This window comes from Pseudomonas sp. B21-031 (genome assembly GCF_024748985.1).
Taxonomy (GTDB): Bacteria; Pseudomonadota; Gammaproteobacteria; order Pseudomonadales; family Pseudomonadaceae; genus Aquipseudomonas; species Aquipseudomonas kermanshahensis.
In genome coordinates, this window is the sequence record NZ_CP087181.1 from 1260055 (window position 1) to 1373321 (window position 113267).

A 113267-nucleotide genomic window follows, 5' to 3' on the forward strand; every position below is an offset into this window, starting at 1 on the left:
GCCCGGTTGACCACGGCCTGGGTGAAGGCGAACAGCGCTTCACGGGTGCCGTTGACCGGCAGGATGTGGCGGTCGGCGTCCAGCCAGCCGGTCGGCACACCGAAGCGGCGCTCGCACCACTGGCCGATGGCCTGGCGCAGCCCTGGCAGGCCGAGGGTGCTGGGGTACACCGCCAGCTTGTCGAGGTTGTCGGCCATGGCTTTGGCGACGAACGCCGGCGATGTGTGCTTCGGCTCACCGATCGACAGCGCGATGGCGCGCTTGTCGGCCGCAGGTTTCACACTGCCCAGCAGGGCGCGCAGTTTCTCGAACGGGTAGGGCTGAAGCTGGGTCAGGGCATGGTTCATCGGCGCAAGGTCTCGTCAATCGTCTAATCGTTAAAAGGTCACGCGGGTCGGGCTGGCGTCGCTTGCCTGGCCAGCTTGCAGCTGCTGGACGATAGCCTCCTGCAGGCGGCTGCACAGCTGCGGGTCGGACAGCGGCTGGTTGTCGGCATCGGTGATGAAGAACACGTCTTCCACGCGCTCGCCGAGGGTGGCGATCTTGGCGTTCTGCAACGACAGGTCGAACTCCAGGAAGATGCGGCCGATCCGGGCCAGCAGGCCCGGCCGGTCGGGCGCGGTGATCTCAAGGATGGTCACCGGCCGCTGGGCATCGTTGAGGATGGTCACCTGCGGCGGGAAATTGAAGTGCTTGAGCTGGCGTGGCACCCGGCGCTGAATGATCGTCGGGTAGTCCTCGGGGTTGCGCAGCGCTTCGGTGAGGCCATCGCGAATCTGCTTGACCCGCTGCGGGTTGTCGCCGATCGAGCCGCCATCGTTGTCGAGCACGATATAGGTGTCGAGGGTGAACTGGCTGCTCGAGGTGATGATGCGCGCGTCATGGATGTTCAGGTTCAACTGCGACATGGCTGCCACGGTCACGGCGAAGAAGTCATGCTGGTCCGGGGCGTAGATGAAGATCTGCGTACCACCCTCGAACTCGCGCTGGGTGGTTTCCTTGATCAGCACCAGCGGCCCGCCGTCGGCCGGCTGCTGGAGGATGGCGTCGGTGTGCCAGGCCACATCGGCCGCGTTGTGCTTGAGGAAGTAGTCGTCGCCCAACTGCGACCAGAGTTGCTCGACGTCGTCCGGGTCGACGCCTTCGCGCACGAGGATGTCCAGCGCGGCGCTTTGGGTCTGGCGGATCTGCTCTTCGCGGTCCAGTGGGTTTTCCAGGCCACGGCGCAGGGCGCGCTTGGTCTCGGTGTACAGCTGGCGCAGCAGGCTGGCGCGCCAGGAGTTCCACAGGCTGGGGTTGGTGGCGTTGATGTCGGCCACGGTCAGCACATAGAGGTAATCCAGGCGGGTCTCGTCCCCCACATGCAAGGCAAAGTCGTTGATCACCTGTGGGTCGGACAGGTCTTTGCGCTGTGCGGTGGTGGACATCACCAGGTGGTTCAGCACAAGCCAGACGATCAGGCGGCTGTCCCAGGCCGGCAGTTGGTGGCGCTCGCAGAACGTCTGTGCGTCCACCGCGCCCAGCTCCGAGTGGTCACCCTGGCGGCCCTTGCCGATGTCATGGTAAAGCCCGGCCAGGTAGATCAGCTCGGGTTTGGGCAGGCGGCCCATGAGCTTGCTGGCCAGCGGGAATTTCTCGGAAACCGGCGTGTACTGCAGTTTGCGCAGGTGCTTGATCAGGTTGAGCGTGTGCGCATCGACCGTATAGATGTGGAACAGGTCATGCTGCATCTGCCCGACGATCAGGCCGAATTCCGGCAGGTAGCGGCCGAGGATGCCGTAGCGGTTCATCCGGCGCAGGTTGCGGTGGATGCCGATCTCGCACTTGAACAGCTCGATGAACAGGCTGGTGTTGCGGATATCGTGACGGAAGGTTTCGTCGATCAGGTGCCGGTGCTCGCGCAGCAGGCGCACGGTATCGGCGCGTACCCCTTTGATCTCCGGGTGCTGAGCCATCAGCACGAAGATTTCCAGCATGGCGAACGGCGTGCGTTTGAATACGTTCGGCTTGGCGGCTTCTATATAGCCGTCATGCAGGCGGAAGCGCGCATTCAAGGGTTGGGTGGTGCCACTGTCATCGTCGGCGAGAATGACTTCCTCGAAGTGCTGGATGATCAGGTCGCACAGCTGGCTGATGCTCATCACCACCCGGTAGTACTGCTGCATGAACTGCTCGATCGCGCGCTTGGGGTTTTCATCGCTGTAGCCCAGCAGGGCGGCGATGCTGCGCTGGTGATCGAACAGCAAGCGGTCTTCGGAACGCCCGGCCAGCATGTGCAGGGCGTAGCGCACCTTCCACAGGAAGTCCTGGGAGGAGGCCAGCAGCTCGTTCTCGCTTTCCAGCAAAAAGCCTTCACCGGCCAGGGCGTGCAGGTTCAGCGTGCCATATTGACGGCGTGCCACCCACAGCACGGTCTGGATGTCGCGCAGGCCACCGGGTGAGCCTTTGACGTTGGGCTCAAGGTTGTACTCGGTGTCGTTGTACTTGTGGTGTCGGGCCTTGAGCTCGGCGCGCTTGGCCAGGAAGAACTCCTTGCTCGGCCACATGTGCTCGGTGCTGGTGACGTCCAGCATGCGCTGGCGCAAGGCTTCGGGGCCGGCGACGGTGCGGCTTTCCATCATGTTGGTGATGACCGTCAGGTCGGCCCGCGCCTGCTCGGCACATTCGTCGACGGTGCGCACGCTCTGGCCCACTTCCAGGCCGATGTCCCAGAGCAGGGTGAGGAAGCGCTCGATGGCCTCGCGGTACTGCTCGTGTTCGGCAGCACCCAGCAAAATCAGCAGGTCGATGTCCGAGTGCGGGTGCAGTTCACCGCGCCCGTAACCGCCCACCGCGACCAGGGCGATGCCACTCTGGTCGCCCCAGTCGAACTGGTTCCAGGCCTGCTGCAGGATGTTGTCGACGAGCCAGGCGCGGTCCTCGATCAAACGGCGGATTTCGCGGCCTTCGCGAAAACGCCGGTCGAGCACCTCGCCCGCCTGGCGGATGGCTTTCTTGAAGGCGGCGATAGGGCTCGCCTTGAGGGCCAGTTCCGCCTGGAACTGGCCGCGGTCGAACAGCTCGGGATCCACCTGGGGCATTGCGTCGCGTTCCTGTCGTGGGGTGCCTGGCGCGGACTCAGGCCGAGGTGCGCGCGATGGTGTCGTCCTTGCGCAGGGTGAAGATCTCGTAACCGGTCGCCGTCACCACCAGGGTGTGCTCCCACTGGGCCGAGAGTTTGCGGTCCTTGGTAATGGCGGTCCAGCCATCGCCCAGCACCTTGGTGTCGGCCTTGCCCTGGTTGATCATCGGCTCGATGGTGAAGGTCATGCCTTCTTTGAGCTCCATGCCAGTGCCGGCGCGGCCGTAGTGGAGGATCTGCGGTTCTTCGTGGAACACTTTGCCGATGCCGTGGCCGCAGAATTCGCGCACCACCGAGAAGCCGTTCTTTTCAGCGTGCTTCTGGATCACTTCGCCGATGTCGCCCAGGCGGCAGCCCGGCTTGACCAGCTCGATGGCCTTGTACATGCATTCCTGGGTGACCTTGGACAGGCGCTCGGCCCAGACCGGCACGTTGCCGACGTGGAACATGCGGCTGGTGTCGCCGTGGTAGCCGTCCTTGATCACGGTGACGTCGATGTTGAGCGTGTCACCGTCCTTGAGCGGCTTGTCGTTAGGGATGCCGTGGCAGACCACATGGTTGATCGAGGTGCAGATCGACTTGGGGTAACCCTTGTAGTTGAGCGGCGCCGGGATGGCCTGCTGGACGTTGACGATGTAGTCGTGGCACAAGCGGTCCAGTTCTTCGGTGGTGACACCGGGCTTGACGTGCTCTTCGATCATTTCCAGCACCTCGGCGGCCAGGCGGCCGGCGATGCGCATCTTCTCGATGTCTTCTGCGGTCTTGATGGTGACGGTCATTACAGGCTCTCTACGGCGCCGTGCACGGCGCGAACAAACGGGAAAGGCCGGATTCTAGCAGAGCAGGGCGGCAATCGGTCGGGATAAAGCCGGCCATCCTGCTGTCTATAGAGGGCATTTTGGCCTGAAAGCCTGGGTGCTGCAAAAACCGCTGACGGACGCGACAGTATTCGGGTTCCGTTCGCTCGCGGTCTGTGGTATAAAATGCGCCGCTTTCGGGGTCGACCCCGTAAGCCCTAAACCCACACACGTGTCGACACGATGACCTGGGTGCCCCGGATTCTAGAATCTGTGGGTTGGTCATTGGGATGCGTGGAGGCCCAACCCGACTTATCAAGGAACTATCATGTCCCAAGTCAACATGCGCGATATGCTGAAGGCCGGTGTGCACTTCGGCCACCAGACCCGTTACTGGAACCCGAAAATGGGCAAGTACATTTTCGGCGCGCGTAACAAGATCCACATCATCAACCTGGAAAAAACCCTGCCAATGTTCAACGAAGCTCTGGCTTTCGTAGAGCGTCTGGCCCAGGGCAAGAACAAGATCATGTTCGTCGGCACCAAGCGTTCCGCCGGCAAGATCGTCGCCGAGCAAGCTGCTCGTGCTGGTTCGCCATACGTTGACCACCGCTGGTTGGGCGGCATGCTGACCAACTACAAAACCATCCGTGCTTCGATCAAGCGTCTGCGCGACCTGGAAACTCAGGCCGAAGATGGCACCTTTGCCAAGCTGACCAAGAAAGAAGCCCTGATGCGTTCGCGCGATCTGGAAAAGCTGGACCGCAGCCTGGGTGGTATCAAGGACATGGGCGGCCTGCCTGATGCCCTGTTCGTGATCGACGTTGACCACGAGCGCATTGCTATCACCGAAGCCAACAAGCTGGGCATCCCGGTTATCGGCGTTGTCGATACCAACAGCAGCCCGGAAGGTGTTGACTACATCATCCCAGGTAACGATGACGCCATTCGCGCTATCGAGCTGTACATGACTTCGATGGCCGACGCCATCATCCGCGGCCGCAATAACGTTGCTGGCGGCACCGAAGTCTACGCTGAAGAAGCGGCTGCACCTGCTGCTGAGTAATTGACGCCTGGCGTCTACTTGGCACGCAAAAAGGGGGCTTTGCCCCCTTTTTGCCACCTTGAAATCCTGCTGTCAGCAACCGCCCCGCACTATGGGCCTGCTGAGATAAAAACAGCGGATTTGCAGAATTGAACGCCCGTGATGAGCGGGTGGAATGGTTGAAAAACTTTCCAAGAGGATTTTGAAATGGCAGCAATTACTGCAGCGCTGGTCAAAGAACTGCGCGAGCGTACCGGCGAAGGCATGATGGATTGCAAAAAGGCCCTGGAAAAGGCCGGCGGCGACATCGAAAAAGCCATTGACGACATGCGTGCCTCGGGCGCCATCAAGGCCGCCAAAAAGGCTGGCAACGTCGCTGCTGAAGGCGCTATCGCCGTCAAGACCGACGGCAAAGCCGCCGTTCTGCTGGAAGTCAACTCGCAGACCGACTTCCTGGCCCTGCAAGACGACTTCAAAAACTTCGTAGCCGAAAGCCTCGAAGAAGCCTTCGCTCAGAAGCTGACCGACGCTGCACCGCTGATCGCTTCGCGCGAAGCAGCCCGTGAAGCCCTGGTCGCCAAGTGCGGCGAAAACGTCAACATCCGCCGCCTGGCGCGCGTTGAGGGTGACGTTGTTGGTGCTTACCTGCACGGCAACAAGATCGGTGCCGTTGTTGTCCTGAAAGGCGGTGACGTCGAGCTGGCCAAGAACATCGCCATGCACGTAGCTGCTTCGAACCCGGAGTTCCTGGATGCATCGGAAATCTCCGCCGAGGCCATCGAGCGCGAGAAGAATGTCTTCCTGCAGCTGAACGCCGACAAGATCGCCGGCAAGCCGGAAAACATCGTTGAGAACATGATCAACGGCCGTATCACCAAGTTCAAGGCCGAAGCTTCGCTGAAAGAGCAAGCCTTCGTCATGAACCCGGAAGTCAAGGTTGGCGAGCTGGCCAAGAAGGCCGGTGCTGAAATCGTTTCCTTCACCTACTTCAAGGTCGGCGAAGGCATCGAGAAGCCAGTCGACAACTTCGCTGAAGAAGTTGCCGCTCAGGTAGCTGCTGCCAAGCAGTAAGACAGACACGTCTGTCGCCCCAAAGAGGCTGCCCGCTCACGCGCGCAGCCTCTTTGTCAAAGCGGGAGCGGTTTTCCAAACCGCTGTTCGCTGACGCAGTCGCTGCGTCACGTTAGAGTTACACGCAGGCTCAAGCAGCCCGCCAGAATTTTTTTACAAACGCCGCAGGAGAGATTCGCAATGGCTCAGCAGGGCAGTGGTCATCAGGCTCGCTATAAACGCATTCTACTCAAACTTAGCGGCGAGGCCCTGATGGGCTCGGAAGAGTTCGGGATCGACCCCAAGGTCCTGGATCGCATGGCGCTGGAAGTCGGCCAACTGGTCGGCATCGGTGTGCAAGTCGGTCTGGTGATCGGCGGTGGCAACCTGTTCCGTGGTGCGGCGCTCAGTGCAGCCGGCATGGACCGCGTCACCGGTGACCACATGGGCATGCTGGCGACCGTCATGAATGCCCTGGCCATGCGCGACGCGCTGGAGCGGGCAAACATTACCGCCATCGTCATGTCGGCGATTTCAATGGTAGGCGTGACCGATCACTATGATCGCCGCAAAGCCATGCGCCACCTGAACGCCAAAGAAGTCGTAATCTTCGCTGCCGGTACCGGCAACCCGTTCTTCACCACCGACTCCGCCGCTTGCCTGCGCGCCATCGAAATCGATGCCGACGTGGTATTGAAAGCAACCAAGGTCGATGGTGTATACACTGCAGATCCATTCAAGGACCCGCATGCCGAGAAGTTCGATCATCTGACCTACGATGAAGTGCTGGATCGCAAGCTGGGTGTGATGGATCTGACGGCAATCTGCCTTTGCCGCGACCACAAGATGCCGCTGCGCGTCTTCAATATGAACAAGCCGGGCGCCCTGCTGAACATCGTGCATGGCGGCGCGGAAGGAACCCTGATCGAGGAAGTTCAAAAATGATCAACGCTATCAAGAAAGATGCCCAGGACCGCATGGGCAAGTCCATCGAGGCGCTGGGTCGCCACCTGGCTGCCATCCGCACCGGCCGTGCCCACCCAAGCATCCTGGACAGCGTCAAGGTCACTGCCTGGGGTAGCGAAATGCCGCTGAACCAGGTGGCCGCGATTACCGTCGAGGACGCGCGCACCCTGAAGATCGTCGCGCACGACAAGAACCTCAGCGCTGCCATCGAAAAAGCCATCCTGACCTCCGACCTGGGCCTGAACCCGTCCAGCGCCGGTACCACCATCCGCGTTCCAATGCCGGCCCTGACCGAGGAAACCCGCAAGGGTTACACCAAGCAGGCCAGCGGCGTTGCCGAGGATGCCAAGGTTGCCGTGCGTAACGTGCGCCGTGACGCACTCGCCGACCTGAAGAAGCTGACCAAGGACAAGGAAATCAGCGAAGACGAAGAGCGTCGCGCCGCTGACGAGATCCAGAAGCTGACCGACAAGTTCGTCGCCGAAATCGACGCTGCGTTCAAGGCCAAGGAAAAGGACCTGTTGGCCGTCTAAGGCCGAGGTTTTTTAATGGAAAAGACCAAGCCAGCGGCGCCGTCCTCGGTGCCGCGACACGTCGCGATCATCATGGATGGCAACAACCGCTGGGCGAAGAAGCGCTTGCTGCCCGGCGTTGCCGGGCACAAGGCTGGCGTCGATGCCGTGCGTGCGGTCATCGAAGTCTGCGCCGAATCGGGGGTCGAGGTACTGACCCTGTTCGCCTTCTCCAGCGAAAACTGGCAGCGCCCCGCCGAAGAGGTCGGTGCGCTGATGGAGTTGTTCTTCTCGGCCCTGCGCCGTGAGGCCCGTCGCCTCAACGAGAACAACATCAGCTTGCGCATCATTGGTGATCGCTCGCGCTTTCATCCTGAGCTGCAGGCTGCCATGCGTGAGGCCGAGGCACTGACCGCCGGCAACAACCGCTTCATCCTGCAGATCGCGGCCAACTACGGTGGCCAGTGGGATATCGCCCAGGCTGCCCAGCGCCTGGCGCGGGAAGTACAGGCGGGCCATCTGCGTCCGGACGATATCACGCCGGGTCTGCTGCAGACGTGCCTGTCCACCGGTGAGTTGCCGTTGCCGGACCTGTGCATCCGCACTGGGGGCGAACGCCGCATCAGCAATTTCCTGCTGTGGCAGCTGGCCTATGCCGAGCTGTATTTCTCCGACCTGTACTGGCCGGACTTCAAACACGAGGCCATGCGCAATGCCCTGGCCGATTTCGCTTCGCGCCAGCGCCGCTTCGGTAAGACCAGCGAGCAGGTCGAGGCTGGAGCTCGTGCTTAATGCTTAAACAACGCATCATTACCGCGCTGATCCTGCTGCCGGTCGCGCTGGGTGGCTTCTTCCTGCTCAACGGTGGGGATTTCGCCCTGTTCATCGGCTTCGTGGTCACCCTCGGCGCCTGGGAGTGGGCGCGCCTGGCGGGGTTGATGACCCAGCCACTGCGCATTGCCTACGCCGCAGTCGTCGCCGGAGCGCTGATGCTGCTGCACCTGATGCCCGACCTGGCACCGTGGGTGCTGGGTGCGTCAGTGATCTGGTGGGGGCTGGCCACCTGGCTGGTGCTGACCTATCCGCGCAGCAGCGAGCTATGGGCCAGTGCGGCCTGCCGCTTGCTGATTGGCCTGCTGGTGTTGCTGCCGGCGTGGCAAGGCCTGGTGCTGCTCAAGCACTGGCCGCTCGGCAACTGGCTGATTCTGTCGGTCATGGTGCTGGTGTGGGCCGCCGACATCGGTGCGTACTTCTCTGGTCGTGCCTTCGGCAAGCGCAAGCTGGCGCCGCAGGTCAGCCCGGGCAAGAGCTGGGAAGGCGTCTATGGCGGCCTGGCTGTCAGCCTGGTCATTACGCTGGTGGTCGGTATCAGCCGCGATTGGGGTGTTGGCCAGATCCTGCTGGGCCTGTTGGGCGCGGCACTGGTTGTCATGGCCTCGGTGATCGGTGACCTGACCGAAAGCATGTTCAAGCGCCGCTCGGGCATCAAGGACAGCAGCAACCTGCTGCCCGGCCATGGTGGCGTGCTCGACCGCATCGACAGCCTGACGGCGGCCATCCCGCTCTTTGCCGTGCTGCTGTGGGCTGCCGAATGGGGTGTGATGTGAGTACGTTGCAGCGCATTACCGTGCTGGGTGCCACGGGCTCCATTGGCCTGAGCACGCTGGATGTGATTGCACGTCACCCTGAGCGTTATTCGGTATTCGCCCTGAGCGGTTACTCGCGCATCGACGAGCTGCTGGCGCTGTGCGTCCGGCATCGCCCGGAGTACGCGGTGGTGCCGAGTGCCGAAGGTGCTGCGCGCTTGCGCGACGGCCTGGCGGCCGTCGGTTGCGCCACCCAGGTGCTGGAAGGCGAGGCGGGGCTTTGCCAGGTTGCCGCAGCGCCCGAGGTGGATGCGGTGATGGCCGCCATCGTGGGTGCTGCAGGGCTGCGGCCGACCTTGGCTGCCGTCGAGGCGGGCAAGAAGGTCTTGCTGGCCAATAAAGAGGCGCTGGTGATGTCTGGCGCGCTGTTCATGGAGGCTGTGCGGCGCAGTGGTGCCGTGCTGCTGCCGATCGACAGCGAGCACAATGCAATCTTCCAGTGCCTGCCCGGCGACTATGCCCGCGGCCTTAGCCAGGTGGGGGTGCGCCGCATCCTGCTGACGGCATCGGGTGGCCCATTCCGCGAAACACCGTCCGCCGCATTGGCCGATGTCACCCCGGAGCAGGCGTGCGCGCACCCTAACTGGTCCATGGGGCGCAAGATCTCCGTGGATTCGGCCAGCATGATGAACAAAGGGCTCGAGTTGATCGAGGCCTGCTGGCTGTTCGATGCCTCGCCCGCCAAGGTCGAGGTGGTGGTGCACCCGCAGAGCGTGATCCACTCGCTGGTGGATTACGTGGACGGCTCGGTGCTCGCCCAGCTGGGCAACCCGGACATGCGCACGCCGATCGCCAATGCGCTGGCCTGGCCAGAGCGCATTGATTCTGGCGTTGCACCGCTGGACCTGTTCGCTATCGCGCGCCTGGATTTCCAGGCACCCGACGAACAGCGCTTCCCATGCCTGCGCCTGGCGCGGCAGGCTGCCGAGGCCGGCAACAGTGCACCTGCTGTGCTCAATGCGGCCAACGAAGTGGCTGTCGAGGCATTTCTCCAGCGGCGTATCCGCTTCCCGGAGATCGCGGGTATGATCGAACAAGTGCTCGATCAGGAGCCTGTAGTGCCACTGGCGTCGTTGGACGCGGTATTTGCCGCCGACCAGCGTGCCCGGGAGCTCTCCCGTGAGTGGTTGCGGCGTCACGGTCGATGATGCAGGCCTGCCAGGGCTTGTGCGAAAAGTCGTTCTGCTGAACGTCATCTGGAGAAAGATATGACTGCGCTCTACATGATTGTCGGCACCCTGGTGGCTTTGGGTGTTCTGGTCACGTTCCACGAATTTGGCCACTTCTGGGTGGCCCGACGCTGCGGCGTCAAGGTGCTGCGTTTTTCGGTAGGTTTCGGTACGCCGTTGTTGCGCTGGCATGACCGCCAGGGCACCGAATTCGTTGTGGCGGCGATTCCGCTGGGCGGCTACGTCAAGATGCTCGATGAGCGCGAAGGCGATGTACCGCCTGCGTTGGCCGACCAGTCGTTCAACCGTAAAAGCGTGCGTCAGCGTATCGCCATCGTCGCCGCCGGCCCGATTGCCAACTTCTTGCTGGCCATTGTGTTCTTTTGGCTCTTGGCCATGCTTGGCACTCAGCAGATTCGTCCGGTCATCGGTGCGGTCGAAGCGGGCAGCCTGGCAGCGTCGGCAGGCCTGACCGCAGGTCAGGAAATTGTATCCATCGATGGCAAGGCGACCAGCGGTTGGTCTGCGGTCAACCTGCAACTGGTTCGCCGTCTGGGCGAGAGCGGCACCCTGCAGGTAGGCGTGCGCGACGAAGGCGCCAGCGCCGAGCAGCACTTGCAGATCAAGCTGGACCACTGGCTGAAAGGCGCCGACGAGCCAGACCCTATTCAGTCCCTGGGCTTGCGCCCATGGCGCCCGGTGATCGTGCCGGTGCTGGCCGAGATCGATTCGAAAGGGCCGGCCGCTGCCGCCGGCTTGAAGACAGGTGACAAGCTGCTGGCCCTCGATGGCGTGGCAGTGAACGACTGGCAGCAGGTGGTCGACACCGTGCGCGCCCACCCGCAAGCCAAGGTCGTGGTACGTGTCGAGCGCGATGGCGCTGCGCTGGATGTACCGGTAACCCTGGCCCGCAAGGGTGAAGGCAAAGCCGCGGGCGGTTACCTGGGCGCGGGGGTAAAAGGTGGCGAATGGCCTGCCAACATGCTCCGCGAAGTCAGCTATGGCCCGTTGGATGCGGTAGGCGAGGGCTTGTCGCGCACCTGGAACATGAGCGTCCTGACGCTCGAGTCGCTGAAGAAAATGCTGTTCGGAGAGCTCTCGGTAAAAAACTTGAGCGGACCGATAACCATTGCTAAAGTGGCGGGCGCTTCAGCCCAGTCCGGCGTGGGGGATTTCCTGAATTTCCTGGCCTACCTGAGCATAAGCCTGGGGGTTCTTAACCTGCTGCCCATTCCAGTACTGGATGGGGGGCATTTGCTGTTTTACCTGGTCGAGTGGGCGCGCGGTCGTCCGCTGTCAGATCGGGTGCAAGGTTGGGGGGTCCAGATCGGTATCAGTTTGGTCGTAGGGGTGATGTTGCTCGCCCTGATCAACGATCTGGGTCGACTATAAAGCTTCGCATTGCGAACCTGCCGCCACTTCGCGGCGGGTTGTTTATTGCCAGTTGGAATAAAAGGACTTCATGAAACGTCTGCTGCTAACTGCGGTCCTCTCCGCACTGATGATCGCTGAAGTTCACGCCGAGTCCTTCACCATCTCCGATATTCGTGTCAACGGCCTGCAGCGGGTTTCCGCCGGCAGCGTCTTCGGTGCCTTGCCGCTCAACGTGGGCGATCAGGCCGATGATCGGCGCCTGGTGGATTCGACCCGTTCCCTGTTCAAGACTGGCTTCTTCCAAGACATCCAGCTGAGCCGCGATGGCAATGTCCTGATCATCAACGTGGTCGAGCGCCCGTCGGTTTCCAGCATCGAAATCGAAGGCAACAAGGCGATCAGCACCGAAGACCTGATGAAGGGTCTGAAGCAGTCTGGCCTGGCCGAAGGTGAAATCTTCCAGCGCGCCACCCTTGAAGGTGTGCGTAACGAGCTGCAGCGTCAGTACGTGGCCCAGGGCCGTTACTCGGCCGAGGTCGACGCCGAAGTCGTGCCGCAGCCGCGCAACCGTGTCGCGCTGAAAATCAAGATCAACGAAGGCACCGTCGCGGCCATTCAGCACATCAACGTGGTGGGCAACAACGTCTTCGACGACGAAGAGCTGTCGCAGCTGTTCGAGCTGAAAACCACCAACTGGCTGTCGTTCTTCAAGAACGACGACAAGTACGCCCGTGAAAAACTCTCCGGTGACCTGGAGCGTCTGCGTTCCTACTACCTGGACCGTGGCTACATCAACATGGATATCGCCTCTACCCAGGTATCCATCACGCCAGACAAGAAACACGTCTACATCACCGTCAACATCAACGAAGGCGAGAAGTACACCGTCCGTGACGTGAAGCTCTCCGGTGACCTCAAGGTGCCGGAAGACCAGGTCAAGTCGCTGCTGCTGGTACAGCCAGGCCAAGTATTCTCGCGCAAGGTGATGACCACCACGTCCGAGCTGATCACCCGTCGTCTGGGTAACGAAGGCTACACCTTCGCCAACGTCAACGGCGTGCCACAGCCGAACGACCAGGACCACACCGTCGATATCATGTTCGTGGTCGACCCGGGCAAGCGTGCCTACGTCAACCGCATCAACTACCGCGGCAACACCAAGACCGAAGACGAAGTGCTGCGTCGCGAAATGCGCCAGATGGAAGGCGGTTGGGCGTCGACCTACCTGATCGACCAGTCCAAGACCCGTCTGGAGCGCCTGGGCTTCTTCAAGGAAGTCAACGTCGAGACTCCGCCGGTGCCTGGCACCGATGACCAGGTCGACGTCAACTACAGCGTTGAGGAACAAGCGTCCGGCTCCATCACGGCGTCGGTCGGTTTCGCCCAGAGCGCCGGTCTGATCCTGGGTGGTTCGATCAGCCAGAGCAACTTCCTGGGTACCGGTAACAAGGTCTCCATTGGCCTGACCCGTTCCGAATACCAGACCCGCTACAACTTCGGCTTCGTGGACCCCTACTTCACGGCTGACGGTGTCAGCTTGGGTTACAACGCCTTCTACCGCAGCACCGACTACGACGACCTCGATGTCGACGTTGCCAGCTATGCGGTCGACAGCCTGGGCGCCGGTGTCAGCCTGGGTTACCCGATCAGCGAAACCTCGCGCCTGACCTATGGCCTGAGCGTTCAGCAGGACAAGATCAAAACCGGTAAATACACCGTTGACGAGATCTTCGACTTCCTCGATCAAGAGGGTGACAACTTCCTGAACTTCAAGGCGTCGATCGGCTGGTCCGAATCGACCCTGAACAAAGGCGTGCTGGCGACTCGTGGTCACTCGCAAAGCTTGACCCTGGAATCGACCATTCCGGGCAGCGACCTGTCGTTCTACAAGCTCGACTACCGCGGCCAGCTGTTCAAGCCAATCAACAACGACTACACCCTGCGCCTGCACACTGAACTGGGCTATGGTGATGGCTACGGCAGCACCTCGGGCCTGCCGTTCTACGAGAACTACTACGCGGGCGGCTTCAACTCTGTCCGTGGCTTCAAGGACAGCAGCCTGGGCCCACGCAGTACGCCTAGCCGTGGTGAAGGTAACGAAGGCGGCAAGCCGGGTACCATCCGCGACCCGGATCAGGATCCGCTGCCATTCGGTGGCAACGTGTTGGTCCAGGGTGGTGTCGAGTTGCTGTTCCCACTGCCGTTCGTCAAGGACCAGCGTTCGCTGCGCACGTCGGTATTCTGGGACGTGGGTAACGTGTTCGATACCAACTGCGGCAGCAAGCCAGATTGCGAGAAGGTCGGTTTCTCGGGCATGGCCAGTTCGGTGGGTCTGGGTGTGACCTGGATCACTGCACTGGGCCCGTTGAGCTTCAGCCTGGCGATGCCGGTCAAGAAGCCGGACGATGCCGATACTCAGGTGTTCCAATTCTCTCTGGGCCAGACCTTCTAAGGTCGGCCCTTGCATAACGACAACGGTTTATCCAGGAGTGCATCGTGCGTAAGTTGACTCAACTGGCCATTTTGGCCGCGGCGCTGGTCGCCACCCCGGCTTTCGCCGAAATGAAGGTTGCCGTCCTGAACTATCAGATGGCCCTGCTGGAATCGGATGCCGCCAAGAAGTATGCGGTTGATGCAGAGAAAAAATTTGGCCCACAGCTGACCAAGCTGAAAAGCCTGGAAAGCAGCGCCAAGGGCATCCAGGACCGCCTGATCAAAGGTGGCGACAAGATGCAGCAGCAGGAGCGTGAGCGCCTGGAGCTCGAGTTCAAGCAAAAGGCCCGTGACTTCCAGTTCCAGTCCAAGGAATTGAACGAAGCCAAGGCCGTTGCTGACCGTGACATGCTCAAGCAACTCAAGCCGAAGCTGGACGGCGCTGTCGAGGAAGTGATCAAGAAGGGCGGTTTCGACCTGGTTCTCGAGCGTGGCGCGGTCATCGATGTCAAACCTCAGTACGACATCACCCGCCAAGTCATCGAGCGCATGAACCAAGCCCGTTGATATGACCTTGAACATGACGCTTGGCCAGTTGGCCGAAGCCCTCGGCGCCACCCTCAAGGGGCCCGAGGCGCTGCAGATTACCGGGCTGGCCACCTTGCAGGAGGCCGGCCCCGGTCAATTGAGCTTCCTCGCCAACCCGCAGTACCGCAAATTCCTGGATAACAGCCAGGCGGCAGCGGTGCTGCTCAAGGCTGCGGATGCTGAAGGCTTTGCTGGCAATGCACTGATCGTCGCTGATCCGTACTTGGCCTATGCGCGCATTTCCCACCTGTTCGACCCCAAGCCCAAGGCTGTGGCGGGAATTCATCCCAGCGCCGTAGTGGCTGAAGATGCCCAGGTGGATGCCAGTGCGAGCATCGGCCCATTCGTGGTCATCGAAAGTGGTGCGCAGGTTGCTGCCAATGTCAGCATCGGTGCCCACTGCGTGGTCGGTGCCCGTTGCGTCATCGGTGAGGGCGGCTGGCTGGCGCCACGGGTCACCCTGTACCATGACGTGACCATCGGCAAGCGTGTGGTGATCCAATCTGGCGCAGTGATCGGTGGCGAGGGCTTCGGCTTCGCCAACGAGAAAGGCGTATGGCGAAAGATTGCCCAGATCGGCGGCGTGACCATCGGCGATGATGTAGAAATCGGCGTCAACACCGCAATCGACCGTGGCGCGCTGTCGGACACGCGCATTGCCGACGGGGTCAAGCTCGACAACCAGATCCAGATCGCCCATAACGTTCAGATCGGTGAGCACACGGCCATGGCCGCCTGTGTCGGGATTTCTGGCAGCACGCGCATTGGCAAGCACTGCACCATTGCTGGCGGTGTCGGCATGGTGGGTCATATTGATGTCTGTGATAACGTTTTCGTGTCCGGGATGACCATGGTGACCCGATCGATCACCGAACCGGGTGCCTATTCTTCTGGCACAGCCATGCAGCCATTGGCTGACTGGCGCAAGAGCGCCGCGCGTATCCGCCACCTGGACGACATGGCCAAGCGTCTCCAGCAGGTGGAAAAGCGCATCGATACCGTGACCTCAGGTGGCCAGCCGGCATCAGAAGGCTGATACCATTCCCTGAGCAAGAGTGAACAGACGCTAGCTGGCTCCTCTTTGGACTGCAAAAGGAGCGCGTGGTCAGCACCTGCGCTCCCTATTCTTATTACAGGCTTCCCCCCGAAATGATGGACATCAACGAGATTCGCGAATACCTGCCTCACCGTTACCCGTTCCTGCTGGTGGATCGCGTGACGGATCTGGACTTCGAGGCCCAGAGCATTCGTGCCTACAAGAATGTCAGCATCAACGAGCCGTTCTTCAATGGCCACTTCCCGGCCCACCCGATCATGCCGGGCGTTCTGATCATCGAGGCCATGGCCCAGGCGGCCGGCATCCTCGGTTTCAAGATGCTCGATGCCAAGCCGGCAGATGGCACCCTGTACTACTTTGTCGGGTCCGACAAACTGCGTTTCCGTCAGCCGGTATTGCCGGGTGACCAGCTTGTGCTGGAAGCCAAGTTCCTCAGCCGCAAGAGCATGATCTGGAAATTCGAGTGCCGCGCGCTGGTCGACGGCAAGCCTGTCTGCTCGGCAGAAATCACCTGCGCGGAACGCTCCCTATGAATTTGATTGATCCTCGGGCCATCATCGACCCGTCGGCCAAGCTGGCCGATGGTGTCGAGGTGGGCCCCTGGTCGATCGTTGGCCCTGATGTCGAAGTCGGGGAGGGCACCGTCATTGGCCCGCATGTGGTGCTCAAGGGGCCGACCCGTATCGGCAAGCACAACCGCATCTACCAGTTTTCCTCGATCGGCGAAGACACCCCTGACCTCAAGTACAAGGGTGAGCCGACGCGCCTGGTGATCGGTGATCACAATGTGATCCGCGAAGGTGTGACCATTCACCGCGGTACCGTTCAGGACCGTGCAGAAACCACCGTCGGCGATCACAACCTGATCATGGCCTACGCCCACATCGGTCACGACAGTGTCATCGGCAATCATTGCATTCTGGTGAACAACACCGCGTTGGCGGGGCATGTTCATGTGGGGGACTGGGCGATTCTGTCCGGGTACACCCTGGTGCATCAGTACTGCCATATCGGTGCACATGCGTTTTCCGGCATGGGCACGGCGATCGGCAAAGACGTACCGGCCTTCGTCACGGTGTTCGGCAGCCCGGCCGAAGCACGCAGCATGAACTTTGAAGGCATGCGTCGTCGGGGTTTCAGCGACGAGGTCATTCATATCCTGCGTCGTTGCTACAAGATCGTCTACCGTCAGGGCCTGACCGTCGAAGACGCGATCAAGGCGCTGGACGAACTGGCAGCCCAGCACCCTGAGGTCGACCTGTTCCGTCAGTCGATCCTGAATTCTGCCCGCGGCATCACCCGCTGACATGGCCCAGCTTTGCGTAGCCCTGGTCGCGGGTGAGGCCAGCGGCGATATTCTCGGGTCTGGCTTGATGCGCGCCCTCAAGGCGCGCCATCCCGACGTTCGCTTCATCGGCGTTGGCGGCCCCTTGATGGAAGCTGAAGGCCTGCAATCCTACTTCCCCATGGAGCGTCTGGCGGTCATGGGCCTGGTCGAAGTACTGGGACGGCTGCGTGAGCTGCTCAAGCGCCGCAAGTTGCTGATCCAGACCCTCATCGCCGAAAAGCCCGATGTGTTCATCGGCATCGACGCCCCGGATTTCACCCTCAACATCGAACTGAAACTGCGTCAGGCCGGTATCAAGACCGTGCACTACGTCAGCCCATCCGTATGGGCGTGGCGGCAGAAGCGCGTGCTGAAGATCCGCGAAGGCTGCGACCTGATGCTGACGCTGTTGCCGTTCGAAGCCCGGTTCTACGAGGAGCAGGGGGTGCCGGTGCGTTTCGTCGGCCACCCACTGGCCGATACCATTCCGCTCGAGGCCGACCGACTGGCGGCGCGTGCTGCGCTTGGCCTGGGCCCAGGCCCGGTGGTGGCCTTGATGCCTGGCAGCCGCGGCGGCGAGGTCGGGCGCCTGGGGGCGCTGTTCCTCGATGCCGCCGAGCGCTTGCGCGAACGAGTACCGGGTGTGCGCTTCGTGCTGCCCTGCGCCAACGCCGCGCGACGTGCCCAGGTCGAGCAGATGCTCGAAGGGCGCGCGCTGCCGCTGACCTTGCTCGACGGCCAGTCACACCAGGCCCTGGCGGCCTGCGATGCGGTGCTTATCGCGTCGGGTACCGCCACCCTGGAGGCACTGCTGTACAAGCGGCCCATGGTGGTGGCTTATCGCCTGGCGCCGTTGACCTACTGGATTCTCAAGCGCCTGGTCAAAAGCCCTTACGTGTCGTTGCCCAACCTGCTGGCGCAGCGCGAGCTGGTGCCTGAACTGCTGCAGGATGACGCCACAAGCGAAGCCCTGGCGCAAACCTTGGCCCCCTTGGTGGCCGATGGCAGCCAGCAGACCGAACGTTTCGACGAGATTCACCGCACCCTGCGCCGGGATGCTTCCAACCAGGCCGCCGAGGCGGTACTGGCCTTGCTCAAGGACCGCTGAGATGCAAATAGGACTGGATTTCAACCTGGTCGAAGACCTGGTCGCCGGGGTCGATGAAGTCGGCCGTGGCCCGTTGTGTGGCGCGGTGGTGACGGCTGCAGTGATCCTCGACCCGGCACGGCCGATCCTCGGCCTCAACGATTCGAAGAAACTCACCGAAGCCAAGCGCGAGGCGTTGTTCGACGAAATCTGCGAGAAGGCGCTGAGCTTTTGCATTGCCCGCGCCGAGGTCGAAGAAATCGACCGCCTGAACATTCTTCAGGCCACCATGCTGGCCATGCAGCGTGCGGTCGAGGGGCTGCATGTCACGCCCAAGCTGGCACTGATCGACGGCAACCGCTGCCCCAAGCTGGCGGTACCTGCTGCGCCGGTCGTCAAAGGTGACAGCCAGGTACCGGCCATCGCGGCTGCGTCGATCCTGGCCAAGGTGACCCGTGATCGGGAGATGAGTGCGTTCGAGTTGATCTACCCCGGTTACGGCATCGGTGGGCACAAGGGTTATCCGACGCCGGTGCACCTTGAAGCCCTGGCACGGCTTGGGCCTACGCCCATTCATCGACGCTCCTTTGCGCCGGTGCGGGCGGCCTGGGAGGCCCGTGAGGGCGTTGTTGACTCCTTGATTTAGCCTAATTGGGGCCGCTGTGCGGCCCATTCGCGGGCAAGCCCGCTCCCACAGGGCGCGCACAGTATTCAAGCTGGGTGCAGAACCTGTGGGAGCGGGCTTGCCCGCGAATGGGCTGCACAGCAGCCCCAAAATCCCCCCGCTTTTACGCTACAATCCCGCCCTTGTCGTTCTGCTACAGGATCACCCATGTCGGTTCCCTTCGTTCACCTTCGCGTGCACTCCGAATTCTCGCTGGTCGACGGCCTGGTGCGGATCAAACCGCTGGCCAAGGCACTGGCGGGGATGAACATGCCGGCGGTGGCGATCACCGACCAGAGCAACATGTGCTCGCTGGTGAAGTTCTACAAGACCGCCATGGGCGCCGGGATCAAGCCGATCTGTGGTGCCGACCTGTGGCTGGCCGGGCCCGACCCGGAAGCCCCGTTGTCGCGTATCTGCTTCCTGGCGATGAACCCCCAGGGCTACCGCAACCTCACCGAGCTGATTTCGCGCGGTTGGGTCGAAGGCCAGCGCAATGGCCTGGTGATTTTGCAGCGCGAGTGGATCGCCCCCGCCAGCGAAGGCCTGATCGCCTTGTCTGCTGGCAAGGAAGGCGACATTGGCGCAGCGCTGCTCTCTGGTCGGGTTGAAGAGGCCGAAGCGCTGTTGCGCGACTGGCTGGGCATGTTCCCCGAGCGCTTCTACGTTGAAGTGCAGCGCACCAACCGTGCCCGCGACGAAGAATACGTGCACGCTGCTGTGGCCCTGGCCGACAAGGTCGGCGCGCCGCTGGTGGCGACCAACGATGTGCGCTTCATCAAGCAAGCCGACTACGATGCCCACGAAACCCGTGTCTGCATCGGCGAGGGCTGGACCCTGGACGACCCGCGTCGCCCGCGCAACTACAGCGACCAGCAGTACCTCAAGAGCGCGGACGAAATGGCCGAGCTGTTCAGCGACTTGCCCGACGCCATCGCCAACACTGTCGAGATCGCCAAGCGCTGCAACATCCAGGTTCAATTGGGCAAGCACTTCCTGCCCGATTTCCCGACGCCCAATGGCATGGGCATCGACGATTACCTGCGCCATGTCTCCCATGAAGGCCTGGAGGAGCGCCTGGCGGTGCTCTGGCCCAAAGAGACCACGCCAAACTATGAGGAAAAGCGCCAGGTCTACCTGGACCGCCTGAAGTTCGAGCTGGATATCATCATCCAGATGGGCTTCCCCGGCTACTTCCTGATCGTTATGGACTTCATCAAGTGGGCCAAGAACAACGGCGTGCCGGTCGGCCCAGGCCGAGGTTCGGGTGCCGGTTCGCTGGTCGCCTACGTGTTGAAGATCACCGACCTCGACCCGCTGGCCTATGACCTGCTGTTCGAGCGCTTCCTCAACCCTGAACGGGTATCCATGCCCGACTTCGACGTCGACTTCTGCATGGATGGCCGTGACCGGGTCATCGAGTACGTGGCCGATGCCTACGGGCGCAACGCGGTCAGCCAGATCATCACCTTCGGCACCATGGCCGCCAAGGCGGTGGTGCGCGACGTGGCGCGGGTGCAGGGCAAGTCCTACGGCCTGGCCGATCGCCTGTCGAAGATGATCCCCTTCGAAGTCGGCATGACCCTGGAAAAAGCCTACGAGCAGGAAGAAATCCTGCGCGACTTCCTCAAGGGCGACGAAGATGCCCGCGAGATCTGGGAGATGGCGCTCAAGCTCGAGGGTGTCACCCGGGGTACCGGCAAGCACGCCGGTGGTGTGGTGATCGCCCCGACCAAGCTCACCGACTTCTCGCCGATCGCCTGTGACGAAGAGGGCGGCGGCCTGGTAACCCAGTTCGACAAGGACGATGTCGAGGCCGCCGGGCTGGTCAAGTTCGACTTCCTCGGCCTGCGTACGCTCACCATCATCAAGTGGGCAATGGAGACGATCAACCGCGAGCAGGCCAAGCAGAACCTGCCGGACCTGAACATCGACTTCATTCCGCTGGATGACCGCAAGACCTACGAGTTGCTGCAAAAAGCCGAGACCACGGCGGTGTTCCAGCTCGAATCGCGCGGCATGAAGGAGCTTATCAAGAAGCTCAAGCCAGACTGCCTGGAAGACCTCATCGCACTGGTGGCGCTGTTCCGCCCAGGCCCGCTGCAGTCGGGCATGGTGGACGACTTCATCAACCGCAAGCACGGCCGCGCCGAGCTGGCCTACCCGCACCCGGACTACCAGTATGACGGCCTGCAGCCGGTACTGGCGCCGACCTACGGCATCATCCTGTACCAAGAGCAGGTGATGCAGATTGCCCAGGTCATGGCCGGCTATACCCTCGGCGGTGCCGACATGCTGCGGCGGGCCATGGGTAAGAAAAAGCCCGAAGAGATGGCCAAGCAGCGCGGCGGCTTCATCGAAGGTTGCGCAAACAACGGCATTGACGGCGATCTGGCAGGTAACATCTTTGACCTGGTGGAGAAATTCGCCGGTTACGGCTTCAACAAATCCCACTCTGCCGCCTATGGCCTGGTGTCCTACCAGACCGCCTGGCTGAAAACCCACTACCCGGCGCCGTTCATGGCCGCGGTACTGTCGGCGGACATGCACAACACCGACAAGGTGGTGGTGCTGATCGAGGAAGTGCGCAGCATGAAGCTGCGCCTCGATGCGCCCGATGTGAACACCTCCGACTTCAAGTTCACCGTTAATGACGACGGCCGTATCGTCTATGGCCTGGGCGCGATCAAGGGCGTGGGCGAAGGCCCGGTGGAAGCGATCGTCGAAGTGCGTGCGCAGGGCGGGCCGTTCAAGGACCTGTTCGATTTCTGCGAGCGCGTCGACCTCAAGCGCGTCAACAAACGCACCCTCGATGCGTTGATCCGCAGTGGTGCACTGGACCGTTTGGGCCCGTACTTCCATGACGAGATCAAGGCCTACCAGGCCAACATCGACCGTAACCGTGCAACCTTGCTGGCGGCACTGGAAGAGGCGATCAAGTCGGCCGAGCAGACCGCACGTACTGCCGACAGCGGCCACGTCGACCTGTTTGGCGGCTTGTTCGTCGAGGCAGACTCGGACGTCTATGCCAACCACCGCAAGGTCCGCGAGCTGACCCTCAAAGAGCGCCTCAAAGGCGAGAAGGACACGCTGGGTCTGTACCTGACCGGTCACCCGATCGACGAGTACGAAAGCGAGATTCGCCGTTTTGCCCGACAGCGCATCATCGACCTGAAGCCGTCCCGTGAGTCCCAGACGATCGCCGGCATGATCATTGCGTTGCGAGTCATGAAGAACAAGAAGGGTGACAAGATGGGGTTCGTCACCCTTGATGACCGCTCGGGGCGCATCGAGGCGTCGCTGTTTGCCGACTCCTTCATGGCGGCCCAGTCACTGCTGCAGAACGACGCCATGGTCGTGGTCGAAGGGGAGGTCAGTAACGATGACTTCTCGGGCGGCCTGCGCCTGCGGGTGAAGCAGGTAATGACCATGGAAGACGCGCGTACGCGCCTGGCCGAAAGCCTGCGCCTGAAAGTCGCCCATGACGCGCTCAAGGGCGACCGCCTGAACTGGCTGGGTGAGCTGATCACCCGTCACCGCGGCGGCTGCCCGATTACCCTGGAATACACCGGCAGTGACGCCAAGGCCATGCTGCAGTTTGCCGATGAGTGGTCAATCGACCCGGCTGACGGCCTGATTCAGGCACTGCGTGACCAGTTCGGACGTGAGAACGTCTTCCTGCAATATCGTTGAATCGACGAATTTTAATCTCGACCTGAATGCGCCCGATCCCTTAAGGTAGGGCGCCAAACGGATCAACCGGCCGGCCGCCTGGCCGTAGACCCAAGACGGATGCCTATGAACCCGAATTTCCTCGATTTCGAACAGCCGATTGCCGACCTGCAAGCCAAGATCGAAGGCCTGCGCCTGGTGGGTAACGACAACTCGCTGAACATCAGCGATGAAATTGCCCGTCTGCAAGACAAGAGCAATACCCTGACCGAAAGCATCTTCGGCAACCTGACCAGCTGGCAGATCGCCCGCCTGGCGCGTCACCCGCGTCGTCCTTACACCTTGGACTACCTGCAGCACATCTTCACTGAATTCGAAGAGCTGCACGGTGACCGCCATTTCTCCGATGATGCCGCGATCGTGGGCGGTACCGCCCGCCTGGATGGCAAGGCAGTGATGGTCATCGGCCACCAGAAGGGCCGCGAAGTCCGTGAGAAGGTACGCCGCAACTTCGGCATGCCGCGCCCTGAGGGCTACCGTAAGGCGTGCCGCCTGATGGAAATGGCCGAGCGCTTCAAGATGCCGATCCTGACGTTCATCGATACCCCAGGTGCCTACCCAGGTATCGACGCCGAAGAGCGCAACCAGAGCGAGGCGATTGCCTGGAACCTGCGCGTCATGGCGCGCCTGAAGACGCCAATCATCGCCACCGTGATCGGTGAGGGTGGTTCTGGCGGTGCACTGGCCATTGGTGTGTGCGACCAGCTGAACATGCTGCAGTATTCCACCTATTCGGTGATTTCGCCGGAAGGCTGCGCCTCGATCCTGTGGAAGACCGCCGACAAGGCTGCCGATGCCGCCGAGGCCATGGGTATCACGGCCGAACGCCTGAAGAGCCTGAACATCGTCGACAAGGTCATCTCGGAGCCGCTGGGCGGCGCCCACCGCGACCCGGCCGCCATGTCCGAAAGCATCCGTGCCGACCTGGTGCAGCAGCTGGACATGCTGGGCAAGCTCGACAATGACGCGCTGCTGGCACGTCGTTACGAGCGCCTGATGAGCTACGGCCTCTGATGCACCCCGGGGCCGCTTTGCGGCCCATTCGCGGGCAAGCCCGCTCCTACAGATTGCCCGGTCCCCTGTAGGAGCGACCTTGCGTCGCGAAAGGGGTGCAAAGCGCCCCCGGCGATTCCGAACCGAGTGAGGCTTCGATGATCAACCTCACCCCCTGGCTCCAAGCCCCCGCCTGGCACATCGCCTTCTCTGGTGGCCTGGACTCCACCGTCCTGCTGCACCTGCTGGCCGATTACGCCCGCACCCACCCCGCGCCCCCGTTACGCGCCATCCATATCCATCACGGCCTGCAGCCCGCCGCTGACGCGTGGCCAGCTCACTGCGAGCACGTCTGCGCCAACCTCGGCGTCGAACTTCGTGTGATCCACGTCCAGGTTGCCCCCGGCGCCAGTCTCGAACAGGCGGCCCGCGATGCCCGTTATGCGGCATTCACGAAGGTAGTCGGCCCCGGTGAGGTGCTGTTCACCGGCCAGCACCGCGATGACCAGGCCGAAACCCTGCTTTTTCGATTGCTGCGTGGTGCCGGGCTACGTGGCCTGACCGCGATGCCGGCGCAGCGTCCGCTGGGGCAGGGCAGCCTGGCCAGGCCGTTGTTAGCGATTGCCCCCCAGCAGCTGCACGCGTATGCCCAGGCCCAAGGCCTGACCTGGATCGAAGACCCCTCAAACAGCGACACCGCCTTTGCCCGCAACTATTTGCGCGGCGAAGTGTTCCCGGTGCTGCAGCAGCGTTGGCCGCAAGCCAGTCAGAACCTTGCCCGTTGCGCAGAGCACCTGGGCGAAGCGCAGGGTTTGCTGGATGAGGTGGCTCAGGCCGATCTGGTCAAGGCCGAGGAGGGGGCTGCCGCTGCATGGGTGGGGCTGGATTCCCTGGCGCTTGCGGTGCTCGCGGCGTTGTCACCCGCTCGTCAGCGCAATGCCCTGCAATACTGGCTTAGCCATCGCACCCGGCTGCCGGATGCGCGCCATTGGGCTGGCTGGGCCGACCTGCGCGATGCCGCAGCCGACGCCCAGCCGACCTGGCGCTTGGCCGACGGCCGGTTGCTGCGCAGCAACGGCCGTATCTGGTGGCTGAGCGGTGACTGGCTGCTGGCGCCGCAAGGCGAATTCGCCTGGGCAGACTCGGCTTGCGAGCTGGCCTTGCCGGGCAATGGCAGCGTTCGGCTGACTGCGCCCAAACCTCTGGCGGGCCTGACTGTCCGCTATCGCCAGGGCGGTGAAGTGCTTGAACTTGCCGGGCGCGGCCGACGCGACCTCAAACGCCTGCTCAACGAGCTGCAGGTGCCGCCTTTCGTGCGTTCGCGCCTGCCATTGCTGTATCAGGGCGAGCGCTTGGTGGCTGTGGCCAACCTACCGGCACTGGGGCAGGCAGATTGCCAACTGCACTGGCAGTTACCGACGAACGCGCAAGGTTTGAGCTGAAGGGTACATTCCGGTAGACTACCCTCCCTTCTTGATACAACTTCTGTGGGTTCCTCGAAAACACAGCAGTTGCCGATTACCACGCAGTTTTTTGCTGGGCTGATTCTGGAAATGACGAGCGAGCTCCATGCTGGGGATACCCTGGTTTGTACAGACGCGGCAGTTTTTCGAGATGCACTGTGATTGACGCAGGTGATCGGGGGCTTCGGCCTTCCTTCGCTTTCTCCGGCGGCGCTGGCCGCCTTAACGCAGACTTCTAGGGTTTTTCATGACGCGCTACATATTCGTCACGGGCGGTGTTGTTTCTTCATTGGGGAAAGGCATTGCCTCGGCTTCCCTGGCGGCCATCCTGGAAGCGCGGGGACTCAAGGTCACCATGCTCAAGCTGGATCCGTACATCAACGTCGATCCTGGCACCATGAGTCCGTTCCAGCACGGTGAAGTCTTCGTCACCCAGGACGGCGCCGAGACTGACCTTGACCTGGGCCACTACGAGCGGTTCATCCGCACGACCATGACCCAGAACAACAACTTCACCACCGGCCGTATCTACGAGCACGTGCTGCGCAAGGAGCGCCGTGGTGACTACCTGGGCGCGACCATCCAGGTCATCCCGCACATCACCGACGAAATCAAGCGTCGCATCATCAAGGGCGCCGGCGATGCCGACGTGGCCCTGGTTGAAATCGGCGGTACCGTCGGCGACATCGAGTCGCAGCCGTTCCTCGAGGCCATCCGCCAGCTGCGCGTCGAAGTAGGCTCCAAGCGCGCCATGCTGATGCACCTGACCCTGGTCCCGTACATCGCTACCGCAGGCGAAACCAAGACCAAGCCGACCCAGCACTCGGTCAAGGAGCTGCGCTCCATCGGCCTGCAGCCTGACGTGCTGATCTGCCGCTCCGACCACCCGGTCGATGCCTCGTCGCGCCGCAAGATCGCCCTGTTCACCAACGTTGAAGAGCGTGCGGTCATTTCGCTCGAAGACGTCGACACCATCTACAAGATCCCGGGCGTGCTGCATGCCCAGGGCCTGGATGACTTCGTCACCGAGCGCTTCGGCCTGCAGTGCGACAGCGCTGACCTGTCCGAGTGGGACAAGGTCGTCGATGCCAAGCTCAACCCAGAGCACGAAGTGACCATCGCCATGGTCGGCAAGTACATGGAGCTGCTGGATGCGTACAAGTCGCTGATCGAAGCGATGAGCCACGCCGGCATCACCAACCGTACCAAGGTCAACCTGCGCTACATCGATTCTGAAGACATCGAGAACCAAGGCACCAGCCTGCTCGAAGGCGCCGACGCCATTCTGGTACCGGGCGGTTTCGGCCTGCGCGGTGTCGAAGGCAAGATCACTGCGGTGCAATACGCCCGTGAGAACAAAGTGCCTTACCTGGGTATCTGCCTGGGCATGCAAGTTGCCGTGATCGAGTTCGCCCGTAACGTGATGGGCTGGAAAGACGCCAACTCCACCGAGTTCGACCGCAACAGCGGCCACCCGGTTGTCGGCCTGATCACCGAGTGGGCTGATGCCACCGGCGCCGTCGAGACCCGTACCGAAGCTTCCGACTTGGGCGGCACCATGCGCTTGGGCGCGCAGGACTGCCAGATCGTCTCGGGCTCCAAGGTTCACGATTGCTACGGCAAGGACGTGATCACCGAGCGTCACCGCCACCGCTACGAAGTGAACAACAACCTGCTGCCACAACTGGTCGACGCTGGCCTGGTGGTTTCCGGTCGTTCCGAAGACGGCGCGCTGGTTGAAGTGGTCGAGTCCAAGGACCACCCATGGTTCGTCGCTTGCCAGTTCCACCCAGAGTTCACCTCGACCCCGCGTGACGGCCACCCGCTGTTCAGTGGTTTCGTCAAGGCAGCCCTGGCTCAGAAGAACAAGGCCTGATCAATGACCCAGAAGATCATTCGCGTCGGTAACATCGAGATCGCCAACGACAAGCCGTTCGTCCTGTTCGGCGGCATGAACGTCTTGGAATCCCGTGACCTGGCAATGAAGGTCTGCGAAGAGTACGTGCGGGTCACCGAGAAGCTCGGTATCCCGTATGTGTTCAAGGCCAGCTTCGACAAGGCTAACCGTTCGTCGGTGACGTCTTACCGTGGCCCGGGCATGGAAGAGGGGCTGAAGATCTTCGAGGAGATCAAGCGCACCTTCAACGTGCCGGTGATCACCGACGTGCACGAGCCTTACCAGGCCGAGCCGGTGGCCAAGGTCTGCGACATCATCCAGTTGCCGGCCTTCCTGTCGCGTCAGACCGACCTGGTGGTGGCCATGGCCAAGACCGGCGTGGTGATCAACATCAAGAAGGCCCAGTTCCTCGCGCCCCAGGAGATGCAACATATCCTGGCCAAGTGCGAAGAGGCGGGTAACGACCAGTTGATCCTCTGCGAGCGTGGTTCTAGCTTCGGCTACAACAACCTGGTGGTGGACATGCTTGGCTTCGGCATCATGAAGCAGTTCGAATACCCGGTCTTCTTCGACGTGACCCATGCCCTGCAGATGCCGGGCGGTCGCTCGGACTCTGCCGGTGGCCGTCGCGCCCAGGTCACCGACCTGGCCAAGGCTGGCATGAGCCAAGGCCTGGCCGGCCTGTTCCTCGAGGCTCACCCTGATCCGGACAATGCCAAGTGCGATGGCCCTTGCGCCTTGCGCCTGGACAAGCTGGAGCCGTTCCTGACCCAGCTCAAGCAACTGGACGAGCTGGTGAAAAGTTTTCCGACGGTAGAAACCGCGTAAAGCTCATTTCTCGGGTAAAGTACCGCCCGTTCTCTCCCTGACCAAACGGTCAGGGAGTGCTTTCATCAGGCCTGCCTGCTGCATATCCCGCCTGATGAAGTGCAAGGATTTCCTAAGCTGCGTTGTTTTCGTCAATTCTGGAGTGCTTACAACAATGGCAAAAATCGTCGACATCAAAGGTCGTGAAGTTCTCGATTCGCGTGGCAACCCCACCGTGGAAGCCGATGTACTGCTCGACAACGGCATCATCGGCAGTGCTTGCGCGCCGTCCGGTGCTTCCACCGGCTCGCGCGAAGCGCTGGAGCTGCGTGATGGCGACAAGAGCCGTTACCTGGGCAAGGGCGTGCTGAAAGCCGTCGCCAACATCAACGGCCCGATTCGCGACCTGCTGCTGGGCAAGGATCCTTCCGACCAGAAGGCTCTGGACCGCGCCATGATCGACCTGGACGGTACCGAGAACAAAGCCAAGCTGGGCGCCAACGCCATCCTGGCTGTTTCCCTGGCTGCCGCTAAGGCCGCTGCCCAGGACCAGGACCTGCCGCTGTACGCGCACATCGCCAACCTGAACGGCACCCCGGGCCAGTACTCGATGCCGGTTCCGATGATGAACATCATCAACGGCGGCGAGCATGCCGACAATAACGTCGACATCCAGGAGTTCATGGTGCAGCCGGTTGGCGCCAAGACCTTCTCCGATGGCCTGCGCATGGGCACCGAAATCTTCCATCACCTGAAGGCTGTACTGAAGGCTCGCGGCCTGAACACTGCCGTCGGTGACGAAGGTGGCTTTGCGCCGAACCTGGCGTCTAACGAAGACGCGCTGGCCGCCATCGCCGAAGCCGTTGAAAAGGCCGGTTACAAGCTGGGCACCGACGTGACCCTGGCCCTGGACTGCGCAGCTTCCGAGTTCTATGAAGACGGCAAGTACAACCTGTCTGGCGAAGGCAAGTCGTTCGATGCCGAAGGCTTTGCCGAGTACCTGAAAGGCCTGACCGAGCGCTTCCCGATCATCTCGATCGAAGACGGCCTGGACGAGTCCGACTGGGCTGGCTGGAAGATCCTCACCGACAAGATCGGCGAGAAGGTGCAACTGGTCGGTGACGACCTGTTCGTGACCAACACCAAGATCCTCAAGGAAGGCATCGAGAAGGGCATCGGTAACTCGATCCTGATCAAGTTCAACCAGATCGGTTCGCTGACCGAGACCCTGGAAGCCATCCAGATGGCCAAGGCTGCAGGCTACACCGCGGTGATTTCGCACCGTTCCGGTGAAACCGAAGACTCGACCATTGCCGACCTGGCTGTAGGTACCGCTGCTGGCCAGATCAAGACTGGCTCGCTGTGCCGTTCCGACCGCGTCTCCAAGTACAACCAACTGCTGCGCATCGAAGAGCAACTGGGTGCCAAGGCGGTTTACCGTGGTCGTGCCGAGTTTCGCGGTTAAGCAAGAGATGGTAAAAAGACAGCAGCCGGAGCTGTAGGAGCTTTCGTACTGAATTTTCCTACACTTGCAAAGGGTTTCTGTCGACGAAGCCTGGCCTCGGCCAGGCTTCGTGCTATTCGAGGCCCCGAAGTGAACAGTAAGCGGCGGTCTTTTTAACCTGGATACCTTGATGCGCAGTCCCTATTGGTTGTTCCTCGTTCTGCTTCTGCTGTTGGGTGGCCTGCAGTACCGCCTGTGGGTGGGCAATGGCAGCCTGGCGCAAGTGACCGAGCTCAAGCAGCAGATCGCCGAGCAGCACGCCGAAAACGAGCGCCTGCTTGAGCGTAACCGCGTGCTTGACGCAGAAGTCCTGGAGTTGAAGAAAGGTATGGAGACCGTGGAAGAACGGGCTCGTCATGAATTGGGGATGGTCAAAGAGGGTGAAACCCTCTTCCAGTTGCCGCAAAAATGACTGACACATTACCGGCCTTCTGGGCCGTGATTCCTGCTGCGGGCGTGGGTGCCCGCATGGCTGCCGACCGCCCCAAGCAGTACTTGCAACTGGGTGGGCAGACCCTTCTCGAGCATAGCCTCGACTGTTTTCTTGGCCATCCAACGCTCAAGGGCGTGGTGGTCAGCATTGCCGCAGACGACCCTTACTGGCCTGGCCTGCGCTGTGCCAGCGACCCGCGCATCCAGCGCGCGGCGGGCGGTCGCGAGCGTGCCGACTCGGTACTCAACGCGTTGCTGTTGCTGCATGCCCAAGGGGCTTCGGACAGCGACTGGGTACTGGTGCACGATGCTGCGCGGCCGAACCTGGCGCGCAGTGACCTGGACAAGCTGCTGTCGGAGCTGGCAGATGACCCGGTGGGTGGCCTGTTGGCGGTGCCGGCGCGCGATACGTTGAAGCGTGCCGACAGCCATGGCCGGGTGAGCGCTACCGTAGACCGCAGCACCATCTGGCAGGCGTATACGCCGCAGATGTTCCGCCTGGGGGCCTTGCACCGCGCGTTGGCCGAGTGCCTGGTATCGGATGTGGTGGTCACCGACGAGGCTTCGGCCATCGAGTGGTCCGGCCAGGCGCCGCGGCTGATTGAAGGGCGCAGCGATAACATCAAGGTGACCCGGCCGGAAGACCTTGAGTGGTTGCGCCAGCGCTGGGCGGGGCGTCGCTGACACAGTATTTCTGTGCTGGCCTCTTCGCGGGCAAGCCCGCTCCTACAGGGAATTGCGATCTCTTGTAGGAGCGGCCTTGTGCCGCGAAAGGGCCGCAAAGCGGCCCCAGTGCACTATCAAGCCACACGATACTCCGGCAACTCCGCCAACCCTTCCTTCAGATAATCCACCAGCCGCCTTACCTTCGGCGACAGATGCCGCTGCTGCGGGTACAACGCCCACACCGCCGTATTCGGCGGCTGATGCCCCTCCAGCAACGACACCAGTGCCCCCGTGTTCAGGTGCTCCAGCACGTAATAGTCCGGCAACTGGCACAAGCCCATCCCCAGCAACGCGGCGTCGAGCACAGCCTGCCCGCTGTTGCAGCGCCAGTTTCCCTGCACCCGCTGGCTGATCTCGCGGCCATCCTGCTGCAGCGCCCACAAGTCCGAACTGCCAATCAGGCAGTTGTGCCGCGCCAGTTCCGACAGGCTGTGCGGCCGGCCGTAACGCTCCAGATACGCCGGTGAGGCGCACAGGTACATGCGCCGCGGTGCCAGGCGGGCGGCAACCAGCCTGGAGTCGGCAAGCCGGCCGAGGCGAATGGCTAAGTCCATGCCTTCATGCAGCAGGTCCAGCGTGCGGTTGCTCAGTTCCACTTCCACCCTCAGCTGCGGGTACAGCGCCATGAAGCGCGTCACCAGCGGCACGATGAAGCGCTCGCCGTAGGCCACCGCACAGGTCATACGCAGCAGCCCCTTGGGCTCGCTGGCCAGGTCGCCCATCGCCCGCAGGGCTTCTTCACGGCCATCTTGCAGACGCTGGCAATGCTGCAGGAAGGTCTGCCCGGCCTCACTCAAGGTGACACGTCGGGTACTGCGGTACAGCAGGCGCGTCTGCAGGCGTTCTTCCAGGCGGGCGATCTGCCGGCTGATGTGCGAGGACGATACGCCCAGGCGCTCCGCCGCCGCGGTGAACTGGCCAGACTCGGCCACCGCCACGAATTCGTCGATGCCTTCCCACCGGCTACTCATTGATTATCCCTGTGCAGCAATAATGTTTTGTCTTTGCCTGGATTATTCATCAAAAAACCCTGAATTACACTGCGAGACTGAATTGACCCCTTGTCTGGAGACCGTTGATGATCAAGTCCCGTGCTGCCGTAGCCTTCGAAGCCAAGAAACCCCTGGAAATCGTCGAAGTGGACGTGGCCATGCCCAAGGCTGGCGAAGTGCTGCTGCGCGTGGTTGCCAGCGGTGTTTGCCATACCGACGCCTACACCCTGTCCGGCGCTGACCCGGAGGGTATCTTCCCGTCGATCCTTGGCCACGAAGGCGGCGCGATCGTCGAGGCAGTGGGCGAGGGCGTGACCTCGGTGGCCGTGGGTGACCATGTGATCCCGCTGTACACCCCTGAGTGCGGCCAGTGCAAATTCTGCCGTTCGGGCAAGACCAACCTGTGCCAGGCCATCCGCGCCACCCAGGGCAAGGGCCTGATGCCAGACGGCACCACGCGCTTCTCGTATAAAGGCCAGCAGCTGTTCCACTACATGGGCACCTCGACCTTCTCCGAGTACACCGTGCTGCCAGAAATCTCCGTCGCCAAGATTCAAAAGGAAGCCCCGCTGGAGAAGGTCTGCCTACTCGGCTGTGGCGTCACCACCGGTATCGGCGCGGTCATCAACACCGCCAAGGTCAAGCCGGGTGACACCGTGGCCATCTTCGGCCTCGGCGGCATCGGCCTGTCGGCGATCATTGGCGCCGTCAAGGCCAAGGCCTCGCGCATCATCGCCATCGACATCAACCCAGCCAAGTTCGAGATCGCTCGGCAGCTGGGTGCCACCGATTGCATCAACCCGAAAGAATACGACCGCCCGATCCAGGAAGTGATCGTCGACCTCACCGACGGCGGCGTGGACTTCTCCTTCGAGTGCATCGGCAACGTCCAGCTGATGCGTGCGGCCCTGGAATGCTGCCACAAGGGGTGGGGCGAGTCGGTCATCATCGGCGTTGCCGGTGCCGGCCAGGAAATCGCCACCCGTCCGTTCCAGCTGGTCACCGGTCGCGTCTGGCGCGGCTCGGCGTTCGGTGGCGTACGCGGCCGCAGCGAGCTGCCAAGCTATGTCGAAATGGCCGAGAAGGGCGAGATCCCGCTGGACACCTTCATCACCCACACCATGGGCCTGGAAGACATCAACAAGGCCTTCGACCTGATGCATGAAGGCAAGAGCATCCGCAGCGTGATCCACTTCTGAGGTCTGCCATGAGCCTGGACAACATCTCTTGCCAGAAAAGCTTCGGCGGCTGGCACAAGCGGTACCGGCACCCGTCCAAGGTGCTTGGTTGCGACATGGTGTTCGCGGTGTATCTGCCTCCTCAGGCCGAACAGGGGGCCAAGCTGCCGGTGCTGTACTGGCTGAGCGGCCTGACCTGCACCGACGAGAACTTCATGCAGAAGGCCGGCGCCCAGCGCCTGGCCGCCGAGCTTGGTTTGATCATCGTTGCGCCCGACACCAGCCCGCGTGGCGAGCAGGTGCCGGGCGACCCGGATGGCGCCTGGGACTTTGGCCTGGGGGCCGGCTTCTACCTCAATGCCACCCAGCAACCGTGGGCGCAGCACTACCGCATGCATGACTACGTGGTAGAGGAGTTGCCCGCGCTGATCGAGGCGCACTTCCCGGCCTCGGACCAACGCAGCATCAGTGGCCACTCGATGGGCGGGCATGGCGCATTGGTGTGCGCCTTGCGTAACCCGGGGCGCTACCGTTCGATCTCGGCGTTCTCGCCCATCAGTAACCCGATGGACTGCCCGTGGGGTGAAAAGGCCTTCAGCCGCTACCTGGGCGAGGACCGTGCGCGTTGGCGCGAGTGGGATGCCAGCGTGCTGCTGGCCGAGACGCCCGCGGGCAGTTGCCCGCCGTTGCTGGTGGACCAGGGCGACCGCGATGACTTCCTCGAGAAGCAGCTCAAGCCTGAGGCGCTGGAGCAGGCCGCGCGCAAAGGGGGGCATGCACTGACCTTGCGCCTGCAGCCTGGCTATGACCATAGCTACTACTTCATTGCCAGCTTCATCGAAGACCACCTGCGCCATCATGCGGTGGCGCTGGGCCGGGTGTAAGGCGCAGCCCCAATACCGCACAAAGCAGGTAGAATCACGCCCTGACTCAATCAGGGCGTTTTTCTATGCGTATTGGCCACGGCTACGATGTGCACCGTTTCTGCGACGGTGATTTCATTACCCTGGGCGGGGTCCGTATCCCCCACAAACACGGCCTCCTGGCCCACTCCGACGGTGACGTGCTGCTGCACGCCCTGAGCGATGCCTTGCTGGGCGCTGCGGCGCTGGGTGATATCGGCAAACACTTCCCCGACACCGACCCGCAGTTCAAGGGTGCCGACAGCCGTGCCTTGCTGCGTCATGTGGTCGCTATCGTCCAGGCCAAGGGCTGGAAGGTGGGCAATGTCGACGCCACCATCGTTGCCCAGGCGCCGAAAATGGCGCCGCACATCGAGACCATGCGCCAACTGATCGCCGAAGACCTGCAAGCTGAGCTCGACCAGGTCAACGTCAAAGCGACCACCACTGAAAAGCTGGGCTTCACCGGCCGTGAGGAGGGGATTGCCGTGCATGCGGTCGCCCTGTTGCTGCCAGCATGACCGAACTGGAACTGCTGGGCCCGCGTGCATCGGGTGAAGCGCTGGGCACTGCGGTGCTCAAGGCTGTGGCTGAAGACTTCCAGGTCGATGAGGTGTTGGATATCCCGCTGTCGGGCCAGGGTGAGCACCTGTGGCTGTGGGTCGAAAAGCGCGATCTCAACACCGAAGAAGCAGCGCGCCGACTGGCTCGTGCCGCAGGCGTGCCTGCCCGTTCGATCAGCTATGCCGGCCTCAAGGACCGCCAGGCCCTGACCCGTCAGTGGTTCAGCCTGCACCTGCCCGGCAAGGCCGACCCGGACCTGTCGCGTGCCGAGGATGCCAGCCTGCGCGTGCTCAAGCAGGTGCGTCACCAGCGCAAGCTGCAGCGTGGCGCGCATTCGGCCAACGGCTTCACCCTGCGCCTGACGGCCCTGGCGGCTGATCACGCTGCACTGGACACGCGCCTGGAGGCGCTCAAGCAGCACGGCGTGCCGAACTACTTCGGCAGCCAGCGGTTTGGCCATGGCGGCGGCAACGTCCATGACGCGCTCGACTGGGCGGCCCGCAAGGCGCTGCCAGAGCAACGCAATGTGCGTTCGCGTTTGCTTTCGGCAGGGCGCAGCTACCTGTTCAACCAGATTCTCGCCGCCCGTGTTGCCGACGGCAGCTGGGCCCGTGCGCAAGTCGGGGACCTGCTGGCCTTCACCGATAGCCGTAGTTTCTTTCCGGCGACCGAGCAGGAATGTTCCGATCCGCGCTTGGCCATTCTCGACCTGCATCCCACCGGTGCGCTGTGGGGCGAGGGCGAAACCCCCGCCGCAGGCGCCACTGCCGCGTTGGAAAGCGCAGTCGCCGCGCGGCAGCCGGCACTGTGCCATTGGCTAGCCCAGGCGGGCATGGATCACGAACGGCGCATTCTGCGGCTCCCTATTGGCGGCCTGACGTGGCATTATCCCGAGCCTGATATCCTGCAACTGGAATTCGTCCTTCCGGCCGGATGCTTCGCCACCGTGGTGGTGCGCGAAGTCGTGGATCTGGTGCCGGCAGGGCAGACGGACAGCCCATGCGTATTCTGATTTCGAACGACGACGGTGTTACCGCACCTGGCCTCGCCGCGCTGCACGCTGCGCTGGTGGATTATGCCGAGTGCGTGGTAATCGCCCCGGAGCAAGACAAGAGCGGCGCCAGCAGTTCGCTGACGCTGGACCGGCCGCTGCATCCGCAGACCCTGGCCAACGGTTTCATCAGCCTCAATGGCACGCCAACCGATTGCGTGCACCTGGGGCTCAATGGCCTGTTGCCGCAGACCCCGGACATGGTGGTGTCGGGGATCAACCTGGGCGCGAACCTGGGCGACGACGTGCTGTATTCGGGCACCGTCGCCGCTGCGTTGGAAGGCCGCTTCCTTGGCAACACGTCGCTGGCGTTTTCGTTGCTCTCGCGCCAGCCGGACAACCTGCCGACGGCGGCCTACATCGCCCGCCGGCTGGTGGAGGCGCAGTCGCGTCTCGCACTGCCGCCGCGCACCGTGCTCAACGTCAATATCCCCAACCTGCCGCTGGAGCACATCCGCGGCATCCAGCTCACCCGCCTCGGTCACCGGGCGCGGGCGGCGGCGCCGACCAAGGTGGTCAACCCGCGCGGCAAGGAAGGGTACTGGATTGCCGTGGCCGGCGATGCCGAAGACGGTGGCCCGGGCACGGACTTCCACGCGGTGATGCAAGGTTATGTATCGATCACACCGCTGCAGCTTGACCGCACCTTCAACGATGCTTTCGAACAGCTCGACGGTTGGCTGGAGGGCCTGCTCTGATGCGTGAGGACGATATGTTGCGCCGGGGTATCGGCATGACCTCCCAACGGACCCGGGAGCGGCTGATCCAGCGCCTGTGCGAAGAAGGCGTGGCGAACCCCAAGGTGCTCGACGCGATCCGCCGCACCCCGCGCCACCTGTTCGTCGACGAGGCCCTGGCGCATCGCGCCTACGAAGACACGGCGCTGCCTATCGGCCACAACCAGACCATCTCGCAGCCGTTCATGGTTGCGCACATGAGCGAGTTGCTGCTTGAGGCCGGGCCGCTCGACAAGGTGCTGGAGATCGGCACGGGCTCCGGCTACCAGACGGCGATACTTGCCCAACTGGTGGAGCGAGTGTTCTCGGTGGAACGCATCAAGGTGCTGCAGGATCGCGCCAAGGAGCGCCTGGTAGAGCTGAACCTGCGTAACGTGGTGTTCCGCTGGGGCGATGGTTGCGAGGGCTGGCAGGCGCTGGCACCCTACAACGGCATCATCGTCACCGCCGTGGCGCCCGAGGTGCCACAGGCACTGCTCGATCAACTGGCGCCGGGGGGGCGCATGGTGATTCCGGTGGGCTCGGCAGGCGAGACACAGCAGTTGATGCTGATCGTGCGTGAGGAACATGGGTTCTCCCGGCGTGTGCTTGGCGCCGTGCGCTTCGTGCCATTGCTCAATGGCCCGCTGGCCTGAACCACGGAATATTTACGCCAGCGACGAATTCTTGCGCCATTGCCCTGTCTATCTGGCGGGGTGATCTGCTATAGCACGAGTGGCCTTTGCAGCCGTCCACCCAATACAGGTGGGCTCGGTTATAATTGCAACAATATTGCATTTCTTATCGTTATTTCGGTATTCGGCACCATGAGGGGAGCGCGGGTGGGTCACACAGTCATTCGGCAGCGCAAGGATTGGGCGGGTTTCAAGCTTCTGGTGATTGCACTGGCCATGGGCACCTTGCTGGCGGGTTGTTCCAGCACCAGCTCGACAAGCGCACGGGTGGTCGACCGTAACAATGCAGCGCCCAAGCGGCCGACGGTGACCTCCGGTCAGTACATCGTCAAGCCGGGCGATACGTTGTTCTCCATCGCCTTCCGTTACGGCTGGGATTACAAGGAGCTGGCTGCCCGCAATGGCATCCCGGCGCCTTACACCATTCGCCCTGGCCAGCCGATTCGCTTCAGCAGCGGCGCCACGGGTAGCACCACGGTGGTGTCCAACCCTTCGTCCTCGAGCAAAACCACGGTCATTCGTCGCCCCGTTGGTAGCACCGGCACCGCCCCCAGCGGTAGCACCAAGCCGGCTACGACGGCACCGACAACCAGTGCGCCGGTGGTCGCCACCGTGCCGGCCGCAGAGCGCGCGGTAGGCGGTTGGACCTGGCCGGCCAATGGCGTACTAATTGGAAAATTTGCTTCAAACGGTAGTTTGAATAAAGGCATTGATATCGCCGGTGATTTGGGACAGCCTGTTTTTGCTGCGTCTGATGGTGCAGTGGTCTACGCCGGGAGTGGCTTGCGGGGCTACGGCGAGCTGATCATCATCAAGCACAGCGACACCTACGTCAGTGCCTACGGTCACAACCGCAGGCTGTTGGTTCGGGAGGGGCAGCAGGTCAAGGCTGGGCAGTCGATTGCTGAAATGGGGTCCACGGGCACTGATCGGGTGAAGCTGCATTTCGAGATTCGCCGCCAGGGCAAACCCGTCGATCCGCTCCAGTTCCTGCCACGTCGTTGATTGTTGTACCTGGCCTGTTCCTCTGATGTAGAGGGGACAGGCTCCAGCGCTGCCAGGGATACAGGTGCCGCTCGAGTCTGAGTTCGAACTCAGCAAAGGACTATAACAATGGCTCTCAATAAAGAAGCGCCGGAGTTTGACATCGACGATGACGTCCTCCTGATGGAGACGGGCATCGTTTTGGAAACGGATGTGGTGTCAGACGAACCTGCTGTATCTTCGGTTCGGACAAGGGCCAAGACCGGCTCTTCGCTCAAGCAGCACAAGTACATCGATTACACTCGGGCACTTGATGCTACTCAGTTGTACCTCAATGAGATTGGATTCTCGCCTCTGCTGTCGCCAGAAGAGGAAGTGCATTTTGCGCGCCTGTCGCAAAAAGGCGACCCCGCCGGCCGCAAGCGCATGATCGAAAGCAATCTGCGCCTGGTTGTGAAAATTGCCCGTCGTTACGTGAATCGTGGCCTGTCGTTGCTCGACCTGATCGAGGAGGGCAACCTGGGGTTGATTCGTGCGGTCGAGAAATTCGACCCGGAACGTGGTTTCCGTTTCTCGACCTATGCGACCTGGTGGATTCGCCAGACCATCGAACGGGCGATCATGAACCAGACCCGTACCATTCGCCTGCCGATCCATGTGGTCAAGGAGCTCAACGTCTACCTGCGCGCTGCGCGGGAGCTGACCCAGAAGCTCGATCACGAGCCCTCGCCAGAAGAAATCGCCACCCTGTTGGAGAAGCCTGTCGCTGAGGTCAAGCGGATGCTGGGGCTGAATGAGCGGGTGTCTTCGGTGGATGTTTCGCTCGGGCCAGACTCGGACAAGACCCTGCTCGATACCCTTACCGATGACCGCCCGACCGACCCGTGTGAGCTGCTGCAGGACGACGACCTGTCGCAGAGCATCGATCAGTGGCTGGGTGAGCTGACCGACAAGCAGCGTGAAGTGGTGGTGCGCCGCTTTGGCCTGCGCGGGCATGAGAGCAGCACCCTGGAAGATGTTGGTCTGGAGATAGGCCTGACGCGTGAGCGTGTACGGCAGATCCAGGTAGAGGGGCTTAAGCGCTTGCGCGAGATCCTCGAGAAGAATGGCCTGTCCAGCGAGTCGTTGTTCCAGTAACAAGCTGTTCGCCAGCATAAGACGCCCCGATAGCCTCGGGGCGTTTTTGTGTGCGCGGTGCAGCCAGAATAACGGGCCTCCCTGCAAACGCGCCTCCCTAGTAGGAGCAGCCTTGAGCTGCGAAGAGGCCAGTGGCAACAGTGTAAATTCGCGCTGGGATCATCGGCCTCTTCGCAGCACAAGGCTGCTCCTACAGGGGGAATGCACAGGTCAGAAGCCAAATTCGCCATCCAGCATTTGTGTACCGCGCCACCCCAGTAACATCGCGTGTAAGAGATCGCTTACTTGTTTTGTAAGCTATCTATGCAACCAACAGTAAATCATTGTCGTTTTCAGGTCCGGCATAATCCCAACTCACTGAAAATCATGGATTATTTGGATGTGAGGAAAAGTGTCCACGGTAATATCTTGAGAGGTGGCTCGGTTGTCTCGCCCGCTGAAGTCGCTAGTATTCGAACTGTGCACACGGACATGCACAGGCTTTCAGGGAGAAAGCCCAAGGACATCGCAAGAAGCGATTTCATCAGGATGATGTTTGGGACAATCAGGGACTACGGAAAAAAATGTGGGCGGGTCATACCGCCCCTTTTTTTGCCTGCTGAAAATGAAAAAAGGCCCGAATGGGCCTTTTTCGTATCCGCGCGCTATCAGCGCTCCAGATCTGCAATCTTGCCAGTCTTGCCATCCCACTCTTCAGCGTCCGGCAGGGCGTCCTTACGTTCGGTGATGTTCGGCCAGATTTCCGCCAGTTCGGCGTTCAGCTCGATGAAGTTTTCCATGCCCGATGGCACTTCGTCTTCCGAGAAGATGGCTTGCGCTGGGCATTCCGGCTCACACAGTGCGCAGTCGATGCACTCGTCCGGGTGGATGACCAGGAAGTTCGGGCCTTCGTAGAAGCAGTCCACCGGACAGACTTCCACGCAGTCGGTGTATTTGCATTTGATGCAGTTGTCGGTGACGACGAAGGTCATTTCTAGTTCTCTCCTCAGGCGACGGCGGCGGCCCTTCCTCTCGGGGCCGCGCGGTTTACGGGTATGTGGCTGCAGGCCAGGCTAATAACCTGCAGCACCAGCAAACCGCGGCGGATTCTACCAGCTTGTAGTGGGCGCCGTTATAACAGGTTCTTTAGTTGATATAGCATTTCGATAGCTTGGCGCGGGGTCATGTCGTCCAGGTCCAGCTTGCCCAGCTTCTCGATGGCAGGGTGTGGCAGGCTGGCGAACAGATCGCTCTGGTGCGGGACGTGTGGCTCATCCTTGGCCTGCTTGCCCAGTGGCTGCTCGTGCGGCAGGCTCGCGGTTTCCAGGCGGCCCAGGTGCTCGCGGGCGCGCTGAATGACCGGTGTGGGCACGCCGGCCAGTTGTGCCACGGCCAGGCCGTAGCTTTGGCTGGCAGGGCCTGGCAGCACATGGTGCAGGAAGACGATGCGCTCGTTGTGCTCGGTGGCGTTCAGGTGCACGTTGGCCACCAACGGCTCGTTTTCCGGCAGTACAGTGAGCTCGAAGTAGTGCGTGGCGAACAGCGTGTAAGCACGCAACTGGGCCAGGCGCTCGGCGGCGGCCCAGGCCAGCGACAGGCCGTCGAAGGTGCTGGTGCCGCGGCCGACTTCGTCCATCAGCACCAGGCTGCGGTCGGTGGCGTTGTGCAGAATGTTGGCGGTTTCACTCATCTCGACCATGAAGGTCGAGCGCCCACCTGCCAGGTCGTCGCTGGAGCCGATGCGGGTGAAGATGCGGTCGACCAACGACAGCTCGCACTGGGCTGCCGGCACGAAACTGCCGATGTGCGCCATCAGCACGATCAAGGCGGTCTGGCGCATGTAGGTAGATTTACCGCCCATGTTCGGGCCGGTAATGATCAGCATGCGGGTGCTGTTGTCCAGGTTCAGGTCGTTGGCCACGAACGGCGTGGTCAGCACCTGCTCAACCACCGGGTGACGGCCCTGGTCGATGCGCAAGCAGGGCTCGTCGACGAAGCGAGGGCAGTTCAGGTCGAGGTTCAGGGCGCGCTCGGCGAGGTTGCTCAGCACGTCCAGTTCGGCCAGGGCGGCGGCGCTGTCTTGCAGCGGTGCCAGGTGGCTGATCAGGGTTTCGAGCAGGGCATCGTAAAGCATCTTCTCGCGGGCCAGGGCGCGGCTCTTGGCCGACAGTGCCTTGTCCTCGAACGCCTTGAGCTCTGGGGTGATGAAGCGCTCCGCACCCTTGAGGGTCTGGCGGCGAATGTAATCGCCTGGGGCTTGTTCGGCCTGCTTGGTCGGCAGCTCGATGAAGTAGCCATGCACGCGGTTGTAGCCGACTTTGAGGTTGGCCAGGCCGGTACGGGCTTTTTCGCGGGCTTCCAGGTCGATGAGGAACTGGCCAGCGTTCTCGCTGATCGCCAGCAACTCGTCCAGCTCGTTGTCGTAGCCGGCCTTGAGCACGCCGCCGTCACGGATTACCGCGGGGGGGGTGTCGATGATCGCCCGCTCCAGCAGGCTGGCCAGCTCCGGGTAGGTGCCGGTAATGGCGGCCAGGCGCGCCAGGTGCGGGGCCTCCAGCTCGGCCATGGCGTTTTGCAGCTCGGGCAGGGCGCCGAGGGCATCACGCAGGCGTGCGAGGTCGCGTGGGCGGGCATTGCGCAGGCCGATACGGGCGAGGATCCGCTCGATATCGCCAATTTCCTTGAGCTGCGGCTGCAGTTTTTCGAAACGGTAGCCGTCGAGCAGGCAACGGATCGAATCCTGGCGTGCCTGCAGGACCTTGAGATCACGCAGTGGGCGGTTCAGCCAGCGGGTCAGCAAGCGGCTGGCCATGGCGGTCTGGCAGCGGTCGATCACCGACTGCAGGGTGTTGTCGCGCCCGCCCGCCAGGTTGACGTCCAGCTCCAGGTTGCGGCGGCTGGCGCCATCCAGGATGACCGTGTCGTCCAGGCGCTCGTGGCGCAGGCTGCGCAGGTGCGGCAGAGCAGTGCGCTGGGTTTCCTTGGCGTAGGTCAGCAGGCAGCCAGCGGCGCCGATGGCCAGGGTCAGCTTGTCGCAGCCAAAGCCTTTGAGGTCCTTGGTCGCGAATTGCTGGCACAGGGCCTTGCGCGCCGAGTCGCGGTCGAAGTCCCACGGTGCGCGGCGGCGCGCGCCAGGGCGTTTTTCGGCCGGCAGGTCGCGTGGCCAGTCGTCGGGGATCAGCAGTTCGACCGGGTTGAGGCGGTCGAGCTCGGCCAGCAGGTTTTCCCAGCCTTTGATCTCTTGCACGCCGAAGTTGCCACTGGTGATGTCCAGCACCGCCAGGCCAAACAGGCGCTCATCGCCCAGCAGCGCGGCAATCAAGTTGTCGCGGCGCTCGTCGAGCAGTGCTTCGTCGCTGACCGTGCCGGGGGTGATGATGCGCACCACCTGGCGCTCCACCGGGCCCTTGCTGGTTGCCGGGTCGCCAATCTGTTCGCAGATCACCACCGATTCGCCGAGCTTGACCAGTTTGGCCAGGTAGCCTTCCAGCGAATGGAACGGAATGCCGCACATGGGGATGGACTGGCCGGCCGACTGGCCGCGCGCGGTCAGGGTGATATCCAGCAGTTTTGCGGCTTTCTTCGCATCTTCGTAGAAGATCTCGTAGAAATCGCCCATGCGGTAGAACATCAGCTGGTCCGGGTGCTGGTTTTTCAGCTTCCAGTACTGCTGCATCATCGGGGTGTGTGCGGAGAGATCTGACATTCAGGGCCTTACAGCGGGTGATCTGGTTGGCGATGGTAAAACCGGCAATGGTACAGGCTTTTTCATCCAGATGCAGGCGGCCGCAGTGGGGCATGTGCGCGCAGTTCGGCGGGCCATCATGGAGCTTCGCCCTTGACTCCACTAGAATGCGCGGCCTTTTTGAATGCCCCTAGCCGTGACGTAGTGATGAACCTGTCCAGCCGTATCCCTTATGTAAAGCAGCAACTGATCTACCTCCTGTACGGTGATCGGCGGATTTACCAGCTGGAAGCCAAGCTCAGCATCCTCACCGCCCTGGCGCGTTGCAAGCCGGCGGAACTGCCGGTTATTCGCGTGCTGACCGACCAGCCTCAGGCATTCGTCGGCTGGCCGGTAGAGGTGATCGCGCTGGATGACTCGACCCTGCAGGCCTGGACCGGGGAGGGCGGTTACACCCATCGGCGCAAGGCCTGCGCCATTGCGCAGGCTGGGCAGTGGGCAGACAAGACAGTGTTCATCGACACCGACACGGTGTTCCTGCAGTCACCACTGAAGCTGTTTGGCCAAGTGGATGCCGGGCAGTACCTGGTGGACGAGGTCGAGATGAGCTGGGCCGAGGCGTCGCACCGTGAGGACTACCTCGGGCTCAGCGCAGGGCTTGCGCGTGCGGGCAAAGTGCCGAGGGACGACCTGCGGCTGTGCAACAGCGGTGTCCTGGGCTTCACCCGTGAGAATGTGGGCATTGCCGAGCGTGCCATCCAGCGCATTGATGCGTGGACACCTTACGCCCGTGAATTGCACACCATCGAGCAGATCGCCTTTTCGTTCGAGTTGCAGGGCGCGCAGATCAACCAGGCGCGTGGCGTGATCAGCCACTACTTTGCGATGAAGCAGTACATCCACGCCATCCTAGAGATTTTCTTCGCCCGCCACGGCGAGTGCTTTACGCCGAAGATGCCTGGCTTGGCCGTGAAGGTCCCTGCGCAGCGCCCGGTGCCATCCTGGCTCAACCGCCTTTCGGTCAAGTGGAGCCTCACGCGCGTGCCCCCAGAGCTCCGGGGTGTCGGCCGCAAGCTTTTATATGGCAGTGTCATCGGCAGCGACGATTACCAGCGCGCCTGCAAGGTGGTCTGGTGGCGTTCGGCGATCGAGGACATGCGCCATTTGCGTGGTCTGGACTGGACCCAGGGCTGGCCAGCCGGCCTGCCGCGTCTTGGGCGGCGCGACGAGCGTGCGTTCAGCGCCATTGCCCGCGATAGCCTGAAGGTTTCCTGAAGCCGCGCCGGGCATGGGGTGGTAGGGTAGTGCGCAGTCTTCAAGGAGCCTGACATGGACCCGATCACCACACTTGCCGCCCGCCTGGGCGAGCACCTGCGCCGCCTCAATGCCCAGGTGACCACCGCCGAATCCTGCACGGGCGGTGGCATCGCCGAGGCCATTACCCGTATCCCCGGCAGTTCGGCCTGGTTCGAGGCCGGGTACGTGACCTACTCCAATGCCCAGAAGACCCGCCAGCTGGGGGTGCCCGCGGCACTGTTCGGCCAGGTGGGGGCGGTCAGCCAGGAGGTGGTCGAAGCCATGGCCCGAGGGGCGCAGGCGGCCAGCGGCGCGCGCTTTGCGGTGGCGGTGAGCGGTGTGGCCGGGCCGGACGGTGGCTCGCCGGCAAAACCGGTGGGTACCGTGTGGCTGGCCTGGGCCGATGGCAGCCGTGTCTTCAGCGAGCGCCGCCAGTTCGACGGCGACCGTGATGCGGTGCGCCGACAAACGGTGATCGCCGCGTTAGACGGCTTGTTACAGCTTGGTGCCGAGTAAATCGACGACAGGGGTTTGCGCGCGCGCTTCGCTGTGGAATAATACTGGCTACTTATACAGGTATTCCGGCCATCAGGGCCAAGTCGAACACGTGAGGGTTTCAATGGACGACAACAAGAAACGCGCCTTGGCTGCGGCCCTGGGTCAGATCGAACGCCAATTCGGCAAAGGCGCAGTCATGCGCATGGGCGACCACGAGCGCACCGGCATCCCGGCTATCTCCACCGGTTCCCTGGGCCTGGACATCGCCCTCGGCATTGGCGGTCTGCCAAAAGGCCGTATCGTCGAAATCTACGGCCCGGAGTCCTCGGGTAAAACCACGCTGACCCTGTCGGTCATCGCCGAAGCTCAGAAGAACGGCGCCACCTGCGCCTTCGTCGACGCCGAGCATGCCCTTGACCCGGAATACGCCGGCAAGCTGGGCGTCAATGTCGACGACCTGCTGGTGTCGCAGCCAGACACCGGTGAGCAGGCGCTGGAAATCACCGACATGCTGGTGCGCTCCAACGCGGTCGACGTAATCATCGTCGACTCCGTGGCAGCCCTGGTGCCCAAGGCCGAGATCGAAGGCGAGATGGGTGACATGCACGTGGGCCTGCAGGCTCGTCTGATGTCCCAAGCGCTGCGCAAGATCACCGGTAACATCAAGAACGCCAACTGCCTGGTCATCTTCATCAACCAGATCCGTATGAAGATCGGTGTGATGTTTGGCAGCCCGGAAACCACCACCGGCGGTAACGCCCTGAAGTTCTACGCCTCTGTGCGCCTGGACATCCGCCGTACCGGCGCGGTCAAGGAAGGCGACGAAGTGGTCGGCAGCGAAACCCGCGTCAAGATCGTCAAGAACAAGGTCTCGCCGCCGTTCCGTCAGGCCGAGTTCCAGATCCTCTACGGCAAAGGTATCTACCGCAACGGCGAAATCATCGACCTGGGTGTTTCTCAGGGGCTGGTGGAGAAGTCCGGTGCCTGGTACGCCTACCAGGGCAACAAGATCGGCCAAGGCAAAGCCAACGCCGCCAAGTACCTGGCTGAGAACCCGGCCATTGGTGCCGAGATTGAGAAGCAGATCCGCGAGAAGCTGCTCAAAGCCGGTGCTGCCGCCGAAGCGGGCAAGGCTGCCGCTGCCGAAGCCAGTGCTGACGACGTGGCTGATGCCGACGCCGGTTATTGATCACTGTTGTAGATAGCGACTATGTCCGCCGTACTCGACACCCCCGTCGCCATTCGGCGGACTGCCATGGACCTGCTCGCGCGACGTGAGCATGGTCGCGTCGAGCTGACGCGCAAACTGCGTCAGCGAGGCGCTCTGGATGAGATGATCGAGCCTGAGCTCGATCGGCTCGCCGAAGAAGGGCTGCTCAGCGAAGCCCGCTACCTCGAAAGCTTCATCAGGTACCGCTCCAATTCCGGCTATGGCCCTGCGCGTATACGCGAAGAACTGGGCCAGCGTGGCCTGGACCGTGGCGATATCGATCAGGCGTTACGGGAAAGCGGTGTGGATTGGGCGCAGCGTTTGATGGATGTCTGGCAACGCAAGTTTGCCGGGCAACGCCCGCATGACCCCCGCAGCCGTGCCCAGCAAACCCGATTCCTTGCCTACCGGGGGTTCTCCCTGGACATGATCGGCCGCCTGCTCAGTGGTCGGGATCTCGACGACTACTAAAACGGTATAAGAGCCGGCTTCGCCAGTGAACGAGGGCACGCCAGTCCCCACAGGTGCGCCGCTAGACTTGGAGGTTACACAGTTCGGGTGGGAGCAACTGTCTTGCGCAATTTCTAAAAATTGACGCACGTGGGAGCGGGCTTGCCCCGCGAACACCGGCGAAGCCGGTGCCATGCACCGCGTAGCCCCATTCGCGGGACAAGCCCGCTCCCACAAGGTAGCTGTGAGCCTCAACTAACCTTCAACGCCTCCCTGGCCCGCTGAGTCGTGTGCATAGGCTGAGGCTTGGCCCAGTTTTCCGGCAGGTTGATAAAGTCCACCAGTTCGCGCAGACGGCCCTGGTCGCGGCCGTTGAAGGCGAACGACAACCGGGTGAGATGGCTGAAATTACCCACCTCGTGTTCCGCGCCGCTGTCGGCGTGCTGGTGGTATTTGCCGCTCAGGCGCAAATCGGCGAAGCCCTCCTGGATGTCGTACAGCGCCGCCTCGCTGAGCGGGTGATGCATGCGGATCACGAACTGGTTTTTCAGCCAGCGGCTGGAGTGGTAGTTGCTGTAGAACTGGTTGATTTCCTCCACCGCCTCATCGGCGCTGTGCACCAGGCGCACCAGCTTGAGGTCGCTGGGCAGGATGTAGCGGTTTTCTTCGAGCTGGCGGCTGATGAAGTCGAGGCAGTCGCGCCAGAAGGTGCCCCCGGGTGAGTCAAGCAACACCACCGGCACCAGCGGGCTCTTGCCGGTCTGGATCAGCGTGAGCACTTCGAGTGCTTCATCCAGCGTGCCGAAGCCGCCAGGGCAGAGCACCAGCCCATCAGCCTCCTTGACGAAGAACAACTTGCGAATGAAGAAGAAGTGGAACGGTAGCAGTTTGTCGGTGCCGTCCACCGTGGGGTTGGCATGCTGTTCAAACGGCAGGGTGATGTTGAAGCCCAGGCTGTGATCGCTACCGGCCCCTTCATGCGCTGCCGCCATGATGCCGCCGCCAGCCCCCGTGATGACCATCAGGTCGGAGCGTGCCAGGGTGGCGCCCAGTTCACGGGCCAAGGCGTACATTGGGTGTTCCAGCGGGGTTCGGGCCGAGCCGAATACCGTGACCTTGCGACGGCCCTTGTAGCGCTCCAGGGCGCGGAATGAATGATCAAGCTCGCGCAGCGCCTGCAGTGTGATCTTGGCGCTCCAGCGATCCGTGTCGTCGTGGGCCATGCGCAGGATGGTCAGCATCATGTCCCGGTACAGCGGCAGGTTGGGGCTGTTTGGTGCAACCAGTTGCAGCTGTTCGTCAATCTTGCTCAGGTCGATGTTGTTGTCCCTGAAGTGATTGAACAACAGCTCGTTGGGTTGGTAAGGCATTCAACGTCTCCTTCTGCAGCAAAACCTCTGACCGGGTCTGTCCCGGCCGCGACACTGCGTGCGTCGCTGGCTGCTCAGGCTCGAGTGTGTATCTCGAGCGTTGCAGTAGGCCTTCAAGGCCAGGGTGCAGTGGCGAAAATCCATCTGGGCGCTTTTTGGCGCTCTCGCTATCAATCTAGACCGTTGCGCCTGATCGTGCCGAAGTGATGGCGAACGCCGCTCGTCGGCGCGCAGCCTACAGGGGTGAGGGTTTGGTTAACTGGGAAAGCGAATCGTATCGATGCAGGAGGTGGCGGTATGCATCGCTTGACCATCGAAGTGGACCGGCAGCTGTATCAGCAGCTGGAAGATGCAGCTCAGGTGCATCACCTGAGCCTTGAGGCAGAGTGCCGTCGCAGGCTTTCGGGGCTGGAGTGCCAGTCACGCTACCTGCAAGCGCTTCTGGCAGAGTTGCGCGCCGATGCCGAGGAGGAGCAGTGGCGCGCCCCTGATGACCACCCCGTGGTCTAGGTTTACTTCTTCTTGCTGCCAGCGACGCAGCTGGCGGCGTCGAATGCCTGGTCCATAACTGGCTGGTTGGTCTTGTAGACCGTGAAGCGATAGACCATGACGGCGCCCTTGGACATCAGGTTGCGGAAGCCGCTGTTACGGCAGACGCTGTCGCCCAACTGGCTGCGCACTTGCTCGGGGTTGGCCTGCATGCGCTCGGCGTGGCTCTGACGCACGCTCAGGTGGTTGACCAGCGCCTTGCCTTCGACGGTATAACCCTGGTCGAGGATGTCTTCGTTGATGGCGCGCGGCGTGCCGACGCTGCTTTCCGTAGCGACCTTCTGCAGCATCTTGTTCAGGTCGTAGTCCTGTTTGGACGCCGCCTGGGCCGCCAGGGGCAGGGTGAGCAAAAGGCTCAGGGTCGGGACGATAAGACGCAGCATGTATCTCTCCTGGTTCAATGACTGGCGGTTTGACATGCGCCGGCAGGTGGCGTTCCCTGATGCGCGCTTTTGCGCGCGTCAGGCTCGCCAAAGTGTCGATTATAAGGGGCCAGCCCGTCCCGCTGCACGGCAAATGACGCCTGCTCTGGTAGACTTGCGTTTTGTGTATCCGAGCCGTCGCAGTGTGCATTTTCAACCTGTTCAAAGGCCTGCCAGCATGAGCCACGCGGTAGCGCGCTTGCGCGCCGAACGCCTGGCCCGCAGCAACAAGCCGTTTATTGCCCGTGGTTCACGGGCCGTCCGTTGCCCGCATTGCCGGGTCATTGCCAGCCATTGCCTGTGCGCCTGGAAGCCCCGGGTACCGGCGGAGTCGGGCGTGTGCCTGCTGATGCACGACACCGAGCCACTGAAGCCGACCAACACCGGTTGGCTGATCGCCGACCTGGTCGAGGACACCTCCGCCTTCGGCTGGCAGCGTACTGCGGTGGACGAAAACTTGCTGGCGCTGCTCGAACAGCCCCACTGGCAGCCCTATATCGTTTTCCCCGGCGAGTTCGTTGCCCAGGAACGGGTGGTCAATGAGGTGGTCCGCGAACCCGGCAAGCGGCCGTTGTTCATCCTGCTCGACGCCACCTGGACCGAGGCGCGCAAGATGTTCCGCAAGAGCCCCTACCTGGACCGCTTCCCGGTGTTGAGCCTGGAGGCCGAGCAGATGTCGCGCTACCGCCTGCGCCGTTCCAAACGTGACGATCACTTCTGTACGGCGGAAGTGGCGGCCATGTGCCTGGAACTGGCCGGCGACCAGCGCGCCTCCCAGGCCCTGGACGCTTACCTGGACGTGTTCAGCCTGCACTACCTGAGCGCCAAGCGGCATTTGCCGCTGGATGAACAGGACGACGCACATCAGCGTTTGCATACCTTCCTATAGTCCAAGGGGCAGTCGGGCCGGTTTGGTTCATAATGTCGGGGCTGGCAGCCAGGGTGGGCGAGTGCGGCAGGGCAATTGGCTTGACCACCCCGACCGTGCTCGGCATCCTTGGCGCCGATTCGGGCACGCCGAAGGTGCCGTTACCCCGGACTTCGCCGTGCCTTTCCGCCAAGCGCCCTTACTACCCCGCAGCGCCTGGCACAGAACAGGATCCTTAGATCGATGGCCACTTACGAAATCCTGATTGCCGATGACCACCCACTGTTTCGTGGCGCCCTGCGCCAGGCTGTTACCCTCGGCCTTGGCGCCGATGTACGTCTGGTTGAAGTGGCGAGCATTGCCGAACTGGAAACCCGACTGAGCGAAAAAGCCGACTGGGATCTGGTCCTGCTGGACCTGAACATGCCCGGCGCCTACGGGTTCTCCGGGCTGGTCCTGCTGCGTGGGCAATACCCGCAGATCCCCGTGGTCATGGTGTCGGCGCAGGAAGAGGCAGCTGTCGTGGTCAAGTCCCGCGAGTTTGGTGCCAGTGGTTTCATTCCCAAATCCAGCCCGCTGGAAGTGATTCAGGACGCCGTGCGCAAGGTGTTGGACGGTGAGGTCTGGTGGCCGCCGCAAGCCTTCGAGAAAGTCGACGTTTCGGCTGAGGCCAAAGCGGCCAGTGAAGGGCTGGCCAGCCTCACGCCGCAGCAGTTCCGCGTACTGACCATGGTCTGCGAAGGCTTGCTGAACAAGCAGATCGCCTATGAGCTGAGTGTCTCGGAAGCCACCATCAAGGCCCACGTGACGGCAATCTTCCGCAAGCTGGGCGTGCGCACCCGCACCCAGGCGGCCTTGCTGCTGCAACAACTTGAATCGGTTGCCAGCCACTAACTGGCTGCTTCTTCACGCTTTTTTGACCCCGGCTGGACTAGTCTGCCGGCCTTTCATCGGTGAAGTGACGCACATGTCGCCATTCAAAGGCCAGACCGGCCTCAAACGTATCTTCAACGCCGCCGGCTATTCGCTGGACGGCTTGCGCGCCGCCTTCAAGGGCGAGGCCGCGTTCCGTCAACTGGTACTGCTCAATGTGCTGCTGATCCCGACTGCCTTCTGGCTGCCGGTCAGCCGCGCGGAGCGGGCGATCATGATCGCAGTGTGCCTGCTGGGCTTGATCGTCGAGCTGTTCAACTCGGCGGTAGAGGCTGCCATCGACCGCATTTCGCTGGAGCGTCACCCCTTGTCGAAAAACGCCAAGGACATGGGCAGCGCCGCGCAGTTGGTGGCACTCACCATGGTTGCACTGGTCTGGGGCGTGATTCTGCTCTAGGCAATAGGCGGCAGCACGATCTCATCACTGCGGGTGAAGCCCGCGGTGAAGTTGCGGCATAGCTCCAGAAACTCGCGCATGGCCGAGGTCTGGTACTTCTGCTTGTGCCAGATGAAGTAGAACTGACGCATCAGGTCCAGCTCTGGGGTTTCGACCGGTACCAGGCTGCCGCGGCGGAAGGCATCGCGCAGGGCCAGGCGCGAAATGCAGCCGATGCCCAGGCCAGATTCCACTGCACGCTTGATGGCCTCGGTGTGTTCGAGCTCCAGGCGAATGTTCAGGTTGGCGCGGTGGTGGCGCATGGCTTGGTCAAAGGTCAGGCGCGTGCCGGAGCCTTGCTCGCGAAGGATCCAGGCCTCCTGCGACAACGTCTGAATGTTCGCGCTGCCCAGCGTTGCCAGTGGGTGCTGGGGCGCGCAGAACACGACCAGCTCGTCTTCGACCCAAGGCTGAACCTCCAGGTCCGGGTGGTTGCAATCACCTTCGATCAGACCCAGATCAATTTCGTAATGGGCGACCTGTTGCACAATATGCGCAGTGTTCTGCACATGCAGCTTGACCTGGCTTTCCGGATGCACCTGCATGAAGCTGCCGATCAGCAGGGTCGCCAGGTAGTTGCCGATGGTCAGCGTGGCGCCGACCGCCAGCGAACCGAAGGCGGACTTGCCGTTGAGCAGGTCTTCGATTTCCTTGGCCTGGTCGAGCAGGGCGACAGCCTGTGGCAGCAGCTGATGGCCGAGGGCGTTGAGGCTCAGGCGTTTACCGGCGCGATCGAACAGCTGGCAGCTGGATTGGCGCTCGAGTTCGGTGATGGACGTGCTGGCGGCCGACTGCGAGAGCGCAAGCAGGCCAGCGGCCCGCGAGACGCTTTGATGCTGGGCTACGGCGACGAACACCTGAAGCTGACGGAGAGTGAATCGCATATCTATATAACCGATAACACATATCTTGATAATTCAGTTAACAGATATTGTCGCTGCCCCTAAACTATCGCGCAACTGCGCGTCTTGCGCGCGCTGCGTCTTTCTTCAGGAGCCCCATCGATGAGCAACATGAACCACGAACGTGTCCTCAGTGTGCACCACTGGAACGACACCCTGTTCAGCTTCAAGTGCACCCGTGATCCGGGCCTGCGCTTCGAGAACGGTCAGTTCGTGATGATCGGCCTGCAGCAGGAAAGCGGCCGCCCGCTCATGCGCGCCTATTCCATCGCCTCGCCGAACTGGGAAGAGCACCTGGAATTTTTCAGCATCAAGGTGCCGGACGGCCCGCTGACTTCCCAGTTGCAGCACCTGAAGGAAGGCGACGAGATCATCATCAGCAAGAAGCCTACCGGCACCCTGGTCCTTGACGACCTGAACCCGGGCAAGCACCTGTACCTGCTGAGCACCGGCACTGGCCTGGCGCCGTTCATGAGCGTCATCCAGGACCCGGAAACCTACGAGCGCTTCGAAAAGGTGATCCTGGTTCACGGCGTGCGTTACGTGAACGAAGTGGCCTATCGCGAGTTCATCACCGAGCACCTGCCGCAGAACGAGTTCTTCGGTGAGTCGGTGCGTGACAAGCTGATCTACTACCCGACCGTGACCCGTGAACCGTTCGAGAACCAGGGGCGCCTGACCGACCTGATGCGCAGCGGCAAGCTGTTCAGCGACATCGGCCTGCCGCCGATCAACCCGCAGGACGACCGTGCGATGATCTGCGGTAGCCCAAGCATGCTGGACGAAACCAGCGAAGTGCTCGACAGCTTCGGCCTGAAAGTCTCTGCCCGCATGCGCGAGCCGGGTGACTACCTGATCGAGCGCGCCTTCGTCGAGAAGTAACCCGCCGTTAAGCTTCATCAGCTGGAATTGGGGCTGCTGCGCAGCCCATCGCAGGCAAGCCAGCTCCTACAGGATCGCACATACCTGTAGGAGCTGGCTTGCCTGCGATGGGCCGCGCAGCGGCCCCTTTGGCCCTAACAGGCCGGTATTTCTCCCTGGGTCGCCCTTTGCATGGCCTCAGGGCGTTTACTCGACACGCGTCTCGCCGCTGTATTCCAATATCGCCCGACACCGCCTGCACAGGTAGCGCCGCCCCTGGCGCACCAGCTTGTGCCGCTGCGCAGTAAACGGAAAGTCGCTCTGCGGGCAGGGGCAGCGGTAGATGTAGCGCGTGACCACCCGCCGTTGCACTGCGTAGTTATGGCAGCGGTTGGGCGGCAATTCATACACCCCGCGCATGATCAATTGCCATTCCTCGCCATGGGCCTGGATGCGCTCGCCAAACAGCTGGTGAGCCACCAGGTGCGCCACCTCGTGGGCCACGGTCTGGCGCAGGAAGTCCTCCTGGTTTTCGCGGTACAACTGCAGATTGAAGCGCAGCAGGTTCTCGTGCAGGTGAGCGACGCCGGCCTTTTGGCCGCGCAGCTTGAAGCTGATTTCCGGGCGCGGAAAGGGGCGTTTGAAGAAGGTTTCGGCTTGCTGGTAACAGGTTTCGACGCGGTGTTTGAGCAGCTCGGGCATGGCGGGGTAATTCTCCTGACCAGGCATTATGCCGCAAGCCCTGGCGGCTTGCCGAGCCACCGGTCAGCACACAGCCAGAAGCCGCCTTGAGGCGGCCTCTGACTTGATGCCCCAGTGTTGGTTCTGTGTCGTTATACGCGCTAGTTGGTATAGACGGGCCCCACGCCCAGTCCCCAGATGATCACGGTAGCGGCCATGATCGCTACCAGCACCACAAGGCCCACCGCCAGCACCGAGCTGGAAAACAGGAAGCCTTCATCGGACGGAATGTTCATGAACGTCGGCAAACCGACATACAACAGGTACACGGTGTAGCAGATCGCCGCAGTGCCGATCAGCATGCCCAGCCAAAGGTGCGGGTAAAGAGCTGCCAGGCCGCCAAGGAACAACGGGGTGGCGGTGTAGGTGGCAAAGGCAATGCACTGCGCCATGGAGGGGTTGGCATCGTAGGTGCGGGCCATCCAGTGGATGAACGCGCCCATCACCGCCACCCCGGCGAGCATCGCCAGGTAGGACATGATGCTCATCCAGATTGCGCTTTCCATGGTCAGCATCACTGCCGGCCGGTCGCCAATCACCCAGCCCACCTGGGTAGTACCGATGAATGCGGAAACGGCAGGGATCGCCGCCAGGATCAAGGTGTGCGTCAGGTACATGTGGCTGATGGTTTCTTCTTCGCCACGAATCTCCCGCCACTCCTGATCGGGATGGGTAAACAGCCCCACAACGTGATGAATCATGCCGATCACTCCTCTCAATGTTGCCAAACGCCCCCCAGATGGAGCGCAAGCGGCCCGAGGCCCGAACACCGATGCAAGCGGTAATGTGGCCTTATGTCGCAGTATAGGAAGCGGTTACCGGCACAAACCGTGCTTTTTAGAGCAAATTGCGCTGTCAGGCGTGCTGTTGATTACAACGAAGTCTTTATCGGAATGCCTACAGCGCCGCGTGGTTTGTGCGTAAAATAGTCGGCTTTTGTCACACCTCGCGGATCCAAGCGCTATGGGCACCCTCTCGGTCAACCAGAACAAACTGCAAAAACGCCTGCGTCGTCTCGCCGGCGAAGCCATCACCGACTTCAACATGATCGAGGATGGCGACAAGGTCATGGTCTGCCTGTCCGGCGGCAAGGACAGCTACACCATGCTCGACGTTCTGTTGCACCTGCAGAAGGTGGCACCGATCAAGTTCGAGATCGTGGCGGTGAACATGGACCAGAAGCAGCCGGGCTTCCCCGAGCACGTGCTGCCGGCTTACCTCAAAGAGCTGGGCGTCGAGTACCACATCGTCGAGAAAGACACCTACTCGGTGGTCAAGGAACTGGTGCCCGAGGGCAAGACCACCTGCTCGCTGTGCTCGCGCCTGCGCCGTGGCACCCTGTACACCTTCGCCGACGAAATCGGCGCGACCAAGATGGCCTTGGGGCACCACCGCGACGACATCGTCGAGACGTTCTTCCTCAACATGTTCTTCAACGGCTCGCTCAAGGGCATGCCGCCCAAGCTGCGTGCCGACGATGGCCGTAACGTGGTGATTCGCCCGTTGGCCTACTGCAGCGAGAAGGACATCCAGGCGTACTCGGACATGCGCGAATTCCCGATCATCCCGTGCAACCTGTGCGGCTCGCAGGAGAACCTGCAGCGCCAGGTGGTCAAGGACATGCTGGTGGAGTGGGAGCGCAAGCACCCAGGCCGCACCGAAAGCATCTTCCGCGCGCTGCAGAACGTCGCGCCGTCGCAGTTGGCAGACCGCAACCTGTTCGACTTCACCAGCCTGAAGATCGACGAAAACGCCACGCCTCGTTTCCTCGATGTGCTGAACATCTGACCCCATGCGCGATTATCAGTGGTTGCATGAGTACTGCCTGAACCGCTTCGGCTCTGCCCAGGCCCTCGAGGCCTTTCTGCCGCAGCCACGCACGCCTGCGCAACTGCGCGACATCAGCGACGATCGCTACCTGTCGACCCTGGCCCTGCGCGTGTTCCGCGCCGGGCTCAAGCACAGCCTGGTAGATGCCAAATGGCCGGCGTTCGAGCAGGTGTTTTTCGGTTTCGACCCGGAGAAGGTCGTGCTGATGAGCGCCGAGCACCTGGAGCGATTGATGCAGGACGAGCGCATCATCCGCCACTTGGGCAAGCTCAAGAGCGTGCCGCGCAATGCGCAGATGGTGCTGGATGTGGCGAAGGAGAAGGGCAGTTTCGGTGCGTTCATCGCCGACTGGCCGGTGACCGATATCGTCGGCCTGTGGAAGTACCTGGCCAAGCATGGCAACCAGCTGGGTGGCCTATCGGCGCCGCGGTTCTTGCGCATGGTTGGCAAGGACACGTTTATCCCGACGGAGGATATGGCGGCAGCGTTGATTGCGCAGAAAGTGATCGACAAGCAGCCGACCAGCCAGCGTGACCTGGCATTGGTGCAGCAGGCGTTCAACCAGTGGCATGCCGAGAGTGGGCGGCCGCTGTGCCAGTTGTCGGTGATGCTGGCGCATACCGTCAACCATTGAGATTGCCGCGGCCGCGTTGCGGCCAAATCGCCGGCAAGCCGGCTCCCACAGGTATTGTGCAGGCTTCAAGAACTGCGCGCATTCAGTGGGAGCTGGCTTGCCAGCGATTGGGCCGCAACGCGGCCCCCGAATTCAACTCCCTTCGCCCGCCATGCGCCGCTCATGCTGGAACTTCCAGCGCACAAACAGCAGCCCGCTGACGAACAAGCCCAGGCTTACCAGCACCTCGACCCAGCCAAACAGCGCCCGGGCCGGGTCGAACGCCGCCAGCACGCCTTTGATGAAATAGATATTCACCACAAAGCAGGTCCAGGCATGCGCCCGGGCGCTGCCCTTCAGCATGCCCGGCAGCAGCAGCAGCAGCGGCACCAGTTCGATCGCCAGAATCACTTCGACGCGCGCCCCGTGCAGGTTGGCGAACCACAGGTTGTTCACCACCAGCAACGCGATCAAGCCAAAGAAAAACGCCAGGCTCAGCGCCCGCGTCAGGCGCAGGCGCGGTGCCAGCCATTGCAGTGGCGGCAACACCTTGGGCTTTTTAGCCACGCGTGGCCTCCAGGGCCTTGGCGGTGCTCGCCAGGCGTTGGCCGAGGGCACGGCACAGGGTGATTTCGTGGGGGTCGAGCTCGCGCTTGCCATCGGCGCCGGCGTGGTGGCTGGCGCCATACGGTGTGCCGCCGCCGCGGGTTTCGAGCAAGGCCGATTCGCTGTAGGGCAGGCCCATCACCAGCATGCCGTGGTGCATCAGCGGCAGCATCATCGACAGCAGGGTGGTTTCCTGGCCGCCATGCAGGCTGGCGGTGGAGGTGAATACCCCGGCGGGCTTGCCCACCAGCTCGCCACCCAGCCACAGGCTGCTGGTGCCGTCGAGGAAGTACTTAAGGGGCGCGGCCATGTTGCCGAAGCGGGTCGGGCTGCCCAGCACCAGGCCGGCGCAATGGCGCAGGTCGTCGAGGGTGGCGTACAACGCGCCGCTGGCCGGGATGTCCGGGGCCACAGCTTCGCACTCAGTGGAAATCGCCGGCACGGTGCGCAGGCGCGCCTCCATGCCGGCCATCTCGACACCGCGGGCAATGTGCCGGGCCATTTCGCTGGTGGCGCCATGGCGGCTGTAATACAAAACCAGGATGAAGGGCTGGCTCACGGCAGGATCTCCAGCACCTTCTCGGGTGGGCGGCCAATCACGGCTTTATCGCCGGCCACCAGAATCGGCCGCTCGATCAGCTTGGGGTGTTGGGCCATGGCGTCGATCAATTGCGCGTCGGTCAGGGCCGGGTTGGCCAGGTTCAGGTCTTTGTATTCGTCTTCGCCGGTGCGCAGCAATTGGCGCGGGGCGATGCCCAGCTTGCCGAGCAGGGCCGTCAGGGTGGCGGTGTCTGGCGGGGTTTCGAGGTAGCGCACGATGGTCGGCGCCAGGCCGCGTGCTTCGAGCAGTTCCAGCGCGCCGCGGGATTTTGAGCAGCGCGGGTTATGATAGAGCGTCAGGTCAGTCATGTCGGGTCGCATCCAGCTGGGTGTGGCGGCTATTCTAACCGCAGCGACTGAACCATTTGCTTGAAACTTCGAGAAGGATTGACCCATGGCAAGGCGTTTGGCAGCAGTACTGGCCATCACCGCGGGCCTGTTGCTCGGTGGTTGCGGTGCCGACTACGGCGTGGACCAACACGGCAATACGGTAAAGGCCGAGCAGATCGAGGGGCACTGGGTAGTGCTCAACTATTGGGCCGAATGGTGCGGACCGTGCCGTACCGAAATCCCTGAGTTGAATGCGGCGGCCAAGCAATGGGCGGCCGAGGGGATCAAGGTGGTCGGGGTGAACTTCGATGGCTTGCAGGGCCAGGACCTGAAGCAGGCGGCGGACACCCTGGGCATCGGCTTTACCGTGCTGGCGCAGGACCCGGCCGAGCGTTACGAGCTGCCCCGCAGCGAGGCGCTGCCGGTGACCTACATCATCGATGACAAGGGCAAGGTGCGTGAGCAACTGATGGGTGAGCAGACCCTGGAAGGGCTGCAGGCCAAGATCAAGGCCCTGAAGGGCGCATGATGCCTGTTGGGGCTGCCTTGCAGCCCTTCGCGGCACAAGGCCGCTCCTACAAGTGACCGCGTCATCCCAGCGTACGCGGTTACCTGTAGGAGCGGCCTTGTGCCGCGAAGGGCCGCAGAGCGGCCCCGGCAGTCCTCAACCTTCTTCAGGCCAGAACCGCAACGGCTTGCCCTCGGCCGGCCAGAAGCGCATCTGCTCCACGGGCGAGACATCCCATCGCTGCACCGTCTCCAGCGCCTGCAGGAAGCGTTTTTCCTGCTCCATCAACGCCGGAGCGCACAGCTTGCGGGTCTTGCCGACCTTGCCGAAGCTCAGGTGCTTGCCTTCCAGCGTATACGGGGCAAACCAATGGTTGCAGCCGCCATTGCCATAAGCGCGGCCATCGCTGGCCAGGGTCAGGGTAAGGTGGCTGTAATCAATCAGCGGGCGTTCGCCAATCCACTCCAGTACATAGCTGCGCTCCTGCTGCAGCTTCGACGGTTGCGCGGCGCAGCCGAGCAGGCCGGTGGCAATCAGCACGCCGGTCAGCAGCTTTTTCACTCAGCGCTCTCCTGGCAACGCGGGCACAGGTGCTTCTCGCCACGGCTGGCCCAGCCCAGCTCCGCGATACGGGCGCTGGCCGCCGGCTGACGGGCTTTTTTGCCCAGCTTGGCATCGACTGCGAACTCGAAGTCCAGCACGGCGTCGCACTGGTCGCACTCGACCTGCCAGGTGAGGATCTCCAGTTCGCTGAACACCGGGCCGCTGGCCACGGCAACCCACTGGCCGCGCGGGTTGATCAGGTGACGCACGCTTTCCACGGTCAGTCGCATGGACAAGTCCTTGCTGCCCTTGAGGGTCACCAACAGCGTGTCGCCCTTGTGCATCGAGCCGCCGTTGCCGGTCACCTGATAGCGGCCGGGTACCAGGGCGCGGCACTCGATCAGGGTGTGTTGCGGGTTGAAAAGGGTGTAGCGGAAATCGTGCTCGACCATGGGTCCTCCAGAAATGCCGCGTATCCTAGCATTAACCCGATACCAGATTCTGAGGTTTGCCTGCCATCCAGCGGTTGATGTTGTCCAGCGTGGTGGTGGCGATGGCGTCCAGCGCCTCGCGGGTGAGGAAGGCCTGGTGGGCGGTGATGATCACGTTGGGGAAGGTCAGCAGCCGGGCCAGCACATCGTCTTGCAAAGGCTGGTCGGAGCGGTCCTCGAAAAACAGTTGGGCCTCTTCTTCATAGACGTCCAGGCCCAGGTAGCCCAGCTGGCCGCACTTGAGTGCGTCGATCAATGCCGGGGTGTCGACCAGGGCGCCGCGGCCAGTGTTGATCAGCATGGCGCCAGGTTGCAGTTGAGCCAGGCTTTGCGCATTGATCAGGTGGCGGGTGTGCTCGGTCAGCGGGCAATGCAGGCTGATGATGCGCGCCTCGCGCAGCAACTCGGGCAGGGGCAGGTAGCGGGCGCCAAGGGCCAGCAGGTCCGGGTTGGGGTAGGGGTCGTAGGCCAGCAACTGGCAGCCGAAGCCGGCCATGATGCGGGCGAACGCAGCGCCGATCTGGCCGGTGCCGACCACACCGACGGTCTTGCCGTGCAGGTCGAAGCCGGTCAGGCCATGCAGGGTGAAATCACCTTCGCGGGTGCGGTTGTAAGCCCGATGCAGGCGCCGGTTGAGGGCGAGGATCAGTGCCACGGCGTGCTCGGCCACGGCGTGTGGCGAGTAGGCCGGCACCCGTACCACGGCCAGGCCCAGGCGCTGGGCGGCCGCCAGGTCGACATGGTTATAGCCCGCCGAACGCAGGGCGATCAGGCGCGTGCCGCCAGCGGCCAGGCGCGCCAGCACCTGGGCGTCCAGCTCATCGTTGATGAAGGCGCAGACGACCTCGTAGCCACTGGCGAGGGGCGCGGTGTCCAAGGTCAGGCGGGCGGGCTGGAAGTGCAGCTCCAGGGCAGTGCCGGCGGCGGCCTGGGTAAAGCTTTCCTGGTCGTAGTGCTGGCTGCTGAACAACAGGGCGCGCATGGTCGGGCTTCCTTTGCGAATGTCTGGGGATTGTAGCTGGCCGTCCTGTATGGCCGTTGTAGGAGCAGCCTTGTGCTGCGAAGAGGCCGGTGACAGCACAGTAAATCTTCGCTGCTGTCACCGGCCTCTTCGCAGCACAAGGCTGCTCCTACAGCAGCACAAGGCTGCTCCTACAGCAGCACAAGGCTGCTCCTACAGCAGCACAAGGCCGCTCCTACAGCAGGGGCAAGGCAGCGCTGTCAGGCATTGATGTGTGCCTGTGTCGCCAGCCGGCTGATCGCGCTGTCCAGTTCATCCAGTGCCTGCTGCGCGTGTGGGTGCTCCTGTTTGAGCAAGGTCTCGCTGCGCTGGCATGCCGCCCGCAGCTGCGGCACACCGCAATAACGCGAGGCACCGTTGAGGCGGTGTACCTGCTCGATCAAAGTGGTGTGATCCTGTGCTTCGCGGGCGGCGCGTATCGCCTGGCGATCGGACTCCAATGACGCCAGCAGCATGGCCAGCATGTCGGCCGCCAAGTCGGATTTTCCGGCGGCCAGGCGCAAACCTTCATCGGGGTCGAGCACCTTCAGTTCGTCGCTGTTGAGCCGCTGTTCGGCCAAGCGCTCTTGCTGCGGCACGCCAAGGCTCAGGCCGGTCCACTTCATCACCACCTGGGCCAACTGCCGCTCACTGATCGGTTTGGTCAGGTAGTCGTCCATGCCGGCATGCAGCAGCGCGCGTTTCTCGTTGGCCATGGCATGGGCGGTGAGGGCGACGATCGGCAGCGGGCTGCCGCTTTGGGCGTTTTCCCAGAGGCGGATCTGCTCGGTGCAGGCGCGGCCATCCATGCCGGGCATTTGCACGTCCATCAGCACTAGGTCGAAGGGCTCATCCTGCACTGCTTGTACCGCCGCATAGCCGTTGTCGACGGCCAGCACCTGGGCACCCAGGTCTTCGAGCAGGGTCTGTACCAGCAGCAGGTTGGCCGGGTTGTCATCGACGCACAAAATCTTCGGCTGGCGCTGGCCGCTGAGGATGTTCGGCTCGCCCAGCGGGCGACGCGGTTGGATCAGCTCCAGCAGCAGCCGACGCAACTTGCGCGTGCACGTTGGCTTGGACAGAAGTTGGCCATGGCCATTGGGCAGGTAGGGGTGGTACAGCGCCTGTTCGGTGGTCGGGCACAGCACCACGCACTGGCACTGGTAGCGGTCCAGTTGCAGGTGGTACTCACCGAGCTGCTCGGGCGTCAGGTTGCCCAGGTTGGCGCCGAGCACCGCGAAGTCGAACGGGTGGCCCGCCTGGCTTGCGGCCTGTACCGCATGCAGAAGCTGGTCGTACGAGGCAAACAGGCTGACGCTCAGGCCGCAGTCTTCGAGCTGATGCTCCAGGGCCTGGCGCGCCAGCTCATGGCTGTCGACGATGGCGGCGCGGCGGCCCAGCAGGGGCTGCAGCGGCAGCTCTTCGGCATCGTCATGAGCCTTGGGCAGGTTGAGGCTGATCCAGAACTGCGAGCCTTCGCCCGGCGTGCTGTCAACGCCGATCTCGCCGCCCATCTGCTCGATCAGGCGCTTGGAAATCACCAGGCCCAGGCCGGTACCCCCAGGCTGGCGCGCCAGCGAGTTGTCGGCCTGGCTGAAGGCCTGGAACAGCGTGCGCACATCCTGCGGCGACAGGCCGATGCCGGTGTCCTGCACGCTGATGCGAAGCTGCGCGCTGTCTTCGTGTTCGTCTTCAAGCATGGCGCGCACGACGATGGTGCCTTCGCGGGTGAACTTGATCGCGTTGCTCACCAGGTTGGTGAGGATCTGCTTGAGCCGCAACGGGTCGCCGATCAGCGATGATGGGGTGTCGCGGTAGATCAGGCTGAGCAGTTCGAGCTGCTTGGCGTGCGCGGCCGGGGCGAGGATGGTCAGGGTGTCCTGGACCAGGTCGCGCAGGTTGAACGGAATGCTGTCGAGCACCAGCTTGCCGGCCTCGATCTTGGAGAAGTCGAGGATCTCGTTGATGATCCCCAGCAGGTTGTCGGCGGATTTCTCGATGGTGCTCAGGTAATCCAGCTGGCGCGGCGTCAGCTCGCTTTTCTGCAGCAAATGGGTGAAGCCGAGGATGCCGTTGAGCGGGGTGCGGATCTCGTGGCTCATGTTGGCCAGGAACTCCGATTTGATGCGGCTGGCCTCCAGGGCTTCCTTGCGGGCCATGTCCAGCTCGATGTTCTGGATCTCGATAGTCTCCAGGTTCTGGCGCACGTCCTCGGTGGCCTGGTCGATGCTGTGCTGCAGCTCTTCGTGGGCACTGTGCAGGGTTTCGGCCATGCGGTTGATACCGCGGCCCAGCTCGTCTAGCTCGTGGCTGCCCATGGCCGGCAGGCGCTCGTCCAGGTGGCCGTCCTTGAGCTGATTGACCGCATGCTTGATGCGTTTGATCGGGTCGTTGATGGTGCGGCTCATGCGCAGTGCCAGCAGGCCACTGAGGGCCAGGCAGGCGAGGATCAGCAACAGGCTGGTGAACAGGTTGCGGTAGCCACGCAGCAGGGTGCCGTCGTGCGACAGTTCGATTTCGACCCAACCCAGCAGGCGCTCGGCTTCGGCCGGCACGGCATCGGTGGCCAGGTCGCGGTGGTGGCCGAAGACCGGCATCAGGTAGCGGGTGGCGTCATTGCCGGTGCGTTGCAACAGTTGCGTGCCGGTACCGCCGGTGGGCGGCTGGTTGAGCATGCTCGGGCCTGCATGCGCCAGGCGCGTGCGGTCTGGGGCTAGAAAGGCGACCGCGCGCACGTCGGTTTGCTCCAGGGTCTGCGCGGCAATCCGTTCCAGCTGCGCGGGAGCCCGCTTGGCCATGGCAGGTGCAGCCAGCGGCGCCAGTTGCTCGGCGATCATCTTGCCGCGTTGCAGCAGCTGGGTGCGCAAATCGCTTTGCTGCAGCCAGGTGAAATAACTGCCCAATACCAGCGCCATCAGGCCGGCAGGCAGCAGGGCCAACAGCAGGACCCGGCTTCTGATTCCCAAACGATCGAGCACACTTGCCTCCTGTCATGTGCCTGGACGCCGTCAACTGCGTGACGGACCAAGCCGGGAAGTTACTCCGCCTGCTCGGCTATTGCACCCATTTGTCTGTCTTTTCGTGGCCATGTCGAGGCATTGGTCGCAGGGCGGTTGCCTAGAGCAGAGCGGATGCTCAATAATCGCGCAATTGAGAATGCATGGCAGTTGCCAATGAATCCCGTAGCTATTCATACCTCCACTATCCTCGCCATCGAGGACGACCCGGTGCTGGGTGCCTACCTGCACGAGGAGCTGCAGCGTGGCGGCTTCCAGGTGACCTGGTGTCGTAATGGGCTCGAAGGCCTTGAAACCGCAGGCCGCCAGGCATTCGACGTGGTGTTGATGGACATCCTGCTGCCAGGGCTCAACGGCCTGGATGCACTGGCCCAGTTGCGCACGCGCAGCGCCACGCCGGTGATCCTGATGTCGGCGCTGGGCGCCGAAGCCGACCGTATCAGCGGTTTTCAGCGCGGCGCCGACGACTACCTGCCCAAGCCCTTCAGCATGGCCGAGCTGCAGGTACGCATCGAGGCGATTTTGCGGCGCGTGGCCCTGGAGCGGCGCCATCAGCCGCAGCAAGAGGCCGCAGGAGGTGGGTTGCAGTTCGACGAAGGGCTCAGCGACGTCAGGCTCGAAGGGCGCCTGGCAGGCCTGACCCCCAGCGAATACCGCCTGCTCGAGATCCTCAACCGCAACCTGGACGAAGTGCTGAGCAAACCCTTCCTTTATCAGCAGGTCTTGCAGCGCGGTTACTCGCGGCATGATCGCAGCCTGGACATGCATGTCAGCCAGATCCGTCGCAAGCTCAAGGGCATCGGCTACCACGAACGGCAGATCCGCACTGTCTGGGGCAAAGGTTACGTGCTCAGCGCCAGCGAGATGGAGTGAGCCATGCTCGACCGCCATTCGCTGTTCTGGAAGCTGGCCATCCTGCTGGTGGGCTTCTGCCTGCTGATGATCGGCCTGAGCTATACCTGGGGCCGGCACATGGAAACCCAGAACGCCTTCCTGTCCGAACCGGCACGCCAACTGCTGCGCGGTTATGCGGCTGATGCGGAGCAGGCCTGGCGCAGTGACGGGCGCGCGGGGCTGGACCGCTGGGTGCAAGCCATGCACCAGCGCGAGCGTGGCTGGGTTGGCGTGCTCGACATCAACCTGCGGCCGCTCGACAGCGCCACCCTGAACCCCCAGATCATGCAACGGCTGACCCGCCTGCGCGGCGTCGACTGGCCGATGAGCCGGCGCAGTGTCGACCAGCCGTGGCTGCGCATTCCGTTCCCGGGGGCGCCGGAGCAGGGCATGCTGGTGATCGAACTGCCAGAGCGCCTCAACCCCGGCCAGTACCGCATGCTGTGGCGGGTGCTGACCAACGGCATCATCCCCGGTCTGTTCGCCTTGCTGCTGTGCGTGGGCCTGTACCGCATGCTGATCGTGCCGCTCAACCAACTGCGTGAGCAGGCCAATGCCTGGCGCGCCGACCAGCTGTCGGCCCGCCTCGATTCGCGCACCATCGCCCGGCATGACGAACTCGGCGAGCTGGCCCGCGCGTTCGACCAGATGGCCGAACGGCTGCAGGGCACAGTGGCCATGCAGCAACAGATGCTGCGCGACCTGTCGCACGAAATGCGCACGCCGCTCAGCCGGCTACGCGTGGCCTGCGATGGCGAAACCGACCTGCAGCGCCTGCGCGAACGCCTGGCGCGTGAAGTGGACTGCATGCAGCAATTGGTCGAGGGCACCCTGCAATTGGCCTGGCAGGATGCCGAGCGTGCGCCGATGAACCTTGAACCCATCCAGGTTCAGGCGTTGTGGGACCTGCTCGCCGAGGACGCCAGCTACGAAAGCGGCTGGTCGCTCGAGCGGCTGCGCTGCGAACTGCCCGCCAGTTGCTGGGTGCAGGGCAATCTCAACCACCTGGCCCAGGCGCTGGAGAACATGCTGCGCAATGCCATCCGCCACTCGCCGACTAACGGCGTGGTGCGCTTGGGTGGGCAGCGCGACGGCAACCACTGGCGGCTGTGGCTGGAAGACGAGGGCGGTGGGGTTGCAGAAGAGGACCTGGAACGGATCTTCGCGCCGTTCTCGCGGCTGGACGGTTCGCGGCCTGGGGACGGCGGTTTCGGGCTGGGTTTGAGCATTGCGCGCAGTGCCATCCAGCGCCAGGGCGGGACCTTGTGGGCAGAGAATGGCAAGCGCGGGCTGCGCCTGTGCATGCGCTTGCCGCTCCATGTGCCAGCCCCCGCCAAGGACAACTCACGGCCGCAGGTCGCCGCGTTATAGCTTGTAGCTATATGCATCACAGATTGCGTGATATGGCCCGCAAAGGATTGCCGGTATGATAGGCGCCCCTGCCGTCCGGATTGTGAAATACGCCATGACCTTGCAGTACCCAACCATCGCCGATTGCGTCGGCAATACGCCCCTGGTTCGCCTGCAGCGCATTGCCGGAGAGACCAGCAACACGCTCCTGCTCAAGCTCGAAGGTAACAATCCCGCCGGTTCGGTCAAGGACCGCCCGGCGCTGTCGATGATCACCCGCGCCGAACTGCGCGGCCAGATCAAACCGGGTGACACGCTGATCGAGGCGACCTCGGGCAACACTGGCATCGCCCTGGCGATGGCGGCAGCGATCAAGGGTTACAAGATGATCCTGATCATGCCGGACAACTCCACCGCCGAGCGCAAGGCCGCCATGACGGCCTATGGTGCCGAGCTGATCCTGGTGACCAAGGAAGAGGGCATGGAAGGTGCCCGTGACCTCGCCGAGAAGCTGCAGGCCGAGGGCCGCGGCCTGGTGCTCGACCAGTTCGCCAATGGCGACAACCCGATCGCCCACTACAACAGCACCGGCCCGGAAATCTGGCAGCAGACCCAGGGCACCATCACCCATTTCGTCAGCTCGATGGGTACCACCGGCACCATCATGGGCTGCTCGCAGTACCTCAAAGAGCAGAACCCAGCAGTGCAGATCATCGGCCTGCAGCCGATGGAAGGCTCGGCCATTCCGGGCATCCGTCGCTGGCCTGAGGAATACCTGCCGAAGATCTTCGACGCCACCCGCGTCGATCGCGTGGTCGACATGTCCCAGCAGGAAGCCGAAGACACCACCCGCCGCCTTGCCCGTGAAGAGGGCATTTTCTGCGGCGTGTCTTCCGGTGGTGCGGTCGCGGCGATGCTGCGCCTGTCTCGCGAGGTGGAAAATGCGGTAATGGTCGCAATCATCTGCGACCGTGGTGACCGATACCTGTCCACTGGCCTGTTTGATCCGAGCTAAATGTCCAAGAAGAAAAGCAACAGCGGCCTGCGCTTTCAGCCAGCCGGTGGCAACCGTAGCCCCCAGGTTCCCGTGGGCAAGAAACAGCGCCTGGATATCGAGCGCCTGGCCGGTGATGGCCGTGGCATCGCCTTCCATGAAGGGCGTACCTGGTTCGTCAGTGGCGCGTTGGCCGGTGAGGCCGTCGAGGCCCGCGTGCTCAATGCCCGCGGCAAAGTCGTGGAGGCGCGCCTGGAGCGCGTGCTGCAGGCCAGCCCCGAGCGGCGCGAAGCCCCTTGCCGGCACTATGCCCGCTGTGGCGGCTGCAACCTGCAGCATCTGCCTCACGAAGCGCAGCTGGCGCTCAAGCAACGCACCCTGGCCGAACAGCTGCAGCGGGTTGCCGGCGTACAACCCGAGGCCTGGGCCGCCCCCCTGAGCGGGCCGGAGTTTGGCTACCGGCGCCGGGCGCGGGTGGCTGTGCGCTGGGACATCAAGGCGCGTCAGCTGGAGGTCGGGTTCCGTGCCGAAGCCAGCCAGGACATCATTTCAATCGACGACTGCGCAGTGCTGGTACAGCCCTTGCAGTCGATTCTGCGCCACTTGCCGACGGTGCTGCGTTCGCTGAGCAAACCGCAGGTCATCGGCCATGTGGAATTGTTCAGCGGCACCGCTGAGGCGCTGCTGGTGCGCCATGTCGCGCCGCTGCCGGCAGATGACCTTGCCCGCCTGCAGGCATTTTGCGACGAGGCCAAGGCGCAGCTGTGGCTGCAGGGCGAGGGTGAACCGGCGCCGGTAGACGCGGCCACGACCCTGGGCTTTGTCCTCGAACCCTGGCAGCTGGAATTGGCCTGGCGCCCCGGCGACTTCGTGCAGGTTAACGCCCAGGTCAATACGGCGATGATCGAGCAGGCCCTGGCCTGGCTCGCACCGCAAGCCGACGAACGTGTGCTTGACCTGTTCTGCGGCCTAGGTAATTTTGCCCTGCCGTTGGCGCGGCAGGCGCGTGAAGTGGTGGCGGTGGAAGGTGTGCAGGCCATGGTCGATCGGGCCGCGGCCAATGCCGGAAACAACAATGTGCATAACGCACGGTTTTTTCAGGCCGATTTATCGCAGCCTTTGGCAGGTGCCGAGTGGGCCGCCGAAGGCTTTTCTGCGGTACTCTTGGACCCACCGCGCGACGGTGCTTTCGAGGTGGTGCAAGACATCGCACGCCTCAAGGCCAAGCGGCTGGTCTACGTATCGTGCAACCCGGCCACGCTGGCGCGAGACGCCCAGGTGCTGGTCGGACAGGGGTACCGGTTAAAAAGGGCCGGGATTCTCGACATGTTTCCTCAGACGGCGCATGTCGAGGCCATGGCGTTATTCGAAGCGGGCTAGCAGACTGGCCCGTTGGTGCGGTTGCCAGGGAATGGCGGCCACACGGTGGAAGCCTGCGCACCCGCGTGGTGCGCTGTATGGAAAGGTAAAACAAAGATGGTACAGGTGAGAGTGCACCAGCCGGTCAACACTGACGGCAGTATCAATCTCGAAGCATGGCTGGATCATGTGGTAAGCGTCGATTCAGCCCTGGATCGCGCAGCGCTGAAAGAGGCCTGCGAATTCGCTCACGAAGTCGAGAAGAAGGGTAACCCTGCCAAGCATTCCTGGGCCGACGGTACGTCCAGCTTCCAGGCGGGCCTGGAGATCGCCGAGATTCTCGCCGACCTCAAGCTCGACCAGGATTCGCTGGTAGCCGCCGTCATCTACCGCTCGGTGCGTGAAGGCAAGGTGACCCTGGCCGAAGTCAGCCAGCGTTTTGGCCCGGTGGTGTCCAAGCTGATCGACGGCGTGCTGCGCATGGCGGCCATCAGTGCCAGCCTCAGCCCGCGCCAGTCGCTGGTGCTGGGCTCCCAGGCGCAGGTCGAGAACCTGCGCAAGATGCTCGTGGCCATGGTCGACGACGTGCGCGTTGCACTGATCAAGCTGGCCGAGCGCACCTGCGCGATCCGTGCGGTCAAGGCCGCCGACGACGAAAAACGCCTGCGCGTCGCGCGCGAGGTGTTCGACATCTATGCCCCCCTGGCGCATCGCCTGGGCATCGGTCACATCAAGTGGGAGCTGGAAGACCTGTCCTTCCGCTACCTTGAACCCGACCAGTACAAACAGATCGCCAAGCTCCTGCACGAGCGCCGGCTGGACCGCGAGCGCTTCATCAGCGACGTGATGAACCAGCTGCAGAACGAACTGCTGGCCACCGGCGTGAACGCCGACATCAGTGGCCGGGCGAAACACATCTATTCGATCTGGCGCAAGATGCAGCGCAAAGGCCTGGAATTCAGCCAGATCTACGATGTGCGTGCGGTGCGTGTGCTGGTCCCGGAGATCCGCGATTGCTACACCGCGCTGGGTATCGTGCATACCCTGTGGCGGCACATCCCCAAGGAATTCGACGACTACATCGCCAACCCGAAGGAAAACGGCTACCGCTCGCTGCACACGGCGGTGATCGGCCCCGAGGGCAAGGTGCTGGAGGTGCAGATCCGCACCCACGGCATGCACGAGGAAGCGGAGCTGGGGGTTTGCGCCCACTGGCGCTACAAGGGCACCGACGTCAAGCCGAGCTCCAATCACTACGAAGAGAAGATTTCCTGGCTGCGCCAGGTGCTCGAGTGGCATGAAGAGCTGGGTGACATCGGCGGCCTGGCCGAGCAGCTGCGCGTCGACATCGAGCCGGACCGGGTCTACGTGTTCACCCCGGACGGCCATGCCATCGACCTGCCCAAGGGCGCTACGCCGCTGGACTTCGCCTACCGCGTGCACACCGAAATCGGCCACAACTGCCGCGGCGCCAAGATCAACGGGCGTATCGTGCCGCTGAACTACAGCCTGCAGACCGGCGAGCAGGTCGAGATCATCACCAGCAAACACGGCAACCCCAGCCGTGACTGGTTGAACTCCAACCTGGGTTACGTCACCACCTCGCGGGCACGGGCCAAGATCGTTCACTGGTTCAAGCTGCAGGCACGTGACCAGAACGTCGCCGCCGGCAAGACCTTGCTCGAGCGCGAGCTCAGCCGCCTGGGCTTGCCGCAGGTGGACTTCGAGCGCCTGGCCGAGAAGACCAACGTCAAGACCGCCGAAGACATGTTCGCGTCGCTCGGCGCCGGTGATCTGCGCCTGGCACACCTGGTCAACGCTGCCCAGCAGTTGCTGGAGCCTGAGCGTATCGAACAGATCGAGCTGGTGCAGCGCAAGCCCACGGGCCCGCGTACCGGCAAGCGCGGCGATATCCAGATCCAGGGTGTCGGCAACCTGCTGACGCAGATGGCCGGTTGCTGCCAGCCGCTGCCGGGCGATGCCATTGTTGGCTACATCACTCAGGGCCGCGGCGTGAGCATCCACCGTCAGGACTGTGCCTCGGTGCTGCAACTGGCAGGCAAGGAGCCAGAGCGGATGATCCAGGTGAGTTGGGGGCCGATCCCGGTGCAGACCTACCCGGTCGACATCGTCATCCGTGCCTACGACCGCCCAGGTTTGTTGCGTGACGTGTCGCAGGTGCTGCTCAACGAGAAGATCAACGTGCTGGCGGTCAACACCCGCTCGAACAAGGAAGACAACACCGCGTTGATGTCGCTGACTATCGAGATTCCGGGCCTGGATGCGCTCGGGCGCTTGCTGGGGCGGATCTCGCAGTTGCCGAACATTATCGAGACGCGGCGTAACCGTACCCCTTGAACCCTGTGAGTTGGGGCCGCTTTGCGGCCCATCGCTGGCAAGCCAGCTCCCACAGCTATACCACTGGCTTCAAGGCCTGTGCAGTACCTGTGAGAGCCGGCTTGCCGGCGATCGGGGGCAAAGCCCCCACCAAGGAATAGCCCTATGACCTACACCCTCGAAGACCTGCTGCACCTCATGGCCCGCCTGCGCGACCCGCAGTATGGCTGCCCGTGGGACTTGAAGCAGGACTACGCCAGCATCGTCCCGCACACTATCGAAGAAGCCTACGAGGTTGCCGACACCATCGAACGCGGCGATTTCGAACACTTGCAGGGTGAGTTGGGTGATCTGTTGTTCCAGGTGGTCTACTACAGCCAGCTGGCCCGGGAAGAGGGGCGTTTCGAGTTTGACGGGGTGGTCGACAGCATCACCCGCAAGCTGATCCGCCGCCACCCGCACGTATTTCCCACCGGCGAGCTGTATGCACCGGTAGACACGCCCAGCTTGAGCGAGACCCAGGTCAAGTCGCGCTGGGAAGAGATCAAAGCCGAGGAGCGCGCCGAAAAAAGCGAACCCGAACAGCTGTCGCTGCTCGATGACGTGCCAACGGCATTGCCTGCATTGTCGCGGGCAGCCAAACTGCAAAAGCGTGCGGCCACGGTCGGTTTCGACTGGCCCGACGCATTGCCGGTGCTGGACAAGGTCCGCGAGGAGCTGGACGAAGTCCTGCAGGCCATGGCCGACGGTGATGCCGATGCGCTGGAAGATGAGGTCGGCGACCTGTTGTTCGCCACCGTCAACCTGGCCCGCCACCTCAAGCAAGACCCGGAACATGCCCTGCGCCGTGCCAATCGCAAGTTCGAGCGACGTTTCCGTTTTATCGAACAGGCATTGCGCGACAGCGGTCGGCCCATCGAAGACTGTAACCTTGACGAGCTGGATGCCCTTTGGGGTGAAGCCAAACGTCAGGAAAAGAACCTGCCCAGCTGCGGCTGAGCTGTTAAGTGAGTGAACATTCATGAGCCTTTCCCTTCGCGACCAATTGCTCAAAGCCGGTCTGGTCAACCAGAAACAGGTCTCGCAGACCAATAAAGCCCAGAAGAAACAAAAGCGCCTGGAGCACAAGGGCCAGGTCGAGGTGGACGACACCCAGCAGCGCCTGGCCAAGGAAGCCATGGCTGAAAAGGCCAAGCGTGACCAGGAGTTGAACCGCCAGCAGCAGGAAAAGGCCGAGCAAAAGGCCCGCGCCGCGCAGATCAAGCAATTGATCGAAGCGACCCGCCTGCCCAAGCTCAACAGTGAGGACTACTACAACTTCGTCGACGACAAGAAGGTCAAGCGCATTGCCGTCAATGCCCTGATGCGCAGCAAGCTGAGCAATGGCTCGCTGGCGGTCGTGTCGTTTGCCGGCGGCTACGAAGTGATTCCGCGTGAAGCGGCGGTGAAGATCCAGGAGCGCGATCCGCATCGCGTACTGCTGCTCAACACCCATGTCGAGGAAGCCGACGACGATGACCCGTACGCGGCTTACAAGATCCCTGACGATTTGATGTGGTAAGCATGGAAAACCCCGCCTAGGCGGGGTTTTTTGTTCAAAGACTGTGGCATTGCAGGGTCATTGTGTAGTGCGCTGACTTTCCAGGTCCTCAAGCTCTACACGGTACTGGTGGGCTTCGTGCTCATTGTGGAACATCCCGACCAATTGGCCTTGCTGGTGCACATCCCAGATCCGCACGCCAGCGGCCAGGCCTTCGTGGGACATTTTCGATTCGTCGCGTTCGGTTACTTGGACTGTCATCGGTAAACTCCACTGCTAGTTTGGTTGCGACACTGTGTCGCACACCTCCTTTATAGAGTTTGTTAGCAGGCTAAGTAAATAAAACGGGGATGAAACAAGTTTCATGAAGCTAAACCCCAGGCAAAAAGAAGCCCCGCACAAGGCGGGGCTCCGGATGCTTCAGGCTGCGGATCAGTTACCCTTCACCGGCTTGCCATCGACCGTGCCATCCTGCAGCACGATCACGTACTCCTTGCCATCGGTTTCGACCTGGCGCAGTTGTACCAGCAGGTAGTCCCAGCTCTTGGCGAACCACAGCTCGGTGATGCGCTTGCTCTGGCTAGGGTCGCGCACGCGCTCGACCTTGACCGCATCGACCTGGCCGGTCTTGGTGGTGACCTTCTCGGTGCCCAGAACGCGGAAGTCGTAGGTGTCGATCTCGTCACCGTCGACCACCTGGTAGGTCATGCTCTTCTTACCGGCCGCCACATCATGCTGCAGCGCCAGCTGGTAGGACGACTTGTCCAGCACGCCGCGGTTGAGCGGCAGGTTGATCGCATCGCCACGGTCGCTACCGGTGACTTTCTTGCTGGTCCAGTCGAAGTTCAGGTCGACCTTCTTTGCCTTACCCAGGCCGCCACGCTCGAAGTGGTACTTCTGCGGCAGCAGGGTGTCGTTTTCCAAGCGCAGGGTGCTTTGCTCGGTCAGGCTGGCGATCATCATGGAAGCCTTGAAATTAAGGTCCCAGGTACCGTTGGCATTCTTCACCAGGCTACGCTCGGCGGTGCCGCTCATGGGCAGCTGCTTCCAGTCGGCGGTGTAGCTGGCCGAAAAAGGCTTCAGATCAGCTGCCTGGAGCGGCAGGGCGAGCACGGCGAGAGCCAAGAGCAGGGCGCGACGCATAAAGTCTCCTAGGATCGAATCAAATGACCGCTGGCCGCCAGGGGCTGGCCATCCAGTAAGGCACCGTGCTCGTCCAGACGCAAGCGCCCCTCGGCGAACCAGTGCACGGCCAACGGGTAGATCAGGTGTTCCTGGTGGTGAACCCGCTGGGCCAGGCTTTCAGCGGTGTCGTCCGACGTCACCGGTACCACAGCCTGTACGACCAGTGGGCCGCCATCGAGTTCCTCGGTGACGAAGTGTACGCTGCAGCCATGCTCGGCGTCGCCTGCCTCCAGGGCCCGTCGGTGGGTGTGCAGGCCTTTGTATTTGGGCAGCAGCGACGGGTGGATATTGAGCAGGCGGCCCTGATAGTGGCGGACGAAGCCGCCACTGAGGATACGCATGAAACCGGCCAGCACCACCAGGTCTGGCGCAAAGCCGTCGATGCGCGCCATCAGCGCGGCATCAAAGGCTTCACGACCGTCAAAGGCAGTGTGGTCCAGTACGGCGGTGTCGATGCCAGCGGCTGCGGCGCGTTGCAGGCCATAGGCATCGGCGCGGTTGGACACCACCGCACGGATGCGCACCGGGCTGTCTTCACCGCGGCAGCTGTCGATCAGGGCTTGCAGGTTGCTGCCGGAACCCGACAGCAATACCACTACATTGCAGGTCTTGCTCGGCATCAGTGTGCCTTGAGGTTCTGCAGCTCGACCTGGGCGGCGCCTTCGGCGGCCTCTTCGATGCGGCCGATGACCCAAGGCTGCTCGCCTTCAGCGCGCAGAACGTTCAGGGCGTTTTCGACCTGGTCCTGAGCTACGCAGATGACCATGCCGACGCCGCAGTTCAGCACGCGGTGCATTTCATGCTCGTCAACGTTGCCTTGCGCCTGCAGGAAGTCGAATACCGCAGGACGCTGCCAGCTGGCCACGTCGACCACGGCCTGGGCGTTTTTCGGCAGTACGCGCGGGATGTTGTCCAGCAGGCCGCCACCGGTGATGTGGGCCATGGCCTTGACTGCGCCCGTCTGCTTGATCAGTTGCAGCAGCGGCTTGACGTAGATGCGGGTCGGCGCCATCAGCAGGTCGGTCAGTGGCTTGCCGTCGAGCTGGGTGTTCTCGATGTCGGTGCCGGACACTTCGAGGATCTTGCGGATCAGCGAGTAGCCGTTGGAGTGCGGGCCGGACGATGGCAGGGCGATCAGCGCGTCGCCGGTGGCAACCTTGGAGCCGTCGATGATCTCGGCTTTTTCTACCACGCCGACGCAGAAGCCGGCCAGGTCGTAGTCTTCGCCTTCGTACATGCCAGGCATTTCGGCGGTTTCACCACCGACCAGCGAGCAGCCCGCCAGTTCGCAGCCTGCGCCGATACCGGTGACCACGGTGGCGGCGACGTCGACGTTCAGCTTGCCGGTGGCGTAGTAGTCGAGGAAGAACAGCGGCTCGGCGCCGCACACCACCAGGTCGTTGACGCACATGGCGACCAGGTCCTGGCCGATGCTGTCGTGCTTGTTCAGGTTCAGGGCCAGGCGCAGCTTGGTGCCGACGCCATCGGTGCCGGAGACCAGAACCGGCTGTTTGTAGCCGGCCGGGATCTCGCAGAGGGCGCCGAAGCCACCCAGGCCACCCATGACTTCAGGGCGTGCGGTGCGTTTTGCCACGCCCTTGATGCGTTCGACCAGTGCTTCGCCGGCGTCGATGTCTACACCGGCGTCCTTGTAGCTCAGGGAGGGTTGCTTGCTCATTGATCCAGGCCTTTAGGAGGGAGGGATTCTTAAAAACGACCGTGACGGCCAAGGCCGGCTTTGCTGCGGCGGCTGCCTGAAACGTCAGAGGTCTGTGAAGGCGCGCGATTTTATCAGGGTTGCCGTGCAGCGGCCATCCTCAGGCCGACGGGCAGGGCTTGAAAGCGTTAAAAAGGTTTTTTGGGTGGGGAGAGAGTGAGGCGGTCGCCCATGGTTCAGGAACAACTGGCGCAAAAAAATGTAGGAGCAGCCTTGTGCTGCGAAGCGCCGCGAGGGCGGCGCTCGATCGTGAAAACACCCAAAATCCCCAGGACTGCGCCTGGCAGTCATGCGCGCCCCTGTATAAGGTGTAAGCCATATAGGAGCATTTTTCGTTCCACCGCGGTCACAGCCTGCATGACAACGGCCGTTCCACCTTGTTTCTGGACAGGAATCCTCCATGCGTCTTTTCAACACTCTGGCAGCAGGTTGTCTTGCCCTGATCTCGCTAGCCGCGCAAGCCGAGAACGTCTCCGGCCTTTATCAGGTGCGCGAGCCGCTTCAGGGGCAGGGCGCTGAAGCCCGTACCCAGGCCACCGGCAAGGCCCTAGAGACCTTGGTCCTGCGCCTGACCGGTGACCCGAAGGCGGCGCAAAGCCCGGCATTGGCCGAGCTGCGCAAAGACCCGCAGCAAATCATCAACCAGGTCGGCACTGAAGCCGGCCCGCCCGAGTCCGTGCTGGTCGAGTTCGACCCCGGCAGCACCGAACGCGCCTTGCGCAAGGCCGGCCTGGCCCTGTGGGGCAGCAACCGGCCATCGATCCTCGGCTGGTGGCTCAATGAAAACGCCGAGGGCAGCAACCTGGTGGGTGACGGCCAATCCGCCGCCCAGCCTTTGCGCCGTGCAGCCCAGCACCGGGGCCTGCCATTGCGGCTGCCGCTGGCTGACCTGCAAGAGCAGTTGGTGGCCAATGCCAAGCAGGTCGAAGGTAATGACCCAAAACCGCTGCGCGAAGCCTCCGAGCGTTACGCGGCCGATGCCCTGCTGGCGGTACATGCCCAAGAGGCGGATGGCAAATGGCAGGGCAAATGGCAGCTGTGGGTAGGCGACCAGCACGAGCAGGGCAGTGCCGAGGGCGCCGACCAGGCGGCCTTGGCCGACGCGGTGATGCTGGCCGTGAGCAGCCGCCTGGCGCCACGCTATGTGACCCGCCCTGGTGCCAGCAGCCAGTTGCAGATCCAGGTGCAGGGGATGAACCTGCAGCGCTACGCCGAACTGAGTCGCGTGCTCGAGCCTTACGGCCCGCGGCTTAAAATGGCCGAAGGCCGCACGCTGACCTACGGCGTCACGGCCAATCGCGAACAATTGCGCGCTCAACTTGGCCTGGCCAAGCTGCAGGAGGTACCGGCCGAGCCGGCCCCGGTTACCCCAGTCGTGCCTGCACCCGCAACGGGCACAAGCCCCGAGCAACCTGATGTGCCCCAGCCGTTCGACGGCCTGCGTTTTCGCTGGTAAGGAGTACCCATAGTGACCGATATGCGCCGCTGGATCTGGCTGGGCGCAGCACTGCTGATGGCCGTGCTGTTATATAGCCTGCACAATATTCTGACCCCGTTTCTGATCGGCATCCTGCTGGCGTACCTGGCAGACCCGCTGGTTGACCGCCTGGAGCGCCTGGGGCTGTCCCGCACCTGGGGCGTGGTGGTGGTGTTCAGCCTCTTCACCCTGATACTCATGGCCTTGCTGCTGGTGCTGGTGCCGATGCTGGCCAAACAGCTGGTGCGCCTGTACGAACTGGCGCCGCAGATGCTCGACTGGCTGCAGCACGTGGCGTTGCCCTGGGTGCAGCACCGCCTTGGCTTGGCCGACGGCTTCTGGAAGTTCGACAAGATCAAGGCCGCCATTGGCGAGCACATGGGCCAGACCACCGACATCGTCGGTATCGTGCTGTCCCAGGCCACGGCGTCAAGCCTGGCCTTGATCGCCTGGCTGGCCAACCTGGTGTTGATCCCGGTGGTGGGCTTCTACCTGCTGCGTGACTGGGACCTGATGATGGCCAAGCTGCGCAGCCTGCTGCCGCGCCACCGCGAACCGCAGATCGTGGAATTGGCGGGGGAGTGCCATGAGGTACTGGGCGCGTTCGTTCGCGGCCAGCTGATGGTCATGCTCGCACTGGGCGTCATCTACTCGGCTGGGCTGATGCTGGTGGGGCTCGAGCTTGGCTTGCTGATTGGCATGCTGGCGGGGTTGGCAGCGATCGTGCCGTACATGGGCTTTATCATCGGTATCGGTGCGGCGCTGGTGGCCGGCTTGTTCCAGTTTGGCGGTGACTTGTATCCGATGCTGGGCATCGTTGCGGTGTTCATGGTTGGCCAGGCGCTTGAAGGCATGGTGCTGACGCCCTTGCTGGTGGGCGACCGCATCGGCCTGCACCCGGTGGCGGTGATCTTCGCCATTCTTGCCGGTGGCGAGCTGTTCGGTTTCACCGGGGTGCTGCTGGCGCTGCCGGTGGCGGCGGTGATCATGGTGCTGCTGCGGCATGCGCACGATTTGTACAAAGAGTCGGACATGTATGGCGCAGATGTCGATCCAGAATTGTGAGGTGGGGCCGAAAGGCCCCCATAAAGAGCTGCAACTTGTTGATTTTGTTTGCGCTCTTCTGCTCACTGATTGTGCCGCCCGCGCTCCGGGTATAGACTTTGCACACTGTTCACCAAAGGCCCCCCGTGGTCCTAGCGACCGCCCGCGAGCATGAAACCACCGATCCAGTTGCCCCTGGGTGTGCGCCTGCGCGATGACGCCACCTTCATCAACTACTATCCGGGCGCCAATGCTGCGGCATTGGGCTACGTCGAGCGCCTATGCGAAGCTGACGCCGGCTGGACCGAGAGCCTCATCTACCTGTGGGGCAAGCAGGGTGTCGGCCGCACTCACCTGTTGCAGGCCGCTACCCACCGTTTCCAGCAATTGGGCGAACCCGCCGTTTACCTGCCATTGGCCCAATTGCTTGAACGCGGTGTCGAACTGCTCGACCACCTCGAGCAATACGAGCTGGTGTGCATCGATGACCTGCATGTGATTGCCGGCAAGGCCGACTGGGAAGAGGCCATGTTCCACCTCTTCAACCGCCTGCGCGACAGTGGCCGCCGCTTGCTGCTGGCGGCCTCCAGCTCGCCGCGCGAACTGCCGATCAAACTGGCTGACCTCAAGTCGCGGCTGACCCTGGCGCTGATCTTCCAGATGCGCGGCATGTCTGATGAAGACAAGCTACGTGCCCTGCAATTGCGCGCGTCGCGTCGTGGCCTGCACCTCACCGATGAGGTTGGCCATTTCATCCTCACCCGCGGTACCCGCAGCATGAGCGCGCTATTCGACCTGCTCGAACGCCTCGATCAGGCATCGCTGCAAGCGCAACGCAAGCTGACCATTCCTTTTCTGAAGGAAACCCTGGGCTGGTAAGCCCCTGAAATCCTTGGGCCAGAGCGGAAAAACGAAAAAGTCACATCTTTTTCGATAAAATTTGCAAATGGCCATGATAGAGGGCATAGTTTCCCCCTTCTAAAGGATTACTGACACGGTCGTGCCCATGCTAAAGCGCTTCGCACCCCTCGTGCCCCTCGCACTCGTGACCCTGCTTTTTGGCTGCGCGGCACAAGCCCCGGTATCTCAGCCCCAGGATCACACCCCGATCGCCGCACAGTCGGCGTTCAAGGCCAAAGCCTCGCCTTCGTCGGTATTCGGCGAACCGGAAGAGCTGGCCACTGAAGATGACCTGGAGGCCTTCTCCAGCAGCAGCAAGCCTTACCAGCTGCCAGTTCTGGCTGACAGCATTCTCGAGCGCGGCATGTCGTTGATCGGCACCCGTTACCGCTTCGGTGGTACCTCGGAGAAGTCCGGCTTCGACTGCAGTGGCTTCATCGGTTACCTGTTCCGCGAAGAAGCCGGCATGACCTTGCCGCGTTCGACGCGTGAAATGATCAACGTCGATGCCCCTAAAGTGGCGCGCAACAAGCTCAAGCCAGGCGACCTGCTGTTCTTCAGCACCAATGGTCGTGGCCGTGTGAGCCATGCGGGCATCTACCTGGGTGACAACCAGTTCATCCATTCCAGCAGCCGCCGCAGCGGCGGTGTGCGCATCGACAGCCTCGGTGATCGCTACTGGAGCAAGACCTTCATTGAAGCCAAGCGTGCCTTGGCGATGGCGCCGACCAACATCGCGCGCAACTGATAGCAAAATGATATAACCTGCCGCGGCGGCGATGCTTTGAAAAAGCTCGCCGCCGTGCGCATTTACAGAAAGCGTCTAATCTAAATTCTCAACACTTTTCGGCTGCGGTCCAGCGGTCTCAGACAGGATGTTCTGGCCATGGTAATGATGGCGCGCTTCGCATTCCTTTCCCTGGTGGCATTGCTTGCTGCCTGCTCCAGCCGCGCGCCTGCGCCGGCCCCTGTGGTTCAGCCGCAGGTTACCTACAGCCAGCCAGATGGTTCGCCGATTGCCGACGACGTGTTGATCCGTGCGATCGGGCTGGTGGGCACGCCTTATCGCTGGGGCGGCAATACGCCCGACTCCGGGTTCGATTGCAGCGGCCTGATCAAGTATGTCTACCGCGATGCCGCCGGCATCAGCTTGCCGCGTTCGACGCGGGAGATGATCGTCATGCGCGCGCCTACCGTGGATGCCAAGGCGCTGCAGTCGGGTGACCTGGTGTTCTTTGCCACCAGTGGCGGTTCGCAAGTCAGCCATGCCGGTATCTACGTCGGCGAAGGGCGCTTTGTGCATGCGCCGTCCACCGGCGGTACGGTGCGCCTGGACTACCTGTCGAACAGCTACTGGGCCAAGGCTTACCTGCAGGCCAAGCGCGTGATTCCGCAGGGGCACCTGGCGCAGAATCCCTAAGGCACTGCGCAGTCAGCAGTTGATCGCTGACTGTGTAGGAGCAGCCTTGCGCTGCGAAGAGGCCGGTGCATAAGTCTTAGAGGCAAGGGGCCTTCACCGGCCTCTTCGCAGCACAAGGCTGCTCCTACAAGGCCTTGCTCACCCGCCAGATCACGTTGCCCACGTCATCCGCCACCAGCAAACCGCCGCGCTGATCATTGATCACCCCCACCGGTCGCCCCATGGCCTTGCCTTCGTCATTTAGAAACCCTGTCAGCAGGTCGACCGGTTTGCCGGCAGGTTTGCCGGTCGCGTCGAACGGCACAAAGATCACCTTGTAGCCACTGTGCGGCTTGCGGTTCCACGAGCCGTGCTGGCCCACGAATGCCCCCTGCCCGAACGGCGGTGGCAACACGCCAGGCTCGGCGAACGTCAGCCCCAGCGATGCCGTGTGCGGGCCCACCGCGTAGTCCGGCATCAGTGCCTGGGCAACCTTCTGCGGGGCCTGGGGCTCGACCCGCTGATCGATGTGTTGCCCGTAATAGCTGTAGGGCCAACCATAGAAACCGCCATCCTTGACTGACGTGATGTAGTCCGGCACCAGGTCGCTACCGATCTCGTCACGTTCGTTGACCGCCGTCCACAGTGCGCCGCTGTGGGGCTCCCAGGCCAAGCCGTTGGGGTTGCGCAGGCCGCTGGCAAACACGCGTTGCTGGCCGCTGACGGGGTCCACTTCCCAGATCGCCGCACGGCCTTGTTCCTTGTCCAGGCCGTTTTCCCCCACGTTGCTGTTGGAGCCAACCGTCACGTAGAGCTTCTTGCCGTCAGGGCTGGCGATCACGTTCTTGGTCCAATGATGGTTAAGCGGCCCGCCAGGCAGTTCGACCACCTGCTGGCCCTCGCCGCGAATGTGCATGGCCCCTGGCTCGTAGTGAAAACGCAGCAGCTTGTCGGTGTCGGCCACGTAAAAGTCCTTGCCCACCAGCGCCATGCCGAAGGGCGAATTGAGCCCTTCGATGAAGGTGGTGCGCACTTCCGCGACCCCATCGTGGTCGGCATCGCGCAGCAGAGTGATGCGGTTGGCGCTGGGTACGCCGGCGCCGGCGCGCTGCATTGCCTTGCCCATCACCCAGCCACGCAGGCCTTTGCCATCTTCAGGCTTGGGCGGGGCGTTGGTTTCGGCCACCAGCACATCGCCGTTGGGCAACACATAGAGCCAGCGCGGGTGGTCGAGCTTGTCTGCGAAGGCCGTTACCTGCGTGCCGGCTGCAGCCTGGGGCTTGGCACCCTGGGGCCAGCCAATGGCCGGCGCGATGTTCACCGTGGGGACCAGCGACTTGTTGGGCGCCGGCAGTTGCGGCGAAGGGCCGCTGCCGTCCATCACGTCCAGGCGGGCTGTGTCGCTGCATCCCGCCAGGCTGGCAGCCAACACCCAGGGTAAGACGATGCCGATGCGCTTCATGGTCGCTGCTCTCCGAAAAGGAACACTCAATATTCAGAGCAGGGTTGTGCGCACGGGGTTCAGCGGCGGGAGGCATACATCTACCACACGGCACTGAGGCAGGCCGCCAGGATGAACGCCCGATTTCTAGCGCCTGGAGTGGGCCATGACGGATATAAAAGCAAGGGTGATTCGCAGCCTCGAGGCATTCGATGCTGCGCGGCCGCTGGTCCGGCTGGTGGATGACGTGGTGCGGGATTACCCCGACCCTTACGCGCTGGCGAGCCAGCAGGCTGCGCGCATTCTGCAAAAACACACGGGCAGGCGAATTGACCCTCGCTTCGTCTGGTGGCACCAGTTCAATAACGAGAACTCCAGCAGCCTCAGTAAAACCGGTTGGCAACACAGCCATCCGCCGCAGAAGTCGATGTTGATGCACGAACTGGTAATCGACCGCTTCGACCTGTACTTCCAGGATGCCAGTGACGAGCTCGACATGCGTGGCGGGTTTTACCGGCAGGGGCCCCATGCGCCGTTTTACGACGAGCGCAACGAAGTGCCGATGCTGGGCAGTGACGTGCAAAAAGACCTGTGGGCGCTGGACTTCGCGGTTGCCTATCGTGCGCAAGTCCAGCGCTTCTGGTCCCATTATGGCGATCATTTCCGGGTGCTGGCCAAAACCAATCTGTTGGGGCAAGGTGCCGTGGCATTGGCGGATGGCGCAATCTCGCAGGCAGATTGGCTGCGCTTGCGGGGGATGGTGACCGACGCCTTGCCTAATGGTGAATTGCCGACCCTGGAGGTTCTCGAGCAGGACGCCACGCGCAGCGAGATAACGGTCCACCGCTATGTGTTCGGTGAAACGGATCGCTGGTGTTTGTTCAGCCTGAGTGCGCCCGATGGGCGCGTCATGGCCTATATGCCGTGGGCAGAAAGGACCCTCAAGGGCTTTGACTCCGAATTCGCGATGGTGAGTTGGATACGCACGCAGTTGCAGTCCAAAGACACCCTCGATGCCTTCGTGGCGGGAGCCCATAGCAATCCACGTGATACCACCGCCAGGCGGTTGATCAAGGTGCACCTGCAAGGTATTGCCGACAGCCGTTCGAACGAAGCGGCGTTGATTGCCCTGACGTTGTTCAAGCGGCGGCTTGGCACGACCCTTTTTACTTACCTGGTCGAACAGGCCAGGCTCGAAATGCAGGGCAATGCGCAACTGATGCAAACCAATGCCGGGCTGCGCAAGGCCATGTGCAGTGGGTATCTGGCGGCGTTCCTGGGGGTGTTTGGTGGTTTTGCGCCGTTGGGCTGGCCGGTCACGCTGATGCTGCTGGGGGCCAGTGTTGGCAAGGTGGCGCTGGATGTGGACGCTGCTTTGCACGCGGGTGATGAACAGAGCCGCAAGGATGCCCTGCGCTCGGCGATGCTCGAAAGCGTATTCGCCAGCATGAACCTGGTCGATATCAGCTTCCAGGCGAGCTTTGCCTCGCTGGCGTATCAAGCACCGCCCCATGAAACGACCCTTTCATTGGGGCGCTGGCAACCGACGACTGCTTCGGCCTTGCCGGAGGAGTTGCAGGGCGCCAATACCGTGCTGACCGGGGAGCCGGGCGAGGAGGGCCGCTTGCGCGGCATTCACGTCAATGACGACGGCAGTTGCTGGATCAATGTGCAAGGTTTGCCCTATCGCGTGCGTTACAGCCATGAGCTGGCCGTGTGGTTGGTGGTTTCGGCAGATAACCCGTTTGCCTTCAGCCCGCTGCACCCGGTGCGTCTGAACCAGGCCGGGGAGTGGGAAGTGCTGGCGCCGCCCCGATTGCTGGGGGGGACACCCTTGGCCGTTGAAGGGATGCCGAGCACCAGCTCACCGTTCTGGGATACCTATACGTTGGCGAACGGCCCGCAGAGCAAGAAGCTGGGTGAATTCGCGCTTGAGCGGCAGAAGGCGTTATTGGCGTCCTGGCCTGTCGTCGAACTGCCCCGTGGGCGGGCGCCGGACCTCGATGAGCGCAACCTGGACTGCGTCAAGGTCGCGGGCCGCACGCACTACTCGTATCACTACGGCCCGGAGTACTTCAACGCACTGGTCGACTACTACACCAGCGATGAGTCGAAAGTGAACGATGTGTTCCGCTCGGGGAGCTACCGGTATGGCGATGAGGATGACTATATTGCCGACCTTGCCGATAGCCTCGAACAGTTGCCTAAAAATAATCAGGTGAGGTTGTACCGAGGGGGGCACCGCTCGCGCCGCACCGGTGGTGAGCGTTACCGAAACGGTGAGCTGCGGGTTGGCGATGTGCTGGTCAACACAGACTTTACCTCGTTCACCGAGAACCCCTACATGGCTGCGGAGTTTGCCTGCCTGCATTACCCGAACGTGCCGGGCGGCGTGCCAGGCTTGTTCGATGACAGTTCGGTGGTGTTCGAGCTGCCTGCCGGGGACTACCACAGCGCAACGCCGATCAGCGCCTTTTCGTCGTATTCCGAAGAGGCCGAAACGCTGTTCCTGCCTGGCAACTACTTCCGCATCGATGCCTTGCAGCAGGTCTATGGCGAGTACTATCGCTTCATCAAGGTCACCCTGAAGCAGACCCTCAAGCCTGCCCTGGGGCCGGTTTACGACCTGCGCACAGGGCTGGCCTTCGACCTGGCGGCCTACACGGCGCACATCAGGACGCCGGCGCTGGTGACGCGGTTCTTTCCTGAATAATGTCGCAAATTGAGCCCCACCGGTGCGCCAAAGGCGGGCGCGTTCGATTGACGCTCCCGCCCCAACCCTCTAACCTTCGCGCGTGTTTCAGGTGCCCTGCCAGCCCCGTCTGGGCAGGGTGAAACTGGGAAGCCGGTGGGCGCCAGCAAAGGCGCGAGCCCGGCGCTGCCCCCGCAACGGTAAGTGAGTCAAATGTCGCGCACAGCCACTGGATGCCAGCATCCGGGAAGGCGCGCAGGCGTGGGCCAAGGCCCGCTCACAAGCCCGGAGACCGGCCTGATTCAGCCAACGGCATCACGGAGGGTGATGCGCGGTGCACCGTGGCGTCCAGCCACGGCTCCTGCGCGTTCTCCGTCTGCCTGCCTATCGACCTGTCGCCGCTTCTCGCGTGGCGTCAGCCTGCGGAGAACCCTGATGAGCGAACCCACCGAACGCGACGAACGCCACCTGGCGCGCATGCAGCGCAAAAAGGCGGTTATCGACGAGCGCATCGCCAATTCCCCCAATGAATGCGGCCTGTTGTTGGTGCTGACCGGCAACGGCAAGGGCAAGAGCAGCTCGGCCTTCGGCATGCTCGCCCGCGCCCTGGGCCACGGCATGCAGTGCGGCGTGGTGCAGTTCATCAAAGGCCGCAACAGCACAGGCGAAGAGCTGTTTTTCCGGCGCTTCCCCGAGCAGGTGCGCTACCACGTGATGGGTGAGGGCTTCACCTGGGAGACCCAGGACCGCCAGCGCGACATCGCCGCCGCTGAAGCCGCCTGGGCTGTGTCGCGCCAGTTGCTGCAAGACCCGACCGTGCAGTTCGTGGTGCTCGATGAACTGAACATCGCGCTCAAGCATGGCTACCTCGACCTCGATCAGGTGCTCTCCGACATCCAGGCTCGCCCGCCGATGCAGCATGTGATCGTCACCGGCCGCGCGGCCAAGCCTGAAATGATCGAACTGGCCGATACCGTCACCGAAATGGGCATGCTCAAGCACGCCTTCCAGGCGGGTATCCGTGCGCAGAAGGGCGTTGAACTGTGAGTGAACTGCGACATTGCCCGGCCGTGTTGATCGCGGCGCCGGCTTCCGGCCAGGGTAAGACCACTGTGACCGCAGCCTTGGCCCGGCTGCACCGTAACCTCGGGCGTAAGGTCCGGGTGTTCAAATGTGGGCCTGATTTTCTCGACCCGATGATCCTGGAACGTGCCAGCGGCGCACCGGTCTACCAGCTCGACCTGTGGATGATCGGCGCGCAGGAAAGCCGTCGCCTGCTGTGGGAAGCAGCCGCTGAGGCCGACCTGATTTTGATCGAAGGGGTCATGGGCCTGTTCGACGGTACCCCGTCGAGCGCCGACCTGGCGCGCCATTTCGGCGTGCCGGTGCTGGCGGTGATCGACGGCACGGCCATGGCCCAGACCTTTGGCGCCTTGGCCCTGGGGCTGGCGCGTTACCAGGCCGACCTGCCATTCGCCGGCGTGCTGGCCAACCGGGTCGGCAGCTTGCGCCATGCGCAGCTGCTAGAAGGCAGCCTGACCGAAGGGTTGCGCTGGTACGGCGGCCTGTCGCGTGAGCGCGGTATCGAACTGCCCAGCCGCCACCTGGGCTTGGTCCAGGCCAGCGAGCTGAATGACCTGGACGCCCGCCTGGATGCTGCGGCCGAAGCGCTGGGTGCCAGTTGTGATGCCGCTTTACCACCGCCTGTTGCGTTTGCCGAACCGCAACTGCAGCCGGCCGCCGTTTCATTGGCTGGTGTACGCATTGGCGTGGCGCGGGACGAGGCGTTTGCCTTCCTCTATGGTGCCAATATCGACCTGCTGCGCAACCTCGGCGCGCAACTGGTGTTCTTCTCGCCGCTGCACGACCGCGAACTGCCCGATGTGGACAGCCTGTACTTGCCGGGCGGCTATCCGGAACTGCACCACCACGCACTGGCGGCCAATGCGCCGATGTGCGCGGCGATCCGTGACCATCATGCCCAGGGCAAGCCGTTGCTGGCCGAGTGTGGCGGCATGCTTTACCTGCTCGACGCACTGACCGACGTAGCGGGTGAACGTGCCGAACTGCTCGGCTTGCTGACGGGCGAGGCGACCATGCAGAAGCGCCTGGCGGCACTGGCCTTGCAGGCAGTGGAACTGCCCGAAGGCACCCTGCGTGGCCACACCTACCATCACTCGCTCACCAACACCGAGCTGACGCCGATCGCCCGGGGGCTGAGCCCTAATGGCGGGCGTGGCAACGAGGCGGTGTATCGCCTGGGCCGCCTGACGGCTTCCTACGTGCACTTCTACTTCCCCTCCAACCCGGACGCGGCGGCGGCGCTGTTGCGACCATGAGCGAACACGCTTTCAGCGACGCCGAACGCGCCGCGCTGTACCGGGCCATCGGCGAACGCCGCGACATGCGCCATTTTGCCGGTGGCGAGGTGGCCCCTGCGCTGCTCGCCCGCCTGTTGGCCGCGGCGCATCAGGCACCGAGCGTCGGGCTGATGCAGCCCTGGCGGTTCATTCGCATCACCCAGCGCGACCTGCGCACGCGCATCCAGGCATTGGTCGAGGAAGAGCGGCTACGCACTGCCGACGCATTGGGTGAGCGCGCCGATGCGTTCATGACGCTCAAGGTCGAAGGCATCAACGATTGCGCCGAACTGCTGGTGGCCGCGTTGATGGACCAGCGCGAGCCGCACATCTTTGGCCGCCGTACCTTGCCGGAAATGGACCTCGCCTCGCTGGCCTGCGCCATCCAGAACCTGTGGCTGGCGGCACGTGCCGAGGGCCTGGGGATGGGCTGGGTATCGCTGTTCGACCCCGTGGCATTGGCCGAACTGCTGGGCATGCCGGCTGGGGCCAAGCCGGTGGCGGTGCTGTGCCTGGGGCCTGTGACCGAATTTTACCCAGCCCCGATGCTGGTGCTGGAAAACTGGGCAGAAGAACGCCCCTTGAGTGACCTGCTGTATCACAACCAATGGGGAGAGCAGCCATGAGCGTTGCCTTGCTAACCGTGGCCGGGGTGGCCCTGGATGCCTTGCTGGGCGAGCCGCAGCGGCGTCATCCACTGGTGGCGTTCGGCAACATGGCCGCCAACCTGGAGCGTCGCCTGAATGCCGGAGGGCGCGGTTGGCGCAGCCACGGCGTGAGCGCCTGGTTCCTCGCGGTGGTGCCGCTGACCCTGGTTGCACTGATCCTGTCCTGGCTGCCGTACATCGGCTGGCTGGTCGACGTGCTGGCGCTGTACTGCGCGTTGGGCCTGCGTAGCCTCGGCGAGCACGTGCTGCCGGTGGCGAACGCATTGCGCCAGGGTGACCTGGAAGAGGCGCGGCGGCGCGTCGGCTACTTGGTCAGCCGCGAAACCCGCGAGCTGGACGAGCCCGCCGTGGCCAGGGCAGCCACCGAGTCGGTGCTGGAAAACGGCAGCGATGCGGTGTTCGCCGCGCTGTTCTGGTTCGTGGTGGCGGGCGCGCCCGGCGTGGTGTTGTACCGCTTGAGCAATACCCTGGATGCCATGTGGGGCTATCGCAACGAACGCTTCGAGCGGTTTGGCTGGTGCGCGGCACGCATCGACGATGTGCTCAACTATATTCCCGCAAGGCTGGTGGCGCTGACCTACGCGCTGCTCGGCAAAACCCGCCTGGCCCTGGCCTGCTGGCGCAACCAAGGGCCCCTGTGGGACAGCCCCAACGCCGGCCCCGTGATGGCGGCAGGTGCCGGCGCGCTGGGGGTCGAGCTGGGCGGCCCGGCGGTGTATCACGGTGAGCTGCACGAGCGGCCGCGCCTGGGCGAAGGGCCCATGGCCGATGCCGATGCTATCGAGCGTGGCTGGACCCTGGTGCAGCGGGGTGTGTGGCTGTGGGTACTGCTGATTTGCCTGGGAGCTTACTGGAATGCTTGAACACGGTGGTCGTCTGCTGCGTGCGGTGCGTCACTACGGGATCGCGCGCGAACATTGGCTCGACCTGTCCAGCGGCATTGCCCCTTGGCCTTACCCGATCCCGCCGATTCCACTCGACGCCTGGGCGCGTCTGCCAGAGACCGAAGACGGCCTGGAAGAAGCCGCTCGGCAGTATTACGGCACACGCCAGCTGTTGGCGGTGGCTGGCTCGCAGGCCGCGATCCAGGCCTTGCCATTGCTGCGCCCGGCGGGCCGGGTCGGTGTGTTGACCCCATGCTATGCCGAGCACCCTTATGCCTGGCAACGGGCAGGGCACACATTGATCGAACTGGATGAAGCCCAGGTGGAAGGCGCGCTCGACAGCCTCGATGTGCTGGTGCTGGTCAACCCCAACAACCCGACCGGCTGCCAGGTCAGCCGGGAGCGCCTGCTCGACTGGCATGGGCGACTGGCGGTGCGTGGGGGCTGGCTGGTGGTCGACGAGGCGTTCATGGACAACACTCCCGCCCACAGCGTGGTCGACTGCGCCGAGCGGCCTGGCCTGATCGTGCTGCGCTCGTTTGGTAAGTTCTTTGGCTTGGCCGGTGTGCGTTTGGGGGTTGTTGCGGCTGAGCCCAGCGTACTGCAGCGGCTGGCTGAGTTGCTCGGCCCTTGGACTGTCAGCGGCCCCACGCGGGTGCTGGCCCAAGCCTGTTTTGCCGACCACATTGCCCACCAGGTGCAGATCGAGCGCTGCGCCGCCAGCAGCCAGCGCCTCGCTGCGCTGTTGCACAGCACTGGGTTGGCGCCGAGCGGCGGCTGCGACCTGTTCCAGTACGTGCGCAGCGAGCGTGCCGCGCACCTGCATGACTTTCTTGCCCGGCGCGGCATCCTGGTGCGCCTGTTCGAGCAGCCTGCCGCCGTGCGCTTGGGCTTGCCTGCCAGTGCGGCGGACGAACAGCGCCTGGCCCAGGCCCTGACCGACTATCAAAAGGAAACGGCATGACCACGCTCATGGTGCAAGGCACCACCTCCGATGCCGGCAAAAGCACGCTGGTGACCGCGCTGTGCCGCTGGCTTTTGCGCCAGGGTGTCGACGTGGTGCCGTTCAAACCGCAGAACATGGCGCTGAACAGCGCAGTGACCGCCGACGGTGGCGAAATCGGCCGGGCCCAGGCCGTGCAGGCCCAGGCATGTCGGCTGGCACCGCACACCGACATGAACCCGGTGCTGCTCAAACCCAACAGCGACACTGGCGCCCAGGTGATCATTCACGGTCGCGCGGTCACCAGCATGAATGCAGTGGCTTATCACGACTACAAGGCCATCGCCATGCAAGCGGTGCTGGCGTCGCACCGGCGCCTGAGCGCCGCGTACCCGGTGGTGATGGTCGAAGGTGCGGGCTCGCCGGCAGAGATCAACCTGCGTGCCGGCGACATCGCCAACATGGGCTTTGCCGAAGCGGTCGACTGCCCGGTGATCCTGGTGGCTGACATCAACCGCGGTGGGGTGTTCGCTCACCTCGTGGGCACGCTGGAGCTGCTGTCGCCGAGTGAGCAGGCGCGGGTCAAAGGCTTCGTCATCAACCGCTTCCGCGGTGACATCGCCTTGCTGCAGCCTGGGCTGGACTGGCTCGAAGCGCGTACCGGCAAGCCGGTGCTGGGCGTGTTGCCGTATGTCACAGACCTGCACCTGGAGGCCGAGGACGGCATCGATGTGCGCCAGGTGGCCAAAGGGGAGCGCGTACTGAAGGTCATCGTGCCGGTGCTGCCGCGCATCAGCAATCACACCGACTTCGACCCGCTGCGCCTGCACCCGCAAGTGGATTTGCAGTTCATCGGGCCGGGCCAGCCGATACCGCCTGCCGACCTGATCATTCTGCCTGGCTCGAAAAGCGTGCGGGGCGACCTGGCGCAACTGCGCGAGCGGGGCTGGGATACCGCCATTGCCCGCCACTTGCGCTATGGCGGCAAGCTCATCGGCATCTGCGGCGGCCTGCAGATGCTCGGGGCTCAGGTGCACGATCCGCTGGGCCTGGAAGGGCCGGCGGGCTCCAGCCCTGGGCTGGGCCTGCTGGACTACGTCACGGTGCTGGAGGCCGACAAGCAACTGCGCAACGTTGCCGGTACCGTGACCCTGGAAAACGCGCCGGTTTCTGGCTATGAGATCCATGCTGGCGTCACTCAGGGCCCCGCCCTGGAACGCCCCGCCGTGCAGCTGGACGATGGCCGCTGCGACGGCGCCATCAGCGCCGATGGGCAGATTCTCGCCACTTACCTGCATGGTCTGTTCGAAGGCAGCCAGTCGTGCGCCGCGCTGCTGCGCTGGGCGGGGCTGGCCGATGCCCAGGCCATCGACTACCAGGCCCTGCGCGAGCGTGACATCGAACGCCTGGCGGACCTGGTGGAAAAACACCTGGACACCGCGCACCTGCGCACGCTGTGTGGAGTCGCCTGAAATGCTCAACCTGATCCTCGGCGGCGCCCGCTCTGGCAAGAGCCGCCTGGCCGAACAGCTGGCCAGCGACAGCGGCCTGCCGGTCACCTACATCGCCACCAGCGAGCCGCTGGACGGCGAAATGAACGAACGCGTGCGCTTGCATCGCCAGCGCCGGCCCGCTGACTGGGGGTTGATCGAAGAACCCCTGGCACTGGCGGCAGTGCTGCGCCGCGAAGCGGCCGAAGGGCGCTGCCTGTTGGTGGATTGCCTGACCCTGTGGCTGACCAACCTGCTGATGCTCGACAACGACCAGCGCCTGGCCGAGGAGCGCGATGCGCTGCTCGACTGCCTGGCGCAGTTGCCTGGCACGGTTATCTTGGTCAGCAACGAAACCGGCCTGGGCGTGGTGCCCATGGGTGAACTGACCCGGCGTTATGTCGACCAGGCCGGCTGGCTACACCAGGCCGTTGCTGAACGCTGTCAGCGCGTGGTGCTGACCGTGGCTGGCCTGCCCCTTATGCTCAAAGGACCTGCACTATGACTCAAGCCTGGTGGCGTGATGCCTGCCAACCCCTCGACAACGCCGCCATGGACCAGGCCCGCGCCCGTCAGCAACAGCTGACCAAACCTGCCGGTTCGCTCGGCCAACTGGAAGGCCTGGCCGTGCACCTGGCGGGCCTGCAAGGCCGTGAGCGGCCAGCGGTGGACCAGCTGGCGATCACGATCTTCGCCGGTGACCACGGTGTGGTAGAGGAGGGCATTTCGGCCTACCCGCAAGCCGTGACCGGGCAAATGCTGCGCAACTTCGTCGGCGGCGGCGCGGCGATCAGCGTGTTGGCGCGCCAGCTGCAGGCCAGCCTGGAAGTGGTCGACCTCGGCACCATCGACCCCAGCCTGGCGCTGCCCGGTGTGCGGCATCTGCGCCTGGGCGCCGGCACCGCCAACTTCGCCCGCCAGCCAGCGATGACCGAAGCCCAGTTGCAGTCCGCCTTGCAGGCCGGCCGCGACAGCGCATTGCGGGCCGCTGAACAGGGCGCGCAGTTGTTCATCGGTGGTGAAATGGGCATCGGTAACACGACCGCTGCTGCCGCCCTGGCCAGTAACTTGCTGGGCTGCCCAGCGCGTGAGTTGAGCGGCCCAGGCACTGGCCTGGACAACGCCGGTGTGCGGCACAAAGCCGAAGTCATCGAGCGTGCGCTGATCCTGCATGGCCTGCGCGCTGACGACCCGCTGCAGGCGCTGGCCTGTGTCGGCGGTTTCGAGATCGCTGCCTTGGCGGGCGCTTACATCGCCTGCGCGCAAGAGGGCGTCGCAGTGCTGGTGGACGGCTTTATCTGCAGTGTTGCTGCGCTGGTGGCGGTACGCCTCAACCCGCAATGCCGGGCATGGCTGCTGTTTGCCCACCAGGGCGCGGAGCCAGGGCACAAGGCCTTGCTCGAAGCGTTGCAGGCCGAGCCGATGCTGGCGCTGGGCCTGCGCCTGGGCGAGGGCAGCGGTGCCGCCCTGGCGGTCCCCTTGTTGCGCCTGGCCTGCGCGCTGCACGGGCAGATGGCGACGTTTGCCGAAGCGGCCGTGGCGGACCGCCCGGCATGATCCTCGACCTGTTGCGCCACGGCGAAACGGAGCAGGGCGGCTTGCGTGGCAGCCTTGACGATGCGCTGACTGAAAAGGGCTGGGCGCAGATGCGCAGCGCGGTCGCCGAAGCGGGCCCTTGGCAGGTGCTGGTCAGCTCGCCGCTGCAGCGCTGTGCGCGTTTTGCCGATGAGCTGGGTGCACGCCTGCACCTGCCGGTACAGCGTGAGGCCGCTTTGCAGGAGCTGCATTTCGGTGACTGGGAAGGCCGCAGCGCGGCGCAGATCATGGAAGACCAGGCCGATGCGCTGGGGCGCTTCTGGGCCGACCCTTATGGCTATACCCCGCCCAATGGCGAACCGGTCAGTGCGTTTGCCGAACGGGTACTGGCGGGCGTCGAGCGCTTGAGCCAGCAGCATGCCGGCAAGCGCGTACTGCTGGTCACCCACGGCGGGGTGATGCGCCTGTTGCTGGCCCGTGCACGTGGCCTGCCCAGGGAGCAGTTGCTGCAGGTGGAAGTTGCCCACGGCGCATTGGTGCGCCTGGTGCTGCGCGACGACGGTCAGTTGGGCGAGGCGCACTGACATGCTGCCGTTCTGGATTGCCCTGCAGTTTCTCAGCAGCTTGCCCGTGAGCTTGCCGGGCATGCCGGCGCCGCGTGAACTCGGGCGTTCGCTGCTGTTCTACCCGCTGGTCGGGCTGCTGTTCGGGCTGCTGCTGTGGCTGGCCAGCCTTCTGCTGCACGGCACGCCCGCGCCTTTGCACGCGGCGTTGCTGCTGGCGCTGTGGGTGTTACTCAGCGGCGCCCTGCACCTGGACGGGTTGGCCGACAGCGCCGATGCCTGGCTGGGTGGTTTCGGCGACCGAGAGCGCACGCTGCGGATCATGAAAGATCCGCGCAGCGGGCCGATCGCCGTGGTGACCTTGGTGCTGGTGCTGTTGCTGAAGTTCTGTGCGTTGTGGGTACTGGTCGAGCGTGGGGCAGGCCTTGAACTGCTGCTGGCGCCGGTGGTGGGGCGTGCGGCGATGCTGGGCTTGTTCCTGTGTACGCCTTACGTACGCCCCGGTGGCCTAGGGCAGGCGCTGGCCGAACATCTGCCGCGCGCTGCTGCCGGGTGGGTATTGCTCGCCAGTGCAGTCCTGTGCCTTGCCGTGGGCGGTTGGGGTGCGAGCTGGGTGCTGGTTGCAGCTGTGGCTGTGTTCGCCTGGTTGCGGCGCCTCATGTGTCGGCGCCTGGGCGGCACGACCGGGGACACCGCCGGGGCGATGCTCGAGTTGCTGGAACTGACCGTGGTGCTGGGGTTGGCGCTGGGCCTCTGAATCACCTGCACGCGATCTCCCACGCCGCCGTCCATCCTGATGAAACTTCTTGCAACACCCATGACGCGGGTATATACACGTATCCATGCTGACCAGTGAATGCATCTGTACCCATCTGCGTCGTGCCGCCCGTGGGGTGAGCCGGCATTATGACGAGGCCCTTGCCGGCTTCGGCATCAATGTCGCCCAGTTTTCCCTGTTGCGGCACTTGCAGCGGCTCGACCGCCCGAGCATCACCACCTTGGCCGAGGCCATGGGCCTCGAACGTAGCACCTTGGGGCGCAACCTGCGGGTGCTCGAAGCCGATGGCCTGGTGGCCTTGGCTGACGGCGACGACCAGCGCAACCGCGTGGTGCTGCTGACCGAAGCCGGCAAGACGCTGCTGCAAGCGGCTTACCCGGCCTGGGAGCAGGCCCAAGGGATGCTGGTTGAGCGGTTGGGCGTAGGGCAGCGAGACGAGTTGGTGCGCTTGCTGGAACAACTGGCTTGAGCTGATGCGACTATAAGCGGGTATATACCCGTAAAACCTTGCGATGTGCTGGAGATAACGACAATGACTTCGGTGTGGCGAACCAGCGGGTGGGTGCTTGTGGGGGCAGCGTTGATACTGGCGCTGTCCTTGGGTGTGCGACACGGCTTTGGCCTGTTCCTGGCGCCGATGAGCGCCGACTTTGGCTGGGGGCGAGGTGTGTTTGCCTTCGCCATCGCTTTGCAGAACCTCATCTGGGGGCTGGCACAACCGTTCGCCGGCGCCTTGGCTGACCGCGTGGGCGCGGCGCGGGTGGTGATCATCGGTGGCATCCTCTACGCCGCCGGGTTGATATTCATGGGGATGGCTGACTCCGCCTGGTCGCTGTCGTTGAGCGCTGGCCTGTTGATCGGCATCGGCCTTTCCGGCACCTCGTTCTCGGTCATCCTGGGGGTGGTTGGGCGCGCTGTACCGGCCGAAAAACGCAGCATGGCGATGGGCATTGCGAGTGCGGCCGGTTCGTTTGGCCAGTTCGCCATGCTGCCCGGCACGCTTGGCTTGATCGAGTGGCTGGGTTGGTCCGCCGCGTTGCTGGTCCTGGGCTTGATGGTGGCACTGATCGTGCCCTTCGTCGGCCTGCTGCGTGACCGCCCGCTGCCCAGCCATGGCGTCGAACAGACCTTGGGTCAGGCCCTGCGTGAAGCCTGCTCGCATACCGGGTTCTGGCTGCTGGCGCTGGGCTTTTTCGTCTGCGGGTTCCAGGTGGTGTTCATCGGCGTGCACCTGCCGGCTTACCTGGTCGACCAGCACCTGGCTGCGACCACGGGCACCACGGTGTTGGCACTGGTGGGCCTGTTCAACATCGTCGGCACCTTCACCGCCGGCTGGCTGGGCGGGCGCATGTCCAAGCCGCGCCTGCTTACAGGGCTGTATCTGCTCCGCGCAGTCGTGATCGTGTTGTTCCTCTGGGCGCCTGTGACCCAATTCAGCGCCTACTTGTTCGGCATCGCCATGGGCCTGCTGTGGCTCTCTACCGTGCCGTTGACCAACGGCACGGTGGCGACGGTGTTTGGCGTGCGCAACCTGTCGATGCTGGGCGGCATCGTGTTCCTCTTCCATCAGCTGGGCGCCTTCCTGGGCGGCTGGTTGGGCGGGGTGGTCTACGACCGCACGGGTAACTACGACCTGGTCTGGCAGATTTCGATCCTGCTCAGCCTGCTGGCCGCCGCCCTCAACTGGCCGGTACGTGAACGCCCGGTCGCCCGCCTGCAGGCCCAGGCCGCATGAAACGCTACCTGGCCCAAGGGTTGCTCGCCGTTGCCGCGATCGTGCTACTGGCGCTGGTGTGGTGGGGGTGGCACCAGGGTGGGTTGGCGTTGATGCAACTGGGCATGGGGGTTTGTTAAGCGCTACCCTGCAAGTTCAAGGATTGTCTTGCGGGAGAAACGAACGATGCGTGCACATTGGTTGACGGTGCCTGTGCTGGCCCTGCTTGCCGCCACGTCGAGCTGGGCTGCGGATTGCCCAGCCTTGTTGCAGGGCAGCCTGCCCGAACTGCGTGGCAAAGGGCAGGTTGATCTGTGCCAGCGCTTTGCCGGCAAGCCGCTGGTGGTGGTCAACACCGCCAGCTATTGCGGGTTTGCGCCGCAGTTCGAGGGGCTTGAGGCGACGTATAAGGAGTACCACGAGCAGGGTTTGGAGATGCTCGGTGTGCCCTCTAATGATTTCAAGCAGGAGGATGCTGACAGCGAGAAGATTGCCAAGGTCTGCTACGCCAATTACGGGGTGACCTTCACCATGACCAAGGCCCAGTCGGTGCGTGGCAAGGATGCGATCCCGCTGTTCAGCGAGCTGGCGAGCCAGAGCAATGCGCCGAAGTGGAATTTCTACAAATACGTAGTGGACCGCAAGGGCAAGGTGATTGGCAGCTTCTCTAGCCTGACCAAGCCGGACGACCCGGCCTTCAGGGCAGCGATCGAGAAGGCCATCGCATCGCAGCCGTAGCCCCGCTTTTTTTTTGTAGGAGCAGCCTTGTGCTGCGAAGAGGCCGGTGCAGGCAACTGACATAGCCAATACCTGCACCGGCCTCTTCGCAGCACAAGGCTGCTCCTACAAAGGGTGTGGTGATTCAATGAGGGGGCGTTAATGGGGGTGAACGGTAATCGCCACCAGCCGTAGCACCACCGGCCTGACCATCAGCACGCAGAGGAACGCCACCGGCATGGCCAGTTGGTAGGCCTTCATTACGTTGCTCAGATACTGCGGGTTCACCCCGGCGTTGGCCGCAGTGATCACGAAGCACATCAATAACGCCATGATCGACGACATGTAGAAGGCGAACACGTACGGTGTGGCACTGGGGCGCAGTTTGCGCCGGCTGCGCGTAGGGGACAGGTTGCTCATGCGAACTCCAGAAAGATGAGTGGAGGCGCAGGTTAGCAATCGTCGGTGGCAGGGTTGTAGACCATCGTCATTGAGTTCTTTATAAAGAGATTCTTACGAATCCAAGGGCTCGACATGGACTTGCTCAATGCCATCCGCAGCTTCATCAAGGTAGTCGAGGCCGGCAGCATCGCTGCCGGGGCGCGCAGCCTGGGGCTCAGCCCGGCGGCGGTGAGCCAGAACCTCGCACGCCTCGAAGCGCATCTGCAGGTGCGCTTGCTCACTCGCACCACGCGCAGCATGGCTTTGACCCCCGCCGGCACGCTCTACTACGAGCGGGTCAGGCAGGTGGACCGAGACCTTGCCCAGGCCGAACTGGCCGTCACCACCCCCGACAGCGAGCCTCAGGGCCGCCTCTGCATCGCCTCCACCTCGGCTTTCGGTCGCCATGTGCTGGCGCCCTTGATCCCGGCATTCAGTGCCCGATACCCCCAGCTTTCGATAGAGTTGGTAACGACTGATCGACGTGTCAACCATGCACGCGAGGACGTCGATGTCAGCCTGCGCATCGCCCCGCAGCTGGAGGACCACCTGCTGGCGAGGCACATTGCCCGTATTCCGTTCATCTGCTGCGCCTCTCCCGGTTACTTGGCAAGCGCCGGCGTGCCTGCCACGCCCGAGGCGTTGCGCGAGCACCGCTGCCTGGTGTTCCGCTACCCGGTCGACGGCCGCTTCCTGCGGTGGGGCTTCATGCGCGACGGGCTGCGTTTTGAAGCGGATTTCGGCACCGTGCTGATCAGTGACGATATCGACGCCCTGACGCAGATGGCCCTGCACGATGGCGGCATCACGCGGCTGGCTGAGTTCATCGTGCGGCCGTACCTGGCGTCCGGCGCGCTGGTGCCTGTGTTCGAATACAGCGACAACGGCCAGGCCTATGCCCAAACCGAGCCCATGGATATCTACCTGTGCCTGGCCGATCGTTTTGCCATGACCGCGAAGGTGCGTGCATTCATGGACTACCTGCATGAATGCCTGGGTGACAGCTGGAAGATCCAGGCATGAAAAAACCGCCACGAGGGCGGTTTTCCATACTGCGGGTGCGACTCAGAAGCGGTAGGTGAGGGATGCACCGACGCCGTGAGCGCTGTTTTCGTACTTGGCCTGGTAGCTGCCTTTTGTCGCGCTGACCTGGTTGACCTTGGTGTCCTCTTCCCACAGGTAGGAATACGCCACGTCGATGGTCATGTCTTCGCTTGGGCTCCAACCGGCACCCAGGCTGAACACCTTGCGATCGCCAGTCGGGATGCGCGGTGAACGGTCGTGGTTGTTGGTTGGCGACTGGTCGACGGTGAAGCCGGTACGCAGTACCCACTCCTTGTTGACCTTGTACGACGCGCCAATGGCGTGTGCCCAGGTGTCGTGCCAGTTCTGCTCTTCGGTGATGGTCTGGAAGGCCGAACCTGCCAGCGGTGCCGGCACATCGTTCTGCACGGTGATGTCTTCCAGGCGGCTCCAACGGGTCCAGGTGCTGCCTGCGTACAGGGTCCACTGGTCGTCGAGTTCGTGGGTGACCGAAAGATCGACAGACTCAGGCGTCTTGATCTTCAGGGTGGCATCGAACTTGTTGCCGTTGAACGGCCCGATCAGCGGGGTGCTGACGCGGGTCTTGCCTTCGAGCTTGTAGTCGACCATCGAGTGGTAGGTCAGGCCGACGCGGGTGCTGTCGGTGGCCTGGACCAGGATACCGATGTTGTAGCCCACAGCGGTGTCATCGCCCTTGATCTTCACTTCGCCGTCGTTGCGGCCAGGGCTGAACGGGTTGATCAGGCTCGAGCCCAGTTCACCCTTGATGCGGTTGATGGTTGGACCGAAACCGATCGAAACCTTGTCGTTGAAGGCGTAGCTGACGGTTGGCTGGAAGGTCACCACCTCGACGTGGCTCTTTTTGCCCCAGTAGCGAGCAGCATCGTCGCTGCCGTAGTCGGTCACCAGGCCGAAGGGCACGTAGACGCCGAAACCGACGCTCCAGTGATCATCGATCGGCTTGACGTAGTAGCCCATGGGTACGCCAACGACAGGCACCATGTCACCATCGGTTTCCCCCCCGAGGTTGCTGCCAGGGCCCGAGATATCGGACTTGGCGATGACGGCAGCGCCGCCCACGGTGATCTGTTCGCGCTTGAGGCGGGACATGCCGGCTGGGTTGCCAAACACGGTGCTGGCATCTTCGGCAGAAGAAGAACGTCCCGCGAAACCTGTCCCCATGCTGCTGATGCTCTGTTCGTTCAGGGCAAAGCCGCTGGCGAGCAGTTGGCTGGAAGCAAGCGCAACGGCTACGCCGAGGGAGGTTTTGAGCATTACTTTTTTCATTATTAGAAACTCCTTGGGATCTCCGGGGCGAAAAGCTACCAACAAATTGCCCGCCGCGCTATAGCCTCAATCACAGGAGATAGAGCGGTTTTGTAGGACAATCCGACCAAAATTCCATTTTTTCCGGTAAAGCTGTAGGGCGTTTCCTAAGATGCCTGAGGCAATCTCTGATCTATGCAGGTATGCCAGGCGTGGGTGAAGTCGCGCAGGCGACCCTGAGGGTGGAAAACCTGGCGCCAGATTCGCGCCAGGCCCAGCAAGTCGTCAGCGGCAGGCAGGGGCGTGGCTTGCGCCTCGACCAGCATCCAGGCGATAGCGGTGGAATAGCGAAGGTTTACCGTGAGTTCCAGGTGGGGGCCGCCGAGAAAGGCGTGTTGGCTGGCCAGGCCGCGGACCAGGCTGGCGAGGTCAGGGTCGCGGGCGAGATACTCGTCCCAGAGCGCCTGGTGACGGGTTTCGCCGATGCGGTAGAGGCCGTGGCCACGCCGGTCGTGCAAGGCTGAGCCGAGGGCCGACTGGCTGGCGGCGATGCCCAGTAGCAATGCTTCAGCGCTAGGGCAGTGGCGGTCCAGGTAGACCAGGGTGGGTCGGATCACATACAGACACAATTCATTCGCCGCGATACCCATGATGCCCTCGAGCAAGTAAGGGCCGGACGGGCGCTGGAGCTTGGCAGCTGGTGAATGATCAGGCCCGCCGGAAGCGGTTAGCACCGCTCGAGTTGAAGTGTAGTGTGATAATCGTGGTGTAAAGAGCTGTTTTTAAATCGATTGCTGCCTGACGTTCGAGGCTATATGCCATGGGGCAATTACGCCAAGAACGATCAGGCAGGCTACCTGGGTAATGATTCAGCGCCTGAATGCCGCCGTATTCGCCGCTCACGCGGTGAGCGACTGACGGGTCCGAGCGATCACTGCCTGCAGGGGTTCCTTGCGGCTGTACTGTTCAGGGTACAGGCGTTCGGTGTGGCAGGCGACGCCGTGTTCGTCGACCAGGGTAAAGCTGAAGCTGCCCTTGCGAGGGGCAACGATAAGGCACTTCAACGGCGAGAAGGCCTGGGAAAGGGTGCCAATGGCAGCCTGAATGTGTGGATGAGTTTGCATATTATTGGAGGTTCCTGCTTTAAACACGGAGGGTATGATCCGTGCATGATAGAAACGTTCCAGTGACGCCTTTATTAAGGGACGAAACGAACCTGACTGGAACAAAGCAGCCAGAGAGAGCGCAATCAAATGTGGGCGCTTGGGCTGACTGGTAGGTACTTAAGAGGGCAGGCAGCACGCCGGGGCCAAGGTTCTAGGCCGTCGGGGTGGAATCCTGATCAATCTGCAAGGTGATTCTTGCTGGGCAGCGTTTGGCTGGCGAGGGAATCATCGAGTGTGGCCGGTCCTGGTTTCAGCAATGCCTGCTTTTGGGAGAGCAGCGTTGCAAGGACGCTTCTGGCCAGAATTGACTTTCAGCTTGGTACTAACGAGGCGCACCTTACCGCAGATAAACTGCTTTGGCAAGTGTTTGTGCACCTGCCCAGGCTAGCCGAGCAGTATGGCGCTTCTTTCGCGGGCTGGGAAGGGGGGCAAAGGGCTGTCATGGCCGAGGATGTGTTGTTTTTGTGCAGCCAAATGAAGGTGTGGGGCGCAGTTGTTCACATTTGGCGCGCACGCTGTAACACACCGGCAACAGCCCTCAACAGGCTCGCCAATGCCTTGACTGGTGAGTTAAGTCAATGAAAAAAAACACTAATTTTAGCTGGTGAAAAAATCGTCAGTTTGACTGGAGGCCCCATTTTACGGGGGTTTAAGGGCCACCGAAGGGGGTTGTCCACCGAGTTATCCACAGGAACTGTGGATTGTCCCAAGCGCTTGCTCTAGGACGGGTGTGCCAGCAACCCAGGGAACTGTCGGACAATCTTCGGGCGCCGCTAGACCGGTTGGTCATCCACTCGAAAACGTCAAGAAAAGATCATCGAAATTTTTTTTTCAATCCTTCAGAAATCGACAGGCCATGCCAGAAAAAATGGAGTAGAGTGGCGCGCCTTTCGAGTCACCTTGCCTGTTGCTCATGAAGTTTCGCGGTAAACACCTCGCCAACCCTGCTGACGCCTCGTCAGTGCCTCCACCCAAACGCTTCTCCCTGAAAGTGGCCCTGTGGCTGCTCGATAGCCCGCGCCTGGGTGACAAGCCTCAGGTCAAGCACTTGGCAGGCCGCTTGCTGAAACAGCCAGCGCGCCAGGGCGTGGTGGTGGCCCAGAGCCGGCTGGGGCAGATGCTGTGCCATGATTGCGGCAATGCCCGCGACCGGCGTATCGGCCACGAGCTGCTGCGCCAGGCTGCCCGCGCCGGTGATCGCCGCGCACAGCTGGAATATGCCCGGTTGTGCCAGGCCAGCGAGCCGGACCAGGCCCGCTACTGGCTGGAGCTGGCCGCTGCGCAGGGCTCGCAGGAAGCGCGGCGGCTGCTGGGGCAGTGGTTTTCCGGTTGATGGTGACGCGTGAAAAGGCGCAAGGCCAGTTCCCAGGCTGATAAGCTGCGCAGCATTCATCATGTTCGATCGGGGTAACCATGACAGTGGATCTGGCCAGCATTCTGCTGGGCTTGGTGGCAGGTGCGTTACCCTGCCTGGTGTGGGTCATGCAGGTGCAGCGTCGCCAGGGCGCCCGACAGGGTGAACAGGCCCTGCTCGAAGAGCGCCTTAACGCTGCCCAGTTGTCCCTGGCCGGGTTGCAGGCGCAACTGGACGCCAGCCGCGACGAAGTCAGCGACCTCAGCGAAGCCAACACCGTCAAGCAAGCCCAGCTGGCAGCCCAGGGCCGTGAGCTGGAGTTGCTGCAGATCGACCGCGACAATGCCCGCGATGCTGCCCACGCCTGGAGCCTCGAACGCGCCAACCGTGAAGCCGAACTGCGCCGCCTGGAAGCCCAAGGCGCACGCCTGGAGGCCGAGCTGCGCGAGCAGCAGGAAAACCACCAACAACGCCTGGAAGACCTGCAAGAGGCCCGCGACACCCTGCGCGCCCAGTTCTCCGACCTGGCCACGAAAATCTTCGACGAGCGCGAGCAACGCTTTGCCCAGACCAGCCAGCAGCACCTGGGCCAACTGCTCGACCCGCTCAAGGACCGCATCCAGGCCTTTGAGAAGCGCGTCGAGGAAAGCTACCAGCAGGAGTCACGCGAGCGTTTCTCCCTGGGCAAGGAACTGGAGCGCTTGCAGCAGCTCAACCAGCGCCTGTCCGACGAAGCCACCAACCTCACCCAGGCCCTCAAGGGCCAGAAAACCCAAGGCAACTGGGGCGAGATGATCCTGGAGCGGGTACTGGAGCATGCGGGCTTGGAGAAGGGCCGCGAATACCAGACCCAGGTCAGCCTGAAGAGCGCCGACGGCGAGCGCTTCCAACCCGATGTGCTGATCATGCTGCCCGGCGACAAGCAGGTGGTAGTGGATGCCAAGGTCAGCCTCACGGCTTACCAGCAGTTTGTCGGCAGCAATGACGAGGCCGCGCTCAAGCAGCATGTGCAGTCGTTGCGCAGCCACGTCAAAGGCCTGTCGAGCAAGGACTACAACCGCCTCGAAGGCCTGCACAGCCTGGATTTCGTCCTGCTTTTCGTGCCCATCGAGGCCGCTTTTTCGGCGGCCCTGCAGGCCGAGCCCAACTTGTTCCAGGAAGCTTTCGACCGGCACATCGTGATTGTCAGCCCGACCACACTGCTGGCCACCCTGAGGGTGATCGACAGCTTGTGGAAGCAGGAACGCCAAGGCCAGAACGCCCGCGAGATCGCCGAGCGGGCCGGCTGGCTGTACGACAAGTTCGTGCTGTTCATCCAGGACCTGGACGAGCTGGGCAACCGCTTGCAGCAGGTGGACAAGGCCTACGCCGCAGCGCGCAACAAACTGTGCGAAGGGCGTGGCAACCTGGTCAGCCGCAGCGAGCAGCTCAAGCTCTTGGGTGCCCGTGCCAGCAAGAGCCTGCCGGCAGACTTGCTGGAGCGGGCGCTGTCCGATGAAGCCCTGCCGGACGAAGCGGTTACTGAACCAGGCTCAGATGCCGATTGAGCAGGGCGCGCAAGGCTGCCGGCTTGACCGGCTTGGCCAGGTAGTCCAGGCCTGAGGCATGCACCAGGGCGATGGTCTCTTTGCTGCCGTCGGCGCTGATCACCACCCCAGGCACCGGCTCGCCCAGCCGGGCGCGTAGCCAGCCCATCAGCTCGGTGCCGGTTTCGCCGTCGTCCAGGTGGTAGTCCACCAGCGCCAGGTGCGGGCGCATGCCGTTGGCCAGCAAGGCCTCGCATTCGGCGCGGTTGCGGGCGGTCCAGACCTGGCAGCCCCAACGGCTGAGCAGGCTGTTCATGCCAATCAGGATGCTGTCTTCATTGTCGATGCACAGCACCTGCAGCCCGGCGAGCGGTTGGCCCGTCTGCTCCACCGGCGCACTGGGCGCGGGCGCCGCCTGGCGGGCGATCGGGACGCTGACGCGGAACACCGTGCCCTTGCCGGGCCATGAGCGCACTTCCAGGCTATGGCCCAGTACCCGGCACAGGCCGTCGGCGATGGCCAGGCCCAGGCCCAGGCCTTTTTCGGCACGGGTCTGGTGGCTGTCCAGGCGTTTGAACTCCTGGAAAATCTCTTGCAGCTTGTTGTCGGCGATCCCCGGGCCGCGGTCCCACACTTCCAGCCACAGGCGTTCGCCCTGGCGGCGGGCACCCAGCAGAATCGGGCTTTTGCCATAGCGCAGGGCGTTGGTCAGGAAGTTCTGCAGCACGCGGCGCAGCAACTTCATGTCGCTGTCGACCCGCAAGCGGCTGCCGCGCAGGCGGAACTCCAGCCCTTTCTCGGCGGCCAGTACCTTGAACTCGGCACCCAGGGTGTCGAACAGCTCGTTGAGGGCGAACGGCTTGGCGTCCGGGGTGATCTTGTTGTTCTCCAGGCGCGAGATGTCCAGCAGGTCGCTGATCAGTTCTTCGGCCGAGCGCAGCGAGCTGTCCATGTGCTGCACCAGTTGCTGGGCCTCCTCGTTCATGCCCTCGGCCTGTTGCGACAGGGCGGCGGAGAACAGCCGCGCGGCGTTAAGCGGTTGCATCAGGTCGTGGCTGACTGCGGCCAGGAAGCGGGTCTTGGACTTGCTCACCGCCTCGGCCTGGCTCTTGGCTTCGGACAATGCCTGGTTGAGCTGCGACAGCTCATGGGTACGCTCCGCCACCCGCTGCTCCAGGCCCTCGTTAGCATCGCGCAGCGCCTGTTCAGCTTCGCGGAACGGGGTGATGTCGGTGAAGCTCATGACGAAGCCGCCACCGGGCATCGGGTTGCCGATCAGCTCGATGACCCGGCCGTTGGGGAACAGCCGCTCGGAGGAGTGCGCGCGGCCTTGGCGCATCCAGTGCAGGCGCCGCGCCACGTGAACCTGCGCCTCGCCCGGGCCGCACAGGCCGCGCTCGGCGTTGTAGCGGATGATGTCGGCAATTGGCCGGCCAACGCTGATCAGTCCGTCGGGGTAGTTGAACAGCTCCAGGTAGCGGCGGTTCCAGGCCACCAGATGCAGGTTCTGGTCGACCACGCTGATGCCCTGGTTGATGTTCTCGATGGCCCCTTGCAGCAGCGCGCGGTTGAACTGCAGCACTTCGCTGGCCTCGTCGGCGATGCGCACCACGTCTTCAAGCTGCATGTCGCGGCCTTCGATGGCGGCCTTGACCACGGCTCGGGTCGACGAGGTGCCGAGCACCCCGGCGAGCAAGCGCTCGGTGTGCTCGATCCAGTCACCGTCGGCGTTCTGGTTGGGGTTGAAGCCTTTGCCCTGGCGGTAGGCGAAGCGGATGAAGCTCTGCCGCGCACGTTCTTCGCCGACGAAGCGCGAGGCCAGGGTCAGCAGGTCATCGATCTGCACCGCCAGCAGCGGTTTGCTGTTAGGGCGGGCGCTGGTCTGCTGGCCGATGAAGCGGCCAGCCTGCCAGTGCTCTGACACCCGCGTGCGCGACAGCACCGACACCCAGGCAAACAAGGTGAAGTTACCTGCCAGCGACAGCACCACGCCTTGGGTCAGTGGGCTGATCGGCAGGTTCAGCGGGTTGCCATGCAGCCACGCCAGGCCCGGAAACAGCTCGAGCGACCAACCCACGCTATGGGCGGCAATCGGCAGCACCAGGGTGTAGAACCACAGGAAGATGCCGGCGGCGAGGCCGGCGAAAACGCCGCGCCGGTTGGCTTGCTTCCAGTACAGTGCGCCGAGCATGGCCGGGGTGAGCTGGGTCACAGCGGCGAAGGCGATCTGGCCGATGGTCGCCAGGCTCGCGGTCGAACCGAGCAGGCGATAGCTGACATAGGCCAGCAGCAGGATCACCACGATGGTCACCCGGCGTACCGAGAGCATCCAGTGGCGGAACGCTTCGAACGGGCGCTCGGCATTGTTGCGGCGCAGCAGCCAGGGCAGCAGCATGTCGTTGGAGACCATGGTCGACAGCGCCACGGCTTCGACGATGACCATGCCAGTGGCCGCCGAGGCGCCACCGATGAAGGCCAGCAGGGCCAGGCTCGGGTGGGCTTCGGCCAGGGGCAGGCTGATGACGAACGAGTCGGACATCACCGTGCCCGGCAGCAGCATCTGCCCGGCCAGGGCGATTGGCACCACGAACAGCGCAGCCAGCACCAGGTACATCGGGAACACCCAGCGGGCCAGGCGCATGTCCTGCGGTTCGATGTTCTCCACCACGGTGACATGGAACTGCCGTGGCAGGCAGATGATCGCCATCATGGCCACCGCGGTTTGCACCACCATCGACGGCCAGTTGATGGTCTCCTGCCAGTAGCTTTCCAGTTGGATCGACTGGCGCGCCTGGCTGAACAGGTCGTCAAAGCCGTCGTACAGGTTGAACACCACGAAGATGCCCACGGCCAGGAACGCCAACAGCTTGATCAACGACTCGAAGGCGATCGCCAGGACCATGCCGCGGTGGTGCTCGGTCACGTCCAGGCTACGGGTGCCGAAGACGATGGCGAACAGTGCCAGCACCAGCGATACCACCAGCGCGGTATCCTGCACGCGGGTGCCGGTGGCGTCGGCGTTGGCGCCGATCAGCAGGTTGACGCCCAGCACGATGCCTTTGAGCTGCAAGGCGATGTAGGGCAGCACGCCGACCAGGCAGATCAGCGCCACTACCACCGCCAGGGTCTGCGATTTGCCGTAGCGTGCGGCAATGAAGTCGGCGATCGAGGTGATGTTCTGCTGCTTGCTGATCAGCACCATCTTCTGCAGCACCCAAGGTGCGAAAATCAGCAGCAGTACCGGGCCCAGGTAGATCGGCAGGAACGCCCAGAGCTGTTCGGCAGCCTGGCCGACGGCACCGAAGAAGGTCCAGCTGGTGCAGTACACGGCCAGCGACAGGCTGTACACCCAGGCACGCAGCTTCGGCGGCAACGGTGTGCTGCGTCGGTCGCCGTAAAAGGCGATGGCGAACATGATGGCCATATAGGCCAGGGCGACCACGGCGATCAGCCCACTGGACAACGACATGAAAACTCCGGAGCAAAAAAGGTAACGCGGTCCCGATCAATCAGTCTGGCACGCAGGCGCAGGTTCGTCAGCGCCGACGATGGTCGCAGTGGCGAGTCGTCGCAGGGATCGGCCTACACCTGTACCGGCCTCTTCGCGGGTACAGGCAACATCAATACCTGCGGGTGCCCCGCCAGTAGAACACCCCCGCCAGTATCACCGACAACACCAGCAGGTAGAAGATCGCCCTCGGCCACCAGTGCCCGAGGGCAAACCCGACCATCACCGGCCCCAGCGCCGCGCCCAGGTTGGACAGGTTCTGTGCACCGTAATACACCCCGCGCAGGTGCTCTGGGGCGATCAGGTCAATGAACATGTACTCGGCGGGTATCACGATGATTTCCCCCAGGGTGAACACCAGCATCGCCAGGCACCACATCGGCACCGTGCTTGCCCATGAAAACCCCAGCAGCCCGGCGATGAACAGGCCCATCCCGGCCAGCAGCCAGGGCATCAGGCGCTGGCGGCTGATACGCCGGCCGATCAGGTATTGCAGGGCAATCACCGTGATGGCGTTGGTGGTCACCAGGTAGCCGACCAGGCGCGCCGCCTCGCTTGGCGTGGTCGTTACCACCAGGTACTGCGACAAATAGGCAGTGAACTGGCCGAACACCACCGCGCTGAGGACCCCGCCCAAGGTGAAGTACACCAGCCGCCGGTCACGCGCCAAGCCCAGCGCCACTTGCGCGAACCCTGCAGCCGATTGCGCCGGGGCATCGCCCTGCAGGCTGCGGTCCCCCAGACGCTGGTAGGCCAGGCCCATCCCCAGGCCGAGCAAGGCGGAGGCGATGAAGGGCAGGTGGTCGTCCAGTTCCAGCATCGCGACGCCCAGCAAGGGGCCTGCGGCATAGCCGACGTTGCTCAAGGTGTACTTGATGGCGAACACCTCGGCCCGTTCGTCCACTGGCAGCAGCGCACAAAAGCCGGCCTTGGCCGCGATGTCGACCACCGCCAGGGCCAGGTTGATCAGTACCAGGCACAGGAAGAACAGCGCGGCCGAGCGGCTGGCGATGGCGCCGATGAAGGCCAGCGCAAACACCACGGTGCTGGCGATCACCAAGGTATGGTTGCGCACGGTGTCCACCAGGTGGCCGCCGTAAAGGCTGAGCAGCGAGGCGATGATCAGCGCGCCGCCGATCAGCAGGCCGATCTGGCTGACCGGCAGTTGGAAGTTATCGGCCAGGTACACCACCAGGTAGGGCAGCGTCAGGGCGCGCGCCAGGGTCAGGGTGAAGGTGGTGGTGAGCAGCAGGCGTACGGCGGGTGGGTAGCGCTTGAGGGCGGCGAGCATTGCCACGTCCTTGTCGTTCGGGTTTGCCGGGTTCCAAGCATAGGCCAGTCGGGTGCTGTTGCGCAGCCTCGCCTGAGTTGGCGTGCCAGGCTTGCCAGCGGCAGGCTTTCACGTGCAGATTTGTGGCTTCTTGCGGCCAGCGTGCCTCCAATGACAAAGCCCTCAGGGAACAAGGACGATGAGTCACACCTCGCAATTCACCTTGCTCGGCAAGCGGCGCTTCTTGCCGTTCTTCATCACCCAGTCGCTGGGTGCGTTCAACGACAACCTGTTCAAGCAATCGCTGATCCTGGCGATCCTGTTCAAGCTCAGCCTGGGGGACGGCGACCGTTCGATCTGGGTCAACCTCTGCGCATTGCTGTTCATCCTGCCGTTCTTCCTGTTTTCGGCGCTGGGTGGGCAGTTTGGCGAGAAGTTCGCCAAGGATGCGCTAATCCGAGCGATCAAGCTGGCCGAGATCGGCATCATGGCCATCGGTGCCCTGGGCTTCATTACCAATCACCTCGCCCTGATGCTGGTGGCGTTGTTCGGCATGGGGACCCATTCGGCGCTGTTCGGGCCGGTGAAGTATTCGATCCTGCCCCAGGCCCTGCGTGAAGAAGAGCTGGTGGGCGGTAACGGGCTGGTCGAAATGGGCACCTTTTTGGCGATCCTCGCCGGCACCATCGGCGCCGGGGTGATGATGTCGTCAGCCAGCTATGCCACGGCGGTGGCCGGGGGCGTGGTGGGCACTGCGGTGCTGGGCTATCTGGCCAGTCGCTGGATCCCGCGTGCTGCGGCGGTGTCGCCGCAGATGCGCCTGGACTGGAACATCTTCAAGCAGTCCTGGGCGATCCTGCGCATGGGCCTGGGGCAGACACCTGCGGTGTCGCGCTCGATCGTCGGCAACTCGTGGTTTTGGTTCGTCGGCGCCATCTACCTGACCCAGATCCCGGCGTACGCCAAGGACTGGCTGCATGGCGACGGCACCGTGGTGACCCTGGTGCTGACCCTGTTCTCGGTGGGCATCGCCCTCGGATCGCTGCTGTGCGAGCGGCTGAGCGGGCGCAAGGTGGAAATCGGCCTGGTGCCGTTCGGCTCGTTTGGCCTGACCCTGTTCGGCCTGCTCTGGTGGTGGCATTCCGGCGATGTGCCGGCGGCGGCGCTGCCGCACGACTGGCTGGCGCTGCTGGGCATGAGCCAGGCCTGGTGGATCTTGGTGTCGATCGTCGGGCTTGGGGTGTTCGGCGGCTTTTATATCGTGCCGCTGTATGCTTTGATCCAGGCGCGCACGGCCGAGGATCAGCGGGCCCGGGTGATCGCCGCCAACAACATCCTCAATGCACTGTTCATGGTGGTTTCGGCAATCCTCACCATCGTCCTGCTGGGGCTGGCCGAACTGACCATCCCGCAGTTGTTCTTGGTGGTGTCGTTGCTCAACATCGCGGTCAACGCCTACATCTTCAGGATCGTGCCCGAGTTCACCATGCGCTTCCTGATCTGGCTGCTCAGCCACTCGATGTACCGCGTGGAGCACCGCGACCTGGAGCGCATCCCTGATGAAGGGGCGGCGTTGCTGGTGTGCAATCACGTTTCGTTCGTTGACGCGCTGCTGCTCGGCGGTGCGATCCGCCGGCCGATCCGCTTTGTGATGTACTACAAGATCTACAACCTGCCGGTGCTTAACTTCGTGTTCCGCACCGCAGGTGCCATCCCGATTGCCGGGCGCGGTGAGGACGAGGCCATTTACGAACGTGCCTTCGCGCGTATTGCCGAGTACCTGGCGGCGGGTGAGCTGGTGTGTATCTTCCCGGAGGGCAAGTTGACCGGGGATGGCGAGATCGATGTGTTCAAAGGCGGGGTCAACCGCATTCTCAGCGAAACCCCGGTGCCGGTGATTCCGTTGGCGTTGCAGGGGCTGTGGGGCAGTTTCTTCAGCCGAGACCCGGGCAAGGGGTTTTTCAAGCGCTTGTGGTCGCGTGTGACCATCGTGGCTGGCGCCGCCATCCCGGTGGAGGCGGCGCAGCCGGATGCGTTGCGTGAGCAGGTCAGCCGCTTGCGCGGCGATCTGCGTTAGCGCGCGCGGGTCAGCTGGCGCTGACTTTCAGGCCGATCAGGCCGCAGACGATCAGCGCCACACTGACCAGCCGCACCAAGGCCATGGATTCGCCAAACAGGATGATCCCGGCGATTACCGTGCCCACAGCGCCGACGCCGGTCCAGATGGCATAGGCGGTGCCCAGCGGCAGCTCCTTCATGGCCAGGCCCAGCAGGCCGAGGCTGATGACCATGGCGCCGACGGTGAGTACGGTGGGGATTGGCTTGCTGAAACCGTCGGTGTATTTCAGGCCGACGGCCCAGCCGACCTCGAACAGGCCGGCGAAGAAGAGGATGATCCAGGACATGCTGTGTCTCCATCGTTGTGAAGGATGGGGCCGTCCCCGGAATGGTCACGCGGTGCGTCGTGAGGTCGTCCTCACAGTGGGCAATAGGGTGCACATTTTCTGAATGCTGGGCAAGCCTGTGCCGGCCTCTTCGCGGGCTTGCCCGCGAAGAGGCCAGGCCAGGCAACATCAATCCCTGGCCGGCTCGCCCTTCTCAATGGCTGACGAAGGCGCTTCCAGGCGCCGGAACCAGGTCGACAGCAACGCCCCGGAAATATTGTGCCAAACGCTGAACAATGCACTCGGCACCGCGGCCAATGGCGAGAAGTGCGCCGCCGCCAGTGCCGCCCCCAGCCCGGAGTTCTGCATGCCCACCTCCAGCGCCAGTGACTTGCGCTGGGCCAGCGGCAACTTGCACAGCTTGCCGGTCAGGTACCCCAGCAAATAGCCAAAGCTGTTGTGCAGCATCACCACCGCCATGATCAGCAGCCCCGACTCGGCGATCTTCGCCTGGCTGGCCGCCACCACCGCGCACACGATCATGACGATGCTTACCACCGACACCAGCGGCAACACCTGCACAGCGGCCTGCACCCGTGCGCCCAACAGGCGCTGGGCCAGCACGCCAAGCACGATCGGCAGCATGACCAGCTGCAGGATCGACCAGAACATGTCCATGAACGAGACCGGCAGCCAGGCCGAGGCCAGGAACCAGATCAGCGCCGGGGTCAGCAGCGGGGCGAGCAGGGTGGTGACCGCGGCAATCGCCACCGCCAGCGCCAGGTCGCCCTTGGACAGCCAGACCATCACGTTCGAGGCGGTGCCGCTTGGGCAGCAGCCGACCAGAATCACCCCGACGGCGATCTCGGCGGGCAAGTGGAACAGCTGGCAGAGCAGCCAGGCCATCCCCGGCATGATCACGAAATGCGCCACCACCCCCAGCATCACTCGCCAGGGTTGGCGGGCGAGGGCAGCGAAGTCGTCGAGCTTGAGGGTCAGGCCCATGCCAAACATCACCAGCCCCAGCAGCGGCACGATGGCCACTTTCAAGGCGATGAACCACTGCGGTTGCAGGAAGGCCAGCACGGCGAACACCAACACCCAGAGGGCGAAGGTGTTGCCGACGAAGCGGCTGAGGGCGGCGAGGGCGCGCATGGGAAAGTCCTTGTACTTATATAAAGAGGTGAGTTTCCAGGGCCCTTTCGCGGGCAAGCCCGCTGCCACTGGGTGAGCAAGCACCTGTGGCAGCGGGCTTGCCCGCGAAAGGGCCGGTACTGGCCAACGATTAACGATCAGGCCAGCACCGGCAAATCATGAAGGTTAGACCCCTTGCGGAATCTCCTCCCCACCCAAGGCCTCGAACAGCACCGGGAGGAATTCAGTGAAGGTCATCATCATCAGCAGGAAGCTGGCATCGAACTGCTGCTGGGCCTCATCACCGCCATCCTGTTCGGCCTGCTCTTGCAGCAGCTCCTCGAACTTCAGGCGCTTGATGACCATCTTGTCGTCGAGCACGAACGACAGTTTGTCCTGCCAGGCCAGGGCCAGCTGGGTGACCACCTTGCCGGTGCTCAGGTGCAGCTGGATTTCTTCGCTGGTCAGGTCCTGGCGCTTGCAGCGCACGATGCCACCGTCTTCGGCGGTGTCGCGCAGCTCGCACTCGTCCAGTACATAGAAGCCTTCGGCCGCTTGCTGCGACTTGACCCAGTCGGTCATGGTGGCCGCTGGCGCGATCTTCACGGTAGCGGGGCGTACCGGCAGCGAGCCCATCACTTCACGCAAGGTCGACAGCAGGTCTTCGGCACGCTTGGCGCTGGCCGAGTTGACCAGGATCACGCCCAGGCGCGGGGCGATGGCGGCGAAGATCATCGAGCGACGAATGAAGGCGCGCGGCAGGAAGGCCTGGATGATCTCGTCCTTGATCTGGTCGCGTTCCTTTTTATAGACCTTGCGCATCTGCTCGGTCTCGATCTCTTCGACCTTCTCCTTGACGGCGTCATTCACCACGCTGCTCGGGAGGATACGTTCTTCCTTGCGCGCGGCGATCAGCAGGAACTCGCCGCTGACGTGCACCAGGGGAGCGTCTTCGCCCTTGCCGAATGGCGCGACGAAGCCATAGGTGGTCAGCTCCTGGCTGGCGCAGGGACGGGCCGGCTTGCTGGCCAGGGCGGTTTCCAGTGCTTCGGCGTCGAATGGAACATCCTGGGTCAGGCGGTAGGTCAGCAGGTTCTTGAACCACATGAGGGGCAATCTCTCCTTAATGCATAAGGCGGGCATTATTCTCCGAGCGGTGGTTCCCGTCCAACCCTGTCAGAGGGCCAGCACCTTTATATAAAGGAAGAAAAGCCCAGCGTTGCTAGGTCTTTGAAAGGCTTCGAAAAAATTTTTAAAAAGTCGAAAAAAGTGCTTGCCAGGGTGGGGGCTCATCCGTAGAATGCGCGCCACACCGAGACGAAAGGGTGATTAGCTCAGCCGGGAGAGCATCTGCCTTACAAGCAGAGGGTCGGCGGTTCGATCCCGTCATCACCCACCACTCGATGTATAGCGCAGCGGTAGTTCAGTCGGTTAGAATACCGGCCTGTCACGCCGGGGGTCGCGGGTTCGAGTCCCGTCCGCTGCGCCATATTCAACTTCCAGGGCCCACTGAACACCCGGAAGTTACAGAAAAAGCGACCTTAGGGTCGCTTTTTTTGTTTGTGCTGAATTTTGCTGCGGCAAGCCTATCCTATTCAGTTAGCAGGTACCTGTGGAAGCGGGTTTACCGCGAAGAAGGCGACGCGGTGTATGGCACCGGCTTCGCCGGTGTTCGCGGGTGAACCCGCGCCCACAGGGTCTGTGCCACGCTGCGGTATCAACGCTTGCGTTCTTCCTCCCGCAACGTCAGCACCTCAACCCCCGCCTCCGTCACCGCCACCGTATGTTCCCACTGCGCAGAAAGCGTATGGTCGCGGGTAATCACCGTCCACCCGTCCTTCAACGTCCGTGTCCCCCGCCCGCCCTGGTTGATCATCGGCTCGATGGTAAACACCATGCCAGGCTTGAGTGTCATGCCCATGCCACGCTGCCCGTAATGCAGCACCTCCGGCTTTTCATGCATCTGTTGGCCAATGCCGTGCCCACAATATTCGCGCACCACGCTGTAGCCCGCTGCTTCGGCATGGGCCTGGATAGCATGGCCAATGTCACCCAGCGTCGCGCCCGGGCGCACTTGCTCGATGCCTTTCCATAGCGCTTCATAGGTGGTATCGACCAACCGCCGGGCCTCATCGCTGATCACGCCAAGGCAATACATCTTCGACGAATCGGCGATGTAGCCGCCTTGTTCTAGGGTGATGTCGACATTGATGATCGACCCTTCCTTCAGCACTTCATCAGCCTTGGGCACGCCGTGGCAGACCACATGGTCCACTGACGTATTGAGCGTGTAGGGGAACCCATACTGGCCCTTGCTCGCCGGGCGTGCCTTCAGGCCGTCGACGATGAACGCCTCGGCATGGTCGTTGATCTGCATCGTGGTTACGCCAGGGCGTATGAAACGGTCGAGCTCTGCAAATACCTGGGCCAGTAGCTGGCCAGCGTTGCGCATCACGTCGAGTTGGGCGGGGGTTTTAAGGATCACCTGGGACATGGGGGGAGGGCAGTAACTCTGGCTGAAATGTGCCCCAGCATAGCGCTGCGAGCCTTCGAGATGCCACCGCATGGTGCGCCAAACCGGCCCAGCAAGCGCAGGCCGTTGTGGGCGCGGGCTTGCCCGCGATGAGGCCAGTACAGCTGGCCCGGTAATTGCTGGCTTGCCTCTACCCAGGGCAATCAATGCCGATTGCCCGCACATTTTCACGACAAAGGCGCCGTGTTGCCCCGCTTGCTATGCAAGCCGGGGCAGCCGGCGCCTTTTGTGTTTTTACCAGGAGACCGGCCCATGAGCAGCAGCGAAGTACGCAGTGTCTGCCCGTATTGCGGCGTCGGCTGCGGGATTGTCATGAGCGTGGCCGATGGCAAAGTCAGCAAGATCAGCGGCGACAAGCAACACCCCAGCAATTTTGGCCGCCTGTGCACCAAGGGCCTGACCGCGCACGTACCGCTGAGCGCGGCCGGGCGCATGGAAGACGCCTACCTGCGCCAGCAGCGCAGCCAGCAACCGGCGCGCACAGGCCTGGACCAGGCCATTGCCCAGGCCGCCGAGCGCCTGCGCGGCATTATCGACCAGCACGGCCCCGATGCCGTGGCCTTGTATGTGTCGGGGCAGATGTCGCTGGAGGCGCAGTACCTGGCCAACAAACTGGCCAAGGGTTTTATCCGCACCCGCCATATAGAGTCCAATTCACGGCTGTGCATGGCCAGCGCTGGCAGCGGCTACAAGCTGTCATTGGGCGCCGATGGCCCGCCCGGCAGCTACCAGGACTTCGAGCACGCGGAGGTGTTTCTGGTGATCGGCGCCAACATGGCCGACTGTCACCCGATCCTGTTCCTGCGCCTGCTCGACCGGCTGAAAGCTGGCGCCAGGCTGATCGTCGTCGACCCCCGGCGCACGGCCACCGCAGACAAAGCCGACCTGTTCTTGCAGGTGCGCCCGGGCACCGACATGGCCTTGCTCAACGGCTTGCTGCACCTGCTGCACCAGAACGGCCACACAAACGCGGACTTCATCGCCCGTCACACCGAGGGCTGGGAAGACCTGCCTGCATTCCTTGAGGACTACAGCCCCGCCCGCGTCGCCGCCATCACCGGCCTGAGCGAAGCCGACATCCGCACTGCCGCCGAATGGCTCGGCGGCGCCCAGGACTGGATGAGCTGCTGGACCATGGGCCTTAACCAGAGCATCCATGGCACCTGGCACAGCAACGCGATCTGCAACCTGCACCTGGCCACCGGCGCCATTTGCCGCCCTGGCAGCGGGCCGTTCTCCCTCACCGGGCAACCGAATGCCATGGGCGGCCGCGAGATGGGCTACATGGGGCCGGGCCTGCCGGGGCAGCGAT

At 63.0% G+C, this 113267-nt stretch carries 108 protein-coding genes, 2 tRNA genes and 1 riboswitch (2 of these 111 only partly in view); of the genes, 77 read left to right on the forward strand and 33 right to left on the reverse strand.

The window, feature by feature from the left end; translation table 11 throughout:
- The 3 genes in view from dapC to map (LOY53_RS05715) are tightly spaced (at most 37 nt apart) and all read right to left on the reverse strand, a layout consistent with a single transcriptional unit that may run on beyond the window.
- Positions 1-347, reverse strand: the start of a protein-coding gene (dapC, locus tag LOY53_RS05705; RefSeq protein ID WP_252826945.1) for a succinyldiaminopimelate transaminase. 850 nt of this gene lie to the left of the window's left edge; the window shows 347 of its 1197 coding nt (coding positions 1-347); the start codon lies at positions 345-347; its stop codon lies beyond the left edge, outside the window.
- A 30-nt stretch (positions 348-377) separates the two neighbouring features.
- Positions 378-3080, reverse strand: coding sequence for a [protein-PII] uridylyltransferase (locus LOY53_RS05710; RefSeq protein WP_238216393.1), 2703 nt, complete (start codon positions 3078-3080; stop codon positions 378-380).
- 37 nt (positions 3081-3117) lie between these two features.
- Positions 3118-3900, reverse strand: a complete 783-nt coding sequence (gene map, locus LOY53_RS05715; RefSeq protein WP_027595791.1) for a type I methionyl aminopeptidase — start codon at positions 3898-3900, stop codon at positions 3118-3120.
- Positions 3901-4246: 346 nt separating this feature from the next.
- On the opposite strand from map (LOY53_RS05715), the gene rpsB reads away from it, so the two are divergent.
- From rpsB to ispD, 23 genes are all read left to right on the forward strand, one after another.
- A complete protein-coding gene (gene rpsB, locus LOY53_RS05720; protein ID WP_027595792.1) occupies positions 4247-4984 on the forward strand; it encodes a 30S ribosomal protein S2 in 738 nt (245 codons plus the stop codon).
- Between the two features lie 186 nt (positions 4985-5170).
- Positions 5171-6034 (forward strand): translation elongation factor Ts, encoded by an 864-nt coding sequence (gene tsf, locus LOY53_RS05725; RefSeq protein WP_027595793.1) that lies wholly within the window; start codon positions 5171-5173, stop codon positions 6032-6034.
- A gap of 180 nt (positions 6035-6214) precedes the next feature.
- Positions 6215-6958 (forward strand): UMP kinase, encoded by a 744-nt coding sequence (gene pyrH / locus LOY53_RS05730; RefSeq protein WP_009686950.1) that lies wholly within the window; start codon positions 6215-6217, stop codon positions 6956-6958.
- Complete coding sequence (gene frr, locus LOY53_RS05735) at positions 6955-7512, forward strand: ribosome recycling factor (protein ID WP_099453134.1); 558 nt, start codon at positions 6955-6957, stop codon at positions 7510-7512. The genes pyrH and frr overlap by 4 nt, the downstream gene beginning before the upstream one ends.
- Positions 7513-7527: 15 nt before the next feature.
- Positions 7528-8283 carry a polyprenyl diphosphate synthase gene (gene uppS, locus LOY53_RS05740; protein WP_027595795.1) on the forward strand — a complete coding sequence of 252 codons (756 nt, stop codon included), beginning with the start codon at positions 7528-7530 and terminating at the stop codon, positions 8281-8283.
- On the forward strand, positions 8283-9098 hold the full coding sequence (locus LOY53_RS05745) for a phosphatidate cytidylyltransferase (RefSeq protein WP_099453135.1): 816 nt from the start codon (positions 8283-8285) through the stop codon (positions 9096-9098). The genes uppS and LOY53_RS05745 overlap by 1 nt, the downstream gene beginning before the upstream one ends.
- A complete protein-coding gene (ispC, locus tag LOY53_RS05750; RefSeq protein ID WP_099428486.1) occupies positions 9095-10285 on the forward strand; it encodes a 1-deoxy-D-xylulose-5-phosphate reductoisomerase in 1191 nt (396 codons plus the stop codon). Before LOY53_RS05745 ends, ispC begins: the two co-directional genes overlap by 4 nt.
- Before the next feature lie 60 nt (positions 10286-10345).
- A complete protein-coding gene (gene rseP, locus LOY53_RS05755; RefSeq protein WP_252826947.1) occupies positions 10346-11698 on the forward strand; it encodes an RIP metalloprotease RseP in 1353 nt (450 codons plus the stop codon).
- A gap of 70 nt (positions 11699-11768) precedes the next feature.
- Positions 11769-14132 (forward strand): outer membrane protein assembly factor BamA, encoded by a 2364-nt coding sequence (gene bamA / locus LOY53_RS05760; RefSeq protein WP_099453138.1) that lies wholly within the window; start codon positions 11769-11771, stop codon positions 14130-14132.
- Between the two features lie 44 nt (positions 14133-14176).
- Positions 14177-14680, forward strand: a complete 504-nt coding sequence (locus LOY53_RS05765) for an OmpH family outer membrane protein (protein ID WP_027595800.1) — start codon at positions 14177-14179, stop codon at positions 14678-14680.
- Position 14681: 1 nt separating this feature from the next.
- On the forward strand, positions 14682-15737 hold the full coding sequence (gene lpxD, locus LOY53_RS05770; protein WP_027595801.1) for a UDP-3-O-(3-hydroxymyristoyl)glucosamine N-acyltransferase: 1056 nt from the start codon (positions 14682-14684) through the stop codon (positions 15735-15737).
- A gap of 113 nt (positions 15738-15850) precedes the next feature.
- Positions 15851-16291, forward strand: a complete 441-nt coding sequence (gene fabZ, locus LOY53_RS05775; RefSeq protein ID WP_003252314.1) for a 3-hydroxyacyl-ACP dehydratase FabZ — start codon at positions 15851-15853, stop codon at positions 16289-16291.
- A complete protein-coding gene (lpxA, locus tag LOY53_RS05780; protein WP_252826948.1) occupies positions 16288-17064 on the forward strand; it encodes an acyl-ACP--UDP-N-acetylglucosamine O-acyltransferase in 777 nt (258 codons plus the stop codon). Before fabZ ends, lpxA begins: the two co-directional genes overlap by 4 nt.
- A 1-nt stretch (position 17065) precedes the next feature.
- Complete coding sequence (gene lpxB / locus LOY53_RS05785) at positions 17066-18193, forward strand: lipid-A-disaccharide synthase (RefSeq protein WP_085272747.1); 1128 nt, start codon at positions 17066-17068, stop codon at positions 18191-18193.
- Between the two features lies 1 nt (position 18194).
- Positions 18195-18818: a ribonuclease HII gene (rnhB, locus tag LOY53_RS05790; protein WP_085272748.1), complete on the forward strand. Its 624-nt coding sequence runs from the start codon at positions 18195-18197 to the stop codon at positions 18816-18818.
- A gap of 186 nt (positions 18819-19004) precedes the next feature.
- Positions 19005-22529 carry a DNA polymerase III subunit alpha gene (gene dnaE / locus LOY53_RS05795; RefSeq protein ID WP_085272749.1) on the forward strand — a complete coding sequence of 1175 codons (3525 nt, stop codon included), beginning with the start codon at positions 19005-19007 and terminating at the stop codon, positions 22527-22529.
- Between the two features lie 105 nt (positions 22530-22634).
- Positions 22635-23582 (forward strand): acetyl-CoA carboxylase carboxyltransferase subunit alpha, encoded by a 948-nt coding sequence (locus LOY53_RS05800; protein WP_027595806.1) that lies wholly within the window; start codon positions 22635-22637, stop codon positions 23580-23582.
- 137 nt (positions 23583-23719) lie between these two features.
- Positions 23720-25003: a tRNA lysidine(34) synthetase TilS gene (gene tilS, locus LOY53_RS05805; protein WP_258703709.1), complete on the forward strand. Its 1284-nt coding sequence runs from the start codon at positions 23720-23722 to the stop codon at positions 25001-25003.
- A 268-nt stretch (positions 25004-25271) separates the two neighbouring features.
- A complete protein-coding gene (locus LOY53_RS05810) occupies positions 25272-26900 on the forward strand; it encodes a CTP synthase (RefSeq protein WP_099453143.1) in 1629 nt (542 codons plus the stop codon).
- A 3-nt stretch (positions 26901-26903) separates the two neighbouring features.
- Positions 26904-27749, forward strand: a complete 846-nt coding sequence (gene kdsA / locus LOY53_RS05815) for a 3-deoxy-8-phosphooctulonate synthase (RefSeq protein ID WP_027595809.1) — start codon at positions 26904-26906, stop codon at positions 27747-27749.
- 154 nt (positions 27750-27903) lie between these two features.
- On the forward strand, positions 27904-29193 hold the full coding sequence (eno, locus tag LOY53_RS05820) for a phosphopyruvate hydratase (RefSeq protein ID WP_027595810.1): 1290 nt from the start codon (positions 27904-27906) through the stop codon (positions 29191-29193).
- A 169-nt stretch (positions 29194-29362) separates the two neighbouring features.
- A complete protein-coding gene (gene ftsB, locus LOY53_RS05825; RefSeq protein WP_004375443.1) occupies positions 29363-29644 on the forward strand; it encodes a cell division protein FtsB in 282 nt (93 codons plus the stop codon).
- Positions 29641-30348 (forward strand): 2-C-methyl-D-erythritol 4-phosphate cytidylyltransferase, encoded by a 708-nt coding sequence (gene ispD / locus LOY53_RS05830; protein ID WP_252826950.1) that lies wholly within the window; start codon positions 29641-29643, stop codon positions 30346-30348. The genes ftsB and ispD overlap by 4 nt, the downstream gene beginning before the upstream one ends.
- Positions 30349-30464: 116 nt before the next feature.
- Here the strand turns inward: ispD and LOY53_RS05835 are convergent, their stop codons facing one another.
- Positions 30465-31361 (reverse strand): LysR substrate-binding domain-containing protein, encoded by an 897-nt coding sequence (locus LOY53_RS05835; protein WP_252826951.1) that lies wholly within the window; start codon positions 31359-31361, stop codon positions 30465-30467.
- A 107-nt stretch (positions 31362-31468) separates the two neighbouring features.
- Here LOY53_RS05835 and LOY53_RS05840 point away from each other — a divergent pair, with 107 nt between their 5' ends.
- From LOY53_RS05840 to rpoS, 8 genes are all read left to right on the forward strand, one after another.
- Positions 31469-32581 (forward strand): S-(hydroxymethyl)glutathione dehydrogenase/class III alcohol dehydrogenase, encoded by a 1113-nt coding sequence (locus tag LOY53_RS05840; RefSeq protein WP_099453145.1) that lies wholly within the window; start codon positions 31469-31471, stop codon positions 32579-32581.
- Between the two features lie 8 nt (positions 32582-32589).
- Positions 32590-33444, forward strand: coding sequence for an S-formylglutathione hydrolase (gene fghA / locus LOY53_RS05845; RefSeq protein ID WP_099453146.1), 855 nt, complete (start codon positions 32590-32592; stop codon positions 33442-33444).
- Positions 33445-33509: 65 nt separating this feature from the next.
- Complete coding sequence (gene ispF, locus LOY53_RS05850; protein WP_027595815.1) at positions 33510-33983, forward strand: 2-C-methyl-D-erythritol 2,4-cyclodiphosphate synthase; 474 nt, start codon at positions 33510-33512, stop codon at positions 33981-33983.
- Positions 33980-35038 (forward strand): tRNA pseudouridine(13) synthase TruD, encoded by a 1059-nt coding sequence (gene truD, locus LOY53_RS05855; RefSeq protein ID WP_252826952.1) that lies wholly within the window; start codon positions 33980-33982, stop codon positions 35036-35038. The genes ispF and truD overlap by 4 nt, the downstream gene beginning before the upstream one ends.
- Entirely contained in the window at positions 35026-35775 is a 750-nt protein-coding gene (gene surE, locus LOY53_RS05860) for a 5'/3'-nucleotidase SurE (protein ID WP_099453148.1), read from the forward strand. Before truD ends, surE begins: the two co-directional genes overlap by 13 nt.
- A 35-nt stretch (positions 35776-35810) precedes the next feature.
- Positions 35811-36449 (forward strand): protein-L-isoaspartate(D-aspartate) O-methyltransferase, encoded by a 639-nt coding sequence (locus LOY53_RS05865; protein WP_252827388.1) that lies wholly within the window; start codon positions 35811-35813, stop codon positions 36447-36449.
- A gap of 186 nt (positions 36450-36635) precedes the next feature.
- Positions 36636-37493 carry a peptidoglycan DD-metalloendopeptidase family protein gene (locus tag LOY53_RS05870; RefSeq protein WP_099453149.1) on the forward strand — a complete coding sequence of 286 codons (858 nt, stop codon included), beginning with the start codon at positions 36636-36638 and terminating at the stop codon, positions 37491-37493.
- Positions 37494-37601: 108 nt separating this feature from the next.
- Complete coding sequence (gene rpoS, locus LOY53_RS05875) at positions 37602-38609, forward strand: RNA polymerase sigma factor RpoS (RefSeq protein WP_027595820.1); 1008 nt, start codon at positions 37602-37604, stop codon at positions 38607-38609.
- Between the two features lie 647 nt (positions 38610-39256).
- Here rpoS and fdxA read toward each other — a convergent pair.
- On the reverse strand, positions 39257-39580 hold the full coding sequence (fdxA, locus tag LOY53_RS05880; protein ID WP_027595821.1) for a ferredoxin FdxA: 324 nt from the start codon (positions 39578-39580) through the stop codon (positions 39257-39259).
- A 140-nt stretch (positions 39581-39720) separates the two neighbouring features.
- On the reverse strand, positions 39721-42294 hold the full coding sequence (mutS, locus tag LOY53_RS05885) for a DNA mismatch repair protein MutS (RefSeq protein WP_258703710.1): 2574 nt from the start codon (positions 42292-42294) through the stop codon (positions 39721-39723).
- A 132-nt stretch (positions 42295-42426) separates the two neighbouring features.
- Between mutS and LOY53_RS05890 the strand changes: the two genes are divergently transcribed.
- From LOY53_RS05890 to recX, 4 genes are all read left to right on the forward strand, one after another.
- Positions 42427-43548, forward strand: coding sequence for a hypothetical protein (locus tag LOY53_RS05890; protein WP_252826955.1), 1122 nt, complete (start codon positions 42427-42429; stop codon positions 43546-43548).
- Positions 43549-43602: 54 nt separating this feature from the next.
- Positions 43603-44085, forward strand: a complete 483-nt coding sequence (locus tag LOY53_RS05895; RefSeq protein WP_252826956.1) for a CinA family protein — start codon at positions 43603-43605, stop codon at positions 44083-44085.
- A gap of 103 nt (positions 44086-44188) precedes the next feature.
- The gene (gene recA / locus LOY53_RS05900; RefSeq protein ID WP_027595825.1) at positions 44189-45256 is read left to right on the forward strand and encodes a recombinase RecA; all 1068 of its coding nucleotides are present in this window, start codon (positions 44189-44191) and stop codon (positions 45254-45256) included.
- Positions 45257-45277: 21 nt separating this feature from the next.
- Entirely contained in the window at positions 45278-45748 is a 471-nt protein-coding gene (gene recX / locus LOY53_RS05905) for a recombination regulator RecX (protein WP_099453153.1), read from the forward strand.
- 230 nt (positions 45749-45978) lie between these two features.
- Here the strand turns inward: recX and LOY53_RS05910 are convergent, their stop codons facing one another.
- The gene (locus LOY53_RS05910) at positions 45979-47097 is read right to left on the reverse strand and encodes an LOG family protein (protein ID WP_085272753.1); all 1119 of its coding nucleotides are present in this window, start codon (positions 47095-47097) and stop codon (positions 45979-45981) included.
- Positions 47098-47394: 297 nt separating this feature from the next.
- Here LOY53_RS05910 and LOY53_RS05915 point away from each other — a divergent pair, with 297 nt between their 5' ends.
- The gene (locus LOY53_RS05915; protein WP_252826958.1) at positions 47395-47607 is read left to right on the forward strand and encodes a hypothetical protein; all 213 of its coding nucleotides are present in this window, start codon (positions 47395-47397) and stop codon (positions 47605-47607) included.
- Between the two features lie 2 nt (positions 47608-47609).
- Here the strand turns inward: LOY53_RS05915 and LOY53_RS05920 are convergent, their stop codons facing one another.
- Positions 47610-48029 carry a quorum-sensing-regulated virulence factor family protein gene (locus LOY53_RS05920; RefSeq protein ID WP_027595829.1) on the reverse strand — a complete coding sequence of 140 codons (420 nt, stop codon included), beginning with the start codon at positions 48027-48029 and terminating at the stop codon, positions 47610-47612.
- Positions 48030-48246: 217 nt separating this feature from the next.
- Here LOY53_RS05920 and LOY53_RS05925 point away from each other — a divergent pair, with 217 nt between their 5' ends.
- The 3 genes from LOY53_RS05925 to LOY53_RS05935 all read left to right on the forward strand — a co-directional run bounded on the left by LOY53_RS05925 (position 48247) and on the right by LOY53_RS05935 (position 50266).
- Positions 48247-48957, forward strand: a complete 711-nt coding sequence (locus tag LOY53_RS05925) for a tRNA-uridine aminocarboxypropyltransferase (protein WP_252826959.1) — start codon at positions 48247-48249, stop codon at positions 48955-48957.
- A gap of 222 nt (positions 48958-49179) precedes the next feature.
- Positions 49180-49830: a response regulator transcription factor ErdR gene (gene erdR / locus LOY53_RS05930; protein WP_027595831.1), complete on the forward strand. Its 651-nt coding sequence runs from the start codon at positions 49180-49182 to the stop codon at positions 49828-49830.
- A gap of 73 nt (positions 49831-49903) precedes the next feature.
- A complete protein-coding gene (locus LOY53_RS05935; RefSeq protein ID WP_027595832.1) occupies positions 49904-50266 on the forward strand; it encodes a diacylglycerol kinase in 363 nt (120 codons plus the stop codon).
- Here the strand turns inward: LOY53_RS05935 and finR are convergent.
- Complete coding sequence (finR, locus tag LOY53_RS05940) at positions 50263-51189, reverse strand: LysR family transcriptional regulator FinR (protein ID WP_027595833.1); 927 nt, start codon at positions 51187-51189, stop codon at positions 50263-50265. The two genes, LOY53_RS05935 and finR, sit on opposite strands and share 4 nt — an antisense overlap.
- A gap of 120 nt (positions 51190-51309) precedes the next feature.
- Here finR and fpr point away from each other — a divergent pair, with 120 nt between their 5' ends.
- Entirely contained in the window at positions 51310-52089 is a 780-nt protein-coding gene (gene fpr / locus LOY53_RS05945) for a ferredoxin-NADP reductase (protein WP_016501130.1), read from the forward strand.
- Between the two features lie 186 nt (positions 52090-52275).
- Here the strand turns inward: fpr and LOY53_RS05950 are convergent, their stop codons facing one another.
- Entirely contained in the window at positions 52276-52770 is a 495-nt protein-coding gene (locus tag LOY53_RS05950; RefSeq protein ID WP_252826960.1) for a SprT family zinc-dependent metalloprotease, read from the reverse strand.
- Positions 52771-52910: 140 nt separating this feature from the next.
- Complete coding sequence (locus tag LOY53_RS05955) at positions 52911-53510, reverse strand: Yip1 family protein (protein WP_027595835.1); 600 nt, start codon at positions 53508-53510, stop codon at positions 52911-52913.
- 262 nt (positions 53511-53772) lie between these two features.
- On the opposite strand from LOY53_RS05955, the gene ttcA reads away from it, so the two are divergent.
- Both ttcA and LOY53_RS05965 read left to right on the forward strand, forming a co-directional pair.
- Entirely contained in the window at positions 53773-54597 is an 825-nt protein-coding gene (gene ttcA, locus LOY53_RS05960) for a tRNA 2-thiocytidine(32) synthetase TtcA (RefSeq protein ID WP_027595836.1), read from the forward strand.
- Positions 54598-54601: 4 nt separating this feature from the next.
- Positions 54602-55273: a DNA-3-methyladenine glycosylase I gene (locus LOY53_RS05965; protein ID WP_099428499.1), complete on the forward strand. Its 672-nt coding sequence runs from the start codon at positions 54602-54604 to the stop codon at positions 55271-55273.
- A gap of 132 nt (positions 55274-55405) precedes the next feature.
- Here LOY53_RS05965 and LOY53_RS05970 read toward each other — a convergent pair whose 3' ends face one another.
- Genes LOY53_RS05970 through arsC form a run of 3 tightly spaced genes read right to left on the reverse strand, consistent with a single transcriptional unit; the run spans position 55406 to position 56767 of the window.
- Entirely contained in the window at positions 55406-55819 is a 414-nt protein-coding gene (locus LOY53_RS05970; protein ID WP_252826961.1) for a DUF2069 domain-containing protein, read from the reverse strand.
- On the reverse strand, positions 55812-56417 hold the full coding sequence (gene wrbA / locus LOY53_RS05975) for an NAD(P)H:quinone oxidoreductase (RefSeq protein WP_099453160.1): 606 nt from the start codon (positions 56415-56417) through the stop codon (positions 55812-55814). The genes LOY53_RS05970 and wrbA overlap by 8 nt, the downstream gene beginning before the upstream one ends.
- On the reverse strand, positions 56414-56767 hold the full coding sequence (arsC, locus tag LOY53_RS05980; RefSeq protein ID WP_027595840.1) for an arsenate reductase (glutaredoxin): 354 nt from the start codon (positions 56765-56767) through the stop codon (positions 56414-56416). Before arsC ends, wrbA begins: the two co-directional genes overlap by 4 nt.
- A gap of 85 nt (positions 56768-56852) precedes the next feature.
- Between arsC and LOY53_RS05985 the strand changes: the two genes are divergently transcribed.
- Positions 56853-57317 carry a TlpA disulfide reductase family protein gene (locus tag LOY53_RS05985; RefSeq protein WP_027595841.1) on the forward strand — a complete coding sequence of 155 codons (465 nt, stop codon included), beginning with the start codon at positions 56853-56855 and terminating at the stop codon, positions 57315-57317.
- 135 nt (positions 57318-57452) lie between these two features.
- Here LOY53_RS05985 and LOY53_RS05990 read toward each other — a convergent pair whose 3' ends face one another.
- The 4 genes from LOY53_RS05990 to LOY53_RS06005 form a co-directional block, all read right to left on the reverse strand.
- Positions 57453-57857, reverse strand: a complete 405-nt coding sequence (locus LOY53_RS05990; protein ID WP_027595842.1) for an META domain-containing protein — start codon at positions 57855-57857, stop codon at positions 57453-57455.
- Entirely contained in the window at positions 57854-58291 is a 438-nt protein-coding gene (locus LOY53_RS05995; protein ID WP_027595843.1) for a hypothetical protein, read from the reverse strand. The genes LOY53_RS05990 and LOY53_RS05995 overlap by 4 nt, the downstream gene beginning before the upstream one ends.
- A 31-nt stretch (positions 58292-58322) precedes the next feature.
- Positions 58323-59312 carry a 2-hydroxyacid dehydrogenase gene (locus LOY53_RS06000; RefSeq protein WP_258703711.1) on the reverse strand — a complete coding sequence of 330 codons (990 nt, stop codon included), beginning with the start codon at positions 59310-59312 and terminating at the stop codon, positions 58323-58325.
- A 239-nt stretch (positions 59313-59551) separates the two neighbouring features.
- Complete coding sequence (locus tag LOY53_RS06005) at positions 59552-62308, reverse strand: response regulator (RefSeq protein ID WP_099428502.1); 2757 nt, start codon at positions 62306-62308, stop codon at positions 59552-59554.
- 195 nt (positions 62309-62503) lie between these two features.
- Here LOY53_RS06005 and LOY53_RS06010 point away from each other — a divergent pair, with 195 nt between their 5' ends.
- The 7 genes from LOY53_RS06010 (at position 62504) to LOY53_RS06040 (ending at position 70842) form a co-directional block, all read left to right on the forward strand.
- Positions 62504-63220, forward strand: coding sequence for a response regulator transcription factor (locus LOY53_RS06010; protein WP_099428503.1), 717 nt, complete (start codon positions 62504-62506; stop codon positions 63218-63220).
- A gap of 3 nt (positions 63221-63223) precedes the next feature.
- Positions 63224-64612, forward strand: a complete 1389-nt coding sequence (locus tag LOY53_RS06015; protein WP_252826963.1) for a sensor histidine kinase — start codon at positions 63224-63226, stop codon at positions 64610-64612.
- Positions 64613-64706: 94 nt separating this feature from the next.
- Positions 64707-65606, forward strand: a complete 900-nt coding sequence (gene cysM / locus LOY53_RS06020; RefSeq protein ID WP_025754883.1) for a cysteine synthase CysM — start codon at positions 64707-64709, stop codon at positions 65604-65606.
- Entirely contained in the window at positions 65607-66965 is a 1359-nt protein-coding gene (rlmD, locus tag LOY53_RS06025) for a 23S rRNA (uracil(1939)-C(5))-methyltransferase RlmD (RefSeq protein ID WP_252826964.1), read from the forward strand.
- A 96-nt stretch (positions 66966-67061) separates the two neighbouring features.
- Entirely contained in the window at positions 67062-69302 is a 2241-nt protein-coding gene (gene relA, locus LOY53_RS06030) for a GTP diphosphokinase (protein WP_027595850.1), read from the forward strand.
- Positions 69303-69446: 144 nt separating this feature from the next.
- Positions 69447-70280 carry a nucleoside triphosphate pyrophosphohydrolase gene (gene mazG / locus LOY53_RS06035; RefSeq protein WP_027595851.1) on the forward strand — a complete coding sequence of 278 codons (834 nt, stop codon included), beginning with the start codon at positions 69447-69449 and terminating at the stop codon, positions 70278-70280.
- A 22-nt stretch (positions 70281-70302) separates the two neighbouring features.
- Positions 70303-70842: a DUF2058 domain-containing protein gene (locus LOY53_RS06040; protein WP_027595852.1), complete on the forward strand. Its 540-nt coding sequence runs from the start codon at positions 70303-70305 to the stop codon at positions 70840-70842.
- A 57-nt stretch (positions 70843-70899) separates the two neighbouring features.
- Here the strand turns inward: LOY53_RS06040 and LOY53_RS06045 are convergent, their stop codons facing one another.
- The 4 genes from LOY53_RS06045 to purM form a co-directional block, all read right to left on the reverse strand.
- Positions 70900-71082 carry a hypothetical protein gene (locus tag LOY53_RS06045; protein ID WP_027595853.1) on the reverse strand — a complete coding sequence of 61 codons (183 nt, stop codon included), beginning with the start codon at positions 71080-71082 and terminating at the stop codon, positions 70900-70902.
- A 171-nt stretch (positions 71083-71253) separates the two neighbouring features.
- On the reverse strand, positions 71254-71964 hold the full coding sequence (locus tag LOY53_RS06050; protein WP_027595854.1) for a DUF3108 domain-containing protein: 711 nt from the start codon (positions 71962-71964) through the stop codon (positions 71254-71256).
- An 8-nt stretch (positions 71965-71972) separates the two neighbouring features.
- The gene (gene purN / locus LOY53_RS06055; RefSeq protein ID WP_027595855.1) at positions 71973-72626 is read right to left on the reverse strand and encodes a phosphoribosylglycinamide formyltransferase; all 654 of its coding nucleotides are present in this window, start codon (positions 72624-72626) and stop codon (positions 71973-71975) included.
- On the reverse strand, positions 72626-73684 hold the full coding sequence (gene purM / locus LOY53_RS06060; protein ID WP_027595856.1) for a phosphoribosylformylglycinamidine cyclo-ligase: 1059 nt from the start codon (positions 73682-73684) through the stop codon (positions 72626-72628). The genes purN and purM overlap by 1 nt, the downstream gene beginning before the upstream one ends.
- Before the next feature lie 439 nt (positions 73685-74123).
- Here purM and LOY53_RS06065 point away from each other — a divergent pair, with 439 nt between their 5' ends.
- The 5 genes from LOY53_RS06065 (at position 74124) to LOY53_RS06085 (ending at position 78564) form a co-directional block, all read left to right on the forward strand.
- Positions 74124-75179: a DUF2066 domain-containing protein gene (locus tag LOY53_RS06065; protein ID WP_258703712.1), complete on the forward strand. Its 1056-nt coding sequence runs from the start codon at positions 74124-74126 to the stop codon at positions 75177-75179.
- 12 nt (positions 75180-75191) lie between these two features.
- Positions 75192-76265 (forward strand): AI-2E family transporter, encoded by a 1074-nt coding sequence (locus tag LOY53_RS06070; RefSeq protein ID WP_252826968.1) that lies wholly within the window; start codon positions 75192-75194, stop codon positions 76263-76265.
- 150 nt (positions 76266-76415) lie between these two features.
- Complete coding sequence (gene hda, locus LOY53_RS06075) at positions 76416-77123, forward strand: DnaA regulatory inactivator Hda (RefSeq protein ID WP_027595859.1); 708 nt, start codon at positions 76416-76418, stop codon at positions 77121-77123.
- A gap of 127 nt (positions 77124-77250) precedes the next feature.
- Complete coding sequence (locus tag LOY53_RS06080) at positions 77251-77892, forward strand: C40 family peptidase (RefSeq protein WP_027595860.1); 642 nt, start codon at positions 77251-77253, stop codon at positions 77890-77892.
- Between the two features lie 138 nt (positions 77893-78030).
- Positions 78031-78564 carry a C40 family peptidase gene (locus LOY53_RS06085; protein ID WP_099453169.1) on the forward strand — a complete coding sequence of 178 codons (534 nt, stop codon included), beginning with the start codon at positions 78031-78033 and terminating at the stop codon, positions 78562-78564.
- A 124-nt stretch (positions 78565-78688) separates the two neighbouring features.
- Here LOY53_RS06085 and LOY53_RS06090 read toward each other — a convergent pair whose 3' ends face one another.
- Entirely contained in the window at positions 78689-80005 is a 1317-nt protein-coding gene (locus LOY53_RS06090; protein WP_258703713.1) for a sorbosone dehydrogenase family protein, read from the reverse strand.
- A gap of 145 nt (positions 80006-80150) precedes the next feature.
- Between LOY53_RS06090 and LOY53_RS06095 the strand changes: the two genes are divergently transcribed.
- From LOY53_RS06095 to LOY53_RS06165, 15 genes are all read left to right on the forward strand, one after another.
- On the forward strand, positions 80151-82697 hold the full coding sequence (locus LOY53_RS06095; protein ID WP_258703714.1) for a dermonecrotic toxin domain-containing protein: 2547 nt from the start codon (positions 80151-80153) through the stop codon (positions 82695-82697).
- A 72-nt stretch (positions 82698-82769) separates the two neighbouring features.
- Positions 82770-82992: riboswitch (cobalamin riboswitch) on the forward strand.
- A gap of 119 nt (positions 82993-83111) precedes the next feature.
- Positions 83112-83723 (forward strand): cob(I)yrinic acid a,c-diamide adenosyltransferase, encoded by a 612-nt coding sequence (gene cobO, locus LOY53_RS06100; protein ID WP_027595864.1) that lies wholly within the window; start codon positions 83112-83114, stop codon positions 83721-83723.
- Positions 83720-85015: a cobyrinate a,c-diamide synthase gene (locus tag LOY53_RS06105; protein ID WP_252826972.1), complete on the forward strand. Its 1296-nt coding sequence runs from the start codon at positions 83720-83722 to the stop codon at positions 85013-85015. The genes cobO and LOY53_RS06105 overlap by 4 nt, the downstream gene beginning before the upstream one ends.
- Complete coding sequence (bluB, locus tag LOY53_RS06110; RefSeq protein WP_027595866.1) at positions 85012-85662, forward strand: 5,6-dimethylbenzimidazole synthase; 651 nt, start codon at positions 85012-85014, stop codon at positions 85660-85662. Before LOY53_RS06105 ends, bluB begins: the two co-directional genes overlap by 4 nt.
- Positions 85659-86567: an adenosylcobinamide-phosphate synthase CbiB gene (cbiB, locus tag LOY53_RS06115; protein ID WP_258703715.1), complete on the forward strand. Its 909-nt coding sequence runs from the start codon at positions 85659-85661 to the stop codon at positions 86565-86567. Before bluB ends, cbiB begins: the two co-directional genes overlap by 4 nt.
- Positions 86560-87552: a threonine-phosphate decarboxylase CobD gene (gene cobD, locus LOY53_RS06120; protein ID WP_252826974.1), complete on the forward strand. Its 993-nt coding sequence runs from the start codon at positions 86560-86562 to the stop codon at positions 87550-87552. Before cbiB ends, cobD begins: the two co-directional genes overlap by 8 nt.
- Positions 87549-89003, forward strand: a complete 1455-nt coding sequence (locus LOY53_RS06125; protein ID WP_252826975.1) for a cobyric acid synthase — start codon at positions 87549-87551, stop codon at positions 89001-89003. Before cobD ends, LOY53_RS06125 begins: the two co-directional genes overlap by 4 nt.
- Position 89004: 1 nt before the next feature.
- Positions 89005-89526 (forward strand): bifunctional adenosylcobinamide kinase/adenosylcobinamide-phosphate guanylyltransferase, encoded by a 522-nt coding sequence (gene cobU, locus LOY53_RS06130; protein WP_099428517.1) that lies wholly within the window; start codon positions 89005-89007, stop codon positions 89524-89526.
- Positions 89523-90578, forward strand: a complete 1056-nt coding sequence (gene cobT / locus LOY53_RS06135) for a nicotinate-nucleotide--dimethylbenzimidazole phosphoribosyltransferase (RefSeq protein ID WP_258703716.1) — start codon at positions 89523-89525, stop codon at positions 90576-90578. The genes cobU and cobT overlap by 4 nt, the downstream gene beginning before the upstream one ends.
- Positions 90575-91141, forward strand: coding sequence for an alpha-ribazole phosphatase family protein (gene cobC / locus LOY53_RS06140; RefSeq protein ID WP_027595872.1), 567 nt, complete (start codon positions 90575-90577; stop codon positions 91139-91141). The genes cobT and cobC overlap by 4 nt, the downstream gene beginning before the upstream one ends.
- Before the next feature lies 1 nt (position 91142).
- Positions 91143-91877, forward strand: coding sequence for an adenosylcobinamide-GDP ribazoletransferase (locus LOY53_RS06145; RefSeq protein WP_252826977.1), 735 nt, complete (start codon positions 91143-91145; stop codon positions 91875-91877).
- 85 nt (positions 91878-91962) lie between these two features.
- Positions 91963-92367 carry a MarR family winged helix-turn-helix transcriptional regulator gene (locus LOY53_RS06150; protein WP_252826978.1) on the forward strand — a complete coding sequence of 135 codons (405 nt, stop codon included), beginning with the start codon at positions 91963-91965 and terminating at the stop codon, positions 92365-92367.
- Positions 92368-92430: 63 nt separating this feature from the next.
- Complete coding sequence (locus LOY53_RS06155) at positions 92431-93633, forward strand: MFS transporter (RefSeq protein ID WP_408981351.1); 1203 nt, start codon at positions 92431-92433, stop codon at positions 93631-93633.
- Complete coding sequence (locus LOY53_RS06160; protein WP_258703717.1) at positions 93630-93752, forward strand: hypothetical protein; 123 nt, start codon at positions 93630-93632, stop codon at positions 93750-93752. The genes LOY53_RS06155 and LOY53_RS06160 overlap by 4 nt, the downstream gene beginning before the upstream one ends.
- 46 nt (positions 93753-93798) lie before the next feature.
- Complete coding sequence (locus LOY53_RS06165; RefSeq protein ID WP_252826979.1) at positions 93799-94350, forward strand: glutathione peroxidase; 552 nt, start codon at positions 93799-93801, stop codon at positions 94348-94350.
- 138 nt (positions 94351-94488) lie between these two features.
- Here LOY53_RS06165 and LOY53_RS06170 read toward each other — a convergent pair whose 3' ends face one another.
- Positions 94489-94749, reverse strand: coding sequence for a DUF2798 domain-containing protein (locus LOY53_RS06170; RefSeq protein ID WP_258703718.1), 261 nt, complete (start codon positions 94747-94749; stop codon positions 94489-94491).
- A 114-nt stretch (positions 94750-94863) separates the two neighbouring features.
- Here LOY53_RS06170 and LOY53_RS06175 point away from each other — a divergent pair, with 114 nt between their 5' ends.
- Entirely contained in the window at positions 94864-95793 is a 930-nt protein-coding gene (locus LOY53_RS06175; protein ID WP_252826981.1) for a LysR family transcriptional regulator, read from the forward strand.
- Between the two features lie 42 nt (positions 95794-95835).
- Here LOY53_RS06175 and LOY53_RS06180 read toward each other — a convergent pair whose 3' ends face one another.
- From LOY53_RS06180 to LOY53_RS06190, 3 genes are all read right to left on the reverse strand, one after another.
- Complete coding sequence (locus LOY53_RS06180; protein ID WP_099453183.1) at positions 95836-97101, reverse strand: OmpP1/FadL family transporter; 1266 nt, start codon at positions 97099-97101, stop codon at positions 95836-95838.
- A 146-nt stretch (positions 97102-97247) separates the two neighbouring features.
- Positions 97248-97730, reverse strand: a complete 483-nt coding sequence (locus tag LOY53_RS06185) for a hypothetical protein (protein ID WP_027595880.1) — start codon at positions 97728-97730, stop codon at positions 97248-97250.
- Between the two features lie 249 nt (positions 97731-97979).
- Complete coding sequence (locus LOY53_RS06190; RefSeq protein ID WP_027595881.1) at positions 97980-98204, reverse strand: hypothetical protein; 225 nt, start codon at positions 98202-98204, stop codon at positions 97980-97982.
- A 955-nt stretch (positions 98205-99159) separates the two neighbouring features.
- On the opposite strand from LOY53_RS06190, the gene LOY53_RS06195 reads away from it, so the two are divergent.
- Together LOY53_RS06195 and rmuC are read left to right on the forward strand one after the other, a co-directional pair.
- Entirely contained in the window at positions 99160-99579 is a 420-nt protein-coding gene (locus LOY53_RS06195; RefSeq protein WP_258703719.1) for a tetratricopeptide repeat protein, read from the forward strand.
- Positions 99580-99773: 194 nt separating this feature from the next.
- On the forward strand, positions 99774-101147 hold the full coding sequence (rmuC, locus tag LOY53_RS06200) for a DNA recombination protein RmuC (protein WP_172960404.1): 1374 nt from the start codon (positions 99774-99776) through the stop codon (positions 101145-101147).
- On the opposite strand, the gene LOY53_RS06205 is transcribed toward rmuC, so the two are convergent.
- Both LOY53_RS06205 and LOY53_RS06210 read right to left on the reverse strand, forming a co-directional pair.
- A complete protein-coding gene (locus LOY53_RS06205; RefSeq protein WP_252826984.1) occupies positions 101119-104595 on the reverse strand; it encodes a hybrid sensor histidine kinase/response regulator in 3477 nt (1158 codons plus the stop codon). The two genes, rmuC and LOY53_RS06205, sit on opposite strands and share 29 nt — an antisense overlap.
- 151 nt (positions 104596-104746) lie before the next feature.
- The gene (locus LOY53_RS06210; protein ID WP_258703720.1) at positions 104747-105925 is read right to left on the reverse strand and encodes an MFS transporter; all 1179 of its coding nucleotides are present in this window, start codon (positions 105923-105925) and stop codon (positions 104747-104749) included.
- Positions 105926-106103: 178 nt separating this feature from the next.
- Between LOY53_RS06210 and LOY53_RS06215 the strand changes: the two genes are divergently transcribed.
- Positions 106104-107981, forward strand: coding sequence for an MFS transporter (locus LOY53_RS06215; RefSeq protein ID WP_252826986.1), 1878 nt, complete (start codon positions 106104-106106; stop codon positions 107979-107981).
- A gap of 10 nt (positions 107982-107991) precedes the next feature.
- On the opposite strand, the gene sugE is transcribed toward LOY53_RS06215, so the two are convergent.
- From sugE to rdgC, 3 genes are all read right to left on the reverse strand, one after another.
- On the reverse strand, positions 107992-108309 hold the full coding sequence (sugE, locus tag LOY53_RS06220; RefSeq protein WP_019470182.1) for a quaternary ammonium compound efflux SMR transporter SugE: 318 nt from the start codon (positions 108307-108309) through the stop codon (positions 107992-107994).
- Between the two features lie 168 nt (positions 108310-108477).
- On the reverse strand, positions 108478-109443 hold the full coding sequence (locus LOY53_RS06225) for a bile acid:sodium symporter family protein (RefSeq protein WP_258703721.1): 966 nt from the start codon (positions 109441-109443) through the stop codon (positions 108478-108480).
- A 165-nt stretch (positions 109444-109608) separates the two neighbouring features.
- The gene (gene rdgC / locus LOY53_RS06230) at positions 109609-110529 is read right to left on the reverse strand and encodes a recombination-associated protein RdgC (RefSeq protein WP_252826988.1); all 921 of its coding nucleotides are present in this window, start codon (positions 110527-110529) and stop codon (positions 109609-109611) included.
- A 216-nt stretch (positions 110530-110745) separates the two neighbouring features.
- Between rdgC and LOY53_RS06235 the strand changes: the two genes are divergently transcribed.
- Positions 110746-110821: transfer RNA gene (locus LOY53_RS06235), tRNA-Val, on the forward strand.
- A 13-nt stretch (positions 110822-110834) separates the two neighbouring features.
- Positions 110835-110911: transfer RNA gene (locus LOY53_RS06240), tRNA-Asp, on the forward strand.
- 228 nt (positions 110912-111139) lie between these two features.
- Here LOY53_RS06240 and map (LOY53_RS06245) read toward each other — a convergent pair.
- The gene (gene map / locus LOY53_RS06245) at positions 111140-111916 is read right to left on the reverse strand and encodes a type I methionyl aminopeptidase (RefSeq protein WP_258703722.1); all 777 of its coding nucleotides are present in this window, start codon (positions 111914-111916) and stop codon (positions 111140-111142) included.
- 291 nt (positions 111917-112207) lie between these two features.
- Here map (LOY53_RS06245) and LOY53_RS06250 point away from each other — a divergent pair, with 291 nt between their 5' ends.
- On the forward strand, positions 112208-113267 hold the 5' end (the start) of the coding sequence (locus LOY53_RS06250; protein ID WP_258703723.1) for a bifunctional nitrate reductase/sulfite reductase flavoprotein subunit alpha. Its footprint extends 2972 nt past the window's final position; 1060 of the gene's 4032 nt are visible here — the first part of the coding sequence; it begins with the start codon at positions 112208-112210; its stop codon lies beyond the right edge, outside the window.

Bases quoted from the DNA above. Each gene is read 5' to 3' on its own strand.
- LOY53_RS05835 (WP_252826951.1), bottom strand. From the start codon at position 31,361: ATGAGTAGCCGGTGGGAAGGCATCGACGAATTCGTGGCGGTGGCCGAG.
- rpsB (WP_027595792.1), top strand. From the start codon at position 4,247: ATGTCCCAAGTCAACATGCGCGATATGCTGAAGGCCGGTGTGCACTTC.
- hda (WP_027595859.1), top strand. From the start codon at position 76,416: ATGAAACCACCGATCCAGTTGCCCCTGGGTGTGCGCCTGCGCGATGAC.
- eno (WP_027595810.1), top strand. From the start codon at position 27,904: ATGGCAAAAATCGTCGACATCAAAGGTCGTGAAGTTCTCGATTCGCGT.
- LOY53_RS06050 (WP_027595854.1), bottom strand. From the start codon at position 71,964: ATGCGTCGCGCCCTGCTCTTGGCTCTCGCCGTGCTCGCCCTGCCGCTC.
- LOY53_RS05810 (WP_099453143.1), top strand. From the start codon at position 25,272: ATGACGCGCTACATATTCGTCACGGGCGGTGTTGTTTCTTCATTGGGG.
- cbiB (WP_258703715.1), top strand. From the start codon at position 85,659: ATGAGCGTTGCCTTGCTAACCGTGGCCGGGGTGGCCCTGGATGCCTTG.
- LOY53_RS06045 (WP_027595853.1), bottom strand. From the start codon at position 71,082: ATGACAGTCCAAGTAACCGAACGCGACGAATCGAAAATGTCCCACGAA.
- cobU (WP_099428517.1), top strand. From the start codon at position 89,005: ATGCTCAACCTGATCCTCGGCGGCGCCCGCTCTGGCAAGAGCCGCCTG.
- mazG (WP_027595851.1), top strand. From the start codon at position 69,447: ATGACCTACACCCTCGAAGACCTGCTGCACCTCATGGCCCGCCTGCGC.
- map (WP_258703722.1), bottom strand. From the start codon at position 111,916: ATGTCCCAGGTGATCCTTAAAACCCCCGCCCAACTCGACGTGATGCGC.
- rlmD (WP_252826964.1), top strand. From the start codon at position 65,607: ATGTCCAAGAAGAAAAGCAACAGCGGCCTGCGCTTTCAGCCAGCCGGT.
- LOY53_RS05840 (WP_099453145.1), top strand. From the start codon at position 31,469: ATGATCAAGTCCCGTGCTGCCGTAGCCTTCGAAGCCAAGAAACCCCTG.
- fdxA (WP_027595821.1), bottom strand. From the start codon at position 39,580: ATGACCTTCGTCGTCACCGACAACTGCATCAAATGCAAATACACCGAC.
- LOY53_RS06180 (WP_099453183.1), bottom strand. From the start codon at position 97,101: ATGAAAAAAGTAATGCTCAAAACCTCCCTCGGCGTAGCCGTTGCGCTT.
- LOY53_RS06125 (WP_252826975.1), top strand. From the start codon at position 87,549: ATGACCACGCTCATGGTGCAAGGCACCACCTCCGATGCCGGCAAAAGC.
- LOY53_RS06000 (WP_258703711.1), bottom strand. From the start codon at position 59,312: ATGCGCGCCCTGTTGTTCAGCAGCCAGCACTACGACCAGGAAAGCTTT.
- mutS (WP_258703710.1), bottom strand. From the start codon at position 42,294: ATGTCAGATCTCTCCGCACACACCCCGATGATGCAGCAGTACTGGAAG.
- ispD (WP_252826950.1), top strand. From the start codon at position 29,641: ATGACTGACACATTACCGGCCTTCTGGGCCGTGATTCCTGCTGCGGGC.
- rdgC (WP_252826988.1), bottom strand. From the start codon at position 110,529: ATGTGGTTCAAGAACCTGCTGACCTACCGCCTGACCCAGGATGTTCCA.
- LOY53_RS06095 (WP_258703714.1), top strand. From the start codon at position 80,151: ATGACGGATATAAAAGCAAGGGTGATTCGCAGCCTCGAGGCATTCGAT.
- cobO (WP_027595864.1), top strand. From the start codon at position 83,112: ATGAGCGAACCCACCGAACGCGACGAACGCCACCTGGCGCGCATGCAG.
- cobD (WP_252826974.1), top strand. From the start codon at position 86,560: ATGCTTGAACACGGTGGTCGTCTGCTGCGTGCGGTGCGTCACTACGGG.
- rnhB (WP_085272748.1), top strand. From the start codon at position 18,195: ATGCAAATAGGACTGGATTTCAACCTGGTCGAAGACCTGGTCGCCGGG.
- LOY53_RS06215 (WP_252826986.1), top strand. From the start codon at position 106,104: ATGAGTCACACCTCGCAATTCACCTTGCTCGGCAAGCGGCGCTTCTTG.
- LOY53_RS06170 (WP_258703718.1), bottom strand. From the start codon at position 94,749: ATGAGCAACCTGTCCCCTACGCGCAGCCGGCGCAAACTGCGCCCCAGT.
- pyrH (WP_009686950.1), top strand. From the start codon at position 6,215: ATGGCTCAGCAGGGCAGTGGTCATCAGGCTCGCTATAAACGCATTCTA.
- finR (WP_027595833.1), bottom strand. From the start codon at position 51,189: ATGCGATTCACTCTCCGTCAGCTTCAGGTGTTCGTCGCCGTAGCCCAG.
- bluB (WP_027595866.1), top strand. From the start codon at position 85,012: ATGAGCGAACACGCTTTCAGCGACGCCGAACGCGCCGCGCTGTACCGG.
- LOY53_RS05935 (WP_027595832.1), top strand. From the start codon at position 49,904: ATGTCGCCATTCAAAGGCCAGACCGGCCTCAAACGTATCTTCAACGCC.
- LOY53_RS06205 (WP_252826984.1), bottom strand. From the start codon at position 104,595: ATGTCGTTGTCCAGTGGGCTGATCGCCGTGGTCGCCCTGGCCTATATG.
- truD (WP_252826952.1), top strand. From the start codon at position 33,980: ATGACCGAACTGGAACTGCTGGGCCCGCGTGCATCGGGTGAAGCGCTG.
- tilS (WP_258703709.1), top strand. From the start codon at position 23,720: ATGATCAACCTCACCCCCTGGCTCCAAGCCCCCGCCTGGCACATCGCC.
- LOY53_RS06155 (WP_408981351.1), top strand. From the start codon at position 92,431: ATGACTTCGGTGTGGCGAACCAGCGGGTGGGTGCTTGTGGGGGCAGCG.
- LOY53_RS06195 (WP_258703719.1), top strand. From the start codon at position 99,160: ATGAAGTTTCGCGGTAAACACCTCGCCAACCCTGCTGACGCCTCGTCA.
- LOY53_RS06145 (WP_252826977.1), top strand. From the start codon at position 91,143: ATGCTGCCGTTCTGGATTGCCCTGCAGTTTCTCAGCAGCTTGCCCGTG.
- fpr (WP_016501130.1), top strand. From the start codon at position 51,310: ATGAGCAACATGAACCACGAACGTGTCCTCAGTGTGCACCACTGGAAC.
- LOY53_RS06015 (WP_252826963.1), top strand. From the start codon at position 63,224: ATGCTCGACCGCCATTCGCTGTTCTGGAAGCTGGCCATCCTGCTGGTG.
- LOY53_RS06175 (WP_252826981.1), top strand. From the start codon at position 94,864: ATGGACTTGCTCAATGCCATCCGCAGCTTCATCAAGGTAGTCGAGGCC.
- cysM (WP_025754883.1), top strand. From the start codon at position 64,707: ATGACCTTGCAGTACCCAACCATCGCCGATTGCGTCGGCAATACGCCC.
- LOY53_RS06210 (WP_258703720.1), bottom strand. From the start codon at position 105,925: ATGCTCGCCGCCCTCAAGCGCTACCCACCCGCCGTACGCCTGCTGCTC.
- LOY53_RS05965 (WP_099428499.1), top strand. From the start codon at position 54,602: ATGCGCGATTATCAGTGGTTGCATGAGTACTGCCTGAACCGCTTCGGC.
- LOY53_RS05710 (WP_238216393.1), bottom strand. From the start codon at position 3,080: ATGCCCCAGGTGGATCCCGAGCTGTTCGACCGCGGCCAGTTCCAGGCG.
- LOY53_RS05985 (WP_027595841.1), top strand. From the start codon at position 56,853: ATGGCAAGGCGTTTGGCAGCAGTACTGGCCATCACCGCGGGCCTGTTG.
- LOY53_RS05925 (WP_252826959.1), top strand. From the start codon at position 48,247: ATGAGCCACGCGGTAGCGCGCTTGCGCGCCGAACGCCTGGCCCGCAGC.
- LOY53_RS05915 (WP_252826958.1), top strand. From the start codon at position 47,395: ATGCATCGCTTGACCATCGAAGTGGACCGGCAGCTGTATCAGCAGCTG.
- recA (WP_027595825.1), top strand. From the start codon at position 44,189: ATGGACGACAACAAGAAACGCGCCTTGGCTGCGGCCCTGGGTCAGATC.
- recX (WP_099453153.1), top strand. From the start codon at position 45,278: ATGTCCGCCGTACTCGACACCCCCGTCGCCATTCGGCGGACTGCCATG.
- lpxA (WP_252826948.1), top strand. From the start codon at position 16,288: ATGAATTTGATTGATCCTCGGGCCATCATCGACCCGTCGGCCAAGCTG.
- LOY53_RS06040 (WP_027595852.1), top strand. From the start codon at position 70,303: ATGAGCCTTTCCCTTCGCGACCAATTGCTCAAAGCCGGTCTGGTCAAC.
- purN (WP_027595855.1), bottom strand. From the start codon at position 72,626: ATGCCGAGCAAGACCTGCAATGTAGTGGTATTGCTGTCGGGTTCCGGC.
- frr (WP_099453134.1), top strand. From the start codon at position 6,955: ATGATCAACGCTATCAAGAAAGATGCCCAGGACCGCATGGGCAAGTCC.
- LOY53_RS06065 (WP_258703712.1), top strand. From the start codon at position 74,124: ATGCGTCTTTTCAACACTCTGGCAGCAGGTTGTCTTGCCCTGATCTCG.
- ttcA (WP_027595836.1), top strand. From the start codon at position 53,773: ATGGGCACCCTCTCGGTCAACCAGAACAAACTGCAAAAACGCCTGCGT.
- LOY53_RS05920 (WP_027595829.1), bottom strand. From the start codon at position 48,029: ATGCTGCGTCTTATCGTCCCGACCCTGAGCCTTTTGCTCACCCTGCCC.
- erdR (WP_027595831.1), top strand. From the start codon at position 49,180: ATGGCCACTTACGAAATCCTGATTGCCGATGACCACCCACTGTTTCGT.
- LOY53_RS06085 (WP_099453169.1), top strand. From the start codon at position 78,031: ATGGTAATGATGGCGCGCTTCGCATTCCTTTCCCTGGTGGCATTGCTT.
- dnaE (WP_085272749.1), top strand. From the start codon at position 19,005: ATGTCGGTTCCCTTCGTTCACCTTCGCGTGCACTCCGAATTCTCGCTG.
- bamA (WP_099453138.1), top strand. From the start codon at position 11,769: ATGAAACGTCTGCTGCTAACTGCGGTCCTCTCCGCACTGATGATCGCT.
- tsf (WP_027595793.1), top strand. From the start codon at position 5,171: ATGGCAGCAATTACTGCAGCGCTGGTCAAAGAACTGCGCGAGCGTACC.
- arsC (WP_027595840.1), bottom strand. From the start codon at position 56,767: ATGACTGACCTGACGCTCTATCATAACCCGCGCTGCTCAAAATCCCGC.
- kdsA (WP_027595809.1), top strand. From the start codon at position 26,904: ATGACCCAGAAGATCATTCGCGTCGGTAACATCGAGATCGCCAACGAC.
- sugE (WP_019470182.1), bottom strand. From the start codon at position 108,309: ATGTCCTGGATCATCCTCTTCTTCGCCGGCCTGTTCGAGGTCGGCTGG.
- relA (WP_027595850.1), top strand. From the start codon at position 67,062: ATGGTACAGGTGAGAGTGCACCAGCCGGTCAACACTGACGGCAGTATC.
- rseP (WP_252826947.1), top strand. From the start codon at position 10,346: ATGACTGCGCTCTACATGATTGTCGGCACCCTGGTGGCTTTGGGTGTT.
- lpxD (WP_027595801.1), top strand. From the start codon at position 14,682: ATGACCTTGAACATGACGCTTGGCCAGTTGGCCGAAGCCCTCGGCGCC.
- LOY53_RS05955 (WP_027595835.1), bottom strand. From the start codon at position 53,510: ATGATTCATCACGTTGTGGGGCTGTTTACCCATCCCGATCAGGAGTGG.
- LOY53_RS06225 (WP_258703721.1), bottom strand. From the start codon at position 109,443: ATGCGCGCCCTCGCCGCCCTCAGCCGCTTCGTCGGCAACACCTTCGCC.
- purM (WP_027595856.1), bottom strand. From the start codon at position 73,684: ATGAGCAAGCAACCCTCCCTGAGCTACAAGGACGCCGGTGTAGACATC.
- ftsB (WP_004375443.1), top strand. From the start codon at position 29,363: ATGCGCAGTCCCTATTGGTTGTTCCTCGTTCTGCTTCTGCTGTTGGGT.
- cobC (WP_027595872.1), top strand. From the start codon at position 90,575: ATGATCCTCGACCTGTTGCGCCACGGCGAAACGGAGCAGGGCGGCTTG.
- fabZ (WP_003252314.1), top strand. From the start codon at position 15,851: ATGATGGACATCAACGAGATTCGCGAATACCTGCCTCACCGTTACCCG.
- LOY53_RS06185 (WP_027595880.1), bottom strand. From the start codon at position 97,730: ATGGGTATCGCGGCGAATGAATTGTGTCTGTATGTGATCCGACCCACC.
- rpoS (WP_027595820.1), top strand. From the start codon at position 37,602: ATGGCTCTCAATAAAGAAGCGCCGGAGTTTGACATCGACGATGACGTC.
- surE (WP_099453148.1), top strand. From the start codon at position 35,026: ATGCGTATTCTGATTTCGAACGACGACGGTGTTACCGCACCTGGCCTC.
- LOY53_RS06190 (WP_027595881.1), bottom strand. From the start codon at position 98,204: ATGCAAACTCATCCACACATTCAGGCTGCCATTGGCACCCTTTCCCAG.
- ispF (WP_027595815.1), top strand. From the start codon at position 33,510: ATGCGTATTGGCCACGGCTACGATGTGCACCGTTTCTGCGACGGTGAT.
- LOY53_RS06090 (WP_258703713.1), bottom strand. From the start codon at position 80,005: ATGAAGCGCATCGGCATCGTCTTACCCTGGGTGTTGGCTGCCAGCCTG.
- LOY53_RS05745 (WP_099453135.1), top strand. From the start codon at position 8,283: ATGCTTAAACAACGCATCATTACCGCGCTGATCCTGCTGCCGGTCGCG.
- LOY53_RS06080 (WP_027595860.1), top strand. From the start codon at position 77,251: ATGCTAAAGCGCTTCGCACCCCTCGTGCCCCTCGCACTCGTGACCCTG.
- LOY53_RS06165 (WP_252826979.1), top strand. From the start codon at position 93,799: ATGCGTGCACATTGGTTGACGGTGCCTGTGCTGGCCCTGCTTGCCGCC.
- map (WP_027595791.1), bottom strand. From the start codon at position 3,900: ATGACCGTCACCATCAAGACCGCAGAAGACATCGAGAAGATGCGCATC.
- LOY53_RS06010 (WP_099428503.1), top strand. From the start codon at position 62,504: ATGAATCCCGTAGCTATTCATACCTCCACTATCCTCGCCATCGAGGAC.
- uppS (WP_027595795.1), top strand. From the start codon at position 7,528: ATGGAAAAGACCAAGCCAGCGGCGCCGTCCTCGGTGCCGCGACACGTC.
- LOY53_RS06150 (WP_252826978.1), top strand. From the start codon at position 91,963: ATGCTGACCAGTGAATGCATCTGTACCCATCTGCGTCGTGCCGCCCGT.
- lpxB (WP_085272747.1), top strand. From the start codon at position 17,066: ATGGCCCAGCTTTGCGTAGCCCTGGTCGCGGGTGAGGCCAGCGGCGAT.
- LOY53_RS05910 (WP_085272753.1), bottom strand. From the start codon at position 47,097: ATGCCTTACCAACCCAACGAGCTGTTGTTCAATCACTTCAGGGACAAC.
- fghA (WP_099453146.1), top strand. From the start codon at position 32,590: ATGAGCCTGGACAACATCTCTTGCCAGAAAAGCTTCGGCGGCTGGCAC.
- LOY53_RS05865 (WP_252827388.1), top strand. From the start codon at position 35,811: ATGACCTCCCAACGGACCCGGGAGCGGCTGATCCAGCGCCTGTGCGAA.
- cobT (WP_258703716.1), top strand. From the start codon at position 89,523: ATGACTCAAGCCTGGTGGCGTGATGCCTGCCAACCCCTCGACAACGCC.
- LOY53_RS05800 (WP_027595806.1), top strand. From the start codon at position 22,635: ATGAACCCGAATTTCCTCGATTTCGAACAGCCGATTGCCGACCTGCAA.
- LOY53_RS06160 (WP_258703717.1), top strand. From the start codon at position 93,630: ATGAAACGCTACCTGGCCCAAGGGTTGCTCGCCGTTGCCGCGATCGTG.
- LOY53_RS05995 (WP_027595843.1), bottom strand. From the start codon at position 58,291: ATGGTCGAGCACGATTTCCGCTACACCCTTTTCAACCCGCAACACACC.
- LOY53_RS05895 (WP_252826956.1), top strand. From the start codon at position 43,603: ATGGACCCGATCACCACACTTGCCGCCCGCCTGGGCGAGCACCTGCGC.
- LOY53_RS05950 (WP_252826960.1), bottom strand. From the start codon at position 52,770: ATGCCCGAGCTGCTCAAACACCGCGTCGAAACCTGTTACCAGCAAGCC.